The following is a 115,343-nucleotide window of genomic DNA, read 5'->3' as shown; positions in this document are numbered from 1 at the left end:
ACTTCAGCACCGGCCAGTGGATTACCATCAGAATCAACGATGGTACCATTCATGGATGCCGCTGTTTCCTGGGCCATGGTCGCACCAAAGGGAACCATCAGCATCACCAATGCTGCCAATACCCATTTATTTAGTTTCAAATTTCTCATTGCAAAACCCTATTTAAATTAACATAATGACTCAATTAAGCGCCAATCTAATAATAAACATAACAGAAGTTAGTTTTTAAATCACGCTATAATTTTGTCGCTTTTAGAAAAAACCTCGCGGTATTTTCTCACATGCGCCGCTATGGTAAAAGGTTTTTGTGAAGATTCCGTTAAAATAACAGAGAAAAAGAATATGCTCAGATTAATTACATTACTTATCACGCTATTATTAACAGCCCCCACGTTTGCCGCAAAATTACCTGCAGGACCGATGTTGGGGCACGTTGCACTTCGCGCAGCAAATATCTGGGCACAAGCGCCTGACGCTGGCACACTGGGTATTGAATACTGGGTTCATAATGATCGTGACAACAGTCAAAAAATTTCTGCACAAGTGGATAATAACTATGGTCAAAGCCATATATTCAAACTATCCAGTTTAGAACCCGGTACAAGCTATCGTTATCAATTATTGTTTAATGGTGAAGTGGTCAATGATGGTGCAATTTATCAACTCACCACCCAAACACTGTGGCAATGGCGCACTGATCCACCTGACTTTGAGATTATTACCGGATCATGCAATTTCGAAAACGAAGGCATCTATGACCGATCCGGCGAGCCTTATGGCGGTCAATATGAAATTTTTGACCAAATCGCCACAGAAGAGGCAGATATGATGTTGTGGCTTGGTGATAACTGGTATTACCGTGAAGTGGATTTTGATGCTGAACAAAGCATGCTTTATCGGGTGTTAAGGCACAAAAGCTTCCCTTATTTACAACCTATTTTTCAAAAATTCGCCAATTACGCAACCTGGGATGACCATGACTACGGCCCTGACAATTCAACCAAGAGTTTCGTATTTAAAGAACAGGCTCTGGCTATTTTTAAACATTTTTGGGCGAACCCAAGTTACGGCATGCCCGATAACCCGGGTGTTTATACTAAGGTCAGCTTTAATGATGTTGATTTCTTTTTATTAGACAACCGCTATTACCGAGATCACGAGAATAAAATAGATGGCGCAGACAAAGCCTATTACGGCACAAAACAACTCAACTGGCTGAAAAATCAATTACTAACCAGCAAAGCACCTTTTAAATTTATCGTCGGCGGTGGACAAATGCTGAATAATTACCATAAATATGACGGTTGGGACAAATACCGATATGAACGTGAACCATTTTTACAATGGTTAAATGATCAAAAAATTTCCGGCGTCATGATGCTCAGTGGAGACAAACACCACACCGAATTATTAAGAGCAAATCGTGATGGCGCTTACCCGTTATACGAGCTAACCTGCTCACCACTGACTGCCGGCACCCACATTGATGCCTTGGATAGTATCAGTAAAAATCCACGATTGGTTGACGACACGCTGGTCGGAGAACGTAACTATTGCAAAATTAGTTTCTCAGGCCCTCGTAAAGACCGACGTTTAGAGATCAAAGTATTGGGTGTCAATGGCCAGGAGTATTGGCGTAAGCAAATTAAGAGTAGTGTATTAAGTTACTCTCAGGTAAATACTGACGCTGAATGACGAAAGCAAAGGACATTGAAAAAATAGCGCAGATAGAACGCAAAAATCTGCGCTACCTTAATTTATTCAGACTATTCGCCGGCTTATTTTTTTACATGCTGGTGAATGATCATTGGGTGGATAATTTTTATCAAGTAGACTACTTTCATCCGAGCGTTTTCTGGGTGGTCAATACCTATTTAGGTTTATCAATATGGGTGATGCTATCCACCTTCTTAATGCCACAAAAGGTGGTTATTATTATCAGCAAAATCATGCTGTTTGTGGATTTACTGTTTTTAATCTACATGGCTTATGGCAGTAACGGTTTTGCGCAAGGCTTGGCCATTTTGGCGGTTTTACCCATTGGCTCGGCCGCCATGTTATACCGTAAACCGATGAACATACTAATGGCTCCGTTTACAGCCACCGCTTTACTGTGGTTTATGCCCGAAGTCATTGACTTTTCATCCCAGGCCACTGTCAGCCAATCCAGCTTATTGCTACATGCATTGGCATATTTTTTAATTGCCTTACTCGGCATTCGACAATCTGTATCCTATGCCAGCACGGTTCATTTGTATAAAAGCCAACGCAAAACCATCAGTGGTCTGGAAAATATGAACCAAGTCATTATTGAAAAGATGTCTCAAGGTGTAATTGTCTATCAACATGATTATGTTGTCTTACATGCCAATCAAGCTGCGAAAAATTTATTGAATGACGATGAATTGTTTTTTATTCCGGATGCCATCATTGAACACATTGAACAAAAACAAGACAGTCAGATCTATCACAGCGACCAAGGTCTGGACTTGTACATTCGTAAAACAAAGCTGAACACGGTTAAAAATTTTGGGGTGTTATTTATTGAAGATTCCAGTTTTTTAAAAAAGGCCGCTCAACAGTTAAATTTAGCCTCTTTGGGGAAACTTTCCAGTTCTATAGCCCACGAAATCCGCAATCCTCTGGCAGCCATCAGTACCGCCTCAGAGCTGTTGGCTCAATCTGAACACTTATATGATGAAGACCGGCAAATTGCCAACATCATCACCAATCAAACAGAACGCGCTAACCACATTATTGAAGATATTTTGGCCATGTCGCGGCGCAGTACGGCAAAACCTGAGGAGCAACCCTTGTTCCCCGCCCTGAAAAAACTCAAACAAGAGCTTATTGTTCAAGGCTTGGGTGAAGCCAAATCCATACATATCATCTGCCCTCAGGACAAAACCATACATTTTGACTCCAAACATCTACAACAAGTACTCTGGAATTTAGGCAGTAATGCCCTTCGACACGGGAAAAGTGGTGGTGTTACCATCAGCGTTCATAACAACCGCATCGACTTTAAAAATTCTGGGGAACCTTTAAAAACCAGCACCCAAAAAAATCTGTTTGAACCTTTCTTCACCACCCATAACCGCGGCACCGGACTCGGTCTTCACATCTGCCGTCAACTCTGCCACGATAATCATGCGCGACTCACATACCACCACATCAACGGCAACCACGTTTTTAGGATTGATTTTAATCTAGATCAAGACTAATTCAGGTTCATCATAGTGCTTTCAATCCCTGAATCAAGCGACTGATCGCATCCTGAGCATCGCCATACAACATTCGGTTGTTGTCGGCAAAGAACAGCGCGTTTTGGATGCCGGCGAAGCCGGTGCCTTTGCCGCGTTTAATAACGATGGAATTTTTGGCTTCATCAACGTGCAGGATGGGCATGCCGTAAATCGGGCTTTGCGGGTCGGTTTTCGCGACCGGATTCACCACGTCATTGGCACCAATCACCAAGGCCACATCGGTTTGATGGAATTGCGAATTAATGTCTTCCATGTCCTCGATTAAATCATAGGGCACGCCGGCTTCGGCCAGCAATACATTCATGTGCCCGGGCATACGACCGGCCACCGGATGAATGGCGAACTTCACATCGACGCCACGATCGAGCAGTATTTCAGTCATTTCCCAGAGCTTGTGCTGCGCTTGTGCCACGGCCATGCCGTAACCGGGCACAATAATCACCCGATCGGCGAAGGCCATTTGAATGGCGGCATCCTGGGCTTCGATTTCTTTCATATCACCGTCAATGGCATCACCACTGCCGGCGCCCATGGTTTTAAACAGCACTGCACTGAGTTTACGGTTCATGGCTTTGGCCATGAGTTTGGTCAACAGGGTACCGGCGGCACCCACCAACATACCGGCGATAATCATGGCTTCATTTTGCAACACAAAGCCCTCAAACGACACCGCCAAACCGGTCATGGCATTGTACAAAGAAATCACCACCGGCATATCGGCACCGCCAATGGGTAAGGTCATCAAAAAGCCCAATAATAAGGACAAAGCGAAAAACAGCCAAATCACTGTGGGATTCATATCGATGGTCAGATAGATACCCAAAGCAACCGTAACCACAGCCACGATGGCATTAAAAATTTGTTGCCCGGGGAAGGCATAGCGTTTATCGATCCAACCCTGTAATTTGCCAAAAGCAATCATGGAACCGGTTAATGACACACCGCCAATTAACACCCCGGCCAGTGCAAACCATAACGTCACACCGGACATGCAATCATGGGGATTCATCGCCAAACCGGCTTCACACGCCACCACATGATCCATGCCATTGAACAGCGCAATCATACCGATAAAGGCCGCCGAACCACCACCCATACCGTTGTACAAGGCCACCATCTGTGGGATATCGGTCATCGGTACTTTTTTACCAATCACCCAGGCAATCAGGGTCGAAGAGATCAGCGCTGCCAACATCAGCACCATATTGTGCATATCCGGTAATAAAAAGGTCACCACGGTGGCCAGCAACATACCGACACCGGCCCACACAATGCCACCGCGTGCAGTGGCCGGTTTACTCATGCGCCGTAAGCCGGTGATAAATAAAATGGCGGCCACAAAATAGGCCAATTTAATGACCACAGGCAGATAATCGTGAATGAAATCCATCATGATTGATCTCCTTCATTATTGTCATTGGTGGTATCGGTCTTTTTAACCCGCGGTTTAAACATTTCCAACATCCGTTCAGTCACCACATAGCCACCGGCGGCGTTGCCGGCCCCTAAAAAAACGGCGATAAAACCAAAGGTTTTTTCTAAGGTGGTGTCGGCATGACCCAACGCAATCATGGCACCGACCAAAACAATGCCGTGAATAAAGTTAGATCCGGACATTAAAGGCGTGTGTAACACCACCGGAACTTTTGAAATTATTTCAAAACCTAAAATTGCGGCCAATGTAAAAATATATAAAGCAATAAAGCCATCAATCATGATTGTTCTCCCAAACCTTGTTTAACAGTGGCATGCACCACCTGCCCGTCACGCGTGACCACCGCACCGGCCAAAATTTCATCTTCCCAATTAAGACTAAATTCGCCTTCCTGATGCATTATGTTCAACAAATTCCATATATTTCGCGCATACATCTCACTGGCATGTAACGGCACTGTCGCCGGTAAATTAACCGGGCCAATCACCTTAACCTGTCCCACCATCACCGTTTCACCGGCTTTGGTCGGCGCGCAATTACCGCCGCCTTCGGCACCCAAATCAACAATAACACTGCCCGGCTTCATATTGTCCACCATGACTTGACTGACGATTTCCGGGGCCGGTCGTCCCGGCACGGCGGCTGTGGTAATCAGGACATCGACTGTTCTCAGATGCTCAGCCAGATTATCCTGTTGCGTTTGCTTTTCTTCTGCGGTCAGTTCCCGGGCATAACCACCTTCACCCACGGCCTTAACACCCAAGTCTAAAAACTTAGCGCCCAGGGATTTAATCTGTTCCACGGTTTCAGGACGGACATCATAACCGGTGATGTTGGCGCCCAACCGCTTGGCCGTGGCAATGGCTTGTAATCCGGCGACCCCGGCACCAATCACCAACACCTGAGCCGGACGAATAGTGCCGGCGGCGGTGGTGAGCATGGGGAAAAAACGTGGCGCTTCACCGGCCGCTAACAAGACTGCTTTATAACCGGCTACGGCGGCTTGCGATGATAAGACATCCATCGCTTGTGCGCGGGTAATACGCGGAATCAATTCCATTGAAAATACAGTGAGCTTATTTTCTGCTGCTTGAACAAAACGTTGTTGTTCCGAATAGGGTGATACCATACCAACGACCACGGCACCTTGTTTGATATGGGGTAAATCGGTTTCATTTAAGCCATTCACCGACACCAGAATATCGGCAGCCGCCAGCACCTCGTGACGATTTTTAGCGATTTGGCAGGTTTCGGGATAATGGTCATCCGGGAATCCGGCGGCCAAACCGGCATCAGGTTCAAACAAAACCTGCCAGCCCAGGGCCAGCATTTTGGTCGCCGTTTCCGGTACCACCGCCACCCGCGATTCATTAACTGCATTTTCTTTTACAAATCCAACCGTAATGGTCATAATGGTGTTCACCTGTTCAGCCTGTAACGGTTCAACAGTATAGCAAAAAATCCTTAACTACTTTTTAACTTTTTATTGATGCCACAATTTATTTTAATATTCACTTTACTGGTTTGTATTGGCAGCTGTCTCATCACAATACCAGCCACTGCTAAGAAGTTCTACAAGCATGTGGATGAAGACGGGATTATCCATTATAGCGACAAAAAACCCAGCACAGATAAGGATTATGATAGCTGGCAAGTTCGCGTAGAGGACAGCCGCCCCAAAGCCACGGTGGTTAACCGTGGCACCGACCGCATGCCCCTGTTATATGCGGTCAACCCTTATCACGGCCCGATATCTCTGCACATTGAAATGACCAAAGCAGTGAACGCGCACAGTGATCCGCCGTGGCCGAAAACCTATGATGTGCCCGCCACCACCGATTACTATTTGGGCACCATTGAACCCGTACAAGACAATAAAAGCTGGTCCTATGCTTATCAATATTCTTATCGCTTGGGTCAAAATAATCCCGCTTATGATGCCGATTATGCCTACCGCTTACCCTATCGCGCCGTTGGTGATGCCTTTATTTCACAAGGCTTTGCCGGCACCTTCAGTCATTTCGACGATCAAAACAAATACGCCATTGATATCCCGTTGGCCGAAGGCATCGAGGTGGTGGCTGCCCGTGATGGTGTGGTCATGGATTATGCCGAAGACTTTATTAAAGGCGGAACCGAAGAGAAGAATTTATTTCGTAATAATTTTGTGCGCATTGCCCATGACGATGGCAGCATGGCGCTATACGCCCATTTAAAATTAGAATCGGTGGTGGTCGGTAACGGTCAACGGGTGAAAGCCGGTCAAAAACTGGCCGAGTCCGGAGACACCGGTTTTTCCACCGGCCCGCATCTACATTTTGCCATTCAAATTAACCAAAACCATCATCTCATTGCAGTACCGTTCAAACTACAATACCCCAACGGCGAGATCAAACAACCGATGCCGGGTTGGCTGGATTAACATACCACTCAAAGACGCTGGCTACCGGCCTGCGCCGATAAGGGCTAAGAACATAACTTATTTGCCGTCGCGGAACGGCATCCAGTGTCATTGAGAACAGACTTACACAATCAAAACTAACCAATATAGTTACTTAAAATCATCATCACTAATCGGCAGGTGCGAGGTTCTTTTTTTCTGCTGCATGGAAAAGCTGGTATTGACGGAGCGAATCGACGGCAAGGTTAAAATCTTGTCATAAATCAGATGATTATAAGAATTCATATCACGGGTCACGATTTTAAGTAAGTAATCATATTCGCCACTGGTGGCATGGCATTCTAAAATTTCAGGCCACTGCTGAATACCCTGATCAAAATGTTGCACCGTTTCCGGGTGATGGTTATCCAGTGTGATTTGTGCAAAGGCGGTGATATTTAAGCCAACTTTTTCCTGATCAACAATGGCCGTATAACCTTTAATTAAACCCGACTTTTGCAGGGCATTGACACGCCGCCAACAGGGTGCTTGTGATAAGGCCACCTGCTTTGCCAGGTCTTTATTTGAAATGCGGCCTTCAGACTGCAAAACCTTTAGAATTTCTCTGTCGTATTTATCCATAGCTTGAAATTATATTGCTACAAAAGCAAAGTTTCAGAATTTATTATCCTTATTTAATCGTATTAGCGCAAAATGAGCAAACATATTTGCCAACAATTAAGAGATAATAGTTTACCCTTTTTCACTTATTTACCCTATGCAAGCCCAACAATCCAATACCTTTTCTCATGTCGACTGGCATCACACCGCCAGAACCTTGCTCACATCTCGCGCTTTAGATGATCTGGAAGAATATGATCTGGTGAAACAAAAAAAGGTCTTGTATCAATTCTCTGCGCGCGGCCATGACATGGCGCAGATATTACTGGCACAAATTCTGACTGCAAAAAAAGACGCAGTTTCCGGTTACTACCGCTCACGCCCCTTATTACTGTCGATGGGCATCGAAGTGGAGCAATGCCTGCAGGCCAGTATGATGCGTCAGGGTGGTTTTTCCGATGGTCGGGACATTGGCGTGGTGTTTAACCAACCCAATCATGATGGCGCTTGCGTGTTACCCATGTCTGGCGGGGTCGGCGCGCAATACACACCCATCGCCGGCTGGGCGCAAGCGGTTGAATACCACCGTAATCACTTGAAAAACAATGAATGGAATGATGCCATCGGCCTGGTATTGGGTGGTGACGGTTCGGTGGCCACCAATGGTTTTTGGTCGGCTTTAACCATGGCCACCACCTTGTCCTTACCGATGTTTTTCTACATTGAAGATAACGGCTACGGGATTTCTGTGCCATCGAGCTTTCAAACACCCGGTGGTAACATCGTCAGCAATTTAGAAAGTTTTAAGGGCATTAAACTATTTTCCGGTGACGGCACCCAGCCGCAAGTGGCGGCAGACTTAATTCAACAGGCCAATGATTATGTTCGCCGGGAGCGAAAGCCGGTCCTGTTGCGTCTCACTGTGCCGCGACTCAACGGCCATTCCGCGCAAGACACCCAAGGCTACAAAAGCGAAGAACGAATTAAATTTGAACAACAGCATGATCCTTTACCTAAACTCAAAGCCTATTTACACAAACAAAATATCCTCACCGCAGAATCATGGGACAACCTGGAACAAGAAACTAAAGAGGCCGTTTATAAAGTTTATCAACAAGTGGATGAGCAACCTTACGGTGACACCAAAACCATCACCCGCCATGCATTCAGTGAACAGGACCACCAGGGCAATAAAGAACTGCAACAACAAGGTGGCATCCATCTTAATAAACCGACATTCCCACCGGCCAGTGAAGAAATCATTGCCGAACCAGGTCGTATCAATATGGTCACTGCAATTCGCCGAACCCTTGACTTTGAATTAAGCCATAACGACAAAATGCTGGTATTTGGCGAAGATGTCGGGGCCAAAGGCGGCGTTCATGCCGTAACCTTAGGTCTGCAAGATAAGCACAGCGAACAACGGGTGTTTGATACCTCTTTATCGGAAGAAGGTATAATCGGTCGTTCCGTGGGCATGGCTTTAGCCGGTTTATTACCCGTACCTGAAATTCAATTCAGAAAATATGCCGATCCCGCCGAAGAACAACTCAATGACACCGGCACCATGCGATGGCGCACCAATAACCGCTTTGCCGCGCCGATGGTTGTGCGCATGGCCGGTGGTTATTTTGGTTGTGGCGACCCCTGGCATTCGCAATGCGCAGAAGTCAAATGGGTGCATGCCATCGGTTGGCAAGTGGCAATGCCATCCAACGCCGAAGATGCCGTGGGATTATTGCGCTATGCCTTGCGCAATAATAACCCGACGATTTTCTTTGAACACCGTAAAATGCTCGATCACAGCTGGGCACGAAGACCTTATCCCGGTGATCAGTTTATTATTCCGTTCGGCAAAGCCAAGACCATCACATCAGGTGACCGAATAACCGTTGTCAGTTGGGGTGGTATGGTGCATATGTGCCAAAGCGCCATCGAGCAAACCGGCATCAATGCCGAGCTCATTGATTTGCGCACCTTGCGTCCCTGGGATAAACAGGCGGTGTTAGACTCGGTCAAAAAGACCGGCCGCTGCCTGATTGTTCATGAGGATAATATTTCTGCCGGTTTTGGCGCAGAAATTGCGGCCGTGCTTGCCAATGAGGCTTTTTTCTATTTAGATGCGCCGATAGAACGACTGGCCACGGCCGATATCGGCAACCCCCATGACCCACAACTGATGGCCGCTGCCTTACCGAATACCGACACCATTGCTGAAAAAATCACTGAATTGGACCAAATATGAGCAAAACAATTGACATCACATTAGACGAAGCGCAGACCGAAGGCACCACGGCAACAGTGGCTGAATGGCTCAAAGCGGTGGGTGACCGAGTTCAAAAAGATGAGCCCATTATTGAGCTGGAAACCGATAAGGTAATGATGGAAATCACCGCCCCTGCAACAGGTATTTTAACCACAATTCATGTCGAATTGGGTGAAACGGCTTCTGACAATAAAATTCTGGGAACTATTAACACTGAGGTTGGGTCAAACCCTGAGAACGAAGTCCTTACAGACTTAAAAAAATCTGCTCCAAAAGAAACTAAAACAGATTTTCCTCAAAAGAACACGCCGGCTGCGGGGCCCTTAGATCATCCCCCCTCTAAGTTCAAGAGCCCCGCAGTTCGGCGTCTTTTGTCTCAACACGACATTAACCCAAATCTAATCTCAGGTAGCGGTAAAAACAACCGCCTCACCAGTCGTGACATTAAAGCTTATCTCGAACAAACCGAATCAGATACCGCACAAAGTAACGCCAGCGAATTAATTAAACACACAGCCATGCGTCGCAAAATTGCGGAGCATATGCAACACAGTGTGCAAACTGCACCGCATGTGACCGCTGTTTTTGATGTTGATCTCAGCCGTATTATGGCGCACCGAAAAAAACACAAAAAAGCCTTTGAACAACGCGGTATTAAACTAACCTACACCGCATACTTTATGGTTGCCACAGCGGCGGCCATTCAGCACCAACCCAAAATCAACGCCCGTTTTCACGAACACGGTTTAGAAGTGTTTAAACACATTAACATCGGTATCGGCACCGCTTTGGGTGATGACGGCTTGATTGTGCCGGTGTTAAAGCATTGCGAAAGCAAAAATTTAGAACACATCGCTCAAGGTCTCACCGAGATGACCGACAAAGCCCGCACCGGCGCGCTCCAGCAATCGGACGTCCAGGGCGGCACCTTCACCATCTCTAACCACGGCGTCTCAGGCTCTTTGGTGGCCACACCCATTATCATCAACCAACCGCAAGTGGCGATTTTAGGTTTAGGAAAAATTGAAAAAAGACCGGTGGTAAAAACAATCGACGGTGAAGATGCCCTGGCGATTAAACCCATGGGCTACGTCAGCCTCACCATCGACCACCGCGCCCTCGATGCTTACCACACCAATGACTTTTTAAGTTTCTTTAAGGACTATATTGAAAATTGGGAAGCCTAATCAGGCTTCCCAAAATAGTTTGCTGTTGTGAATAATTAAAAAATTCGTTAATTAAAACACATACATCAACAAATCAACCACACCCAACACAATGGCAGCGATGCCCAAAGGCTCTTTGATTGGCGCCAATTTATCCACGACTTTATTAATATTATCGTTGATTGAGGCATTGTCTTTGCTCCAGCCACGTAAGACGTTTTGCGCATATAAAAAACCCAAAGCAATCATTACCAAAGCTGATAACAAGCCTAAGAACAAGTAAAGATTAAAATATTTTATCCAACGCAATACCCGGAATAACCAAATAATACCCAGGACAATGGATACAATGCCAATCCAGCCTTCGGACTGTCTCAAGAAACTAATTAAGTCTTTGGTTCCCGGTGCCATGGCCTGAATACGCTCCGCCGCCGCCAAAAAGCCCAGCACCAACAATGTAATAATTAAGAAAAATGTCATATCTGCCTCTTAAAATGAATGCATATTATTTTAGCAGAACTCCGCTACTTTTTTGTAAATAGCTATTAACAAGCAAGTATTTTGTGAACTTGGTTACTCTGCGCGCTTACAAGGAGGCTTTCTTCAATCAAACCATTTATTCGCTCTTCCAAAGCCACAACTAAGGCTCAATCTAATTTCATGATATAAAATGTTTTAAGAGCGACAATTAATTTCGAGACACGAAACATAATACCTTTATCAAAAGATATGGCAAAGCCTACAAAAAATCCTGAGAGTTTGTACAATAGGTCAGTCATTTTCGCCGGAAAAACGGCATTTAATTAGCGCAAATTCACCACACTGAAAAACTCAATTACCGTGTAACCACTTTAAAAGACGATGACAAAAACCAAAAGACGCAGTTTATTTTCAACCATCAGGCGCTGGTTTGTCAGGCTGGTATTGCTTTGGTTATTAATCACCATATCATTGGTGCTGGTATTGCGCTGGTTTAACCCGCCCACCACCGCTTTTATGCTACAACGCATGTACAATCAAGAATACGACGCCATCGAGCTGCAACATGAGTGGCGAAATATATCACGCATTGCACCCGCGCTAGCCATATCAGTCATCGCCTCCGAAGATCAAAAGTTTGCCGATCATTGGGGCTTTGATCTGGCGGCCATTGAACAAGTTCTTGAAGACCGCCAAGCCGGCAAACAAATGCGCGGTGCCAGCACCATCAGTCAACAATTGGCGAAAAACCTGTATTTATGGCCGGGTCGCAGCTGGATTCGTAAAGGCCTAGAAGCGTATTTCACCGCCGCCATCGAAATTATGATTCCCAAACAACGCATTCTTGAACTCTATTTAAATGTGGCTGAATTCGGCGATGGCATTTATGGCGCCGAAGCCGCCGCCCAATCCATTTTCGGCATCTCGGCTGATTCTTTGAGCCCCCATCAATCCGCTTTGTTGGCCGCCCGTTTACCGGCACCGAAAAAATATGAAATCCAACCCGCATCCGATTACATGAAACAACGCGCCCACTGGATAGAACAACAGGTTAAACAACTGGGTGGCGAAAATTATCTGGATGGCTTGTAGGCATCTAAGCCTTTTCTATAAGTTTTTTTAGTGTTATTAAGTCCCCATAATTGTTTCAGAACATTAAATTGACTATAAACTAATCTTCAAACCCATCTTTGAATATTAAATCAGGATTATTTGGTCTATAAATTCCAAGATCCGCCTCTGGTTTACCACCCCAAATAATCATTTCTCGTCCCGTCCAAACAGCTGTATGCTTATCTCTACTTTCGGGAGCATTTAATAAAGTCGTTTCAGTCCAAGTGTCAGTAATTGGATTATATTTACCACCTGTATTTAAATAGTTACCATCAAATCCACCCCAAACAAGCATCTCACGACCAGTCCATACTGACGAATGATCATATCGCCCACTCGGCGCATCAATATTAGTCATTGAAATCCAAGAATTATTTATTGGATCAAATTTACCACCGGATTGATAAAGACCATTACCTGTGCCACCCCAAACAAGCATTTGATTGCCAGTCCAAACCGCATTATGAGTTGCGCGTGCTTCTGGTACACCTGCAGTTGAAGTTTCAGTCCATTCTCCATTAAAGGGATCATACGTAGCACCTGTGTCAAAAAATGTATAATTACCATCAAAAAACTCCCCACCCCAGACAATCATTTTCTCACCGGTCCAAATAGCAGTATGACGCGCTCTAGGGGCAAGAGTAAAACCTGAATTTATTTGGGTCCATGTGTCTTCAGTAGGATTATATTTGAAACCTAAATTATAATATTGCCATTGTCCACTAAAACGCTGTCCTCCCCATACAATCATTTCTCGTCCCGTCCAAATTGCAGTGTGATGTATAAGCCCGAAATGTGCATATAAATCATTACCCCATGTATTTGATATAGGATCATATTTACCAACCGAATTTAAATAGTTATTGTTATTTTGACCGCCCCAAACTATCATTTCACGCCCGGTCCAAACAGCGGTATGATCTTTTCTTGCTTCCGGAATATTTATCATAGAAACAGGTTTCCAACTATGGGTTAATGGATCGTATCGACCACCAGAATTAAGATACTGCCCAAAAGCCTCACCACCCCAAATTATCATTTCACTACCAGTCCAAATAGCTGTATGGTTTGATCGGTTGATAGGTTCTAAATTGTTAACAACTGTTGACATTTCTGACCAATTATCACTAATTGGGTTGTAGCGGGCACCTCTATCATCATATTCCCCAGAACCTCTGCCTCCCCAAATAATCATTTCTTCTCCTGTCCAAACACTTGTTGCTCCATATAAGCGTAAAGAAGGTTCTCCATTCGTATTCATGGTTGTCCACTGGTCACTCACTGGGTTATAACGACCACCGCCTCCAAGATCAATTGACTGCCAAACAATCATTTCTGTACCTGTCCAGACAATATTTTCTTCAAACGCATCCAAAGGAGCATTTGTACTATTGATATCTAACCAATAATCAGATACTGGGTTATATTTTTTTCCTCCTCCAGAAGCAGGAACGATCATTTCGTTGCCTGTCCAGATTGCGCTATCAGAAAAACCGTTGCCACTACTCAATGGTGCATTAGTTAGTGAAGTTGCAACCCAACTATTACTCAAAGGGTTGTAGCGACCGCCTGTTTCAGTGCCTTGAACACCACCATTAATTGAATCATATATTTGACCACCCCACACTATCATCTCATTCCCAGTCCAAACTACAGAATGTTGTGCTCTACCTATGGGGGCATTGTTAGTACTTATATTTTGCCATGTGTCATTAAATATATCGTATCGAGCACCTGTATTAACAAGCCCATTGTTGTCAGAACCTCCCCAAACAATCATTTCATTATTAGCTATAATAGCTGTATGGCTCGCTCTTGCGGTCGGTGAAGAGATAGTATTAATGTCACTCCAACTATCAGTATTAGGATTGTACTTAGCTCCATTATTATAAACTTTATCAAATTTACGCCCCCCCCACACAATCATTTCGTTACCATTCCAAACAGCAGTATGCAATTTTCTTTCCGATGGGGCATTTACTTTACTCATTACGGCCCAAGTATCAGTTATTGGATCGTATCGATATCCTGAGCTAAGATAAATAGCAATACCTTCATAATAGTTTCCACCCCAAATAATCATTTCATTACCTGTCCAAATAGCAGTATGCCATCTTCGGCCTTGTAATACATAATCTGCATCTTCCCAGAACCCACTATCTGAATTATTTTTAGAAAAGTTTTGCGTTTGACCACTGATTTCATTGAGTTTTAGATTATGGTAAATATTGGGACTAATAACTTTATCAATGTTTTGATTTGCCAACCACTTTTCGGAGGGTTCTTTCTTCCATGTCAACGTTTCTAATACAATGGACTCTATATTTTGACTTACTACTCTTTGATATATGAAATAATCAGACTTTTCTACCAATTGATTGCTTTTATCCAACGTACCCAAAAGGTCATCCCATTGGTCTTGATTCAAATCTAATTCATTAAGTTTATTGGGGCTTTTAGATTTTGATTTATAGTCGTTTAATTTAAGACGGTAAACTGTATTATTAATTTCAGCGTATAAAACGTCAACTTTAAAATCCTTTTGATAATCAGCTATCTCTTTTTCAGCTTTTTTTCTTAAATCATTATGTAATTTGTAGTTTGAATGGTACTGATATTTAAATGCTTTATTGACTAAACTGGGTCGAATGAGGCACTCAGCAATGGTGGTCGTATTATTATCAAAAGTTCTAAAAATTTCTTTTAAACGTTCCGGCGCTTTGGTTTGTTGAACTATTCTATTAAGTTCTGTTTGAATTTGATGCGCTGTAAAAGTTATCCCAAAATGCTCTTGCAGAACAGTTTCCTTTTTCAGGTTTGATAGAACAATTTTTTTAATATTTTCTTGATCAGCAATTTCTGTGAAGGCAGGCTTAGGAGAATCATTTTCTACTGGCCAATGACTATTAGCCCATTTTTCTTCTTGAATTTTATACTCACAGGCAATTCGACTGTCATAATATTGGCTACTATCGAGCCAATTGATTTCAGACAACTTGTTTTTTGCACCTATAGAAAAAGATAAGCCTAAAATAACAAGAATTACCACTGACTTTTGAAATTGACTTAGTACAATCATTTTTAATCCTTTTAAACTACAAAACACTAACTTAGTCAAACTGAATGTAATTGGCAATAATTAACTCATCAATTGCATCTTGATGCGGCATAAATTAGGTTAATAGAATTTAATTATGTGAATACTTTTAACTGGTGACAATTTCTGACAGCTTTTTAATTTACTTTACGCTTAAATTCAGAGCGGCGGGTGCATAGACTTTGCTATGCTCACTGCGGTATCAATCTCTAATCCTATTTTGACTCTATCAACGCCATCCATGACGCCGGCTTTCACTTTTACCACACAGTAATCACGATGGCAAAAGTAGTCACTTCCGCGTCCTGCTCGCGTTACACATCTACACACATATAGGCGAATGAAGAGCCAAGAACTTTCATAAGTGTTAAAATGACACTCTTTTTTTAAATATATTATTTATGCGTCCATCCAAACGAAGCAACGATGAACTACGGCCGATCCGTATTGAGCGGAATTACACCATGCATGCGGAGGGGTCTGTGATGATTTCTTGTGGTAACACCAAAGTGTTGTGTAATGCCAGTGTTGAAGACCGGGTGCCGCCTTGGTTGCGGGGTAAGGGTCAGGGTTGGGTGACGGCTGAGTACGGTATGTTGCCTCGGGCCACCAATACCCGTAATGGTCGGGAAGCGGCGCGCGGGAAGCAAGGTGGTCGCACTTTAGAAATTCAGCGTTTAATCGGTCGTTCTTTGCGGGCCATTGTCGATTTGTCGGCGCTGGGTGAACGGGTCATTACCGTGGATTGCGATGTCATTCAAGCCGATGGCGGCACCCGCACTGCGGCCATTACCGGGGCTTATGTGGCGCTGTATGATGCGGTTGAAACGTTATTAAAAAACAACACCATTAAAAAGAATCCCTTATATGGTTCGGTGGCGGCGGTGTCGGTGGGGATATATAACCAACAACCGGTGTTGGATTTAGATTACCCTGAAGATTCTCAGGCAGAAACCGATATGAATGTGGTGATGAACGATGGTGGGCATTTTATCGAGGTACAAGGCACCGCGGAAGGTCACGCCTTTCGGCGTGATGAGCTAAATCAATTACTGGATTTGGCTGAAAGCGGCATTCGTCAACTGTTACATGCGCAACAACAAGCCATACTCAAATAATCATGAAACAATTACTGTTAGCCAGTGGCAACGCCGGTAAACTCAAGGAACTGACTTTGGCTTTGGCTGATTTCGACTATTCGTTACAGCCACAACCCAAAGACAGCGCCTATCATGTCGCCGAAACCGGCACCACTTTTGTTGAAAATGCCATCATTAAAGCTCGTCATGCCGCCGGGTTAAGCGGTTTACCGACTCTGGCTGATGACTCGGGTCTGATTGTGCCGTCACTGAATGGTGAACCCGGGGTTTATTCTGCACGCTACGCCGGTGATGATGCCAATGACAAAGACAACAATGCAAAACTGTTAAAAGCCTTGCACAATAGCCAGCAGCGTCAGGCTTATTTCTATTGTTGCCTGGTATTGATGCAACAAGCCGACGATCCGGCACCTGTGATTGCCGAAGGTCGCTGGTATGGCGAAATTTGTTTACAGCCAAGCGGTGACGGTGGTTTTGGTTATGATCCACTCTTTTATTTACCTGATCTTAAATGCACCGCAGCCCAGTTACCAGCCGACGAAAAATCCCGTCTTTCTCATCGCGGTCAGGCCGTGCAGAACTTAAAACAACTGCTGGCTCATAATAAGCAATCTTGATGCTGACTCCACCAAAACTCAGTTTATACATTCACTTCCCCTGGTGCGTGCAAAAATGCCCCTATTGTGATTTTAATTCCCATCAGTTAAAAACCAACTTAAACGAGACCGAATATGTGGATGCCTTATTGGCGGATTTAGAACAGGATTTGCCGTTGATTTGGGGTCGTACCATCAACACCATTTTCATGGGTGGCGGTACGCCGAGTTTATTTTCAGCCCAGGCCATGCAGAGACTGCTCAGTGGTATCCGTGCTTTGCTAGCAATCCGTCCGGATGCAGAAATCACCATGGAAGTGAATCCCGGCAGTCAGGAATTTGATCATTTAGCGGCTTATCGACAAGCCGGCATTAACCGTTTGTCCTTTGGTGTGCAATCTTTGGACAATAACAAACTCAAGGTGTTGGGACGTATTCATAATGCCGCGCAAGCAATCAACGCCATCAAAAAAGCCCAACAAGCGGACTTTACTAATTTTAATACCGATTTGATGTTTGCCTTACCTGAACAAACCCTCTCCGGCGCACGGGATGACTTAAATGCGCTGTTAGATTTACAACCACCACATGTGTCTTATTACCAGCTGACTTTAGAAGCCAATACGTTGTTTGCAGTCAAACCGCCGCCGGGTATTCCCGATGAAGGCGTGCAACAAGACATGTATTTTCAAGGCCGGGACATACTTTCCGCAGCCGGTTACGGGCAATATGAAGTGTCTGCCTATGCCGGTGACAATAACCCGTCCGAACATAACCTTAATTATTGGCGCTTTGGTGATTATTTAGGCATTGGTGCCGGCGCCCACAGTAAAATTACCCGGGGACACAACGGCGAAATTATCCGATTGATGAAACAAAAGCATCCGCAAACGTATTTAAACACGGTGCGTCAGGATAAACGTATTATCGAACAAAAAACACTGACTCCGGATGATTTATTGTTTGAATTTTTGTTGAATCATCTGCGCTTAAAAGAACCGATGCCCTTGACTCGTTTTCGCGAGCGAACCGGTTTACCGGTAACCCGCTTAATAACCTTGTTCAAAGAATCAGTGCCTGAAAACTGGTACCGACTCAATGAACAATCAATCACCTTAACCGAAACCGGTTTTTTGAACAGTGATTCAATCTTACAACAGCTTGTGTAATTGTTATTGGTCGTAAAATTCGACCACACCGGTGGAAATATTATAACAGGCACCGACAATTTCCAGTTTTCCCGAACCCAATGCGTCTTCCAAAATATCTGAAGAGGCCAATAACTGATCCACGGACTTGAGGACATTGGCTTTCACAGCCTGAGAAACGGTGACATTTTCCACACCGGCCAAATCAGTTAAGGGGGTTACCGCCGGTTTAATACGACGAACAATGGATTGGATATGATGTGAAACCGCGCCGGGTTGCCTGATGTCATTCAAAGTGGCGGTGACCGCACCACATTCAGTATGACCCATGACCACCACCAGCGGTGTGCCAAATTCAGCCACCGCGAACTCAATACTGCCAATTAAAGAAGGCGCGACAATATTACCGGCCACCCGAATCACGAATAAATCACCCAAACCCTGATCAAACACCAACTCCGCCGGTGCCCGTGAATCGGAACAACCTAAAATCACCGCAAAAGGTTTCTGTCCCAGAGTCAACTCCATGCGTTTTTGGCCACTAATCTCACCACTGGGACTTTGGTGCTCATCAATAAAACGTTGGTTGCCGGCTTTCAGTTTAGCCAGGGCTTCTTGGGCTCTTTTCATAGACTGGAATTGATGTGAAAGCCGTCATTATAAATGTGTTTGCGGTAAAACCGAAGTGTTAACCACAAGGTCATTTGAATCAATCAATCAATCATCTACCACGGCATAGGTGTTCAATGACCAATCAGAAAAAGGTGTTTGTTTTATCACCGCCCGGATCGTTTCTGATTGCGCTGTTCGCAGTTTAACTTCAACCGTTTTAAACAGCATCAAATTTTGATAGCTGCCTGACACCATTTGCAACTGATTAACAGGTGCATCATGATTTTTTGCCACTAAATTCATGGCCGTTTCGTAATAGTTATCTTTTTCCGGCATGACACTGAACAATGCCATTAATGACGACGTCACTGCTAACAGTAAAATTGTTGATTTTTTCATGGTTCTATTCAGGAGTTTCAACAAAAGTATACATAATATTGCAAGCAACAGCGTTTCTACAATTATTTTTCATTAAAATCCGGAATCTATAAAAATCGCAAATCAGCTGTCCGCCCATATCAAATCATCATTAAACACCTGATTTCTTTATTTTTTTTATTAAAAGTGCTAAAATGTGTCGCTTGTTAATCGCAGTAGCTTCAGATTAACACTTATTTACCCTTCCTTTTATTCAATCAAAAACAAACTATTTATGGAAATTAGACCTTTTAAGCGCGAACAAGATTTACAAAATTTACTCAAACTTAATGAGAAGTTTGTCGAGTTGCTCAGCCCCATGTCGGCCAGTCAATTTGATAACATCAACGAGGATAACAGCTATGTCTTAGTGGCTGAAGTCGATGGTCAATTTGCCGGTTTTTTTATGTTGGTTAAATCCAATGCCGATTATGAAAGCGAAAATTTTCGCTGGTTTCAAAAACGCTACGATAATTTTATCTACGTGGATCGGGTGGCTGTGGATAATGATTTTTGCGGTCGCGGTATCGGTAGTGAATTTTATCAGCGCGCTTTTCGCTATGCTGAGAAAAACAACATTGACTATATGTTTGCTGAAATTCACATGGATCCGCCCAATGAAAAGTCGTTGGCTTTTCATGATAGTTTGGGTTTTGTCGAAGAAGGCACGGCCACACTCAAAGGCGATCACCATTATTCATTACAAAAAAAGGTTTTTAACCAGGCCGCTGAAAAGTCTGCTTAGGCCGACAATGATTTAGCCATGGCTTCAATGCCTGACAATGTCATGGGGTACATGCGCCCATCCACCACTTTTTTTAAAATCTGGGTTGAATGGGTGTAATCCCAATAGTCTTGTCGAATGGGGTTCAGCCAGGCATGCTTCGGCCATTTGTCCAATAACCGCTGCAGCCAAATCAATCCCGCTTCCTGATTCATATGTTCCACCGAGCCACCGGCATGGGTCAGCTCGTACGGTGACATGGCGGCATCGCCAACAAAAATCACACGATAGTCCTCACCATATGTGTTTAATACATCATAGGTATTCAGCGGTTGGTCCCAGCGTCGGCTGTTATCGCGCCACAAATGTTCATAGACACAATTATGGAAATAATAGTATTCCAGGTGTTTAAATTCACTGCGCGCCGCCGAGAACAATTGCTCCACCTGTTCAATGTGGTAATCCATGGAACCACCCACATCAAAGAACATCAACAATTTTACGGCGTTATGTTTTTCAGGGCGCATTTTCAAATCCAATAAGCCGGCATTTTTAGCGGTTGAGCGAATGGTGTCATCTAAATCCAACTCTTCAGCGGCACCGGTGCGGGCAAACTGGCGTAAATGACGCAGCGCCATCTTGATCGAACGGGTACCGATCTCCACTTCGTCACTTAAATTCTTAAACTGGCGTTTTTCCCAGACTTTAGTCGCTCTTTGGTGCCGTCCCGGCCCGCCAATTCTGACGCCTTCGGGATTATAGCCGCCATGACCAAAAGGCGAGGTACCACCGGTGCCAATCCATTTATTACCGCCCTGATGTTTACCCTGCTGTTCTTCCAGTCGTTTTTTCAAAGTTTCCATGAGCTTATCAAAACCACCCAAGGCTTCAATCTGTGCTTTTTCTTCATCCGTCAGGTTATTCACCCATTCAGGATTGAGCCAGTCATGGGGAATCAAAAACTCCTCTAAACCTTGCACCATCTCCAGGTTATGAAAATAATGCCCAAAGGCCTGATCAAAACGATCAAAATGTTGCTCATCTTTAACCATACACAGTCGGCTTAGCAGGTAAAAATCATCAATCGAAGCAAACACCACCTGCTTATCCAGGGCTTCCAACAGCGTCAACAATTCTTTTACAGTCACCGGTAAGCCGGCCTTTTTTAATGTATAAAAAAAATCTATCAGCATAAATTTACGCTTCGCGACGCATCATAAAAGCCAGTTTCTGCAACATTTCCACATCTTGCTCGTTTTTTAACAAGGCACCATATAAAGGCGGAATGGCTTCTTTAATGCTTTTATTGCGCAAGGTTTCCAGTGGAATATCATCGGCCACCAATAATTTTATCCAATCAATCAGCTCAGAGGTTGATGGCCGTTTCTTTAAACCGGGAATATCACGCACTTCAAAAAAGGTTTCCAAGGCGGCATTCAGTAAGTCCTTTTTTAAATTCGGAAAGTGAACCTGAATAATGGCCTGCATGGTTTTCTTATCGGGGAAACGGATGTAATGGAAAAAACAGCGGCGCAAGAAGGCATCGGGCAATTCCTTTTCATTGTTACTGGTGATAATAATAATCGGGCGTTGCTTAGCAGTGATGGTTTCACCGGTTTCGTAGACACTGAACTGCATTTTATCGAGCTCCACCAATAAATCATTGGGAAATTCAATATCGGCCTTGTCAATCTCATCAATCAGTAACACCACTTGTTCATCACTGGTAAACGCTTCCCAGAGTTTTCCGGGTTTAATGTAATTTTTGATGTCATGGACTTTATCATCACCCAATTGCGAATCGCGTAAACGCGAGACTGCATCGTATTCATATAAGCCTTGTTGTGCTTTGGTGGTGGATTTTATGTGCCAGCTGAGTAATTGTTTGCCCATGGCCGCCGCCACTTCTTCAGCCAACATTGTTTTGCCGGTGCCCGGCTCGCCTTTGATGAGTAAAGGTCGCTGTAAAGTCACGGCCGCATTCACGGCCAATTGCAAATCATCCGTGGCCACATAATTGTCACTGCCGGTAAATTTTGTCATGTATTTAATTGTTGTTTTAAAAGCTGACCATTTTAACAAGAATCAACCAAGCTTGTTAAAAGGGTTAAAAAAGGGTTATTTTTCACTGAAACCTACTTTTACGGCTTAAAAATGTGCGTTTATTCTCAATTTATTAACAGCAACAGACGTTAAATAGAAGCATCCATTGAGGAAAAAGCCATGCCCATTGATTATACGCCCAAGCGAAAAAAACCGAATAAAGACATTGCCGGTTACCGTCAACAGAAGAAATTAAGCCGCCGTCCCAAGCAACCGGTTATAAAAACCCATGCTTTTATCAGCAGCACCAACAAAGCAGCAGCCAATCCGCCTAATTTAATTCACCGCGTGTTGAGTAAAATGGCCTATGGACCTAACAGCAGCGACGTTGCACACATTAAGCAATTACCTGGCGTCAGCGATGAGACCAAAGTGATGGCTTATATTGACGAACAACTTAACCCGCACACCATTAATGACACGGCCTGTGAACAACGCTTAACAGGCGCCAATGGCTTTACCACACTGAACAAAACCCGCCAACAGCTGTATCAACAACATTTCAGAAAAGCAAATGGTGACACCTATGAATGGTCACATTTGGTTCGACCTTCGCGGGAGGTCTCTTTGGCAACCATCCTTCGCGGTATACATTCTAAGCGTCAATTAAAGGAAATGATGGCGGATTTTTGGCACAACCATTTCAATATTTCCAATGATGCCTATGGTGTGCAGCCGATGTTTGTGCATTATGATCGCGATGTGATTCGGCCGAATGTGCTGGGCAATTTCAGAGAAATGCTATACCAAGTCACCCGCTCAACGTGCATGCTCATCTATCTCAATAATGGTTCTAACAGAGCTTCAGCACCCAATGAGAATTTTGCCCGCGAGGTGATGGAACTACATACCCTGGGGGCGGATAACTACTTCGGGCACATGGACTGGCAAGACGTACCGCTTGATAATGACGGCTATCGCACAGGTTATGTGGAAGCTGACGTCTTAGAAATGGCACGGGCATTAACCGGCTGGTCTTTTAGTGGTGCCAGTTGGTGGGATTTTCAGGACGGGAAAGTCGCCACCGGCTTATTTTTATACCGCAATGATTGGCATGACACCGGTACCAAACGGGTACTGGGTGAAGATTTTTATTACACCAGCGCCAACCCACAACAAGATCTTAATCAGATTTTAGATTTATTGGCTCAACATCCGGGTACCAATCGTTTTTTGGCAGAAAAATTGTGTCGTCGCTTCATTTCTGATGAACCGAATACTGCGATTATTGATGCTGTCGCCAATACCTTACAACAAAACTGGCAAGCACCCGATCAGATTAAATTGGCGATGGAAACTTTACTTAAATCCAATGACTTCTTGACCACTTGGGGTGAAAAAGTCAAACGGCCTTTTGAGCGTATCATCGGCGCCATGCGACAGCTACAGTATAAATTCAGATTTAATCCTGAAGTCGAGCATACAGGGTGGCATTATTGGACACTGTTTGATACCGGCCAGCAACCTTTCTTCTGGGCATCACCCAACGGCTATCCAGATGTGACATCTCACTGGCTGGGTACATTAAGCATGGTGGCCACATGGAAATTCATACAATGGATTAGCCATTTTGACAGAGATGGCGGCGAACCGAACGATCGGTTTCTTCTCAACAAAGTACTGGAAGACACCTTGATTGGCCTACCCAACGCCAATGATCACACTGCCGCGAAGTTGGTTGATTTTTGGTATGAAAAAATTATAGGCGCTTTGCCGGATAGCACCACCCACAATCACCTGGCTGATTTAATGGCCAGTGATGATCACCGCAATGCCATTGGCGGTGATCACAATTCAGCCATGGATTTAACTGTAAACAACTGGCCCGCTTATAATCAAGATAAACTGTACGCCATGGTGGCCACCATTTTTTTTACCCCTGAATTTCTTTACCGGTAACTGTTATGAAAAAAATCAATCGCAGACAATTTATCCAAGGCAGCGGTGTTATCACCTTATCGGGTTTGGGAGGCTTACAGTTGGGCATGGCCCGTAATTTACTGGGCACAAATGATGGCCCGGCAAGGGATTTACTGGTGTACGTATTTCTGAACGGCGCCATGGATGGTTTACACATGGTACCGCCAAGAAGCGGCAATGACTATAATTATTACCGTAACGACCTGCGACCTAATTTACATATTGCCAACACGGAATCACTGGCCTTAAACGGTCAAAACGCCTTTGGCATGCATCCGGCAGCGGCGGGAATGGCGGACTTATTCAACCGCAATAAAATGGCGATTGTCCATGCCACCGGCTTAAGCCAATCTAACCGCAGTCACTTTGAGGCCACTAAATACATGGAATTGGGCGCTCAGGATTTAGGTGCCACGGCAGGTACCGGCTGGCTGACCCGTTATTTTCAATCATCCTTGCATACGCCCGAGAATGCACTGATACCTTCGGTGATACCGGGCGATGCCAATTCGGCGGCTTTTTTAGGTGACCCGACTGCCTTAGCGGTTAATGATCCCGAAGATTTCACCATGTCAAAAGGCCATTGGGCCTGGGGTGCATCACAAGCCGAAACTTTAAACAGACTGTATGAAAACCCAAACAGCCCCGAAGCCACTGTGGGCCACCAGGCACTATACACTTCACAAGTCATTCAAAGTATTGATTGGGATAATTATCAAGCGGGCAATAATGCAGTGTATCCTGACAGTCAATTGGGTGATCAGCTCAAAACCGTGGCACAATTATACCGTTCAGATATCGGTTTGGAAGTGGCTTATGTGCCCACCGGCGGCTGGGATACCCATGACGGGCAAAGCTACCGATTTAATAATTTAGCCGCTGAATTATCCGCGGGCTTGTCGGCCTTCTATGAAGATTTGCACGCCCACCACCCGGGGCGTTTTACCATTGTTGTGCAATCCGAATTTGGTCGCCGCGCTTATCAAAACAGCGCCAACAGCACTGATCACGGTTATGGCAATCCGATGTTTGTTATTGGTGATACTGTTAACCCTGGTTTTCACGGTCAATTCCCGGGTCTTGCAGCCAATGAATTGTTTGAAGGCGGTGATGTCAATGTCACCACCGACTATCGCGATGTCATCAGTGAAATCCTGATGAAACGCATGCGCAACCGATTTTTAGGCTACATCTTCCCTGACTACAACAATTACAACCCCTTGAATATCGTCCAGGGTGACGACATGACCCCCATTTTCGACGCCAACTACGACCCTATTTTTGCATCGGGTTTTGATTAAGTTTAACTTGGATAGTTGTTAACAGTCGATTATTGCAAGTTCCAGGCGTCCAGCCATTCAATTGAAGTTGGCACCAGATCGAAGTCTTTGATTAAACGTTGTTGGAAATCTTGCATATGGGCGGCACCATAGAAAATCGCCACGGATTGAGGCTTTTTATCCACTAAGGTGCGCTTTAGCACATTTAATGCTTTTTGATTTCTGGCGGCCACCAGGGTGGAGCCCTCAGGGCCTTCAAAGGCGGTCATTATAGATTCAGCATCAGCCAATTCCTGAGCCACCATGCGTTTTAACGCATGCTGCTTGTCATCTGCCATCAGCAGGGTAAATAAACTGAGCTGACTGGCGGCACCGGCAGTCAAGTCTCGGGCCAGACCTGCACGCCACATTTGCAAAATCATGCCGGTGATGGTTTCGCCCCTATTGGCCATACTTTTTTTAAATTCATCCGGGCTAAAGTCGGCGTGAACAAAATGCTTTGGACTGTAATCGACACCATCCATTTGATAGGTCAATCCCAGTATATCGGTCATTTTAAGCTGAATGTTCGTCAACAGATTATTTTTACCGGCCGAGGCTTTGTCTCCGGATTCATTGTGTTGTCTGGGTGTTATTTTAGTCCCTTCAGGGGCCACCATTTCATAAAGAACCGTATCATATTCAGCAAAGCGACTATTTAAATCCGCAAAATATCTTGCATCAGCCACATGCACCGCACTCACCAAATCAAGATACCAATCTTGCTGACCTGTGCGTGGCTTAAAGCGCACCAAAGCCACTTGCAAGGCATTACCGTCTTCTGCCATACGAATATATTGCTCAGGCAGTTTCTCTGACACAGTCAGTTCAGCTGAAGTCGTGGGCGCTATAAGAAAAATTAAAATTGAGCACAGTACAATGCTCAGCAAACCAGTTTTATGTTTCATGATATTCCATTTGTTAGTTTGTTTGTTTGTTTTAGAGTGACTAAAGCATAAATGGTTCAGGCGTCCATGTCCGGAATCAACATATCTTCGTAATGTTTGATATCATCTTTCAAACTTAACTTTTCCTTTTTCACCCGTTTTATATCAAGCTCATTGGCTTCAGGTGCGGACTCTAAACCAATTAAACGAGATTCCAATGCATCATGTTTTTCTTTGAGTTGTTCTAAGCGTTGTTTAATTTGATGTTCTTTTAATGCCATGTCGACTCCACTATATGTTGCTATATCAGTTCAGTTCATCCAACTATGCTGCCAGTAATTTTACTGACACTATGTATTTCTTTAGTATAAAATCTATCGGCAAAGTTCACCACCATTATTGTCATTATTGTCATTTATGAATAAAACCAAGAACCCGATAGCACATATCAAAAAGAAATTACGCGGTCAAATGACTTCAGCATCTGCTGACTATGGACTGGTAGAAGCCGGTGATCGGCTGATGGTATGTTTATCCGGCGGTAAAGATTCCTACACCATGCTCGCATTACTACAAGACATTCAACGCAAAGCACCCTTTTCTTTTGATTTAATCGCAGTCAACTTAGACCAAAAACAACCCGGATTTCCTGAGCATATTTTGCCCAATTATTTAGCGGCACAAGGTGTCCAGTACCACATCATTGAAGAAGACACCTACAGCATTGTTCAAGACAAGATACCGAACGGTAAAACCACATGTGGTTTGTGTTCACGGCTGCGGCGTGGCATTCTCTACCGCGTAGCCGGCGAATTAGGCTGCAATAAAATCGCTTTGGGTCATCACCAGGATGATGTAGTGGAAACGCTGTTTTTAAATATGTTTTTTGGCGGTACACTTAAGGCCATGCCGCCCAAACTTATCAGTGATGATGGCCGCAATACGGTTATAAGGCCACTTTATTACTGTCGGGAAAAGGACATTGCAGATTATGCTGAAATGATGGATTTCCCGATTATCCCCTGTAACCTATGTGGCTCACAAGACAATCTGCAACGTCAGGCCATTAAACAAATGCTCAAACAATGGGATCATATTCAACCCGGTCGTGTTGACAACATTGCCCGCGCCATTAAGAACATTGCACCAACTCAGTTGGGTGATGGTGAGCTGGTTGATTTTAAATCACTAAGCAGTCGTGCAGCAGGATTACCGCAGTTTGTTTAACCGGCTTTTTTTAAATAAACTAACAGCAAGGAAATGGCTGCCGGAGTCATACCTTGCATACGTGAAGCCTGACCAATGGTGGCAGGCTTAACCTGATTAAGCTTTTCTATCAACTCAGAACTCAAACCATTCACCTGGCTATAATCAAAATCAAGTGGCAACGGCTTGCCCTCTTGGGATTTGGCTTTGTCAATTTCCTGTTGTTGACGTGCCAGATAGCCGGCATACTGGGTGTGAATTTCCACCTGATCTAAAACATCTTTGCTGCGATTCGGCAGGCTGATTTCTTCAAAACCCATAAACATCGAAACATTCACTTCCGGACGACGCAGTAAATCATAGGCACTGGTTTCTTTACTAATTTGGATACCGGATTGGGTCATGAATTTCTGACCTAATTCATTGTGCGGAGACAACCACACTGATTTTAGACTTGCTAAGGATGCTTCGACATGCTGTTTTTTATCCATAAATGTTCGATAGCGATGGTCATCAACCAGTCCTAATTCATAACCCTTTTCGGTTAAACGAAAATCGGCATTATCTTCGCGCAACATGAGCCGGTATTCGGCCCGAGAAGTAAACATACGATAGGGTTCACTGGCACCTTGGGTGATTAAGTCATCAATTAAGACCCCGATATAAGCCTCATTCCGTGCCGGTGTCCAACTTGGTTTACCGGCCACTTTACGGGCCGCATTTAAGCCGGCAATTAAACCTTGAGCCGCGGCTTCTTCATAACCGGTGGTGCCATTTATCTGACCGGCAAAGAATAAGTTCTCCACATACTTAGTCTCTAAGGACGGCAATAAGCCGCGGGGATCGAAAAAGTCATACTCTATGGCATAGCCGGGGCGCGTGATATGCGCTTTCTCAAATCCTTTAATGGAGCGCACCAATTGAATCTGAACATCAAATGGTAAAGATGTAGAAATCCCATTGGGGTACAATTCCTGGGTATTTAAACCTTCCGGCTCAACAAAAATCTGATGCGAATCCTTATCGGCAAAACGCATGATTTTATCTTCTATCGACGGACAGTAACGCGGGCCTTTGCCTTCAATGCGGCCTGAGTACATGGGTGATCGATCTAAACCACCGCGAATAAAATCATGGGTTTTTAGGTTGGTGTGGGTTATATAACAACTGACTTGCTCAGGGTGATCAGACACATCGCCTAAATAAGAGAATACCGGCATCGGTAAATCCCCGGGTTGTTCTTCCATCACTGAAAAATCAACGGTTTTACCATCGATGCGTGGCGGAGTACCGGTTTTTAAACGTGCCACAGCAAAGGGCAAAGCCCGGAGCTTTTGTGCCAACACAGTCGCTGGCGGATCTCCGGCCCGTCCACCTTGATATTGACTGGTGCCGATATGAATTTGCCCGCCCAAAAAAGTACCAACGGTCATCACCACAGTTTTTGCTCTAAAGGTGACACCCATTTGCGTGATGCAGCCTTTGACCACATCATTTTCAATAATCAGGTCTTCCACCGCTTGTTGAAATATATGCAGATTTTCTTGGTGTTCAATAACCTTCCGAATCGCAGCACGGTATAAATTTCGATCACATTGCGCCCGGGTGGCACGTACGGCCGCACCTTTTCGGGCGTTTAAGGTTCGCCATTGAATGCCTGCTTGATCGGTGGCTTGCGCCATAACACCGCCCAAAGCATCAATTTCCTTCACCAAATGACCTTTACCAATACCGCCAATGGCGGGATTACAGCTCATCTGGCCGATGGTTTCGATGTTATGTGTCAACAGCAAGGTGCTGGCACCGGTGCGCGCCGCGGCTAAGGCCGCATCGGTACCGGCATGGCCTCCGCCCACCACGATAACATCAAAAATTTGTGGATACTGCATAACAGATTAAATTTAAAGCAACCCCTTATTGTATAGGTAAAACTGGCTAATCACAAATTATAATGATGAATCTATTTTTTAATGTCTTGGAAATAATTATTGGCTTGGTAAAAATGCATTAATCGTGAGTAAAATAATACCGGTTTGAGTTGTTGGTATAATCTTGCTGAATGCTTTTTTAGCGCTTTATGTTTAACACCCTGATAAATCTTGGGCTGATATTGTTGCAAGTGAACTGATTGAATTTTTTCGCCATCCTCAAATATTCCCCAACTTTCAGGGCTGATCCATGGCGCATAAATACTAAAAGTGGCTAAGTTAAGTGATTTGCCCATATTAATGGCGCCGCCTTCATTCCCAATGATGGCTTGACAGCGATTAAGCAATGCCAAAAATTGCCGTAAATCTCGACCAATTACACTCCGATGAATATGTTGTCTTGTTTCAACCTGGCATAATTCATAGAGCTCTTGGGCTTGCTGTTGCTGATGAGGTAGATAGTTAAAGAGCAACTCAACAGCATTATGCTTAACCACATGATCGATCACTAACGCCATTGACGACAGCGGTAAGGTTTTTTCTTGGCTGCTACCCAATGCACTAATCATGACGAGCTTCTTGTGCCGTAAGCCAGCTGCTGCCAATAGCTGATCAGCTTCTGCCTGTTCCTCCTTGTGCAGGTAAATCTTCGGTATACTCACTTTTTCAGTCCAATCACGATCTCGATAAATCAGACGCAAACGATTTTCAATGGCTAAACCTGCCGCCGTTTTAGCGTGTTGATCGCGTCTAATGGTTTGTGTATAGCACCAAAATGAATACCATTTATAATAAGACACACGCGTCTTAGCACCTGAAAATAAGCTGATTAAGTTACTCTGGGTTTTGCCGTAGGCATCATAGATACGGTCATAGGATTGCTTCCTGATTTTTCTGACAAAATTATAAAAACCGCGAAAGGTATCATCATCACCAGGTTTAAACACCAATAGCCTATCGACAGCCGGGTGGTTGCTCACAATGGCTTGGGTATTGTCATTCACTAAATAATGAACTGTTGCTTCAGGCCATTGTGACTTTATGGCTTCACAAACCAAGGTGCTAACAAGCACATCACCGATCATTTTCATTTGGATAACCAACACCTTCATAGATACTGTCATTCAGCCCTAAAACCCGGGTTATTATACAAATGCTTATTCCGATGTCGCAATGCGGAAATGACTTGGTTTTTTAATCATTGATTGGACGACTTTTGTTTTGATTACTTACAGTGTCTAAGTTCGGGGCTTGTAGCCAATAGCCTCCACTAAAAACAACCAGTAATGAAAATATCACGGCATCTCGCCAATTCAACCGTAATGGATCTTTTTTACGGTTTTGTGATTGTTTATTGTGGTTATAATTTGTTTTAACCTGAAGGTTTCGTTGTGCCTGTTGTTCTAGCTCAGTTCTTATGGAATGCTGTTTTGTCATTTGGAATCTCCTGATAAAAACAGTCATTTTGCCCACTGAATATGTCAACAGGAGGGCCAAATAATGATTATTTCTGGCCGCATATGAAATTTAAATGAATCGATTGAACAAAATTATAATGACTGATATGCTAAATTAAATTTATTTAAGGAGAACAGATATATGGGCTTTTTTGATTTTATCAGTGATGCAGGCGCCAAAGTTTTCGGTAAAGACAAACCTGAAAAAGATGTCACCATGCCTATCATTAAGCACATTGAGAACAGTGGCGTTAGCACCGAATATGTTAACACCGATTTCAAAGCCGGGGTTGTTACATTATCAGGTTATGTGCCAAATAATGAACAAAAAGAAAAAGCTGTATTGACAGCAGGTAATATTGCCGGTGTTTCTCGGGTACAGGATAATTTATTGATAGGAACACCACCGGACGATGCCACTGAAGCTGTTAAGGAAATGCAGGAGCATGCAGTAAAAGAAATGAAAGTGGAAGGTGATAGCAATTGGGAATCACGTACTTATACGGTTAAATCAGGTGACACTTTGGGAAAAATTGCGAAACAATTTTATGGTGACGCGATGAAATACCCGAAAATTTTTGAAGCCAATCAACCTATGCTTGAAAACCCCGATAAAATTTATCCCGGCCAGGTATTACGTATTCCTAAGTAAATCGCTGAACAGCCAATAACGGTGCGTAATTGCACCGTTATTGCTTTATTAAACCTTGGATAACGAAATCAGCCGCCATGATACCGAAGCCACTGATGACTGTGGGCGTTGTTCCATAACCAGAATCACAATCTAAGCGGTAAGAACGCTGTTCCGAGGCTTCACAGAACGGAGACGTCATCTGTTCATCGGAAAAAATAGCCGCTATACCAAACTTCTTTAATCCATTAAAGTCATTATATCGGCGCAGTTCATAACGCACTTTCTTAAGCAATCGATCGCCATAGGTTTGATTCAAGTCAGCCACTTGTAAATTATTAGGTTGTTTTTTACCACCGGCACCACCTGTGGTAACCACCGGAATTGTCTTTTTGTGGCATAACGTCAACAACAACACTTTGTGCTTAATGGAATCGACGGCATCAATGAGAAAATCGAAATCAGTGTCTAACAGTGTATTGGCAGTGGTGTCCATAAAAAATTGCTCATGGGCATGGACCATACATTCGGGATTAATATCAAGAATCCGCGACTTCATTGCCGACACTTTTGATTGCCCTACGGTACTATTTAACGCATGTATCTGACGATTAATGTTGGTTACACAGACTTCATCAGCATCCATCAGCGTTATTTCACCAACGCCACAACGGGCCAACATTTCTGCCGCCCAACAACCCACACCACCTACACCAACCACCGCCACGTGTGCTTGCTGTAAGCGCTGAAAACCGGCTTCACCGTAAAGTCGTTCAATACCGCTAAAGCGCTCTTTCATACATTAAAAATCTGTCGACAGTTTTGATTTGTTTGCTTTACTAACTCAGTGACTGAGGTATTTTTAAGTTGCGCAATGCCTTCCGCCACTTCCACTAAATCAGCCGGCAAATTACGTTCTTTGCTTTTATGGTATAACGGCTGATCTGGCGCATCAGTTTCAATCACCACATGCTTTAAAGACACTGATTTGACCACTTCATGCAATCTGTGAGATTTGGGATTAACCACTGCAGTGCCAAAACCCAACAACACGCCGGCTTCAGTGATTTGTCTTGCCTGCTCCACTGAGCCATTAAAACTGTGCATGACAGCCCGATAATAATCATGCTTTTTCAAACCCTCAAAAACAGCTTGCACTGCACCATTAACATGCAAAATAAGCGGTAGATTTAGATTCTTAGCCATTTTAATCTGTTGCTCGAAATAATACTGCTGGTCATCGCGGTCTAAATCATCACGGTAATAATCCAAACCACATTCACCTAAAGCCACCGCCTGATTATTTTGTAAAAACTCAGCCAAGATATCTAAATCTTGCTGTTGGTGCTGATCAACAAAATACGGATGCAAACCATAAGCCGGAAAAACATCGTCATTTTCAGCGGCAATGGATTTTATTTTGGAAAAGCCTTTAGCCACAGTGGCCGGCAAAACAAAACCTGTTACCCCTGACTGTCGAGCATCCGATAACAGTTGTTGACGATCATCGTCAAAACGGGCGTCATCAATATGGATATGTGAATCAATCAAACCACCGGCTCTGAAAACAAGCGTGGCATGACATCACCCCAAATTATGTAATGATCTACCAACAAAAATGCAAACAACAACATTAAATACCATATAGAGTATTTAAAGGTATTCCATGCCAACAGCGGCGATTGGGTGCGTTTTAATTCAAATGTCATCCACAGAAAACGCCCGCCTAAAATCACTGCTCCGGCCAAATAAATAACTCCACTCATGCCGGTTAAAAAAGGAAATAATGTAACGATAAATAATAATATGGTGTAAAAAATTATGTGTAATTCTGTAAATTTCACCCCATGGGTTACCGGCAACATGGGGATATGGGCTTTTTTATAGTCTTCTTTGCGAAAAATGGCCAATGCCCAAAAGTGTGGCGGCGTCCAGACATAGATTATTGCCAACAATAACAGCGCATCCGGCGTCACTTGCCCGGTTACCGTGGTCCAGCCCAATACCGGTGGTGTGGCACCCGCCAAACCTCCAATCACGATATTTTGTGGCGTTACCCGTTTTAGGAACATGGTATAGACAAAGGCATAACCGATTAAAGAAATAAAGGTGAGCACCGCCGTTAAAACATTAACGAAATAGACCAGTATCAGGGTGCCAAGAATGGACAAAATACCGGCAAAAACCAAGACATTGACAGTTTTCAATCCACCGCTTGGTAAGGGACGATGTTGCGTTCGCAACATCACCTTATCGGCTTTTTGATCGGCCCAATGATTAATGGCCGCCGCGCCGCCGGCACTCAAAGCAATGCCCAATAACCCCCAGAGAATAACAATCCACTCCGATTGTGGAAAATTACGCATAGACAGTAGCATTCCCACAAACGCCGTGAACAAAATTAATAGCACCACGCCGGGTTTGGTCAATGCAAAGTATTGTTTGATTCGAGTCATAAACTAATTATAGGAAGCTTTACGGGTTTTATAAAGCAGATACACCAAACTGACGAGTAATAATGCCGCCACACCGTTATGCAAGACCGCCACAACCAAAGGCAACATAAAGGTTACATTGATTATTCCCAAGGAAATTTGTAGTGCCAATAACAAGCCAATAATAACAGCCATCGGTAATAATTCTCGATTTTTAGTGAGGCGATAAATCAACCATGATAAATACAAAGTCACCACCACAAAACCCAAGCGATGCGTCATTTGAATCGCCACTCGAGCAGGACCGTCTTTCACCCCAAACTCATAATTGACACCGAATTCCCGAAACAAATTAAACCCCTGAACAAAATCCATGGTTGGCCACCATTGTCCGTTACATTGCGGAAAGCCGGTACACGCCAAAGCCGCGTAATTGGCGCTGGTCCAGCCACCTAAGGCAATTTGTAAAACCACCAAAAACAAACCAACAGCAACCATCTTTGTGGTCACATGACCGGCATAACGATAACCTGAAATACCCGGTGTTTCACGGCAAGCCAACCACGTTAAAAGTGACAGTGTTAACAAACCACCCAACAAATGGCTCATAACGATACTCGGATGCAGTTTTAAAGTCACGGTCCACATACCCAATGCCGCTTGAAACGTAATCACTAAACCGATAATAAAAGGTAATTTAGGTGACATCAGGTGGCGTTTTCGAAAAGCCCAGATGAATAAGCCCAAAACCAGCAAACCTAAAACACCGGCCAAAATTCGATGCACCACTTCTTTCCAAGCTTTATGCACTTCCACTGCTCGCTCAGGGAAGTTTTGATTGGCAATTTCAATGTCACTTGCCTGTGTGGGCCACGTTAAGTGGCCATAACAACCGGGCCAATCAGGACAACCTAACCCCGCATCTGATAAACGCACGAAAGCACCCAGAACAACCACACAAAGTGCCAACCAAACAGCGAACCAAGCTAAATGTTTATATTTCATTATTAACCTTTTCTTTTAACCAGCAGTTTGAGATCTTTTATTATATCTTCAGGCTTATTGTCCCGAGTAAATGCCATCATTAAATAACCTTCCGGAGCCACCACATACAAGCCACTACCGGAACCCAAAGACTGTGTTGATAAGTCATTGAACATATCATTTAAGACTTTTTCACCCTTGGTGGTTACTTTTGTAATGTGTTGGTAGGGATCTTCTTCACGGTTGTTAAATTCTTCTGCTAATACCATTAACTCTAACTTATCAGCATTTTGTGCCAGGGTCAGGTTGTACCGGTGCAGCTTATTTTCCCAATTCAAACATGCTTCATCACAAACCTCTGCAGTGCGATAAATTAAGGTCCAGTGATCTGTTAATTCATTCACCCAATCAGCCTCTGTATAGTCTGCCACCTTAATGGGCGGAGATATAAACAAACCATGATTTTTTGTTGATGAAGGCTCAAAATCAACCAGGCCTGATCCCAGTAGATACGCCACCAGTACCGGTATGGCGAACAATAAAAAGATAATTAAAATAATCAGTTTGTTTTTACTTTTTTGGTGCATGGCTTTTTCGTAAAAAATAAATATAAATAAAACATAATGCCAATGACATAATAAACCACTGAAATGCATAGGCACGGTGCCTGGCTGCAGTCATCATTGGCGCTTGCCAATCTCTCACAAAACCATATTCGGCAGCCGCATCCAGTTTGATCACGCGATCCAATACATGACATTCGTCACGTTGACATAACTGTTGTGTCATAAACACTCGGGTTTGTGCCGGTGGTAAATATGTGACTTGTTGCTGTGCAACGTCTTTTAAAATTTGCTCACCTAATTGCACACCCGGACGTGGCCAAGCCGCTAACATACCTGAAAGTTCGGTATCCTGTTGCTCGATTGTTAAGTCGATAGTGGGTGAAGCTGTCCAACCGCGATTGACCAAAAGCCAGATATTGTCATTTGTTAAAAACGCAGTTAAAACATTAAAACCAACTTGCCCTTCGTGGAATTGATTGGCCAGTAAAAAATGGGTGTTGTGATATTGACCGCGTACCTGAATGGACTGGTAATCTTTAACTGATTGCCAATCAGATAATTGTTTGGGTGATTGCACTTTTCCATTCTGCATTTGTTGGCGAATTTGGTCTTTTTCCTGAGCTCGACCCAGCTGCCAAAAGCCGGCCCAAATCATCAGCAACAAAATGGCTAACCATAACAAGGTAAATACCCAAGGAAATTTGGAATCGTGTTCCACTGGTTTAACCGGTTGGGCTTAACTGCAACCCATGTGGAACAATCCATCCCATTTTCATGGCCAATAAAATAAACAGAAATAAAGCCACTGACATGATGATGCGAACGGTTAAAAATCGCACCGTGTTATTACTTCGGCCTTTATCACGTGACAGATAGAATAATGCAGAACCCATGCTGTAAATAATAAATAAGAAAACAATAACGATGAGGTATTTCATAACAGCATTTTAAGCGCCGAAACCTTTCGTTTCGGCGCAACTTGTGAATAAAGTCCTAAAGAACGTAAACAAAGATAAATAAGCCCAACCAGACCACATCAACAAAGTGCCAGTACCAAGCGACAGCTTCGAAACCAAAATGGTCATCTGCTTTAAAATGACCTTTTATCAATCGAACCGTAATAACGGCAAGCATAATAGTACCTAACGTTACATGAATCCCATGAAACCCGGTTAACATAAAGAACGTTGCACCATAAATGCCGGACTTCAAGGTTAAATTCAAATGTTGGTATGCCTCTATGTACTCTTCCACTTGATAAAACAAGAAGGTTGCACCCAACAACACTGTCGCAATCATCCAGATAATGGTTTTTTTACGATCACCGGCACGTAAAGCATGGTGTGCAATGGTAATGGTAATGGAACTGGTCAACAGCAACAATGTGTTTACCAAAGGCAAAGAAAAGGCGCTGATGGTTTCAAAACGACCATTTAAGTCACCAGGGCCGTTGGTTGGCCACACAGATTCATAACCGGACCAGAGTTGAACATTGGTGGCTAAATTAGTGCCCTCGCCGCCTAACCAAGGCACTGCAAAAGTTCTGGCATAAAATAAAGCACCAAAGAAAGAAGCAAAAAACATCACTTCTGAAAAAATAAACCAGATCATGCCGGCTCGAAATGAAGCATCCACCTGTTTGTTATAGAGATTATCTTCACTTTCTTTAATGACTTCTCCAAACCAACCGAAGAACATCACAATCAAAATTGCAAAGCCCAAATACATCAACCACGGCGTTGTCGGCTCCAGATCAAGGTTGTTGAATTTAATACTGGCACCGATTACGGTGATGAATAAACCCACGCACGCGACAATTGGCCACTTGGCTTTATGGGGAACATAGTATTGATTTTCACTTATTTCTGTCATGGCTCACTACCCGATAAATTTTAACTATTATTGTGAGACTTATGTAGAGGTCTCATTGTTTTGACTATCTGTGATCGATGCTGCAGTATCAAGCACTTGATATTTATTAAAAAAAGTATACGACAAAGTCACTAATTTGACATCTTTAGGCAAATCGCTACTGATGATAAAAGTCAGTGGCATTTGCATTTCTTCACCAGCCTGTAATAACTGCTCGGTAAAACAAAAACACTCTGTTTTATTAAAGTATTTTGAGGCTTTAGCCGGCGCAACACTGGGAACCGCTTGACCAATAATTTCAACAGCCGCGGTATTTTTTGCATAATATTCAGTGTGGTAAAGCTTTCCCAATTGAACTTCCATAGAAAACTCAGTGGGGCGAAAAGACCAGGGCAAATCACTTTTTACGTTACCGTCGAACTGCACGGTTACGGTACGGTTATCATCAACTGCTGGTTGATTTCTCTCAACTTCAGCGTTGGTGGTGACACCGGTTTTACCATTTAATCCGGTAATATCACAAACCACATCATATAAAGGCACCAACACAAAAGCAAAACCGGCCATTAATACAGCTATGGCTAATAAGGCTTTTAAGGTATTTGTAACACTATCAAACATTGGCTTGGCTTAACACTAAATATACAGACCATAAAAATAAAGCAACAGTCACCACCCCTAAGATGGCGACTGTTTTTTTAATACCTCTGCGTTGTTGAGGTGTTTTTTGCTTTTTTGACGACATTAGTGGGTATCACCATGTGCCATTTTACTTAAATCAACCGGCTTATATTCTTCAAAAGTATGGTGTGGCGCCGGAGATGGTACAGTCCACTCCAAACCTTTGGCATCATCCCAAACTTGATCAGTGGCTTTTACGCCACCGCGAACGGTTTTAATAACAATATAAACAAAGAACACTTGCGCCAAACCAAAGGCGAAACCGCCGATACTTGACCACATATTAAATTCCGCAAACTGTGTGGAGTAATCAGGGATCCGTCGTGGCATACCCGCTAAGCCTAAGAAATGTTGCGGGAAGAACAATACGTTCACAGAAATTGCTGACCACCAAAAGTGAATTTTACCTAAGCGCTCGTCATACATGTGGCCGGTCCATTTAGGTAACCAGTAGTAAGCTGCCGCAATAATAGCAAACACTGATCCAGGAACCAGAACATAATGGAAATGCGCCACAATAAAGTAGGTGTCATGGTATTGTAAATCCACCGGAGCCAGCGCCATCATCACACCCGAAAAACCACCAATTGAAAACAATGCCACAAAAGCAATGGAAAACAACATCGGCGTTTCAAAGGTCATGGCGCCACGCCACATAGTCGCTAACCAGTTGAAAATCTTGACCCCCGTGGGTACCGCAATCAACATCGTGGCATACATAAAATAGAGCTGACCACCCAAAGGCATACCCACTGAGAACATGTGATGCGCCCAAACAATAAAGGATAAAAAGGCAATCGCCGCCGTGGCATACACCATCGACACGTAACCGAACAAACGTTTACGCGCAAAGGTCGGAATAATTTCAGAGACAATACCAAATGACGGTAAAATCATAATATAGACCTCAGGGTGACCGAAGAACCAGAAAATATGTTGGAACATCACTGGATCACCACCACCTGCGGCATTAAAGAAACTGGTACCAAAATATCGGTCAGTTAGCAGCATGGTTACGGCACCTGCCAGTACCGGCATCACCAAAATCAATAAAAAAGCGGTAATCAACCAGGTCCAGACAAACATCGGCATATTCAAGTAACCCACATTAGGGGCTCGCATATTAACAATGGTGGCAATAATATTAATGGCGCCTAAAATTGATGAGATACCCATCAAATGCACGGCAAACACTAAAAATGCCACATTTTGACCGCCCTGAAGAACCAAAGGTGGATACATGGTCCAGCCACCGGCCGGGGCACCGCCACCCATAAAGAAGGTAGATGCTAAAACCACAAATGCAAATGGCAATAACCAGAATGAAAAATTATTTAACCGAGGCAAAGCCATATCCGGCGCACCAATCATCATCGGCACCATCCAGTTAGCTAAACCCACAAATGCCGGCATCACTGCACCAAAAATCATAAACAGTGCGTGCATGGTGGTCATCTGGTTAAAGAAGAATGGCTCCACAAACTGTAGACCAGGCTGGAACAATTCTGCGCGGATGACCATTGCCATGGCACCGCCAAGAATAAACATCGCTAAAGCGAACACCAGGTACATGGTGCCAATGTCTTTGTGATTGGTGGTCAATAACCAACGATTAACAAATCCTTTGGGTTTATGATCGTGGGTCAAACCATCGTGTGTAATTTCGTGACTCATAATTTAATCCTCGAGTTTATTGTTTGGCGGCTTCGACGTCGGCCGGTTGTACCCGGTCCCCGGCATCATTACCAAAAGAGTTACGGGTATAGGTAATGGTGGCCGCGATGTCTTCAGCGGGCAACATATTACCAAACGGCATCATGCCGGTTCCCGGCACACCGTTAACAACCGTATCAATCTGTTTCGCGATATCACCGGTTACCACAGCACTGTTTGCCAATGCCGGAAATGCCGGCGGCATACCGGAACCATCAATTTTATGACAGGCCAAACATTGGGTGTTATAAACTTCTTCACCGCGTGCCATTAAACGTTCCATCGACCACTCGCCATCAGCTTGTTGCGCTTCATCAGCCGCATTTTCACCATCAACTTCTTCAGTTTCAGCTTGTTCAGCGTCATCATCGGCAACCAATTCTTGTGCTGCTGATTGAACCATAGCCTCTGCCGTTTCAGACGCTGAACTTTGTTCAATCATATTGACAACGGCATCAGTGGCTTGTGGCGTGTCCACCGAAGCAGGCTGATTTGTCACGGTATCGCCCGTTTGCTCAGCCAGCCAATTGGCGTAATCAGATTTGCTTAAAACCTCAACCACGATCGGCATATAACCATGATCTTTACCACATAACTCAGCACATTGTCCGCGATAAGTACCGGGTTCTTTGACATTGGTCCATGCTTCATTAATGTAGCCGGGAATGGCGTCACGCTTCCAACCGAAATCAGGCACCCACCAAGAGTGAATGACATCATCGGAAGTTAACAAAAAGCGAATATTGGTATTAGCCGGAATAACCAATGGCTTATCAACCTCTAACAGATAGTTATCAACGGTACTGACATCAACGCCGGAGCCTTTTTGGCGGGCGATATTACTGTCAGCAGCTAAGGTACTTAAAAAGCCAAAACCATCCTCTAAATAATCATAGCGCCACTTCCATTGGTAACCGGTAATTTTAACCGTCATATCCATGGTAACTGGCTCACCTTTGTCATCCTTAGGGCTATCCATTTGAATCATGCCTTTGGTGGCAGGCAAAGCAATGGCAATCAAAATAAGGACAGGAATTGCGGTCCAAATAATTTCGATGGTGGTACTGTGCGAAAACTTAGCCGGTTCAACACCTTTGGATTTCCGATGCGCAATAATGGAATAAAACATCGCACCGAAGACACCGAGACAAATTACTACACAGATCCAAAGCACCAGCATGTGCATATCGTAAACTTGAGCACTGTAGTCGGAGACGCCTTTGGTTAAATTCAACTTATATTCAGCAGATGCTGCTGTCGACGCCAGTAGACTGCCGACCAATAAGCCTTTTTTAGTCTTTTTGTTCATCATACAATTGATACCCTAATTTTTTAATAAAAACCAATAACCCAGCTTGTTGAAACAAAGGTCCCTACAAATCAATTCCGTAAGTTAAGTCGATTAAGTCTTTAAATATGTAAAAATCTAAAAACTCAATCCGCTTTGGTAAGCGAAAAATGCTGTCTTGGTCGGTTAATGACGGAATTTTAACACTCCTCTACAAAAATATCCGCATCTCAATCTAATTATTTGCTCATTTAGTCACTCACCGAGGCAATTATAATAAAAAATTCCACATCAATCCTGATGTTTTTTTGTGCCACTCAGTAAATATACGCGCTTATCAACATTCATGCCAAAAACACTTAAATCGCTTCTTTCTAGTCACAAAATAACCACAATAACAAAAGTGAATGAAGTCACAGAGACATTCCACTATAATCTGCCCTGAACTATTCAACAGCAGATTGCCCATGACTTTCGATACCTCTCCTCTCAGTGAATCCTATTTAGCGGATGAAGAAATTGTTGTTGCAGAACTGTTATCGTTAACGGACTCAATACAAAGCAAACAACATAAAATTAAACAACTGGCCACAGATTTGGTCACAGAAGTGCGCGACCACATTGATGATATGGACGGCATTGACGCCTTTATGAAAGAGTATGATTTATCTTCAAAAGAAGGTATTTTACTGATGTGTCTGGCGGAAGCTTTACTGCGCATTCCCGATAAATCAACCGCCGACAAACTCATTAAAGATAAAATCTTGGATGCTGACTGGAAATCTCACTTAGGACGCAGTGATTCCTTATTTGTGAATGCATCTACCTGGGGGTTAATGCTGACCGGTCGCATCATAGATATTGATGTCTCTAAGAAAGGCATGTCCAAAGCCATGGATAAGTTTATTAACAAAACCGGCGAGCCGGTCATTCGTACCGGCTTATTACGCGGCATGGAAATGATGGGTAAGCAGTTTGTTATGGGTCGAACCATCAAAGAAGCACTAAAGCGCGGCAGAAGCAAAGGTTTTAAGGCCTATCGATTTTCTTACGATATGCTCGGCGAAGCTGCGCTGACACAAGAGGACGCTGATCGCTATTATAAGGCCTACGCCGATTCCATTGACGCCATTGCCGAGGCCAATAAAAAACGCCATATTAACGATGCCTCCAGTATTTCAATTAAATTATCTGCGCTGCATCCGCGCTATGAGGTGGCGAACACCGAGCGTGTCATGGCAGAACTGGCACCCAGAGTACTGAGTTTAGTGAAACAAGCCAAAGCACAAAATGTAGCCGTCACGGTCGATGCCGAAGAAGCTGACCGACTTGAATTGTCACTCAAAGTTTTTGCGGATGTTTATGCCCAGCTAAATGATTACAATGGCTTTGGCATTGTGGTTCAAGCCTATCAAAAAAGGTCTTTAGACGTGCTTAAACTCTTGTCCCAACTCTATGACAAGCACCAACGGCTAATTCCGCTGCGATTAGTTAAAGGCGCTTATTGGGACACCGAAATCAAACGAGCACAAGAACAAGGTTTAAGCCATTATCCGGTATTTACCCGTAAACCCAATACCGATTTGTCTTACTTAGCCTGTGCGCTTTATTTACTGGACAACCGCGATAAATTTTATCCGCAATTTGCCACCCATAATGCCAATACAGTGGCCGCCATTTATACCATGGCCGGCGACAAAGGCGGTTACGAATTTCAGCGCTTACATGGTATGGGTCAGCCATTACACAAACAAACCATTGCCAGCGACGGATTGAACCGTCCTTGTCGAATTTATGCACCCGTTGGTACGCATCAAGACTTACTGCCATATTTGGTTAGAAGATTACTGGAAAATGGTGCCAACACCTCATTTGTGAATCGTTTAACTGATTTAAAAGTCAGTATTGATGTCATCACCCAAGATCCGATAGAAAAAATAGCCAAACAAACCATCCACAAACACCCTCAATTACCTTTGCCCAAAGATATTTTTGGTGAACAACGCATCAATTCATCCGGCATCAATGTTTATGACATTAATACCTTAGAAGAGCTACAGAACGACATTGAAGCACAACAAGAAATGACATTCAGTGCATGTTCTATTATCAATGGCGAAGAGAACCCCAACAGTAATCAGTTGCCAGTATTTTCTCCTGCTGATTTGCACAAAGAAGTGGGACACTATTATCACACCGATGAATCAGGGTTAGAGGCTGCAGTCACTACTGCCCAAACGTTCTTTCCTGCTTGGCGTGACAGCAGCACCCTTGACAGGTGTCAAGCGGCACTCAAAACCGCTGACTTACTGGAGGCGAATCGGGATAAATTGCTTTATTTATTGCGCCATGAAGCCGGCAAAACTTTAATGGATGCCATTTCTGAATTGCGAGAAGCCGTGGACTTCTGTCGTTATTATGGCCAACAAGCTTTATCTCTGTGCGGACAAGGCATAAAAATGCCGGGACCCACAGGCGAGAGTAATTATTTACTACACCAGGGCAAAGGCGTGTTTGTTTGCATCAGCCCCTGGAATTTTCCGTTGGCTATTTTTACCGGCCAAGTGATTGCCGCTTTGGTCACAGGCAACTGCGTTATCACCAAACCGGCTGAACAAACTAATCTAATTGCTTATCAAGTTGTGCGGCTAATGCATGAAGCCGGTTTCCCCTTTGAGGCCTTACAGTTAACTTTGGGTTCCGGCAAATTAGTGGGTAATTATCTGTGTCAACATCCGGCCATTCACGGTGCCGTATTTACTGGCTCAACAGCCACCGCACAAATTATCAATCGCAATCTGGTTAACCGAGACAGCCGAGAAATCGCCACTTTTATTGCCGAAACCGGTGGCCAAAACTGCATGATTGCTGACTCATCGACCTTACCTGAACAACTGGTTAAAGATGTCATCAGCTCCGCTTTTTTAAGCGCCGGCCAACGCTGTTCAGCGCTGCGAGTACTTTACATACAAGCTGATGTGGCGGATAAAGTTATTACCATGCTGCAAGGGGCCATGAATCAATTAAAAGTTGGTCACCCTAAACACTTTACGACCGATGTCGGACCACTGATTGATGAGTCTGCGCTCAATACATTAGAAGCGCATCGTACGCGAATGGCACAACTCGGAAAACCATTAAATAGTCCTGATTTGCCGAATATAAATGGTTTTTATTTCAGTCCTCAAGCAGTCGAAATTGAAAACATTAACCAGCTGAAAGAAGAAATATTCGGTCCTTTTTTACACATTATTCGCTATCAATCCAAAGATCTCGACAAAGTGATTGATGACATTAACAGCACCGGCTACGGATTGACCACCGGTGTGCATTCACGCATAGACGATACCATTGAGTATGTGGCCGCTAAAGTACAAGCCGGCAACTGCTATATAAATCGCAATATGACCGGAGCGGTTGTTGGTGTTCACCCATTTGGCGGCATGGGTCTTTCCGGCACCGGTCCAAAAGCCGGCGGCCCCGGTTATCTACACCGCTTTGTTCACGAAAAAACCATCACCAACAACATAGCTGCCGTTGGCGGTAATGCCGATTTGTTGGCTTTAAGTGACGAATAAATAGCCCACATGTATCTGGACTTTTTTAATTTAAACAAACCTCCTTTCGCCATTACGCCGGATCCCGCGTTTGTTTATTTAAGTGAAAAACACAATGAGTCCTTAGCACATTTGGTTTATGGCGTAACTCGGGGTGGCGGTGCCGGCTTCGTTCAGCTAACCGGCGAAGTCGGCACCGGCAAAACCACCCTATCGCGGCTTTTTCTGCAACAACTTCCAAAAGATACCCATGCCGCACTCATACTTAATCCCAACCAGTCCGCACAAGAACTGTTGGTGGCTATTTTCCGTGAGTTTGGTCTCTCTACCCATGGCACAGGTAAACAATTAGATGCCATGATAAATCGGCTTAACGAGCAACTATTACAATGGTGGGAACAAGGTGAAAACGCCTTGATAATCATTGACGAGGCTCAAAATTTGCCACAACCGACTTTAGAGCAATTGCGCTTACTGACCAACTTAGAAACCGCTGAACAAAAGTTATTACAAATCATTTTAATTGGTCAACCGGAATTAAAAGACACCATGGCCCGTAAAGATTTACGGCAATTGGCGCAACGCATAACCACCCGATTTCACTTACAACCACTTAACCGGCCAGAAACCCACGCATACATTCGCCATCGCATGGCCGTCAGCAGCTTGCCTGACAACAACAAAAACACCACCGCCCGACAACCACTTGTTCATCACCGGGAAATTTTTACGCAACCGGCTTTAAATGCTGTTTATAGGCACAGCCAAGGCATTCCACGCTTGATTAACATATTATGCGATCGCGCATTACTGGTGGCCTATACCCAAGAAAGTCCGCGGGTGCGTTTTCGACATATACAACAAGCTCAGCGAGAATTACATAATCACACGAACAGCCATTGGTACCTTCGGTTTTTGGGACTCACTCTATTTATCGGTTTAGCAGTACTTTCAGGTTGGTATTTATACCCATCAGAGCAGACCGCACAAACCAAGCCCGAAACAAAACCCGATGCAACAACACAAGTGACAACCATTGATGCACCGCCGGTGAATGTGAGTTGGCAACGTTATTTTAAATTATGGCAACTAGAAACGGGACTGTTTTGGCCGCAATTGGATTGTCCGGATATAACCTTAACCGGCATGGCTTGTTATCACAAACAAGGTAATCTCAGCCAAATTGCAGCCCTTAACACGCCGGTCATATTACAACTCAATAACCAATCAGCCGTGCTATTGACAGGCTTGACAGATCATCACGTCACCATAAGCACACGTCAGGGGCCACAAACACTCAGCCAACGAGATTTGAATGCGCACTGGCTCGGTCACTATCGCGTTCTTTGGCCCATCGCGCCGGCACTCATTGATGGTACAATATCCGAACAACAACAATGGGCTTTGTCAGTGGCGCAGATACTGGGCAATCAACCGGATCTTAGTGAAGCAAACTTAACGCCTTGGATAAAAAACTTTCAACAACAAAACGGCTTACATGCCGACGGCATTATTGGCAGTGAAACCCAGATGGCATTGGCGTTAAAAGCCTATGACGGTCCCCAATTAAACCAACAGACCGCAGCGGTCTCAGATAAAAACGAGTAGTGACATGTCGTCGATTATTGATGCCTTAAAAAAATCAGATGCCAATCGTCCCAGAAAAAACCACGGACATAAGATTCGCATGGATTTGAAAAACCATGACAACAAAAAAAACAGCCGTCTTGGCTTTTATATCATCCTTGTGATATTGATCATGTTAGTGGCTGCAGTTTATCTGCAAAAACCCACCAGCTTCTGGCAGTATTTTGGCAACACACAACAAAACAACCAACAAACAAAGCAATCAACGACCACCATTGTCGATTCAGGCAACCAAAAACCGGCCGATGAACAGCCTAAAAAATTAAACAAGCCGGCACCTAAACAGGTGCTAACAGCCGCTAAAAATCAACAAACAAAAGCCACACAAATTGCCGCAAAATCACCCGCAACGACCGACACCCAGACCGAACAGAAAACAGCTCTTAGCAATGAACCAAACGCACCATCAACTGCAGCCAACAAACCGCCGCAGACAGAAACCATCGAACTAAAAATTGACAGTGCAGCTGCCAACAACGAAAAAGTCCAGGAACAAATCGACCAGCAACTTGATGCCACCCCGATGAAAAACAAACAAGCCATCAACCAACCTGAAGTCAAAAAAGACAACAGCAAAGCAGCCGATAGCATGCCGCAATTATTCGAATTACCCTTTGCCATTCGCAAAGATCTACCGAAACTAACACTCAGCGTGCATATTTATGACCCTGTGGTTGAAAACAGAATGGCCATCATTAATGGTATTCCGGTACATGTGGGTGACACCTTCGAAGAACTGTTAAGTATTCAAGACATCACCCAATCAGGTGTTGTGTTTCGCATCCAAAACCGAGATTTTATCGTGCTCAAGTGATTAACTTTTCCAATCTAAAACCCCGTTATGTTCCGTATATATCTGCGCTGATGTTTGCGGTTCTTGTGCTATTTTTAGTGATGATGGAAGCCACTGAGCTCAAGCAAACTTTGATTAATTATTATGCCATTCACACCAATGAATTCTGGCCGGACATTCAACGTCAACCATTGGAACTACTGCGATTGTTTACCGCTCTTTTTCTCCACGGTAACTGGTTACACTGGCTGATCAATGTATCGGCATTCGTGTTATTGGCTTTCGCCATTGAACGCGTCATCGGCGCCCAAAAATTTTTATTTATTTTCTTGGCTTCGGGCATTGTCGGTAACATCGCTGCGGCCTTGGTCATGCAAAATCAGGACCACATTCTTTTAGGTGCCAGTGGTGCTGTTTCAGGTTTAATTGGTTTGTGGCTGGTGCTATTCCCGCGCAAAAAAATCAACTTTGTGATACCCATTGGTTTATACTTAGAAAAGACCTCTATGCCGTTATCGGTTATCATTTTCTTTTGGCTGTGTTTTCAACTGCTTTTACACTTTCAGCCTAATATTCACTATAACATTGCATGGATGAGCCACCTCAGCGGCTTTACAGCTGGTTTTTTGTTGGCATGGTTTGTAAAATAGAAGCACCGCTTACTTGAGAGACTAATGAGCACAAAGCAACCTTTATTCAGAGTCAGTTTTCATCACCGAGATAAATTATTCGAACTGTATGCTAAATACATCAACAGTGAAGATCTGTTCGGTTTTATTTCGCTCAGTGATTTGGTGTTTGATGTGGCTGCCGGAGTGGTCATTGACCCGGTGGAGGAACAACTAAAAGCTGAGTTTAAAGATGTCGAGGTGTTACACATCCCGCAACATCACGTGGTGCGAATAGAGCAGGTTAAACAGAAAAAAACCTGTCGCATTAAACGCCTACACAACAATGAAATGATGAGTGCCGTTCCATTTGGTAAAGGTTCACCGAAATGACTCAAGCCAATATACTGATTGTCGATGATGAGCCTGATATTCGGGAATTAATTTCTGACATATTAGCAGATGAGGATTACCGCGTAACCACGGCAACCAATGGTCACGATGCCCTAAAAAAAATCAAAGCCAGCACCCCTGATCTGGTGTTACTGGATATTTGGATGCCGGAAATGGATGGCATCACCTTATTAAAAAAATGGCATGAAAGCGGTGCCATGCCTTTTGCCGTTGTCATGATGTCAGGCCACGGTACCATTGAAACAGCCATTGAAGCCACAAAAATGGGGGCCGCTGACTTTGTTGAAAAACCCATTTCACTGGCCAAACTATTACAGACCATCGAAACCACACTCAAGCAACACCAGCAAGTTAAAAACCTGCAATCACAACAACCTCAATGGCAAATGATGGATCCGGTGGGTAACTCAAAAGCCGCTGTGGCATTACGGGAAACCCTTAAAAAATTAGCCAAAACTCAACACAACGTTTTGCTTTACGGCGATGCCGGCACCGGCAAATCCACCACAGCTTTATTAATACACCATCACCGTCATCACAATAAATCTGTCACGCTGTTAGATAGCTTAAGCTTAGATGAGGACAACATGGATGCCGCCTTAGCACAACACAGACCGGACTCGGCCAGCAGTTGTGTCATTGCCAATATTGATTGTTTAACCGGTCCTTTACAACAAAAGCTATTAAGCCGATTAAAACAATGGCAAAAGACCCACCAACACAATCGAACGCAGGTTTTAACCACCAGCCAACAAGACTTAACCTTACTGATTGAACAAGGTGATTTTAGCCGTGATTTATACGATTGCTTGGCTGAGTTTGTCATCTATTTACCACCGCTACAGCAACGCTCAGAAGATGTGCCGGAACTATTAAATTTTTATGTTAATCATCTACCCGACATCGAGCAAACCCCTTACCGTAAATTATCGGTGGCCGCACAAAACTACTTGCGTCACTATGAATGGCCGGGTAACTTAAGAGAATTAAAAAACCTGGTCAGACAACTGCAATTAGCCGGTGGAGAAACCGAAATCCAACAATCAGAGGTGGAATCCTTTATTGAGCAGAATCAACAATTACTCAACAGCAGTTCCCACCAAACCCGATATGATTTAGAATTGCGCGAAGCCCGAGAAGAATTTGAACGCGATTATTTACTCTATCACTTACAGAAAGTCGACGGTAAAGTGGGCGATTTAGCCAAAATATCCGGCATGGAGCGCACCAATCTATACCGCAAATTACGCGCTTTAGACATTAATCCTAAGAACATCAGTTCATCATGAAAATTATCATACTCGGTGCCGGCCAGGTCGGTTCATCGATTGCTAAGCATTTAGAAAAAGAAAACAATGACATCTCCGTGGTTGATGTTGATATTAATTTGCTCAATGAATTGCAACAGGATATGGATATCAGAACAGTGCATGGTTTCGCTTCCCATCCTTCGGTATTAATCCGCGCCGGTGCCGCTGATGCAGATATGGTGGTGGCTTTAACCAGTTCCGATGAAGTCAATATGGTGGCTTGTCAGGTTTGTTACAGCTTATTTAATACACCCACAAAAATTGCCCGTATCCGCGAAGCCGAATATGCCAATCACCCGGAAATGTTCGAACATGAACATGTACCCATTGATTTTCACATTTCTCCGGAACAACTCGTCACAAAACACATATATGGCCTGATTGAATATGAAGGCGCTTTACAAGTCATGGAGTTTGCTCAAGGCCGAGCCAAATTGGTGACCATTGAAGTGGTCAAAAATGGCCCTTTACTTGATCAACAACTGCGCGAATTTCATACACTGCTGCCGGAAGGTGCGGATGCCCGGGTGGCGGCATTGTTTCGAGACGGTAAAGCCATTGAACCGGTGGGTGATACTGTTTTACGCCTGGGTGATTTGGTGTTCATTCTGGCCGCCAAAAAACACATCCGTAAAATCATGGAGGCCTGGCATAAAACCACCCGACCAAATTATAAAATTATGATTGCCGGAGGCGGCCATGTGGGTTTCAATTTAGCCAAAGCTTTAGAACAAGAACATTCTGTCAAAGTCATTGAATACGGCAAAGAACGTTCCGCCCATATTGCCGAAGAATTGAATAAAGCCCTGGTGATTCGCGGTGACTGTACTTCTGAAAGTCTTTTGCGAGAGGAGAACATTGCCGGTACCGATATTTTTTGTGCTTTGACCAATGATGACCATTCAAATTTATTATCAGCTTTATTGGCTAAAAAAATGGGTGCCAAAAAAGTCATTACCCTAATAAATAAAAGTAATTATTCTGAGCTGATTGAAAAAGATACCATTGATATCGTTATTTCTCCACAACACATCACCATTGGCGGCATTCTCGCCCATGTACGGGGTGATTTTACCGCACGAGTTCATTCATTGCTCGATGGTGCAGCCGAAGCATTGGAAATCAAAGTCGCCGGTGACAGCGCCACATCGAATGTCATCGGCCATAAAATCAAAAACCTCATGTTACCCGCCGGCTGCGCCATTGGCGGCATTATTCGTGACGGAGAGGTGCTGATGGCGCACCAGCAAGAAGTGATTAAAAATGCCGACCACCTGATTATTTTTGTGACCAACACCAAGAATATTAATGATCTAAAAATTCTTTTTGAAGTGGATGCCTCTTACTTATAAATTATGAACGCTGCCATCGTACAAAAGATAATCGGCATTCTATTACTGATGTGCAGTTTAATGATGTTGCCACCGGTTTTGGTGGGCTTGATATATCAAGATGGTGATATCTGGCCCTTTATTGAGGGTTTTGCCGCATTAGTTGTGATTGGTGGTGTGTTGTTTTTACCCAACCGCAAATATACGGCTAATTTAAGTATTCGCAGTGGCTTTCTGGTGGCAGCGGCTTCATGGATTATTGTCGGTTTGGCCGGTGCTTTACCCTTGTATTTATCGCACAATCCGGAGTTGTCGTTAACCGATTCGGTGTTTGAGTCCATTTCCGGCTTAACCACCACCGGCGCCACCATACTGACTGACATCAATAACTTGCCCCATGCCCTAAAGTTTTATCGGCAACAATTACAGTGGTTTGGCGGTATGGGTATTATTGTATTAGCGGTGGCGGTACTGCCGATGTTACGCATTGGTGGTATGCAAATCTTTAAGGCTGAAATTCCGGGGCCGATGAAAGATCAAAAGTTAACACCACGGATTACCGAAACAGCCAAAGCCTTGTGGTACATTTATTTAGGCATTACAGTCATGTGTATCATTAGTTACTACATGGCAGGCATGAATATGTTTGATGCCATTTGTCATGCTTTTAGCACCATATCCATTGGCGGATTTTCCCCTTATGATGCCTCATTTGGTCATTTTAACAATGCCTTATTGGAAATGTTGGCGGTCTTCTTTATGGCAATTGCGGGTATTAATTTTGCTTCGCATTTTGTGGCCTGGAAAAGTGCATCCATTAAAACCTATATGACCAATACCGAAGTCAAAGTGTTTTTGGCTTTTTTAGCCGGTGCTTCCTTATTAACAGCAGTACAACTCTACATGACCGGCACCACAACAACCTTATTTGAGTCGTTGCGGGAGGGTACTTTTCAAGCAGTCTCCATTGGTACCACCACTGGATTTACAACTGAAAGCTTTTACTTGTGGCCGGCGGCTTTACCGATTATGTTGATGATGTTCGCCAGTGTCGGCGGTTGTGCCGGTTCCACTGCCGGTGGCATTAAAGTAATTCGTATTATTCTTCTGTTTAAAATGAGTATGCGTGAGCTGTATCGTTTGATTCATCCTCATGGCAAATTCCTGATTAAGGTTAATGGCAAAACGGTTAATTACCGAGTACTTGACTCAATTTCAGCCTTTTTTGTCCAGTTTTTATTTTTGCTGATTGTTTTTACCTTATTACTTTCTATGTTTGGCGAGGACATCGTGACATCCTTTTCTGCTTCATTATCTGCACTCACCAATCTGGGTCCGGCATTGGGTGATGCCGGACCCCATTATGCTGAAGTACATGATGGTGCAAAATGGGTACTGTCTTTGGCCATGGTATTTGGCCGGCTGGAATTGTTTACCTTATTTATCTTAATGATTCCAAGCTATTGGGAATATTAAACACAGCCTAACCGGCCGATCGCAAAAACACCACGCCATAGACCTGATCGACGCCCGCTTTTTTCAAACTGGCCGCGGCTGCGGATAAAGTTTGACCGGTGGTCAATACATCATCCACTAACAAAACAGATTGTGGTAAATCATTGTGTTTTACAGTAAAAGCATCGCGAACATTTGCACGTCGTTGTTTTTCAGGTAAGGTCGCCTGCATGGCGGTGTATTTGTTACGCTCAAGGACATTTGTTAAGACTTGACGGCCACTAAAACCAGCCAATAATCGAGTCATTTCAAAGGCTTGGTTGTATCCCCGTGTTCGTAAGCGACGGCGATGTAATGGCATCGCCATTAACGGCCAATCAACCGCAATGTCTTTTATCACCGGCTGTAATAATTCCGCCATGGCACGGGCCCAATGCAAATGACCGGAAAATTTCAAAGCCATCACCCAGTCACTACCCGGTGGCTGATAAATTCCCGCACACTTAATATGATTAAAAGCCGGTGGTGCTTTACGACAATCTGGGCAGCGTAAAGTGCCATGATGATTGGCTTTGGGCATTGGTTTAGCACATTGTTGACAGCCATATTCCGGTGGCTTAATCAACGTCTGACATTCCTTACATAACAGGGTTTGAGTATGGCAATGACAGACAACACAGCGACTCATGACATGGCTGCCAGGTTAATCCTCAACCAACTCAGAGGCCGTGGCTAAATCAACACTCACTAACCGCGATACCCCGGCTTCTCGCATGGTAACACCCATCAATTGATTGGCAATCTCCATGGTCACTTTATTATGGGTCACGAATAAAAATTGCACCTTTTCTGACATGTCTTTCACCATTTCTGAGAATCGGGTGACATTGGCATCATCCAAAGGCGCATCCACCTCATCCAACAAACAAAAAGGTGCGGGATTTAAATTAAATATAGCGAACACCAAAGACACCGCCGTTAACGCTTTTTCTCCACCTGATAGCAACTGAATACTGGATACCCGCTTACCCGGAGGACGCGCCATTATGGCCACGCCGGTGGTCAATAAATCATGGCCGGTTAATTCCAAATAGGCATGGCCGCCGCCAAACAAACGTGGAAATAATTGTTTAATGTGGCTATTAACAGCTTCAAAAGTTTCTTTAAATAAAGTTCGGGTGTCCTTATCGATACGGGCAATGGCTTGTTCCAGGGTATCCAATGCTTGGCGTAAATCCTCATCCTGCTCATCTAAATATTGCTTCCGTTTTGATTCTTCTTGGTACTCATCAATGGCAGCCAGATTGACCGGTTCCAAGCGCACAATATGGCGATGAAGCTGCTCCATTTGTGTTTCTTTTTGTTGCACCAAATCAGCCACCGCATTGTCTGCCACCGCCATGTCTGCCACCACAGACTTTGGTTCATAACCCAGATCTTCTAATTGTTCAGCAAAACCGTCGGCCTTCAGCTGATTGGATTGACGTTCTAATTTAGCATTTTCCAAAGCAGAACGAGCGGTTTCAATGTGTTGCTGATGACTGGCCCGTGACTGCTCCATGGCTGTCAATTCAGTTTGTAAATCAAGTACCTTTTGGGCTTGGTCATTGCGCTGCTGTTCAACCAAAATGCGTTGTTTAATTAAATTATCCAAAGACGTTTGTTGGTTGTCAGCAGGGTTTGATTGCTTGTTTAATTGTGACAGCAGTTCATCTCTGCGTTTCTGTAAATGACGAATGTTATCGGCTGCCCGCTGCAAACTTTGATTAAGGGCTTGCACTTTATTATCCGCCGCAGAATGACTTAAGCGGCATTGATAAAATTGTTCAGAAATATCATTTAATTGCGTTTTTACTTGGTCATAGTCTGCGTTTAATTGCTCCTGCTGTTCAGCCAAGACAGTTTTTTCAGCCTGTAATTTTTTCATGGCATTAAGCGCGGTTTGTAACTGACCTCGAGAAGCATGTAAGGCTTTTTCATCCTCAGCCATTTGCTGTTTTAGCGCCTGTACTTCTTGGTTTTTTTGATCAGCTTGTTGTTGTTCACGTTCAATTAAATGTTGTTTCTGTTTGACTTGACTGTCAAGTTCCGACAACTTCCGGTGCGCCATGTTGACGTCTAATTGTAGTTGTTCAATTTGTTGATTAATGGTTTGTCGAGTTTCTTGCCGTTGTTGTAATGTTGCTTCTTGTTCAGCAATAACCTGTTGTTGAGTTTCAATATCCTCAATTAACTGTTCAATTTGTTTTTGTCTCAATAAAAAGTTTTCTTGGGTACTGCCACGGTGTACCGTTAGCCAATCACGGCCAAACCAATCACCTGTTTGAGTGATTATCGATTCACCATCTTTTAGTTTTTGGCGCTGGTTATTTAGCTGCGACAAATCACTGCAAATTTGTACATTATTTAACCAGTCAATCACCACATCCGGTCCTTTTACATGCTGTGCTAAACGGCCACCAAGGGCCTCGCTGCCCTGTGTGCTGGCATGCACGGCGGTCATCGTTCCAAATCGCCAATCAGCTAATAATTGGGTTAGATCATGATGGTCAGTCACCAGCGCTTGTAAACGTTCATTGAGCACCGTTTCTACGGCATTCTCCCAGCCGCTGTCAACTTTAATTGCTTGCGCCAAACGGGTTTGAATTTGGCTTTGCTTTTGCTGTAACCAATCATTTAAGTCGGCATTGTCTTCAGAAATGGCCGCCTTTTGTAAGGCTTCTAATGAACCTTTTTGGCCTTTGATTTGATGAAGTTGTGTTTTATTGTTGTCAATGCTTTGACGTAAATCTGAGAGTGCTTGTTCATTGTCTTGTTTCTGCGCCTTTAAATCATCCAATGTTGCTGAATAGTGACTTAACTTGTCCTGTTGTTTTAGTTGCAAATCAGACAACTCAGTTAATTGCTGCTGCCAGGTTGATATTTCTTCAGCAGAATCAGTTTGGCTCCTATTATTAAGTCGCTCCACCTGCCTAACCATAGCGGCTTCCAGAGAGGCTATTTTGGTTTTCTCAATATCGGCCTGTCTTTGTTGTTCGTTGATGTCATGTAATAAGGCATCCCATTTTGACCGCCATTGCTGAAGCGTCATTTCATGATCTTCGGTGGTTTCTTTCGCTGCATCCAACTGTGCTTGTAACATTTCCATGCGCGGTTGCTCAGCCTGTAATATTTTTTGTTGCGAGGCAATGGCCGCTTGATCATCCTTTTGCTGGCGCTGTTGTTGCTCAATGTCATATTCGGTGGCCGCTAAATCCTGCTGGTTTTTTTCAGACAGGTTTTTAGCGTGGCTGATGGCTTGTTCGATTTTGCCAATTTCGGCATTAATTTGATATAACTGCTCTTGGAAACGATTTTGTGCATCACTGCTTTGCTGATAGGCGTCTCGTTGTTGGGTGATGTTTTTTTCACTGTCCGTTAAGCCCCGTTTGGTTTTTTCATAAGCGGTTTGTAACTGGGTAATATTTTGTTGGCCTAATTCCGCTTGTTGCTGCCACTGCTGCCACCTCAGAGCCAATACTTCAGCTTTTAATTGTTTGGATTGCTTTTTTATGTCCGTATATTTTTCAGCATTTTTGGCTTGTCGTTTTAAATGCTGAATGTGTTTACCCACTTCAGTACGCAAATCATCAAGTCGTTCCAGATTTTCACGGGTACGCAGTATTCGACGCTCCGTTTCGCGGCGACGTTCGCGGTATTTAGAAACACCGGCGGCTTCCTCAATATAGCCACGTAAATCCTCAGGTTTGGACTCCACGATATTGGAAATCATGCCCTGTTCAATGATTGAATAACTACGTGGACCCAGGCCCGTGCCTAAAAATAAATCGACAATGTCTTTTTTCCGACATTTACTGCCATTGAGAAAATAATTAGATTGCGCGTCGCGATTTACTTGGCGTTTAACGGATATTTCATTGTAACCACCATACTCCCCTTGAATTTGACCATCACTGTTGTCAAACACAAGCTCAACGGTCGCCATGCCCACCGGTTTACGGGTGGCGGAACCGGAAAAAATCACATCGGTCATGGCACTGCCACGTAACATTTTGGCAGAGGTTTCACCCATCACCCAGCGAACCGCATCAATGATGTTGGATTTACCACAACCATTGGGGCCGACAACACCAGTTAAATTAGTGGGTAACACCACTTCAGTGCTATCAACAAATGATTTAAAACCGGCTAATTTTATCTTTGAAAGTCTCATGAAATGTTTTTTGCTTGCTTTCTTTTTTATTTTTCGGTATGGTCAGCGCCCTTTATTGTAATGGAAGTTTATCATGACCACCCAACCTTCAGATCGATTAGAAACGTTCCCAAATCCTAATCCAAACCGGGATTATACCATCATTATGGATATCCCTGAATTCACCTGTTTATGCCCTAAAACCGGTCAGCCTGATTTTGCCACATTAAAGATTGAGTACACACCTGATGATTTGTGTATTGAACTGAAGTCACTGAAGTTATACATGTGGACTTTCCGTGAGCGCGGCGCTTTTCACGAAGCCGTGACCAATGAAATTCTGGACCATTTGGTCAATGCCATTGACCCGCGCTGGATGAAATTAACCATGAAATTTAATGTCCGTGGCGGCATATACACCGACGTGGTGATTGAGCACAGCAAATAAAAAAAGGGCTATCAAAGCCCTTTTCTCTGTATTGAAGTCTGCTTATACTTGAGATTGTAAGTAGTTTTGTTCACCTATTTTCTCAATAAGCCCAAGCTGGGTTTCGAGCCAATCCACATGCTCTTCTTCGGAATCTAAAATTTCCTGGAACAAGTCGCGCGAAATATAATCACGGATTGATTCTGCGTACTCAACACCATCCCGTAAATCCGGTATGGCATCTAATTCCATGGCTAAATCACAGCGCAACATTTCTTCAACGGTTTCACCGATGCGTAACTTTCCTAAATCCTGTAAGTTGGGTAAGCCTTCCAAAAACAAGATACGATCCATGAGGATATCCGCATGCTTCATTTCATCGATGGATTCCTCACGTTCTTTAGCAGCCAATTTACTAAAACCCATGTCTTCCAACATCTTCGAATGCATGAAATATTGGTTAATGGCGGTTAACTCGTTGTAAAGAGCCTTATTAAGCATCTGAATAACTTTTTTATCACCTTTCACGTCGATAAACTCCTGAAATTAAAAACATGTTTAGTTTATCATTTTCATGCTGCGAATGCTGTGAATACAGCGAAATTTATAGGAATTGGGTGGTTAAGCGAATTGGGTTTTCTGTGGGGATAAAACTTGTAGAAAATCATGTTGCAGCGTTTGTTGGCGCAAAATATCTTCGGCCATATCCGCACAACTACCGCATCCAGTGGTGGCACCGGTTTCAGCGGCTAATTTAGAGATGGTATTGACACCTGAACGGGCCGCTTTTTGAATGTCTTTTTCGGTAATACCGTGGCAAATACAAACGTACATAATCATTGTGTTTCTGAATCAATGGCTATTTTAATCGCCAATGATAATGATTGTCAACGTCTAAATGCGAATCGTTTACACTATTAGATTAAACCATTATTCCAGCATTTCTTCACCGGCATTGGGGTCATTGTAAACATCTTCATCAAATTTACCGATTGACTTAGCCACAATACAAGTCACAGTGGCATCACCGGTGACATTAACGGCGGTTCGGGTCATATCCAATAAGCGATCGACACCTAAAATGATACCAATGCCTTCTATGGGCAACCCCACCTGTAACAACACCCCTTGCAACATCACCAAACCCGCACTGGGCACACCGGCGGTACCAATCGATGCCATGGTCGCCATAAGCACCACGGTGACCAATTGCCCCCCGGTCAAATCCAGGCCATAGGCATTGGCAATAAAGACCGTTGCCACACCCTGCATAATGGATGTGCCATCCATGTTAATGGTGGCACCAAAAGGCACGGAGAACGAAGCCACAGAATTTTCCACACCCAGCCGTTCCGTGACGGTTTTATAGGTCACCGGAATGGTGGCATTGGAACTGGAGGTGCCAAAAGCAAATGACAGGGTACTGCGCATTTTACTGAAAAAGATACGTGGGCTTAAACCTGACAATACTTTTAACAAGGTTGGGTAAACCACCAGAGCATGGACAAATAGAACAATCAAAACTGTAAAGAAATAACCACCCAAAGCCAACACCGCATCAAAGCCCAGTTCAGCGAATACTTTGGCCAAAATAGCCAACACCGCAATCGGTGCAAATTCCATAATCACCATCACCAATTTCATAATAACTTCGTTAAAGTCTTTAAAGAAACTGATGACTTTTTGTCCGGCATCACCGGCCTTACCGGCGCTGTAACCCAATAAAATGGCAAAGATAATAATCGCCAACATATTACCGTCTGCCATCGCTTGTACCGGATTATCCAAGATGCTTAAAATAACTTCTGTAAAGCTACGGCCTTCAGCTGCCACATAATTCACATCTGTGGGAATTTCAGCACCACTGCCAACGCCAAATGTGATGGCTAAGGTCAGCGCAATGGTGATGGCGGTGGCGGTGGTAAACAGGTAGAAAGCCAATGTACGACCTCCCAAAGAACCCAGCATCGCCGGTTCACGTAAGGCGGTTGTGCCACAAAACAGGGACACAAACACCAACGGCACAACCATCATTTTCAAGGACAGTATAAATAATTGACCGACAATATAAAATAATCCATTAATAACATAGTCATCAATAAAGCCAACTGATTTTAAATTGGTGACATTGAGTGCAATGCCGATAACGGCACCAATGATCATGTAGATAATTATTTTTCTGGTTAAATTCATATTTTTATGTGTTTAAAGAGGGTTATGCCAACGGTGGGCATCGGCTTGTCGCCAATCCGCTTCCCACATAGCAGGTCGGTTTTCATCATCCAATAAAATTCCGGCTTCCAGAGTCGGATATAGTTCTTCATAGTTTCTCACCAAAGAACCTTGTACCCGCTGAATAATATGATGCGGCTTTAGTTCATCGAAGGACCGCAATCCCGCTGCGGCCAGTAAATCAATCATATTTTCCAGCATTTTACAGTGATAGCGGGCCACGCGCTCAGCCTTATTCTCAACCACCAGGCCTTTATTTCGCGCCGGATCTTGGGTGGTGATACCGGTGGGACAAAACCCTGTATCGCACACACGTGCTTGGATACAGCCTAAGGCAAACATCATACCACGCGCTGAATTAACGGTATCAGCACCCAGTGCCAGCGCTTTAATCATATGAAAAGCAGAGATAATTTTACCGGCAACAATGATTTTCAGGTGAGGTCTTAATCCGGTACCGATTAAAGCATTATTAATGTAAACCAAAGCATCTCGCAGCGGTGTGCCCACTGAATTGGTGAGCTCGATGGGCGCCGCCCCGGTACCACCTTCACTGCCGTCTATGGTAATAAAATCCGGCAAAATACCGGTTTCAACCATGGCTTTACACAAAGCTAAAAATTCATACTTTTTACCTAAACATAATTTAAAGCCCACCGGTTTGCCGCCAGATAGGTCGCGCACTTTGGCAACAAATTGCAATAACTCAACGGGCGTGCTAAAGGCACTGTGACTGGCCGGAGACTCCACCGTTTTGTAGGGCTCAACATGACGAATGGCAGCAATTTCAGGCGTGACCTTACTCCCTGGTAACACGCCGCCATGACCGGGCTTGGCACCTTGTGATAATTTTATTTCAATCATTTTCACTTGATCCCGGGTGGCTTTTTCAGCAAACAGCTCAGGATCAAAATGACCATCTTTATCACGACAACCAAAATAACCGGAGCCGAATTGCATGGTTAAATCGCCACCATGTTTCATGTGATAGGGACTAATACCACCTTCACCAGTGTTATGCGCAAACCCGCCTCGCTTGGCACCTAAATTCAAGGCCTCAATGGCATTATGCCCCAAAGAACCGTAACTCATGGCCGAAATATTTAGCAAAGAGGACTGATAAGGCTGTTTACAATCTTTTCCACCGATGGTCACCCGTGGATGGTAATATTTTATCTTCGCCGGTGATACCGAGTGGTTAATCCACTCATAACCATTGGCATTGATATCGATAATGGTACCAAAAGGCCGGGTATCACGCTGCCCTTTAGCACGCTGATAGACCAAAGAACGATGCTCACGGTTAATTGGGGTTCCGCTCAAGTCATCTTCAATAAAATACTGCTGAATTTCTGTGCGAAAAGACTCCAATAAATAGCGAAAATGTCCCAGCACCGGATACAAACGGCGAATGGTTTGTTTGGTTTGGAACATATCGATCAGACCCAAAACACCCAAAGGCGCCCAAACAATAAAAAACCACCATGCCCCCGGCCAAAATTGTGCCCAGACAACAGTTAACGTTGGTATCACCAGCAGTAATACCAGAAATTTTTGTCTAACAGTCATGTTTAAAACCTTTTAATAACCCAATACACCGGCTCGACACCGCTGTTGATTAAATCGCTGTGCGCGCCGGTACGTTTGTTCCTAACTTGTGGGTCGATGTAATACGGCACCCCTTCAGCGGGAATAACTTTCACCATAATAAGTTCACCTTTGTGACGATATTCTTCGACGATCTGGTCTTTTTTGATAATGACACTAACCTGGTTATCCTTAGGCTTGTCAGCCTTAACATGATCCAAAAGAATATTTGAATCGGCTTTCTCGGCATTGTGGTGTAACGTATTTTCAGGTTGATTCTGCGGTGATTGTGCCACAGCATGTCCGCTTAAAACCAGAATCATTATCAGCACATGTAAACGCATGGGGTTCTCCAAATACGAGGTTAAGATGATTGCAGCTCATGATACAATGGACCTCATCAATTTTAAATCAATTTTATGGTCAAGTTCGCAGCCAAATATCTCAACAGCTTATTTTTAATCTTAATATCACTAATACTGGTCAGTTGTGGCGGTGACCAGGTCAACAAAAATGATCAGATCATTGCACATATAAAAGCCATGGAAACCGCTGTTGAAGATAAGCATGTGGATAATTTTATGACACATGTTGCTGATAACATTCAAACCGAACGTGGCTGGGGTAAAAAAGACATTGAACGCATGCTTCGCTTACGTTTGATGCGCCGTACTTCTGTACACATTCACCCGCAACTTAAAAATATCGAATGGCTGAATAATGGTAATCAATCGGCACAAGTTGAAGTGGTTGTGGCCATGGCTGCCACAGCCTTTAATGTCGCGGATTTGGCAAAAATTAATGCTGATTTAATGAAATTTCAGGTGACTTTTGAGCGACATAATGATGACTACCGAATCACACATGCGCGCTGGCAACCTGCAAGGCCTTTGGATTTCTTATAACTGTCTGGTCTCAACACTGATCAACGCCGCAATCATATCCTGATTTGACGGGCTATCCGCAATAACCACCTTATGAAAACCCAAATCTTTGGCTATATTACTAATACGCTCGGCACCACTGATCAGTGGCAATTCACAGATTTTTGTTTTTAGATTATCGGGGCATTGTTGCCAAAAATGTTGCAAAATCAGACCACTGGTGGCTGTTAGCACCACAGATTTTTTTTCATCTAATGATTGTTTCAGTGGTTCAAAATCAAGACTTAACGGCACCCGTTGATAGGTGTTGATTTGCTGATAGTGTATTTGCTTATCAATACAATAACGTCTCACTAAATCCAAGCCACCGGCAGCTGTAAGAATCACTAAATTCTCCGGCCGATGGTGATCCAATAATGCCATCATGCCGGCGGAATCCTGAGATGCTGGTGTTAAAATCGGCTGATCAAAGTGTGCTTGCCAGTAATCTGCCACACCTTCACCCACGCCCATCACGGTGGTGTTTTGGGACAAGGTAAAATCCGGTTTCAATAACAGCAAATGCTTAATGGCGTTACTGTTAAAAATAAGCAACAGCGGCGCCCGTTCTGCCTGCGCCAGTTGCTCCGGGGTTACTTCAGTGTTTGTTTGAACCGCAAAACAAGGCATCGACAATGTTTTATAACCGGCTTGTTGATAATCATGTTGAGCCGCTGGAATACGATGCTGAGGACGAGAAAGTACAACGGTGGTCATGCCTGCTCACTCAATGCCAAAACTTCTTTTGCGCCTTGTGACAACAGGTCTTCAGCCACCACCCGCCCCAGGGACTCAGGATCATAACCTTGTTGTTGCGCAGTCAACACCTGTTCACCATCGGGGCTGAATACCGCTGCTTTTAAATGTATGCTGTGATCGGCCAAAGCTTCCGCATAAGCGCCAATGGCCACAGAACAAGAACCTTCCAGGGTTAAATTTAAAGCCCGCTCAGCACGAATACACAGCCATGTGTCCGCATGATTTAACACCGACAACGCCGCAGCGAGTTCAGTGTTACTGGCTAAACACTCCACACCAATGGCACCCTGCGATACCGCCGGCAGCCACTGAGGTGCCATTAGTCGTGACGCAATGCGATCTTCAAATCCCAAACGAATTAATCCGGCTGACGCTAATACAATGGCGGCATACTGACCGTCATCGAGTTTCTGTAAGCGGGAATTGACATTGCCACGCAGCGGTTTAACTTGCAAATCCGGTCGCACAGACAATAACTGGGCCTGTCTGCGCAAACTGGAAGTTCCCACCACAGCGCCTTCCGGCAAGTCCTTTAAATCTCGATAGTGATTGGACACAAAAGCATCACTGGGATCCGCCCGCTCAAATACCGCACACAACTGAAACTCAGCAGGCATTTTCGCCGGCACATCTTTCATTGAATGTACTGCAATATCTGCATCACCGGCTAACATGGCCTGTTCCAGCTCTTTTAAAAACAATCCTTTACCGCCTAATTTACTCAAAGTCACTTCCAAACGGCGATCCCCTTCAGTGGTCATCGGCAACAACTTTGTCTGAAAATCAGTTTGAGATTCTATGGCAGCCGCCACATGCTTGGTTTGCCATAAAGCCAATGCCGAATCACGGGTGGCTAATGTAAGGGTCTTTTTATTCATAACTATATATGTTTTTTTACTTCTGTAAGTTGTCGTCGACTAATCGGCGGCCTAATATCAATGTGTTTTAATAACGCTACGGCAGAATGATTGTTATCCATGTCTACACCTCGTAAATAATGAATATTCACCAGCCAGCTGCGGTGTATTCTAATGAATTGTCGATAACAATTCGCTATTTCAATCAAACTTTGATCCAATAAATAATGGCGATCACTTAAATAGGCTGTGACATACTTATCTTCTGCCTGTAAACAAATTATATTGTCCACCGGTACCCGTAACAGTCGACCACCCTGTTTAACACTGAGATAAGCCTGTTCACTGACTTCAACCCGTTGCAACGCTTCTTGCAAACGGTCACTGGCAACCGGTTTTAATAAATAATCCACAGCCTTAACATCAAAAGCCGGTAACGCAAATTGCTCATGAGCGGTTAAAAAAATGATGGCTGTTTGTGGAAAATCTCGGCTGATAATTTGAGCCGCTTCCATACCATCCATTACCGGCATTTCAATATCCAGAAAAACCACGTCAGGGTGTTGCTCCGCGACCAAAGACAACGCCTGCTCGCCATTATTAGCGGTTATTATTTCGTGTGAACCCAAATGCGCTAACAAGCCCGCCAATCTTCGCCGTGCCAAAGGTTCATCATCTACAATTAGAATGTTCATAACGGTATCATCACCAGAACCTGAAAACAACCGTCATTGTGGTCGGTTGTTAAACTCGCTTGATTGCCATAATGCAGAGCTAATCGGGCTTTAATGTTGGCCAATGCGGTGCCACTGCCACTTTTGACCCGATCAGGTGTAAACGGATTGCGAACCGATATCCGCATTGAATCATTCTGTTTTGTAATGTCCAAATTGATACAACCACCTTCCGCTAAATGGGCAATACCATGAATAACCGCATTTTCAATTAACGGCTGAATGGTCAACAAAGGTATTGATTGCTTTAATAAACGTCCATCCACTTGCTGCTGATACTGTAAACGTTCTGCCAAACGCAACCTTTCTATGGCTAAATATTGATTCACCCATGCCAACTCTTTTTCTAAGCTGGTCATATTCTGACTTCTTTGCGTAAACGCTTTTCTAAATAAACCGGATAAATCCATCACCGCTTGCTCCGCCGCCGGCGGATCAATGGCAATTAAACCTGCAATTGAATTCAAAGAATTATATAGAAAATGGGGCTTAATGCGAGCTTGAAAAGCACTCATTTGCGCCTCCGCCAACGCTTTAATTTGTTGTTGCCATTGGTTTTGAACATAAAAATAACGCAGTAATAACACCATGGTCAAAACAGTGGCCACCACCACCTTAACAATGGTCAGCAAGCCATCAGTCACATAGTGGAACATTAAAACCCGATCAACCCACAACAAAAACGCCGTGAAAAAAGTGGTAACGACAATGGTCAGTATTAAAACCAGTACCACACCGGACATCGCTGGTAATTGATTGAGTCGCTCTCGGAATAATACCAATAACAGAACCAAGCTTATTGCTAATAATTGTGCCACAAAACTTAACACCGCCAGTTGATTGAGATAACTAAAACTCAAATTGAGAAAACTCAGTGAGTAAACCAGCACCACCATTTGGGTGATCACCACCACCGTAAAAACCGCTAAAGGCTGTGACAAATCCATAAGCCACTTATGGTTGCGGATTTTTGATGGTCTGTTTTCAGGCTTAACTGTTGGCATAATGCCTATGGACTCCGAAAATCATGAAAAAACTGATCAGATTGTTTGCAATTTCAGCTATTTTATAGAAAAATGACCACGATTAGTAATTTGTTCCTCGGTAAACACCATGACAACTCGATTTATCATATTTTTACTGGCACTGATGTGGTCGGCCTTCGCCGCTGCCGGTGAAGTTATAAACGAGCCTGAACAAAGCAATCAATGGCTACCTGTTAGCAGTTCCATCAGCGCTGACGATACCCAAGAGAAAAAATCCGTTAATAAACAGTCCTCGGCTAACGCCAAAAAAGAATCCGCCACCAAATCTAAGCGCTCACGCTTAGGTGGCATGTTTGATTTGCTGCTTCCCTCAGGCCTCAGAGATAATCAATAACCATGTCCGACCGCAACGTAGCGGCTTTTAATAATTTTCTGCACCAAAACATTCCACTGGTTCGCTTTATGCAACTGCAGTTAATCAGTTGCTCAGAAAACAAACTTACCGCTAAAGCACCCACTACCCCCAACCTCAATGACAAACAAACCATCTTCGGTGGCAGCAGCAGTGCGCTTATGACTGTCTGCGGTTGGTCACTAATTAAATTTAATTTAGAACAAAGAGGTTTTAACAACGATGTGGTGATTGCCAACGCCCAAACCCGTTGGCACAAAGCGCAAAATGACGACCTAATAATCAGCGCACAGGGTCAGGTTCATTGGCCCGATATAATCGCTGCCATAAACAACCGACAGCAGCCCAAAATAACGGCAGACGCGCAGGTCATAAACCAACGCAAGCAAATCTGCACCAACATGTCTGCCAGCTATGTGATTCTCAATCAAGTCAAGGGATGATTAATTTCATTCAAAACCATTGTTGCCATTGCCGTTGATTGTTATGTTTGATTTAATGGTTGCTTGAGCAGAGACATTAATCACCGGTGAAGTCAGCTCAATGGTATTATCACCCGATCCCGCAGAACATCCGCCGGTGGCGACATTATTATTGGCTGCCACCACCGCATCTGCAAATGTACAGGTGGTACCATCAACGTTAATGGTGGCTGCCTGGAGACCCGTTAATTCCAACAGCAAAGCCGTAACCAACGCTGTTTGTTTAATACAGTGATTTGTTGAGCGGTTGTTTGCCATGTTGTACCTCTTTTTTAAACAAATGAAATAATCTCAACCATCATTATGAAATAGCGAAGACCATTTATCAGGACAACTGCAGGACATCACATGTCGTTTAAGGACAACTGTGTTACGAAGTGAAAACAATGAAAAAATATATTTCCGATGCTTTTAAATTCAAAAATCTTTTTTAAGTTCAGTTAGGCGTTTTTTGAGCACATTGAGAGGCTCATGCCAGTCACCGGCATTTTCTTGTCTCAATAGCTTAGCGGTTGGATACCATTCGCTGATATCACCTGACTCATGCCAGCGCCAATCGGCGTTTTTACACAGTAAAATCCAGGTTTTTTTACCCAAGGCCGCTGCCAGATGGGCGATGGCGGTATCCACTGAAATCACCAGATCCAGCTGATCAACCAACGCCGCTGTGCGGGCATAGCCGGGCAATTCCGGCTCTAAATCAATGATATTGTGTTGTTTAAGTAAATCACGCTCATCATTACTTAACGGCATTTGTAAGGAATAAAACTGGGCATCTATGTCTTCTGTTAAGGCCAGCAAATCTGCCAATGGTATGGCTCGATTTGACTCGTTAACATGGGAGGCTGCTCCAGACCAAGCCAAACCAATTTTACGCTGACCTTTGAGTTCACTGACCACCGCCTGTTTCGGGATCTCAATATAACGTTCCGGTGCCGGCAAATTCTCCAAAGTAATACCTAAATACTGCGGTAAACTCATGAGTGGACAATAGACATCAAATAAATCTTTATCCAAAGCGCCGGGGATACGGCTTTGACCCACACCGGGAATCTCAGCCACCAAGGGAGCCAGGTTTTCCGGTCCAAAATAAATTATCTCTTTACAACGCTCGGCCAGTAACGGCAAAAAGCGCCAGAACATAATGTGATCACCATTACCTTGTTCTGAATGCACTAAAATGGTTTTATCGCTGATGTCTTCACCTTGCCATTGCGGCTTATCGGATTTAAAAGGCACGAACTGCGGGGTCTGCCACCGCCATTCATATTCCGGCCAACCTACCGTATAATTTCTTTGTTTCAGGAGTAATTTACCGCGGTTGTAATGGGCTAAGGCAAACTGTTGATCGGTGGCGATGGCCTGATCAAAATATTGCATCGCTTGATCATCTTCCCCCAATTCTTGATAAGCATAACCCAATGAATTCATGGCTTCGGCATTATCGGGATGCTGTCGCAGAAGCTTTTCTAATTGCTCAATGGCCTCATGCCACTTTTTGGCATCCAGTAAACAAACACCGTATTGCTGATTGGTGACTTGGTGATTGGGGTGCTGTTTTAGTACCTCTCGGTATAAGTTTAACGCGTTCTCTAAATCGCCGTTTACATGCGCCCGAGAAGCCGCTTCTAACGGGGCTTGAACCGGATCGACCGGTGCCAGGTTTTTGAGCACTTTGTCCGGTAACTCATAAGAATTCGCCAAAAACGGGCTTTGGCCATCTTCAATCGCGGCAAACTGATGTGGCAACACTTTAATCTCAAAGACCTCTTGCACATTACCTGTAAACACTAAAAATGCCACGATTTGACCCGATTGTGTATCCACCACCCAGACACCACTTTGTCGTTCCTCTACACGCTTGGTTAACGGTAAACCGGCAAAGGTCGAGCTTTCGCGAATTTGTGACAAACCAATAATGGCATAACGCTCAATAAAGTCGAGACCTCTGGTAAAGCCGGGTAATTCAGCCACCACTTCCGGCGCTTTGCCTTTTTCCATGCGCATTAACTGCCCGGAACCGGATGATAAAAACCACAAGGCATTTTTATACCATCGGGGTGAATGGGGCATACACAACCCATCGACCAGCACGTCATCGGTGATGATATCCATAATCTGGCCACCGGAAATTTTATTTTTCCGCCAACCACCGGGTTCATCGGATGCCCCCAGCATACTGACATAGCGCGGAATACCATCACGAAAACCCAAACCATTTAAGTGACAGCGATCGGTTAAATCATAGGCTGAAATAAACGGCGGTCGCCATTCAGGTTTAAAACTGTGGTCATTATCCAAGGTTGCCAAGCAAGACATTTTGGTATTAATAAACCACAACTTATCATACTTGTCGTAACCCATTTCGTGAATATCTATGGCGCCTGTGACATGATTTTTACGTGGTAAATAACAGGCATCGACTTGATCACCCTGTCCCACTTTGGGACCCACGGCAGCTAAATTACGGAAGGTGGTAATGGAGGCGGCACCACCCACAGCAAATTCATTGTCACGCTTAGCTATACCCATAGGCCGATCAAAAGCCATAAAGTGGGTGTTAATACCCTGGCCTTGGGGCCGAATCATTACTAATTGGCCGGCTTGATAAGTGGATACCAAAAGGTTACATCGGCCTAAAGTCAGTAATTCACGAAAGGAATCGGTGGATTGGCTGGAAAAAATTTCAGACATAAGAATCCCATATTAATTATGCTGTTCATTATGCCATTGACCTACACTTTATTTAAAGAATTAATACGGGCTGGGGTATTATGGCTAATCCTGCTTGGTGTGTATAAAATTTAGTGGCACAATGTGTAAGCTTCCATGGAGTTTTTGCGGATATGAGGACCCTAAAAATCGGGTGAGAATATGATAAACATCGAGATTAAAGCCATCGGATTGGATGGGATTGCTTGCCGCAACAGGACCCACACCATTAACATATTGAGCTTCCAAGAAATAACCGTAATCTGTCACTTCATCGACAGCGGTTAACGCTGCCACATATATCCAGCGATCAATCAAATGTAACCAAGTCATATCCGAATCCTGCGGGTCTTGTTCTATTATGAGCACCGCCGATGACCAGGGCCAGTCTCTTATTTGGGTATCAGTTAACGCTTTTTGCAACCGCTGGTTATGTTGTTGAATAGATTCCCGGCCACAACAGGCACCGGCACAGCGTTTCAGTTGAAAACGAAAACATGGGGTTTGACGTCCGCGTGTGCTGCTTTCAAAACCAAGAACACGGTGACATAGCTGATGCTTATCGGCCATTTGCCTTAAATATTCACTGGCATGACGCACCGTTCTGAATAAACCGAATTGATGATTGTCATTATCGGGTAATTGATCTCCAGCAACCGGTTTAATATGAATCTTGCCATATTTTTTCTCATCATCTTGTAGGCAAATTTGAAACATTCGCTTGACCCGCCGTAAACGAATATTATGAACCGGCAAATGTTTTTTTATTTCTTGGTTTTCTAATAAACAAGCACCTAAGTCACTGGGCGTTCGCTGATAATCAATGTGGGCAATTTGATTATGTAATTTAAAATCTTTTCGTTGACTGTGGTCTTGAGAAAAATGATTTAACACCCGATTTTTTAGGTTAACGCTTTTGCCGATATACAACAACCGATCTTTGTTATCATAAAAATAATAAACACCCGGTGCACTCGGTATATCAGCCACTTGCTCCGGTGGTAACTGAATAGGCAGTGTCGTGGCTTGAATAAGGTCACGGCATGCTTGCTTCACTGTATTTTTATCATGCAATAAACTGATTTGCACAAAAAACCGATAAATCATCAAAGCATCATCCAAGGCCCGATGACGGTTTTCGATGGTTAAATCAAAACGTTTAATAATGTAATCCAAACCATGGCGTTTGCATTCAGGAAATAAGCGACGACTCAATTTCACCGAGCACAACGGTTTACTGCGAAAATCACGACCAATTCGCCTAAACTCATTTTTCAAAAAGCCATAATCAAAACGGGCATAATGGGCCACCAACACCCGATCTTGTAACCACTGCCACAATTCATCCGCAACATCTGCAAAAGTCGGCGCATCAATTAAATCATGACGCGTAATCCCGGTCAGTTCTGTGATTTTCAGTGGTAAACTGCGTTCCGGATTAATAAAAGTCTGCCAACTATCCACCAACTGACCCTGCTCAACCACCCACAATCCGATTTCGATGATTCGATGATATCCCGCTTTACCACCGGTGGTTTCAACATCCAATATAACCATTCTCTCCGGAAAACCCGGTGACAGGGTCGTTTGGTTATCAGCAGTCAGCCAGGATGATTGAGACATATAAATAAAATACCTACAAAGGCCTAAATTCTACAATAAAAAACATCAAGAAAAGGTCAAAAAAATGCCCTGAAATTTTAACCTGCATTTAAGGGTCAATGCGGTACCATAAGTGGTGATTCACAAAAACATAATAACCATGAGTCATATAACCACAAAAAACCCATACAACCACACAACCCTTGAAAATTACACTTTACTGAGTCGTGAGGAGATGATGTCCGCATTACAGCGCGCCGATGACAGCTTTAACCGCTGGCGCCACAGCGACTTTGACGCACGTGCTGATTTAATGCACAAGCTCTCCGGATTGTTGAAAAAACAAAAACAATCACTGGCAGAATTGATTACCTTGGAAATGGGCAAACCCATTAAAGAGGCCATTAAAGAAATAGAGAAATGTGCCTGGGTCTGTGACTACTACGCTGAACATGCTGAAGACTTTTTAAAAGACCGTATCATTAGCACCGATGCCCATGTCAGCTTTATTCGCCATGAGCCGATTGGTGCTGTATTGGCTGTCATGCCATGGAATTATCCTTTTTGGCAAGTGTTTCGATTTGCCGCACCGGCATTGATGGCCGGCAATGTCGGCTTACTGAAGCACGCATCGAATGTTACCGGTTGTGGCCTTAAAATTGCTGAATTGATTCAGCAGGCCGGCTTTGATAAAGGCTGTTTTCAAACCTTAATTATCGATCATGAGCAAACTGCAGAATTGATTCAACAACCCAAATTAAAAGCTGTGACAGTTACGGGAAGCGAAGCCGCCGGACGAAAAATTGCCGCCCAGGCAGGTCAATCCCTTAAAAAGACTGTACTAGAATTAGGTGGCTCCAATGCCTTTGTGGTGCTGGCAGATGCTAATTTAGACAGTATTTTAGACACCGCAGTCACCGCCCGCTTTCAAAACACCGGCCAAAGCTGCATTGCCGCCAAACGATTTATTGTTGAAGCCTCGGTTTATGATGAATTTTTAAGGCGTTTTCAAGATAAGGTAAAAGAATTAACTTACGGTGATCCCATGGACAAAAACACCACCCTCGGCCCCATGGCGCGGGCTGATTTAGCCGAAGAATTGGCCGATCAGCTTCAGCGATCGGTACAACAAGGTGCTAAAATTCTTACCGGTGGCGAACAATCCAAAACCCGTTTTGAGCCCACCATTGTCACCGATGTCACGGTTAATATGCCATTGATGCAGGAAGAAACTTTTGGCCCAGTGGCACCCATATTTAAAGCCAACGATGATGAACATGCCCTCAACGTTGCTGCCGCCAATCATTTTGGTTTGGGTGTGACTATTTGTACCCGAAACCCCGAAGCCATTTTAAAACAACTTCATCGCTTCCCCGATGGCGCGGTGTTTATTAACGAACTGGTCAAATCAGATCCGCGACTGCCTTTTGGTGGCACCGGTCTGTCCGGTTACGGTCGCGAATTATCCCGGGCCGGCATCAAAGAATTCATTAACCAGAAAACCGTGTTTGTCAAAACCAGTCAAAAGCTAAGAAATGACAATTTTATGGTTTAAACGGAAAATTTTTAAAAAATTGCCGTGTGGCATCATTGCTTAAGCGACTGAGATCACCGTTGCGTTGATTTTTCCACACAACGCGGCCATTTCCGTTGTCAAACAACACCGCGGTGGTCAGCGATTTATTGCCGGAGGTTAATGGCAGGCCGATGCCCACATGGCTTCCCCGAACACTGCCGGTACTAATACCCACGGAAACCGAACCTGAACCAAGGGTTTTTAAAAATGACGTGCGCGGTGCCAGAACCCGAACATGTAAAATGCCCGCTGGGTTGGCGATGTTTGGAGCTGACATCGACTGTCTCAAATCGATGGTTTTTAGACGCAGTCTTTGTAAGTAGTGTTGGTTGTTTTTTGACGCCGATGTCAAAGCAACGCGTTGCGCATCCATAAAGGAAGCCATTAATTGATCTTGAACATCGAAAGGATAGTGACTGTCAATATAAAATGGCGGATAAATAATATCAACCTGTCGTTCACCGTCTTGATAATGGGCGAACGGCATATCCGGATGTAAGCCGACACCGCTGGTGACCAATGCCCATTCAACAGCAAAATTTTTGGCTTTCAACATGTGCTCAATGTCTTCTTTCAGGCGTCTGATTTGTGTTTGATTCTTATTGGCATCGTAATCCATAACATGATCAACACCATCGACAAAATAAACATAATCAAGCACCACGGCGATGCGGTTAAAACCGGGTTTTTCAATATCCGGATTGAGGTAACTGCTTTTAGGACCGCAGGCAGACAGCATAACCATCATCGTCAAACCAATAATTATTCTCACCATAAGATATCTTTCAAGCAGAAAATAGCTTTAGTCTACCACAGCTTTCGCTGACATTTTTTGACCCAGTGAGTAAACTAACATTTAGATTTATGGCTGTTTTTATGGCATACTATTATTTCATTCAATCGGCTCAAAACAATGAAAAAACTATTGATTATGCTGCTTATTTTGGCTGTGTTACAGGCTTGTGGCGGACGCATGGGCAAAAAACAAAATTTAGATCACACCTTATATCAATATGCGAAAGTCATGCGTTGGGCTGATTATGACCAAGCCGCAAATTTCATCAACCCCAAAGCTGAAGAAAACGTCAAGCCAACAGAATTAGAACTTAACCGTTTTAAACAATTCGGGGTCAGCTCCTATGTTCCTCGCCCAATTTTACCGGGTCCGGATGAAAACAGTGTGGTTCAGACAGTTGAATTAAAACTCTATAACATCCACACCAAACGAGAAAAAGTCGTGGTCGATCGCCAATTATGGCGTTATGACGATGAGCAAAAACGCTGGTTCTTGGAATCCGGCCTACCAAAAATTACCCAATGACATCGGATGTGATAACCATTGAACATTTTCAAGTGGACACCACCGTGGGTGTCCATGATTGGGAACAACAACAAAAACAGCCTGTCATTATTGATCTGAAGCTATATACCGATTGCCAACAAGCGGCTGACAGCGATGATTTAAAGTGCGCTTTGGATTATTTTGAGTTAACAGAACGTCTTAGAAAATACCTGACAACCAGCCGCTGTGCCTTGATTGAAACTTTAGCACACAATCTCATCACAGAAATATTTAAACATTATCCCAATGTCAGTGCGGTTGATATACATCTGAAAAAACCGGAAGCGGTCAATGGCGCTTTGGTGGGCGTCAAACTAACACGTCAACGTTAACGCGATTCGCTGCGTTGTCGCACCGCCTCAAACAAAACCACACCGGTGGCCACCGCCACATTTAAAGAGTCCCAGTCAGCCGACATCGGAATGTGCACCAAATAATCGCACTTTTCTTTCACTAAGCGGCGTAAACCGCTGCCTTCATTACCCATGACCAGCGCTGTGGAACCAGTCAGTGGTTGCTGATAAATGGGTGTACTGGTTTCAGTGCAGTCAGTACCGTAAACCCAGACCCCGGCGGCTTTAATAATGTCCAAAGCCCGTGCCATATTACTGACTTGATAGATTTCTAAATGGGCAATGGCGCCGGCAGCGGTTTTATGGGTGGTGGCAGTAATCGGTGCGGACTGGTTTTTACTGACAATCACTGCCGTGACACCGGCGGCCGCGGCACTGCGTAAACAAGCACCCAGATTACGGGGATCTTCCAAACCGTCCAAAACCAGAATCAGCGGTTCCTGCCAATCATTCACATCGGCTTTGAGTTGTCGTTCCGTCAACATTTTAACATCCGTCAGTTGTGCAACCACGCCTTGATGCTTTTCATCACACAATTGTTTGAGTTGATTGCTCGAAACCGGCTCAAAACTAATGTCTTTTTGTTGCATGAGCTGCTGCAGCTTTTGCAGGCGTTTATTGTTACTATCGCCCTGAAGCCAGACTTGATTTAGCGGCTCACCAGCTTTCACCGCCTGTTCCACCGCATGAATACCAAAAATAATCCGACTCATGCCTTAAGCTTTACCAACATATTCAAAATCAATTTTGCGATCATCCACATCCACATGTGCAACCTTAATATTCAGCTTATCGGTTAAGCGATAACGCTCACCACCACGCTCACCCACCAATTGATGCTTAACCGGATCATATTGATAGTAATCATTGGGCAATGAAGTGACATGAATTAAACCATCCACCTGATACTGTTCCAGCTGTACAAATAACCCAAACCGAGTCACTCCAGAGACTTTACCCACCATGGTTTCTCCAACAAATTGCTGCATAAATAAACATTTCAATCGGGCATCCACTTCGCGCGAAGCACTTTCAGCGCGACGCTCAGTCATAGAACAGCGCTCACAGCGTTCTGCGGCTTGTTCATGGGTGTAAATATAAGGTTTATTTTTATGATAGAGAATGTGATTAATGGCACGGTGCACCATCAAATCAGGATACCGCCGTATCGGCGAGGTAAAGTGCGCATAATGACTTAACGCCAAACCAAAGTGCCCGCAATTTTCAGCTTCGTAAGTGGCCATCGATTGACTTCTGAGCATCACTTGTTCAATCAAATCCAAATCTTCACGGTGCTGGATTTTATCCAACAACCGGGTGAAATCCTTCGGTGAGGGGTCTTCCTTGAAATCAGGCCGAATTCCCAAACCTTTTAAAAACGCCAGTAAATCTTTGACCTTGGCTTCAGGTGGCGGATTATGACAGCGGAAAGCTGCCGGTATTTTATGTTTTTCTAAAAATCGAGCGGCACAGACATTGGCCGCAATCATAAAGTTTTCAATTAATTTATGGGCATCATTGCGCTCATATTGCTGAATATCATCCACCATACCATCTTGACCGATGTGAATGCTGACATCAGTGGAATTAAACTCAATACCACCGCGTTTGTGTTTCTCCTGTTGCAAAATATGGTAAAGACGGTATTGATGGGTGAGTGATTCAGTGACCTTTTGGGACCACTGGTTGGGGTTTTTGCCGGTGTCCAAAAATTGCCATACATCATCATAAGTACAACGGGCATGAGATGTCATTAAACCCCGATAAAATTCATAACTTTGAATCTCACCGGCACCGTCAATGTGCATTTCACAAACCATTGACAGCCGTTCTTGGTCAGGATTTAACGAACAAATACCGTTCGATAATTCCAGCGGCAACATCGGAATCACTTTACCGGGAAAATACACTGAAGTACCGCGATTATAAGCTTCTTTGTCCAAAGGACTTTCCGGTGTCACATAATGCGAGACATCAGCTATCGCAACCAGTAATTTATAACCTTTGGCTGTCGGCTCCACATACACCGCATCATCAAAATCCCTGGAATCCTCACCATCAATAGTAATCAGTGGCAATTGCCGAATATCTTTATACGGGCCCGCGGCTTTGTGATCCACTTGTTGAGGAATTTTGTCGCGCATTTTTTCCACATCAGCCGGCCACTCGTGGGGTAAGTTTTCGCTGACAATGGTTAATTGCATCGATAATTCGTGGTTTAATTGCTGACCCAACACCGCAATGACTTCACCAAAAGCCGGCCGGTGTTGGTACGGATATTTCTTAATATTAACAATCACATAATCATTATGTTGCGCACCGTGTAATGATTCATTCGGAATCATGATATTATCGATGCTGTTATTATCGGCACTCAGATACGCTAAACCTTCTTCATGAATCAGCTTTCCGGCGACAGTGGCATGTGCGCGCTTAATCACTTCCACAATAAAGGCCTCACTTTTACCGGCTTTACTGTCACTGACTTTAACGTCTGCCACCACTTCATCACCATCCATCACCATACGCATTTGTCGCGGCGTGATAAAGGCATCGTTGTCAAGCTCATCAGAAATTAAAAAGCCAAAACCATCACTGTGGGCATTGACCCGTCCCTGGATAAGTTGTAATTTTTTACGCACCCCAAAACCGCCACGGCGATTAACAATCAATTGACCATCACGCACCATACTGTTGAGCCGCGCCTCAAGACCTGCCAATTGCTCGTAATTGCTTATGCCAATTTGATCAGCGATGGCACCTTTTTTTAGAAATTTTTTCTCACTATCCAAAAAAGCCATCAGCGCAGACCGGCTGGGAATCGGGTTTTCGTATTTTTCTGCCTGAGCAGCAAACTCAGGATCGTCTATATTAAATGGATTTTTCATGTCGCTATTATAACAACCATTAACAAATACAATGGCTTTCATTCGTTAAATAGCGCTTAAAAATGTTAAAATACAACTTTTCACAGTTCCCAAAATCATGATTAAAGCCGAAGTTGTTGAAGACATTGTTAATAAAGTGGACCAATTCATTCCTGAAGACTTAAAAACCATGCGGCAAGAATTCAAACAAAACATGAAAGCGGTACTGACAGCCAGTCTCCAAAAAGCCGATTTGGTCACCCGAGAAGAATTTGACGTGCAAAAAGCCGTACTGGCTAAAACCCGTGCTAAATTAGAAGCGCTGGAAAAACAACTCAGTGACTTAAATCAGTCCAAATAGCCAATATTTGCCTTATATACGGTCATTAACGCAAATAAAGATAGCGATTTAAACGTTTTTCCGTTACAGTACGCCCTCATTTTTTTAAAATGGCGAACTCTCGCCGTTTCTTATCCAGCATGAATTTTGACCAACTTGATTTGCCCACGGCAATTTTAGACGCTGTGCGCGAACAAGGCTACAGCACCCCATCACCCATCCAAGCACAAGCCATCCCCTTGGTACTACAAGGCCATGATGTCATGGCGGCCGCTCAAACCGGTACCGGTAAAACCGCAGGCTTTACCTTACCTTTACTGACGAGATTATCCCAGGGAAATCGTGTCGGCTTTAATCAGGCGCGGGCATTGATACTGACACCAACCCGTGAATTAGCCGCCCAAGTGGCGGAAAGTGTCCGTACTTACGGCAAAAACTTACCGCTGCGATCAGCGGTTGTATTTGGTGGTGTTAAAATTAATCCACAGATGCAAAAATTACGTCGAGGTGTTGATATACTTATTGCCACACCCGGCCGTTTATTGGATTTATACAGCCAGAATGCCGTTCGTTTTGATGAACTGGAAGTTTTAATATTGGATGAAGCCGACCGCATGTTAGACATGGGTTTTATCCATGACCTAAAGCGTATCGTCAAACTATTACCCAAGGACAGACAGACTTTAATGTTTTCAGCCACTTTTTCCGGCGAAATTCGACAATTGGCGAAAACTTTTACCAAACACCCCAAGGAAATTTCCGTGAGTCCTGAAGTGACTTCTGCTGAAAGTGTCAAACAAACCGTTTACCCGGTGGATAAAAAGCGCAAATCGGATTTATTATTGCATTTAATCGGTCAAAACAATTGGCAACAAGTGCTGGTTTTTTGTCGTACTAAACACGGCGCCAACCGATTATCGGATTACCTCACTAAATTTGGTGTGCGATCCACCGCCATTCACGGCAACAAAACCCAAGCCGCCAGAACCAAAGCCCTGGCCGACTTTAAACGTGGCAAAGCTTCGGTTTTAGTCGCCACCGACATCGCCGCTCGCGGTATTGATATTGATACCTTGCCGCATGTCATTAACTTTGACTTACCACAAGTTCCTGAAGATTATGTACATCGCATTGGCCGTACCGGCCGGGCCGGTGCTGAAGGTGAGGCCATTTCTCTGGTCAGTGCCGATGAAGCCAAGCAATTATTTGCCATTGAACGACAATTAAGAACCAAACTTGACCGACAATTTATTGAAGGCTTTGAACCCAATCACGAAGTTCCCGAAACGAGTCGTGGCGGCGTCCAAGCCAGAACCACTAAACCATCTACTTCACGCAGTAAAAGTTTTAAGAAAAAACGTCTTAGCGGTGATAAAAAAACCAGTCACCGTAAAGGTAAACCGGCTTTTCGTGATGAGCAAGATGGTGAGCGTAAAGGTCCGAAGAAACCACGTAAAAGCTTTGCTAAAGACAGCCGCAATAATGACGACGGTTCTGCCAAACCATCTCGTCCAAAACGAAAAAGCACTGCTTTTGGTGATACAGCTAAATCCGGGGCTAATAGAACCGGCGGTAAAAAATTAGGGCCCAAAAAACCCCGTAAATTTTCCGGTGGTGACAAGCAAAGCGGGCCATCTAAAGGCCAGCTTTCCAGCAGGCGTCAGCAGAAATCATCCAAATGAACAAAGCCGGCCCAAAAACCGGCTTATTTGTCGATGTTCAAAACATTTATTACACCACCAAGTCGGTGTATGGCCGGTCGTTTGATTACCGCCGATTGTGGCAAAAGCTCAGCGAATCATATCAACTTGAAGTCGCTTATGCCTATGCCACAGACCGTGGACTCGACTCTCAAATTAAATTTCAGGACGCGTTACGCCATTTAGGCTTCACCGTTAAGCTCAAAAACTTTATTCAGCGCCAGGACGGCTCTGCCAAAGGTGACTGGGATGTGGGCATCACCATTGATATACTGCATCATGCCCCAGCGCTGGATACCGTTATACTGCTTTCCGGTGACGGTGATTTCAGTTTATTATTAGACGAAGTCAAAAACCAACACCACTGTAACACCCTTGTTTACGGTGTCCGCGAGCTCACCGCCGATAAGCTGATTGAATCTGCCGACGATTACCACCCCATTAAAGAAGCTGATTTACAATAGAAATTCTTTGATTTCAGCCGCTTGTGCGTGGGCATCGGCGTAACCTAAATCAATTAAGGCACCGGTGTATTCAGGTTCAAATAACAGATAACTGGGCATGCGCCAATCTTTGCCCCAGCCTCCGATCATTTTCAACAGCGTTCGTACAGGCCTTGGAATTTCACCAGCATACTCTGCCGTTATATCGCGGACATCACGACTGGGTTTAATCACCAAGGTATTTATTGGTCGTAGGCTGTATTCCTCGCGTTTATCAGGCGCAATCAGCTTCAGTGTGCGGTTTATACGTTGTAATCGAGACAAATCCGCCATCAACATATCCATAAAAATGGTATCCAGCATAAAACCACCCAGATGACCCATACTTGGATATTCAGTCACTTCATGAGGCGTTTCAATCGGCGTTTCATCGCGGGTGCCAATCACTAAAATTCGCTCTGCACCCAAATGAATGGCCGGCGATAACGGTGCAGTCATACGCAAGCCGCCATCACCGTAATGTTCAAAACCAATACGTTGTGCCGGAAACAAAAAGGGTAACGCTGTGGAGGCCATGACATGTGCCACCGATATTTGTTCTCGAACCCCTACTCGTCGCGTGCGCTGCCAGGGATGAATTCCCTCATGGCCCTGGAAAAAACATTTAGCCATGGCGGTGTCATAAGATGAAGCCGTGATTGATAAACCAATCAAAAAATCCGCATCAATCGCCTCTTGGATTTGCGATAATTTAAGTTCACGACTGAGCAATTCCTGCAAGGGTGTATTGTCCAATAAAGACTTTGGCGGCTCTAAACCCAAGCGTCCGAAAAACAATGAACCGACCACCCGTGCCATGGTTTTTATGACACAACGTGCATCGGTGCGGTAAACATCATCACAATGGATATTACGCCAGAAATACTCCAAACGTTTGGCACCGTATTTCTGCCGTTGCGCGTGGGACGCCATCACCGTGGCGTTGATGGCACCGGCTGATGTGCCATTAATGATGGGGAACCGAAACCCCTTGGGCATCATTTCCATAATGGCTTTTAACACACCCACTTGATAGGCACCACGGGCACCACCACCGGGCAGCATTAAGGCTGTTGCGGGCACTGATTGGGGTTGTTGATCAATGGACGACAAGGCTTATATCTCATTAAATTAGAATCATTATTATAACCAACATACGGTTTTATTTAAACGCAGTGCGCTTTGTAAACACCGCTTAAATTGTGTATTCTTGAAGACATGAATGATTTAACCATAAGCCTGATTCAAACGAGCCTACATTGGCATAACCCCAAAGACAATCGGTCTCGTTTCGAACAACTGATTAAAGAGCCTGGTGTTGATACAGACGTCATCATCTTACCTGAAATGTTCACCACCGGCTTTACCATGAAGGCGTCTGACAACGCAGAACCGCAACCCGGTGATACATTGCGCTGGATGCAGCAACAAGCCCAAAAAAGCCAAGCGGTCATCACCGGCAGTATAATTATTAAGCAACAGGACAATTTTTTTAACCGTCTTTACTGGGTTAAACCCGATGGTAATTATCAATATTACGACAAGAAACATTTATTTAGCTACGCTGATGAAAATCAGCACTTTACCGCCGGTAGCAAGCGATTAATTGTTGACCATAAAGGTTGGCGTATTTGTCCCTTGATATGTTATGACCTGCGCTTTCCGGTGTGGTCACGCAACGATGTGGATTATGATTTGTTGATTTATGTGGCCAACTGGCCGGCACCGCGACAAAATGCCTGGCACAGTTTGCTCAAGGCCCGCGCCATTGAAAACATGAGCTATGTGGCCGGTGTTAATCGCATCGGTACAGACGGTAACGACCACAACTACCTCGGCGGCTCGGTTGTTTATGATGTGTTGGGAGATGAATTGTTTACAGCAAAAAGCCAAGAAATCAACCAAACCATTACTTTAAATTATGAAGCACTACAACAACAACGCAAACGCTTTGGATTTTTGAAAGATCGTGACCCATTTACCCTTAAATAAGTTATTTTTAACGCTTTCTTCAGGCTCCTTCTGTTATCCTATTTCTTTATCAAATCAGGAGTACACCATGAGTCAAGTCAAATTTAAAAACAACCCCGTTCATCTCAACGCCGAACAACCCCAGGTCGGCCAAAAAGCCCCGGACTTTCAACTCACCGGTGCCGATTTATCAGAAGTCAGTTTAGAAAACTTTAAAGGTCAGCGCGTGGTGCTCAATGTGGCACCCAGTGTCGATACCGATGTTTGTGCACAACAACTCAGAACCTTTAATCAAAAAGCCGCCGATTTAGACAACACGGCCGTGGTGTTTACTTCCATGGACTTACCTTTCGCCTATAAACGCTTCTGTGCCGCTGAAGGCATTAAAAACGCGGTCACGGCATCAGATTTTAAAAACCGCAGTATGGCTCAAAACTATGGCCTGGAAATGCGCGACGGCCCTTTAGCCGGTCTCACCGCCCGAGCCGTATTCGTACTTGATGAAAACCACAACATCATCCACCGCGAAGTGGTCGATGAAATCACCAACGAACCCAATTACGAGGCGGCCCTACAAGCACTGCAAAAGTAGCAAAAACATTTCATAAAACCCAAAAAGCGGAGCCCTTAGTAGGCTCCGTTTTTTTTGGTTAGCACTTCTACACCTGCAGTCCAAATAAGTCATTTAACGGTTACCAAAAGATTTGGTTAATTTAATCAATTCCTAACAGCCCAACCGTCATAATATTTAATCCAAACAGGGAACTGCTGATATGAAAAAAACGTACGTGTTGTTAACGCTGCTTTTATTGACGGCTTGTAGCAACGTGCCTTGGTCGACGATGTTTAAGCTACGAGGTTTTGATTTGCAAGATTTTGTGGCTTTGAATCCGGATCAGCTGAAGATGCAGGTGATCAGTCATGATGCGGTGGCGTTGGATTTTAAGCGGGTGATGATGGATTTTAAACTGACGACTGAAGACAACAAGTATGAGCAGTCGATTGATTTAGCTTTGGTTTCAGAAAATCACAAACAGAGCCGTATCATTTATGAGCTGGCTTTGACAGAAGCCGCTAAAGACGTTCTGCGTGAAACCCAAAGTTTTATGGCTCAGCATGAGAATGCCAGAGTGGGTTTTAGTATAAAAACTCCGATGCCGGTCGATAAAAACGTGGACACCATGACACTGACAATAAATATGTATCTATCAAACGAATATCTGACACTGTTGGATGAGCTGGTATTGGATGCATCTCAGTTTCAATGATTAATGTTATAATAATTACTCAATCATCAATACAGGAGAGTTATGACAAAATTTAAAAGCACAACTTCAAAATTAGTGATCGCGGTTACTTCACTTGCAGCACTGACTGCTTGTCAAAATAACAATCAAAACAATGATATATCTGCAAAAGACATTTCAGTCGTCATGCAAGCAAAAAGTGACAGTACGGCAAAAGGACAAGTCAATTTTAAAGAAGAAAATAACTTGGTCAGTATGCAAGCCCATTTCACCGGATTAAATAAAGGCCCCCATGCCATTCATATCCACGCACAGGCAAATTGCAATGCCAGTGATGCCAAATCGGCCGGCGGGCATTGGAACCCGACAAACGAACAGCATGGCCAATGGGGCGATAAAGCTGGTTATCATAAAGGTGACATTGGCAATTTCGAAGTCGATGCCGATGGCACAGGTCAAATCACATTTCAAACCAATGAATGGTGTATTGATTGTGGTGATAATAACAAAAACATTCTCGGCAAATCAGTTATTGTTCATCAAGGCAGTGATGATTTTGTCTCTCAACCCAGTGGCAATGCCGGGGTCAGAGTCGCCTGTGGAGAAATCATAAAATAAAGCCATAAAGCGTGGCTTTAGTCGATGCGGATTAAGGTATATTTTAAATATCAATATCTTTAAATACTGGTCTTTTTAACATGTAATCAGGTGGCTATTATTACGTAAATATGTTATATTAGTTATTGAATATTAAAGAGTTTTTTAACCCCATTTGAATAGGTGAAAATATGGATCTTACATTAAAAAAAATAAAAAACATCACCGCTGATCATTGCATCACCATCATTATGAACAGCCATCGAACCGGGCCTGATTATTTAAAGGATGAAGTGGCCCTTAAAAATCATATCAAGACAGTTGAACAAAGATTAAGCGCTGATACTGACAAAAAAACCCGGACAAAATTGATGGATCGGTTGCAACACCTGGCTGAGAAAATTGATCACAGCCATAACTTGGATAGTTTGATTCTTTTTGTCAATGAAGACATGGCTGAATTCACGCGTTTACGGATTCCGGTAGAAGACCGCGTGGTGATTGATGATAACTTTGCCACCCGTGATTTGATCAGGGCCTTGCACTTACAAACCAGCTACTATGTCTTGGTTTTAAGTCAGGAAAAAGCCCGCTTAATTGAAGCCATGAATGGTGAAGTGGTTCGCGAATTGGGTGATGACTTTCCCATGGAAACCACCTTATCTCACGCGCGCTATAGTGGCGATTATGACAGCGATTCGCACCAGACAAACCTGGTTGATGAGTTTTTCAATCGGGTGGATAAGCAGTTCCAAAAAGTCAGAAACAGTCACCCCTTGCCTCTGTTAATTTGTAGCGTTCATGAAAATTACCACCGCTATTTAAATGTCGCCGATGATAAACGTGGGATTTTCGATACCCACCTGAATAGCCAACGCATTGGTGAAAAAGCCGGTAATATTGTGTCAGAAGCCTGGAAAATAGTTAAGGACTACACCATTGAGCGTAATAATGAGCGCAAAGCAGAGCTCAAAAAGGCGGTGAGTGCCAATCGCTTTCTCAGTGACAGTAATGACATTTGGCGCGCCATTCATGCCGGTCGTGTCAGAACCCTGTTTATCGAACAAGACTTATTCCAACCGGCGGTGCTCAAAGATAACAGCATTACCTATGTATCTGAGGAGCAGCGCAGTGACACCGACATCATTGATGACATTTACGATGAGATGATTGAAGCCAATTTGTCCTATGGTGGCGATGTGGTTTTCTTGCCCAAAGGTGAGTTAACAAAATTCAACGGTTTGGCTGCCATCACCCGTTATTAGAACCAATAAACACCTCATCAAAGTCTGTTGCCATGTATCGCATGGCAACAGGCTTTTCTTGTCTCATTTTGATTTTTATAATTCGGCCACAAAAGCAACAAATGCAGTGGCTTTGTCATTAAGTTCTTCGTCAGAATTAACACGATGCTGCTCACTGTAAATCACCAGCGCGGTGCGGGCATCGACCAGTTGTAGTGTTAACTCATTATTCTCGACACGACTTTCAATAAACCAGCGAACACCAAACTCATGGCTGAAATAAGGATACGGATTGCCCTGATGCTTTTTAAAGGCGTGCTCTGATAAATAATTCAATCCCTTCGTTGCCAATAGCGCTTGTTTTAAAAGCGCATCAACGGCCACATGCGTTGTCGTCATCTCCGTCGGCAAAACCACCAGAGCCACCGGTTCTGATTTAAGTTGCCAACTTAAAAAGCCATAAAGCAAAGCCACCGCCAAAACAAAAAGCCCGCCGTAACGTAATAACACCTGGCCTATTTTTTTCTTTGCCGTACTTTCATCTAAAGTCTTTTCTGCTGAAATCTGTTTTACCGGTGGTTGCCAGCTGTAACCGACTTTCGGCCGGGTTTTAATTAATGTGGTTTCAGACGACAGTGGCTTTAACTGCGCACGTAAATCGGCAATGGCTCGGGTCAAGGCATCATCACTAATCACCTGATTCGGCCAGACTTGCTCAAATAAGTGCTGTCGTGTCACTGTTTCACCGGCTTGTTTGATCAGCACCACCAAGACCCGCATATTCACAGGACTCAGACGAATATTTTGCTTGCCCTGACGGACTTCGCCTGAATTCGAGCAAATCAATAAATCGGCAGATAGGTACTGAACTGGTTTATTCATAACGCTCAGTTTAGCATTTTATTTTATTCATTTAACATGCTCTCAGACATTGCTCAGACTTTACTCAGGCGGTTAATATAACCACAAACCATAATAAAAAGTCTTACAAACAAGGAACAACCATGAAAAAACTTTTCAAAGCCCTGCTTATCTTAATCGGCATGATGGCCGTGCTGTTTGTGGTCGCTGTTATTGTCAACCTGTCAGTATTTGATGAAGAACTTCTGCCCGAGGTACAGGCGATTAAAGACCTCCAAGCCAAACCCTATCAAGCCGATAATGCCTATCCGGCTTTAATCGCCATGAGTTATTATCCGGATGAACCCTATCAATCAGCCACTAAAAAAATTCGAGAGCGATTAAATCAAAATATCTCAACAAATGGTCAAGATTTTCTCACCACTCATGATCAAGAGTCCCTTAAATCGCTTGAAGTTGATGACTCTCAGTTAACTGACATTTCTCGCTGCAATACGCGTAAAGAAAAAAACTGTGTTATTAAATACCTGAGTAACTTAAATAAACAGCATACACTTAATAAAGCCACACAAACACTTGTTAATCGATATGAGCAACTCATAGACTATTCACATTTTTCTGAAGCCACCCAAATGGAATTTGACACCGTATTACCACCATTAAGCACACCATTGCGTACACAAAGGGTGTTTTTATTAACTCAATGGCTTAAAAACAAAACAAACTTTGTTCCTTTAATTATTAAGGATTTGAATTTTTGGCGCATGATGCTAAAAAATAATAGTCTTTTAATCACCAAAATGATTTCTAATGCCGCCATTCATAACGATATTCAGATTCTGGCTTATGCTATACATTCTGGCGGCCTAAACGATAGTGAATTAATAGAACTTAACAATCAAATAACAGGTTTATCTCAAAAAGAAAAAGGTCTTTACCCAACATTACAATCTGAAATGAAGGGCTCAATGGGTTTTCTTGATGCATATAAAAATGAAAATCAAGATTTGATAGGTAAACTGCTTTATCAACCTCAAGCCACACTGAATTTACATTACATAGCAAATATAAAACCTTTGAATAGCATAGACGATTTAGACAGTAAAAAAATTTACGATTCTCTATTATCAAATACTTGGCCAGAAAAACCCAATTTAAAGTCCGCTGTAAGCCTTTATAACCCCACTGGAAAACTATTTTTAAATACTTATTTTGGCCCCCCAATGTATCACGATTATTTTGCCCGTATGCATGATCTAAACGCCATGCTGGTTTTATTAAAGCTGCGCATCGAACTGGCCTTAAACAACGACCAAAATATTGCCACATTGATTAAAAACTCAAACCACAAAAACCCTTATACGGAAAAGTCTTTTGATTATGATGCCGAAGCCCAAACCATCGGCTTTGCGTGTTTAGACAAAACTTCGGTGTGTGAGATTTCATTATAAAAACCCACACCCCAATCGATAATTTCTTACAAAGTGAATCGATAATTGCGACAGATTTTTTGACTTTTATTGATTAGACTGGGGTTTTCCATAAAACAATTGTGGGTATGAAGAAATTAGCGGTGGTGTTATCAAGGGCTGAATTTGGGGTGGCGGCACCACAGGTTCGGGTTGAGGTGCATATTTCGCCGGGATTACCGAGTTTGTCGATTGTTGGGATGCCGGAAACGGCGGTCAAGGAATCCAAGGATCGGGTACGGGCGGCGATTATGAACAGTGGTTTTGATTTTCCGGCCCATCGTATTACCGTAAATTTATCACCGGCAGATATTCCCAAAGGCGGCGGGCGCTATGATTTACCCATTGCTATAGGCGTTTTGGTGGCGTCTGAACAATTAAATCCAGACCGTTTGCGTCGCACAGAGTTTGTCGGTGAATTGGCACTGGGCGGTGAATTACGTGGCATTCGCGGTATTTTACCGGTGGTCAGCGCAGTGTCCGAAGCGGGCCGGCGCTTGGTGGTTCCGGCCAGTAATGCCGGTGAAGCGGCTTTGGTGGAATCCTGTGAGTGCTTCAGTGCAGAATCTTTATTACAGGTGTGTGAATGGTTAGCCGCTGAGCAAGAGTTACCCCTGGCCCGGCCGACAGAAACGACAAATGTTAAACAAAATCAGCGCCGTCTCAGTCAGGATTTAAGCGAAGTCAAAGGTCAGGAACAAGCCAAACGGGCACTGATTATCGCCGCTGCCGGTGGTCATAATTTATTGTTTTACGGCCCACCCGGCACCGGTAAAACCATGTTGGCCAGCCGCTTACCCGGCATTTTACCGACCTTAACCGAAGCCCAAAGCCTGGAAACCGCCAAGGTGGCTTCCATCAGCAACAGCGGCTTTGATCCCGACTGTTGGGGGCAGCCACCTTTTCGGTCTCCTCATCACACCGCTTCGGCCGCAGCCTTGGTCGGTGGTGGTTCGCAACCGATGCCCGGTGAAATTTCCATGGCTCAAAATGGCGTATTATTTTTGGATGAACTGCCGGAGTTTTCTCGGCATGTTTTGGAAGTTTTACGGGAGCCATTGGAATCGGGGAAAATTATCATTTCGAGGGCCGCCAGAAGCGCCGAGTTTCCTGCACGTTTTCAATTATTGGCCAGTTTAAATCCTTGCCCTTGTGGCTATTTAGGGGATGAAGAAAGGCCTTGTCAATGTAGTATTGGTCAAATTCAACATTACCGCACTAAAATCTCCGGACCTTTATTGGATCGCATCGATTTACAGGTTGAGGTGCCGCGTGTGCCGCATAAGGTGTTGCGAGACACCAACAATTCAGGTTTAACCTCGCAACAAGCACGATCCTTGGTGATGAAAGCCCGAACACGACAGTTGACACGCAATGGAGGCCTGACCAATGCGCAATTGCAAGGTCGACAAATTCAGGAATTGATTCCTTTATCTGCACCATTATTGGATTTTCTGGAGCATGTGGTGGAACGCTTACGCTTATCGGCACGTGCTTATCATCGCATTATCAAAGTCAGTCGCACCATTGCTGACTTAAAACAATGTGATGAAGTGAATCAAAGTCACTTATCTGAAGCGGTCGCTTATCGCGGCTTTGATCGCGCAGATTTATAAGATGGGCTTTATTTTATAGATTGTCACTGGCTTTCATGCTGCAAACCGTTATAATACGCGCCTTTCAGTCTCAGGAATACACAATGACCTTAAAAGATCTACCAGTTGGCTCCGATGTGCCACATGACATCAACGTTGTGATTGAAATCCCACGAAACAGTGATGCCATTAAATATGAAGTTGATAAAGACTCCGGCATGTTAACTGTTGATCGGGTACTCAACACCGCCATGCATTACCCATGTAATTATGGTTTTGTACCACATACCTTATGCGGCGATGGCGATCCGGTTGATGTAATGGTGGTGATGCCATTACCTTTATTACCCGGCTCCGTTATTCGTTGTCGACCTGTGGGTGTCTTAAAAATGACTGACGAAAGTGGTGATGACGCCAAAATTATTGCGGTCCCTACTTCAAAAATTAGCGGGTTATACCGCCACGTGGCTGATGTGCGCGACATCAATGAAGTAACCTTAGACACCATTGCTCATTTCTTTGAACATTATAAAGACCTGGAAAGAGGCAAATGGGTGAAAATTGAGGGTTGGGGTGGCGTAGAAGAAGCTAAGCAAGAAATTCTTGATGCCGTTGAAAACTTCAATAACCTTAAAGATAAACCTAATTTCTAAATAATTCATGAAACCGCCCAATTTAGCATTGGGCGGTTTTTATGATCAGAGGTTCTGAGATTGTGCCGTAGGTTGTTGTTTAATGGCCTCAGCGAGGCGACGCGGTGCATTTTCAAAACCACCATTGCTCATACATATCACCTCATCACCCGGCTCAACCAAAGCGCTGACTTGCTTAATTAAGAGCTCCACCGAATCAATAATCGTGGCTTTTTGCTTGAGTTTTTCCAACACCAATTCATCCCATTGCATATCGGGATAAACCATCATAAAGGCATGATCAGCTGCTTGCACAGATTTGGGTAATTGACGGGCATGAACGCCTGCTCGCATGGAGTTACTGCGTGGCTCAACCACAGCAATCAAACGCCCTTCTACATGTGGGCGGCGTCCCAGCAACGTGGTTTCAATGGCGGTGGGGTGGTGCGCAAAATCATCAAAGACACGAACACCATTGGCTTCACCCACCAGTTCCATGCGTCTTTTGACATTTTCATAACGACACAAAGAATCAGCCGCTGATGATATGGAAACCCCGGCCTGCGTGGCAGCCAAAATAGCAGCCAGGGCGTTTAATTGGTTGTGTTTGCCGGACACATCCCAACGTACTTCTGCCAATTGATCGGTGCTGTTTTGAATACTAAAATGGCTTGGGTTATCACCCAAAGGCATCACCCAAAAGTCGGCATGTGGGCCGGTACCAAAACTCACCAGTTCGGTCCAGCACCCCATATCCAAAACCGTCTTAAGATGTGGATCGTCTGCATTAACGATGATTTCGCCGTTACCGGGCACGGTTCTAACCAGATGATGAAATTGTTTTTGGATAGCGGTTAAGTCAGGGTAAATATCCGCGTGATCGTATTCAAGATTATTTAAAATCAAGACATCACTGTGATAGTGCACAAACTTGGCCCGCTTATCAAAAAAAGCACTGTCATATTCATCGGCCTCAATAACAAAATGCGCACTGTCAGTGAGCTTTGCCGAAGTCTCAAAATGCGGGCTGACACCGCCGATTAAAAATCCGGGATCAATGCCTTGATCGGTTAATATCCACGCCAACATGGATGCTGTTGTGGTTTTACCGTGGGTACCGGACACCGAGTACACTTTTTTATGACGCAGAATCTCTTCACCCAACCATTGTGGTCCTGACAAATAACGAAGTTCGCTATTTAGTAGAAACTCAATGGGTTCCATGCCACGACTCATGACATTGCCAACCAGCACCAAGTCAGGGTTATTTTGCAATGCCGTCATTTCATAGCCTTCATGTACAGGTATTCCCAGTTTATCCAACTGCGTGCTCATGGGCGGATACATTTTTTCATCGCTACCGGAAACCTCATGTCCTAACTGTCGAGCGATGGCTGCCAAGCCGCCCATAAAGGTTCCACCTATACCCAAGATATGTATTTTCATAGAATTACGGCACAAAAGTGAGCATTTTAACAGAAAGCCAAGGCAAGTGGTTTACCCACAAAAAAACCGGCTGTTGTCTCAACAGCCGGTTTAGTTTTTAGTTCTTTAATTGACTTATTATTCTTCAATATCTTCCGGCTCAATATCCGGTAGAATGATTTCTACACGACGATTTCGCTGACGACCACTGGCATCATCATTGCTGGCCACCGGAAAATCAAAACCTAAACCTTTCGTTTGAATACGATCACCATTAAGACCTTGGTTGACCAGGTAAGATTTGACTGATTTTGCACGTTCTTCTGATAATTTTTGATTAACGGCTCTTGAACCCACATTATCGGTGTGACCTTCAACAATCACCTGTTGATTCGGATTATCTTTAAGTGCTTTCACCAAGGGTTCTAAGTTACGCGCGGAACCCGGCTTAAGATCTGATTTATTAAACTCAAACAACACATCACCTAAAGTAATGACTAAGCCACGTTCAGTTTGTTTGGCTTGTAATTCAGACAGTTGATTTTGCAAACTATTCATGGCAGCTTTAGCAGCAGCGGCTTCAGCTTGTGCCGCTTCTGCCCGTAATTTAGCTTGTTCTGCTTCACTCATGGCTGATTGTGCCGCTGCCTGGGCTTCTTTTTTCAAGCGATCGGCTTCGGCTTTGGCTTGAATCGCCGCATCACGCATTTGTTGGGCTTCTTGGGCTTCTGCCAAGGCTTGAGCGCGTTGCTGTTCCGCCATCATGGCACTACTTTTTGCGCGCTCTGCGCGTTGTTGTGCTAAATCAGCTTCTAAGGTGCGTGACTCTAACACCAATCGGCTTTGCTCTTCTGCGAGATCTCTGCGTTGATCGTTATAATAACGTCCTTCAGCACTGTACTTAGCCAGCTCAATCAGGCGGTCAGTGGCATAAATGGCATACTCATAGGCTTCATCATCCATTTTTTTAGGACGGTTTTGCACTGTTTTTAAAGCATCTTGAGCGCGGTTTAATTCTTCACCACCGCGAGAGGCCAGTTCGGGATTAGCCATGAGGTCATTTAATTGATTTTTCAAAGCCGCCACACGTGGATCAGGCTCAGGTGTTGAGGCACAAGAGGCCAGTAATGCCACCAATGACAGCATCAAAGAAAATTTCAAAATTTGATTTAATGATTGTTTCATTGTCCGCTCCGTTTACGTTGTAGTTCGTTTCGTAACAAATCCACGGATTTACGCAAATCTGTGTACGCTTTCTCTGCTTTCATGGCGTCCGCTTTAGCTGCCGCCACTTCAGCGTCACGTTGTGATTTTTTAGCTGCAATTTCAGTTTTAGTCCAATTACGCTTATCCAAATCAACTTTGGCTTGATTCAAATTATCGCGGGCAGACTTCATCAGATAGGCCGCATGTGCCATTCCATCTGAACGCTGTGCAGATTCAATAAGCACTTCAGCCTGACTGATGGCTTTATTGGCTGAATTTCTATCCGCCATAACGGGTGTTGCCAATAACAACAATAAAATACTGATTGTGTATATTTTTGTTTTCATAATTCCTCTCTTTGAGAATGATTAAAAAAACCCCATCCGATTTCAGTAGGGAGTGAATTGCATTATTAATGCATAAATCGAACGGGGGTTAAGTCGAAACATGAACATTAAACCCATGTTTCGCTACTTACTGCTAATTGTTAACTTTTGATTGCCACTCTTCAACGGCTTTCTCTGCTCTGTCTTTATTATAACCGTAACGTTCCTGTAAACGGCCAACTAATTTTTGTTGTTTTCCGGCAATCACATCTAAATCGTCATCGGTGAGTTTGCCCCATTGTGATTGAGCCTCACCTTTAAACTGATTCCATTTACCTTCAATAATATCCCAATTCATCATTATTTTCTCCATTGTTTAAAACATCTTTATTGTAACGATAAACAGATAAATAAAGCGTAAAGCGAATGTTAAAAGAATGCTAAAACAATAACTTGTGGGGACACTCAATGATTATTCAGACAGCTTTGGGGTTTTTGTCTTTATCCAGATTTTTGAGTTTTTTAAGCGTTTCTTGATAGCCTAAATCAAAAATTTCCTGAGACGAGTCTTTTTTCAGAAAGCTATACTTGCGTAGGGCTGTGGGCGCGATAATGACATCACAATCTGAGAATTTTCTGATGGATGCTTGGGCTCTTAAAATTGTGAAAGCACGTTGCGTGACCGCCATGGTTGATTTTAAGCTGTCGTAATCGGCCGATTCCAAAGGACTTACAAAAACACCGACAGACTGTTCACAATAAATGGATAATGGTTCGGTGGGGAAGTTATTGGTAATACCACCGTCGCTGTAGAGAACACCATCGATTTCAACCGGTGTCATAATGCCCGGGAAGGCCCCGGAGGCCAGTAAGGGTTTAATCAACGGCCCTTCATAAAAAATCCGTGCCTGACCGGTAATCATGTTGGTGGCAACGATGAACAACCTTTTTTTCAGGGCCGAAAAGTTATCCTCCGGAAAATATTTTTTAAACTCATCATGGAATTTATCGGTATCAATTAGACCCGGTTTAAGTAAAGTGAATTTATTAAATGAAAAGGAAAACAAATCCAAATTATCAAAAAAATCCAGCATTTCCTGCCAGGAGTAGCCTGCCGCGTATAAAGAGGCCACCAACGCACCGGCGCTGGTACCGGAGACAGTGGTTGGGTGAATGTCCATTTCTTCTAAGGCCTTGATGGCACCGATATGGGCCACTCCTAAGTAGCCGCCACCGGATAAAACCAAACCTACGGGTGCTTTTAAGGGCATTGTGATCTCCTTTGCGTTAACAATTTATATTTTGCTATAGCCATTATTTCCACATCCGTGCGAGCACATCTTTTTTCGGTGTGGCTTTCTGGTGTACATAGGTCATGATGGTGTGTCCTGCGATTAATGCCAACAATATCCAACCAAGTTCACCATGGAAATCACTGCCTAAATCGAGCATCCACTGAATTTTCTCACCTTCAAATCCTTCAAATATTGGCAAACCCAAGACATCAAAGGTACGCCCGGATCCGTATTGTCTTAACAAGGCCAGAATCGGAATAACAATCACCAAAAGGTACATGACCCAATGCCCTGTTTTAGATAATAGACTGACCGAAGGCGGTCGGTTGGATCGGTTAATTAATGCCCACACCAAACGGAGGAACATGAGTACCAGCAGTATCACACCTAAGGTCTTGTGGGTTGGCCAAAAAAAGGCTTCAATGGCCGTGTCTTCAAAAAAATAACGGGATGCCGCGCTTAAAAATTGCCACAGTATTAAAAGGGCCATCCCCCAATGCAATACCTTACTCACTATTCCGTAACCTTCAGTGCTGTCTTTTAATGCCATTCATTGTCTCCAGAGATATATTATTTATGATGAGAGCCTTTAAGATTTGAATAATATAGCATATCTTGATGTCATCTTTTGATTAAATTTTCTAAGCTATAAAGCTTGGTCCCAGTAAGGCTCATCACCAAAACGTTTCGCCAGAAAATCAATTAAATGCCGACAGCGTTGCGATAAAAAACGATTTTTTGGATAGATGGCATAGGCATTTAAGGTGGGTAATTGATAATCCTGAAGCACACACTGCAATTCGCCACTGGCTAACTTTTGGTGGGCGATAAAGGTTGGAATATAAACCAACCCATGGTCTTTTGCTGCCATGTTGACCAAAAAATCACCATTGGTGGCTTTTATTTTCGCGTTGATTGCGATTTTGTGCTTTTGCCCTTGTGCATCCGTTAAATGAAGCTGACTTTCTTTATTAAGGCCATATTGCAAAAATGCATGATCCTTTAAATCCTCCGGTTTCTCAGGTGTGCCCTTTTGGCTTAAATACGCAGGGCTGGCGCACAACACAAAACGAATCAGCGCCAATCGCCTGGCTTGGTAACTGGAATCCTGTAATTCGCGGATTCGAATGGCCAGCTCATAGCCTTCCTCAACCAGATCAACATGCCGATCTGAAAAATCCAGCTCAAAATTCAAATCAGGGTGTTCGCCGGCAAACTCATGAATCGCTTCACTTAAATGCAATAAACCAAAGGACAAAGGCGCGGTCATTTTGAGTGTTCCGCCAATGTGGGTCGGTGAGCCACTAATGTGCTCATTTAAGGCATCCACTTTATTGATAATACTGTTGGCACGTTGATAATACAGCTCGCCTGCTTCGGTGAGATTGGATTGGCGCGTGGTGCGGCTGATTAACTGACTGCCCAGGCGGGTTTCTAACTCTTTTAGACGCCGACTGACTGCTGATTTGGCGGTATTGAGTTGTTCCGCTGCTTTGGTGATACTGCCGGCATCCACAATGCGCACAAACATCGCCATATCTTCTAATTGTCCCATGTTATTAACTCCAGTGATTGTTCCGAATAAAAGAACTGTATTTTGTAATTATTGCCGTTTATCCTTCTCCGGTCAACAACTATAATGGCGTCATCAATTAACTATTTGGAGGAAACCATGAACAAATTACAAGATTTGAGTGCACCAATTGGCCGCATCTTTTTAGCTGCAATTTTTATTATGTCGGGATTGGGTAAAATAACCAATTATGCAGGAACCCAGGGATATATGGACGCCATGGGCGTGCCCGGGGTTATGTTGCCACTGGTTATTATCCTTGAAGTGCTTGGCGGGATCGCCATCGTGGTTGGCTTTAAAGCACGTTTTGTGGCTTTTTTAATGGCCGGTTTCAGCGTCGTTTCGGCGATTTTATTTCATGCTGATTTTGGCGATCAAACACAACTGAACATGTTTATGAAAAACATCGCCATCGCCGGTGGATTTTTGCTGATTGTGGCGCACGGTGCCGGTGCTTACTCACTGGATAACCGTCAGACTAAAATCAGTCAATAATAACAGGAGTTCCTATGAAAACCATTTATCATGCAGCCGATTCCCGTGGTCATGCCGATCACGGTTGGCTGAAGAGTAAACACACATTTAGCTTTGCCAATTATTACAACCCTGAGCGCATGGGCTTTGGTGCCCTGCGCGTCATCAACGATGATTTTGTCATCGGTGGTCAGGGCTTTGGCAAGCACCCACACCGTGATATGGAAATTATCAGTATCCCATTATCCGGAAAGCTCCGTCATGGTGATGATATGGGCAACCAGGGCATTATCGAAGCCGGTGAAATCCAGGTGATGTCAGCCGGCACCGGTATTACCCACAGTGAGATGAATGGCGATGCCAAAGAAGCGGTGAAATTTTTACAAATCTGGTTGATCCCCAATAAAATGAGCGTTAAACCGCGCTACCAACAATTACGTCTGGCTGATATGATGCAGCCCAATGAATTTAATCAGGTGCTGTCACCCAATCCGGATGATGCCGGTGTATGGATTCATCAAAACGCCTGGTTTAGTTTGGGTGATTTTGATCAAGGCGTCAGCAAAACCTATCAGCTAAATGATGCGAATAACGGCGTTTATGTGTTTGTTATCAAAGGCCAGGTCGATATTAATGGCCAAACCCTGAATACCCGTGATGGTTTAGGTATTCAAGACACCGAAGAAATCACCATGAACGTGGCTAAAGATGCCCGTGTGTTACTGATGGAAGTGCCCATGCATTTGTAAGCAAAGGTTGAGCCAGAACCAAGTAGCTACAATTAAGCAATTTTAAATTTAAGAGAGGTTAATGATGACAATTAAAACCCTAAAGCCACGAATGGCTGATGTCGGCGGTATTCCCATCGCCCGGTTATTACCCAATTTAGGTAAACAACCGATTGGCGCCTGGTGCTTTTTAGACCATGCCGGCCCGGCTAATTTTGATGATCAAGACCCGGGCATGCAGGTGGGCAGACACCCGCACACTAACTTGCAAACCTTCTCCTGGATGATATCCGGTGAAGTGTTGCACAAAGACAGTTTGGGTAACGAACAAGTGATCACCAAAAACCAGGTTAACTTAATGACCGCCGGCACCGGATTAGAACAAGGCATCAGTCACACTGAACAAAGTGTGTTTGCCGATACCGGCGGTTCTGCCGATGCTGAACGTAATATCAATTTGGTGCAGCTCTGGATTGCGCTGCCTAAGGACCAAAAGATCGAACGCAGCTTTCATCATTACCCTAAAGTGCCCAATTGGACAGAAAAAAATGTTGAACTGTACTTAACCACAGGCAGCTATACGACTGCAGCCGGTGAAAGCCATACCGCACCGACGCTACAGTATTCAAAGCTGGTGGGTATTGATGTCCATTTTTTACAAGACGACAAGCTCACATTAAACCTTGAGTCCGGCTTTGAATATGGCCTTTTGGTGGTGGAAGGTGCTTTTAAATATGACGGACAACAATTGAATCAAAACGAATTACTGCGTTTTGATGAAAGCGATATCAGCGATCCAGAAGGCATCACAATCAGCGCTGAAAAAGGCACCCGATTAATGTTTATTGGCGGCGAGCCACTGAAGCAAAAAGTGCTGCTGTGGTGGAATTTCGTTGACGATAATAAGGCCGATATCGAACAATCCATCAGTGACTGGAATGCGGGACATGCGCGCTTTGGCGATGTTGATTCTGACCTGAAAAGACTGAGCGCACCACCGCTACCACAAGGATTTAAAGAATAGCAGCACCCGTGGTGCATTTAGGACAGAACCCAACAAGTATTGTCATATCGACCGAGCGAAGGCCAGGCAATGTAAATTAAGCAGTTTGTGTGAAGCACAAGAAGCTTAATTGGAATGCCGTAGGCCGTGAGTGGAGATATCTCCTGATGATGGAGATTTGCGATAAAATTGGGGAGATTCCTCCATGCGCTACGCTTAGTCGGAATGACATGGCTTATTTGGATTATGTGAAAACAACCTTAAGAATTATTTATCATTCCAATGCACCACAGATATTTTAATTAACAGACATTACTATTTAGGAGAATGACATTGTCAAAATTACAACACTTACAACAACTGGCCGAAACCCGGCGATCAATTTATGCCTTAAGCAAGCAGTTACCTGTGGCTAAGGAAGAAATTGTTAACCTGGTTGAACATACGCTGTTACACACACCATCTGCTTTTAATTCACAATCAACGCGTATCATCGTTTTGTTTGGTGATGACCATGAAAAACTGTGGCAAATCACCGAAGACACCTTGCGCGGTATCGTCAATGATGATGAGAAATTCAAACCCACTCAACAAAAAATTGAGGGTTTTAAAGCCGGTGCCGGCAGCATTCTATTCTTTGAAGACCACAGCGTGGTGAAAGGCTTACAAGAAAACTTTGCCCTGTATGCCGATAAATTCCCCGACTGGTCACACCACACCAGCGGCATGCACCAATATGTCATCTGGACGAAGTTAGCCGCCTTGAATATTGGCGCCAACTTGCAGCACTATAACCCGGTCATCGATGACCAGGTGGCAAAAACCTGGAACGTCGATAAAGACTGGCATCTGATTGCGCAAATGGTCTTCGGCGGCATCGAGCAACCCGCCGGCGATAAATCATTCGAACCGATTGAAAAACGCTTAAAAGTGCATGGTTAAATACAGCATAAGCAGAGAACCCACCGGCTCTCTGCTTTTATCGCGTTTGAAATGATGTCATTCAATTGACTGATAACGCATCGATAAATTCAATTTAAGAAGTGGTATTAGCGTTGAATTTACCACACTAAATTTCTGAAAGTACCTTAAAATTTAATCTCAGCTTGTTGGCAGTTTGGGGATATGATGTAATAACAGAGGGTTTTGCATTAGTTATCAGTCAAGTTATATCAAAATGAAATCGACAACAACCGTGCCTTATATCAGTGAAAAAGAACACGTCATTCTGTTTGATGGGGTGTGTAAACTGTGTCATGGTTGGAGTCGATTTATTATCAAACATGACCGCAAGCATATTTTTAAGTTAGCCACGGTTCAGTCAGTCCAGGGTCAGGCGATTCTTCAGCACTTTGGTTTGCCGGCAGATCATTTTGATACCATGTTATATATTGAAAACCATCAGGCTTACGAAAAAAGTACCGCTTTTTTAAAAGTGATACAAAAACTGCCTTATCCAATTAAATTGCTACAGGTGTGTTATATCGTTCCGCGCTTTATTCGTGATTGGTTTTACGACCGAATTGCCTTGAATCGCTATCGCTTATTTGGCAAGTACAGCGAATGTTTGTTGCCAACGGCTGATCACAACAGTCGGTTTCTTTAACCCGAATATTTCATGCAAGAATGGAATTTAGGGATAAAATGGCAAAATAGATCGTATAAATATCGCATCAAGCATAGTCACTCATATGTTGTAGGCGATTTTATGCGAGATATGAAGCCATTTTTTTCATAAAGCCATTCAGGTACAATCTGATATTTATTGCTATTCTCATAACTGCATGACACATAAAAAAATATGCCTGTTTTGTACCGATTGTATGAAATATTCGGGTTAAGATGCAGAAAGAACCTTACACAAAACGATTAAAGACGGTTAATTTAGTGGCACGCAGCGCTTTGGCTTTTGTGTTTTTTTATCACGGCTTGGTCCCTAAGTTACTTTTCCCAAGCGAAGTGGAATTGATGTTGGTACAACTTCATGGCTTGCCGATTGATGCCATCGTGATATCCAGAGTCGGTGGTGTTTTAGAAATTATCCTGGCCGGCTTACTTATATTTGTGCGTCGCTCTTTAATACCTGTTTATATGGCTGCCATTTTATTACTGGTGTTATTAATCGATGTTGCAGTTATCAAGCCTGAGCTGTTGGTTGATGCTTTCAATCCGGTGAGTATCAATATGGTCTCTTTGGCACTATGTTGGATTGTGGCGATTTCTCAGCGAAAATAGATTACAACAACTGAAGCTACTAAGCATCATCATAAAAATTTATTTTGGCTCTCCACTTTAATCTTGTTCCACCATCCTCATTAGTAAAATTTAAAGCAACAATCTTAGGTATAAAGCATGGAGTATAAGCAACATCATACCGAAAGACGTTGGATGTCGGCCTGCGCCGACAAGGCTTTCGGTGTCTATAATGCTTTAAACCTGGACCGAGTCAAAATTTCCAATCCAGCATAATTGTCTCTTAAAATCAAACGTTTGAAGCTATATGAGTTTCAAACAGTCAAGTTTCGGAGCGGCATTAGAATTATTACTCAACAGTTACAGATTTGGCTAAATTGCGCGGTTGATCGACGTCGGTGCCGCGTAGTACGGCGACATGATAGCTGAGCAACTGTAAGGGTACATTAAAGACAATCGGTGAGGTGAAAGAGCCGCTGGCTTCCAGTTCAATCAGGTATTGAACCCGGTCTTTTAAACCGTGTTGGCTTTTGTGATCGACAAAGACATACAGTTCACCACCGCGGGCGCGGACTTCTTCAATGTTGGATTCCAGCTTTTCTAACAACTCATCATTAGGACACACTGCAATCACCGGCATTTTATCATCCACCAACGCCAGGGGACCGTGTTTAAGCTCACCGGCGGGATAACCTTCGGCATGAATATAGGATATCTCTTTCAGTTTTAACGCCCCTTCTAAAGCGATTGGATAATGCACGCCCCGGCCTAAAAACAGGGCATGATCGCGTTGTACAATTTGTTCAGCAAACACCTTAATCTGATCATTGAGCAATAACGATTGGTTAATAATGCCCGGCAGGGTGCGTAATTGCTTGGCTAAGTTCTTGCGTACTTTGATATCCACATCGCGAAGTTCTGCCAATTTTAAGGTTAACAAAGCCATCACGGCCAATTGTGTGGTCAGGGCTTTGGTTGAGGCCACCCCAATTTCCGGACCGGCATGGGTTAAAATACATTCATCACTTTCCCGGTCCAGAGTCGAATTGGCGACATTGCACACCGCAAAGGTGGCCAGATAACCGGCTTTTTTAGCAAACCGCAACGCCGCCAAAGAATCCGCGGTTTCACCGGATTGCGAAATGGTCAAAAACAAGGTGTTCGCCGGAATCACCGGTTTGCGATAACGGTATTCGCTGGCAATCTCGACTTGCGTTGGGATTTGGGTAATGGCTTCCAGCCAATAACGCGCCACCATACCGGCATGATACGAGGTACCGCAGGCAACAATATGAATCTGTTGGGTTTTTGCCAGTATCGCCTCGCCTTGTTGAGAAACAAAGCCATCCGCAATGGCATCATTAAACAAGCGATCGGCAATGGTGTTGGCCACCGCGATGGGTTGTTCATGTATTTCTTTTAGCATGTAATGGGCGTAGCCGTCTTTGGTTAAGGCCTCTGAAGACAAGGTCACGGTTTTTAATGCCCGTTCCACTGCCTGACCAGACTCATCATAGATGTCACAGCTTTCGGCGGTAATTTCCACCACGTCGCCTTCTTCCAGATAATAAAACTGATCGGTTTGACTGACCAAAGCCTGGACATCACTGGCCACATAATTGGCCTGCTCACCAACACCCACCACCAGCGGACTGCCTTTGCGGGCTGCAATCACACGGCCGGGATCCGACATACATACAATGGCCACCGCGTAGGCGCCTTCTAATTCGCGCAAGGCTTTATGACTGGCGGCAGAAAAACTCATGTCTTGCGCCTGATAATAATGAATCAGATGCACCAATGTTTCGGTGTCTGTTTCAGACTTAAACTGATAGCCGGCCGCGGTTAATTTTTCCCGTAACGGGCGATAATTTTCAATAATACCGTTATGCACCACGGCAATGGCATTGTCTGAGTCATGGGGATGGGCGTTGGCTGACGTGGGCTCGCCATGGGTGGCCCATCGGGTGTGACCAATACCAACCTCACCATTAATCGGATTGGCTTCCAGATCGGCTTCTAAATGCTTGAGTTTACCGGCTTGTTTGCGAATGGCGATGCCCGAATCGGTAATGACTGCGATGCCGGCAGAATCATAGCCCCGGTATTCCAGGGTTTTCAGGCCATTCATAATAACATCAACAATCGGCCTTTTGGCACTCACTGCAACAATTCCACACATATTATTTCTTACTCGGTTTTTGCCAGTCAGCCACAGATCTTTGACGGCTTCTGGAGAGGGTTAATTGACCATCCGGGGTATCTCTGGTGATGGTCGAACCGGCACCGATGGTGGCACCGGTGCCAATGGTGACCGGCGCCACCAGTTGACTGTCTGAACCAATAAAGGCCCCGTCTTTAATGACCGTGGTGAATTTATTAACACCATCATAATTACAGGTGATGGTACCGGCACCAATATTGACATTGTGACCAATAACGGCATCGCCCAAATAACTTAAATGACTGGCTTTTGAATTTTCACCGACCTTGGTTTTTTTCATTTCCACAAAGTTACCGACCTTAGCGCCTTGCGCCAGTTCTGTTCCGGGTCGCAAACGGGCAAACGGGCCAATGGTACAGTCACCGGTGGTTTTCACGCCGGCTAACATGGAATGGGGTTCCACCACGGTACCGGCGGCCAAATCACAATCCTCAAGCACCGAAAAGGCACCAATTTGAACACCCTCGGCCAAACGATTCTCGCCCACAAATAAAGTGTTTTTATCGACCACCACATCACGACCGCACTGTAATTGACCACGAATATCAACAGTCTCCGGTCGCGGCATCCGCACCCCTTGCTGCAGTAACTTCTGCACCAGGCGTCGCTGGAAAATCGCTTCCAGTTCGGCCAGTTGCTGCATGTCATTGGCACCTTTTACAATGTCGGCTTGTTCGGCTTGCACCGCCTGAAAAGGTCGACCCTCATCAGCCGCCATGGCAATCACATCGGTCAGGTAATACTCATTCTGACTGTTGCCATTATTGAGTTGTTGTAACCAGCGGTTTAAATCAGCCGCCGGGGCTTTGATAATACCTGAATTCACTTCTCGAATTTTCAGTTGCTCTTGACTGGCATCCTTTTGTTCCACAATCGCCGCAATCAAACCATCCTGATTGATAATCCGACCATAGCCGGCGGGATTATCCAATTGCGCAGTTAAAACACAGGCATCTTCCTGCATGTGATTTAAATCTTCGGCTTCCACCAGCGGCGCATCGCCATAGAGAACCAAAACAGATTCAGTGGCTTTAACAAACGGCATGGCCTGCTTAACGGCATGACCGGTGCCCAATTGTTCGCTTTGCTCAGCCCAATTAAGCGACTCACTCGCCAGTGCTTTTTTCAGGCTGTCCTTTTGATGACCACAAACCACAGTTATTTGTGCCGGGTTTAACGCTTGCGCGGTTTTCAGGATATGCACAATCATCGGTTGCCCGGCCAATTCGTGCAACACCTTAAGTTTGTCCGAATGCATCCGGGTACCGGCACCGGCCGCCAGAATTATGATATGAAGATTAGAATCGGTCATGAAAGCCTATAAAGCCCACAGGGTTAATACCTGAATTGATAATCGAGCTATTATAAGGCATTTACAACAGAAATAAAAAAGGCACATTGCTCAATAGATATTAGTAAATGATAGAACCAAGATGATTTCAGCTTACTTCTATTTAAAGCTTCTATGCCTACGTAATCTGTTCCAAGCCATTGATGATGACAAAAAAATTAGACTGCTGATGACCAAAAGCAGCAGAAAAAATAAACTAAAACGAATTTCATAACGTGGCATGAATAGATTTAGGTGCAATAAAACCACAATAACACCAGTGGTTATGATCCAAAAGTAATAACTGCCAGGCCCCTTTTTATATAAAATCTGGCTCAAAATGCTCCCAATACCAATTGCAAGACCATAAATAAAATGAACAAATAATGACACAAGCCAAACACCGGAGTCACCAACGTCTGCAGATAAAGCCTCCCATGAAGGTAATAACCTGTTAACCATCATACCTATAATAATGGTTGCAAAGAAACTACAAAGAGACGCATCTAAAATCTTGTTTATCATAATCTAATTATTTTAATGCTATTATCTGTATATGACACAAAATAATTTCTTAAAATCAGCATGATTAAAAGACTAACAATAAAAAAGCCGAACCACGTTAGTGATTCGGCTTTAAATTGCTTATGTTATTGGTTAGTCAAAAACCTGATCGATGTTAATCACTTCGACCTGATCCAGATCTAACGGATAATCCTGAATCACGCTGTCTTCTTCCAGCAAGTCGTTGGGTTTTTCCGAGTTGTATTCCATCGGTGATGACTGCTCGCTGACCAGACGTTTTTTGAGGTCTTTGGCATCGCTGGTGATAAAGACAAACTGGATGTTGTCGGTTTGCAGGTGGTTTTTGATGATGCTATTCACATCGGCCAGCGTTAGCTCAGCCAAACCGTTTTTAACCATCTCTACAAAATCATCGGTGCCGTAAAATTGGCTGTCCATATGATAGCCCAGCACACGATCCTGGCCTTTTAATAACAGGCCGGCGTATTTACTTAAGAATGACCGGGTGGCCTCGAATTGTTCTTGGGTCAGGCCGTTATCAATCAGATTTTGCAGCTCATACATGGCCACGCGGGTGGCGAAATGGGCGTCTTGGTTCGAACGCAAAGGTCGTATCCAGACCTGGAAAATTTGCTCGGAACGACCTAAGTTGGCATTCGGCTGGGTTAAATACATGCCACGCGGGAAATACTCGATATAGGCATAGTCACCATAGTTCATTCCACGGGCTTCGCGAATACGCTGGTACAGGAAACTGTTGGAATTTCGGTGTTCGCCTAAGAATGAACGCACCAGCCACAAGCCCACCCAGTCGTCATGAGCACGATTGACGTCAATCGGAAAGCCAAAGGAAACCGCTGTTGGCATGGTTTGTTTTTCCACAATAATGGCTTGTCGGCCGCTGAGTTTCGGTGCCGGCGGGATGGCGACTTGTTCGGCGCCGGATTGTGGCAATTCTTTGGTCACCGCAGTCAACATTCGCTCTTTTAAGGCTTCATCCAAATGTCCGGCAATACCGATGTTTAAGTTTTCCTGGGTGAATTGGGCCCGGTAAAAAGCTTTCACATCGTCAAGGGTGATGCCTTCAATATCACTGACATGGCCTAAATTCAGACTGCCGTAAGGATGACCTTCGTATAAAGCTTCATACAGGACTTCTTTACCCAGTTCTTCATCGTTGTTCTGTTTCAGGTCGGTCTGAATGGCATTAATCTGTTGGGTTTTTAAGCGATTAAAATCATCTTCTCTAAAACCCGGATTTAATAAATTATCCAGCACGATATTCAGCCATTGATCGGCTTTTTCACGGTGTACACGGCCTCTCAGGGACACCATTTCTTTATCCACTTGCGAGGAAAAATAAGCCGCCATCGGGCGCATGGCTTTCTGGATGTCTTTTAAGGTGCGACTTTCGGAGCCGGCATCGGTCAGCATCGAGGCGGTTAAATAAGCCAGACCTTTTTTACCCTCAGGGTCTTGTGCCGCACCGGTGTTGAATAAAAAGTTGACATCAACAATATCACTGTCACTGCTTAAATCAGTAACCTGAAAGGCCGGATCAACAGGCTGATTGGCCGCAGCCACCTGCTCGGCTAAACTGAAATCAGTGTTTATGCCGGCAACTTGTTCGCCTTCGGCCAGGGTCACCATAATGCGGCCGTCATCCACCAGGTAATGATTGGCGGCCCACTGCACATCCTCAGGTGTGATTTCATCTAAACGCGCATACTGCTGATTAATGGTTTCGGGGTTGCGATCATATTGCACCACCGATGCCAGCATATCGGCAATGGCTTCTGAATTATCCAGGCTGTTGGCAAAGCCATAGCGAGCTGCAGATTTAATGTCATCGAGCTCACTTTTATCAACCAGTTCGGTTCGAGCTGTGACAATGGTATCGACAATGGCTTGTTGCACTGCCGGGTAATTGGCGGGATCAGTTAATCGCGCTAAAATATAAATCAAACCCGGATCCTTACTGTCAGGGCTGTAAAAGAATAAGGCATCAACCAATTGCTTGTTGACCACCAACTCCTGGTAAATATCAGAGTTTTGACCAAAATAAACCTCTCCCAACATATCGATGGCGGCTTTGTCTTTTTGACTCGGGTCGGCATCGGTGCCACGGAAGGTTAGGCCAAACATGGGTAAGGTTTGTGACGGCCAGGCGATGTGATGGTATTGACTGCCTTGAGCCGGTGGTTCCACCGGAATATCGGCCTGGTAATTGCCACGTTGCCAATCACCAAAATACTGCTGAATCAAGTCATGAGTTTCATCCACATCTACATCACCGACCACAATCACGGCGGCTTTTTCAGGGCGGTACCAACGATCAAAGAATTCTAAAGCATAATCCATTTGATCGGGCATGGCTTCAATGTCTTCTAAAAAGCCCATGGTGGTGTGGCGGTAGGTGTGCTCTTGGTAGGCATTTTTGCGTACCGTTTCAAATAATTTGCTGAACGGATTGGCACTGTTTTTCAGGTATTCACCTTTGACCGCCAGGGCTTCGGTGCGGAATTGGGCCTCTGAAAATTTCAGATTCTTAAAGCGATCGGCTTCCAGTTCCAGCATTTTTTCCAAATCATCTTTAACAAAGGTGACGTGGTAATTAGTGTAATCATCGGTGGTGTAGGCGTTTTGATCGGCGCCCATTTCCTTGAGCATGGCACCGTACTCTTCCTGTGAATAGTTTTCGGTACCACGAAACATCATGTGCTCAAAAAAGTGTGCAAAACCGGATTTACCGGGTTCCACTTCATTGCGTGAACCGGTCTGTACCGGAATCTGTAATGACACCACTTCCGGGTAATCGGTTTTAACGACTATGGCTTTTAAGCCGTTATCCAGGGTGCGCATATCATAATCCTGGTTAAAAACCCGATTATCTGGCTCACTTGCGGTTTCTGAGTTGACCGATTTATTAACTGGCTGACTGGCACAACCGACCATGAGAGCGGTCAATAAGAACAGTCCTATTTTATGTAAATTGTGTTGCATGCAAATACCTCACTGATTGAGCAGCTGTGATTAGCCGCAGATTTTAGAATGCTTAGATTGTAAATAATTTGATCTTAATTGAACTGTGTCAAAAGTACTTTTTTAATCTGACTGAGTCAGCTGAGCGGTTATTTCACTACAGTTTTTATTTTTAGGCTGAAGGTCTTCCATTAACCTATTCACAGGAAAATAACTCCATATGGCTAACCCCAGCAGAATCAAGACAGATAGTAACAAACCCAAAGGTCGTAACAACGCCCGATTTCCGTAACGGTAGCGGGTAGGCACCATCACCTTTTCATCGGGCAAAGGTGTTTGCTTGAGTTGATAAACCCGCCAACTTTTACGCCCTTCGGTGAACAACAATACCAATGCCAAGAGTAAAGGTGCGCCAACTAACATCAACAGCATGGTCGCTGTTAAACCATCCATGTTCAAAATAGTTCGGCAGTGCGCTGTGCGTATAAATGTATTAAACCACGGGAAAAACCAAAATTGTGCCCAAAGAGCCAATGGAGCAACAATCAACAAAGCCTTTAATAAAATTCGCCAGCGCTCACGCCGACTATACAGCGGCGCAAATTCAGGTCTTGATTCGTTTATGTCCGACATGGCGCTAAAACACCCAGGCAATCATCAACCAGAAAATCAAATAAAACAGAAAGAACCCGGCCAACATATATTGCAGTTCACCCAAAAGCCCATCGCCGGCAGCCACGGCAAATATAATCAATAAGATGGCGGTGACAAAAAAGGCAATAATGGCGGCATCTTTAAGCCCTAAACCCGGCGCAAACACTGTTCCTAAGGCAGGCAGCATAAAAAAGCCCGCGATAAGCACCAACAAAACAATGGCCATCATTCCCAGCATAATTTTGCGGGATTCATTTTTCTGTTTTTGATCAATTTCACCCATTTTATTGCGTTTCCGTCGATCTGTGCTTAACTAATTCCCGCACCCGATTCGGTTCCGGCATACCGGTGGCCACCAATTCGGGATTATCACCGGCGGTAAATATTTCAATTTTACCAACCCCAAACATGCGATTAAAGAAGCTTTGCGACACCCGAATGGTGCGAATACTGTCGATGTTAATTTCAGAATGCTCCTTACTGAGCAGGCCTTTTTCCAGGACAATGTCTCGATCAGTCACGGTCAGCTTGAGGGATTTGGTCTTTAAAAACCAGATTAATAATATAATAATTCCCAAACCAAAAGCCGCAATTAATATCACCGAAGCGATAAAGCCCAGGGGGTTATTTTTGAACATCACCGGATTTTCTGAATAGAGTACGCTCATTGAATATTGTTAAGTACTAAAGCAATCAGTTTAACATTATCAGCCCCAATACTTAAGTGCCGTTGGTCACAATGAACACTATCGCCGCGGCACATAGGCTAAATTTTTATGCCAGAAATCGATAACGTAGTTTATCCGTGGTCGCATCAGCTCCCGATACGTCGGCAGCTCACTTAAATGCACCCAACGGCACTCGATAATACCTTCTTCGATTTGTGGTGATAAATCATCATCCCGTCCCTGATAATGCATGCTGTACCAATGGGTTTTCTTTAAATATTCCACGTTCTGGTGAGTGGTGGTGTGCCAGGTGCTGACCAGTTTACCTCTGATCATCAGCTTATCCAGTAATAAACCGGTTTCTTCACTGACTTCACGACGGGCACAAAATTCGGTGGACTGATCTGTTTCCAAACGACCTTTGGCCATATCCCATTTACCGCGTTTGAACATCAGTAAAATATGCTGATCATCATTACAGACCAGGCCGCCGGCGGATTCAATAATCGGTTTGTTGATGGTATCGGCTAAGTTATGTGGCATTGTTTTCATCCTCAATTTTCTGTTGTCTTTTACGGGCTTTAAGCACCGCGTATTGGCGGAAGGTCAGGTTAGAAAACTTAACCCCGTCCAATTTAACAGAATAGGTTTTTTTGTTCTCTTCACCACTCAGCGGCACAAAACTGCCATCGCCCAATAATTGCACTAGGTATAGCATGGCAGTTAATCGCGTGGCTCTTTTTTCATCGGCATTGATAACCACCCAGGGCGAACGGCGTGAGGAGGTGTGATTAAACATCTGTTCTTTAAAATGGGTAAAGGTTTCCCATCGTTCTCTGGCATGTAAATCATTTTCGGAAAATTTCCAGAACGTGAGCGGATCGCTTAAGCGATCCTCAAAACGATACAACTGGCTGTCACTGGTGATGGATAAATAGAATTTAACCAGAATCAAACCATTTTCCTGTTGTTTATGCTCCCAGTCGAGCACCTTATTCATAAAATATTTGTATTGCGCCTCATTACAATAACCCATGGTTGGCTCAATCAAAGCCCGGTTGTACCAGGAGCGGTCAAAAAAAGCGATCTCTCCGGGTTTCGGCAGTTCGCGTTCATAGCGACGAAACCAGTATTTTTTGTCCACATCATTGGGAATCCCGAGGGCAACAATTTTATAATGCCGCGGCATCAGATTTTCCACAAAGCGCTTAATGGTGGAGCCTTTTCCGGCGGCATCCCGCCCCTCAAAGACAACCGCCATGCGTTGTTCGTTTTTGACCACGTCTTGCTGAATTTTTAATAACTCAACCTGTAAGCGGCGTTTTTCAACATGGTAGCTTTCTTTGTCGATGCCCGCATAGGGCGTCTCAATTTTTTTGACGTCTTTCATGAAGTATTGTTAATGACTGTGCGGCGTATCTTGAGACAAACTTTGGACTAATTGCTTCACCATTTTCTCGGTGGTGATAAAGCCCCAGTTCCAATCATTGTGATAATCTACCAGCGGATTTTCAGCCACAATAGCAGTTTCATCTAAACCCTGATCAAGCAACACTTGAATCTTATCGCGACTATCCTCAAGCATATCAATAACTGCTTTTAAGTCTTTTTTATCGGCGAGATCACCGTGACCCGGAATAATCTGAGTGTTGTTATCGGCCATCGAATCTATTTTTTTCAACGCTGCAATCATACCGTCCAGCGAACCACCGGAACTTAAATCAATATAAGGAAATCGACCATTAAAAAACACATCACCGGCATGGATGACATTGGCATCGCTAAAGTATATCACCGCATCTCCATCGGTATGGGCATGCGGCACATGGAAAACCCGCATCGGTTGTTCATTAAAATAAAGGTGAATGGCTTCCTGAAAAGTTATCACCGGCAAGGTGTTTTTCGGTGCCGGCTGCATCACATCTTCTGTTTTAATGCCTTTTTTAATGAGACGCTTGCGGACATTATCATGGGCAATAATGTGGGCGCCGGCATCGCTGACCGCAGCATTATTACCGGTGTGGTCACCATGTAAATGGGTGTTTAAAACATAATTAATGGGACGCTCAGTGACCGCTTTTATTGAGTCTTGCATCTTGTCTAAAAATTGCGGCATCGAGTCATCAATTAAAATAACCGCTTCATCACCCACCAATAGACCTAAATTGCCACCGGTAAAACCGTTTTCACCGGATAACATATAAATGCCTTTCGCCACTTCGGTGGTTTTAAAATCAATGACCGGTTCACTTTCGGGTTCTTGTGCTAACGCCAAACCACCGGTCAACACAAATACAAATACAGCTAATTTAAATGTTTTCATGGGCTATTATCTTCTCTAAAATTGTTCTTGATTATAATATAGACGTGTGAAATAAACCTAAATTTACGGTGTGCCTGAGCCCGAAACCAACTTTAGCCCGACGATTCCGGTGATAATGAGCATCAGACTTATGAGACGTAATAACTCCCGGGATTCATCAAACAAAAGCATACCCACCACAGCCACACCCACTGCGCCAATTCCGGTCCATACCGCATAGGCAGTACCAATTGGAATGTCCTTCATGGCCAAAGCCAATAACCAGACACTGGCGACCATGGCCATCACTGTAATCACCGAAGGCATCGGTTTTGAAAAACCTTCGGTGTATTTCAGACCCACGGCCCAAACACACTCAAATAATCCAGCCACCAATAGATAGAACCAAGCCATATATAATCTCAACCAAACAATAAAATTCCAATAAATGATACTGTATTTTTTTAGATTTTATCCATCGTGTTTAGAATATTTTTTCATGAGGATGACATGATATAATCACTGAAAGCTTTCAAAGAACTTTTACCATGTCCGAAACAGTCATACTGGCCTGTCCACAATGTGGTGCCAAAAATCGATTGCCAACAAGCAAACTCAATAACAAACCCAAATGCGGTAACTGTCATAAGTCACTGGGCGTGGGAGAAGCCAGTGAACTCAACAACAAATCTCTGTCCAAGTTTATAAGTAATAATGAGCCATTGGTGGTTATCGACTTTTGGGCTGCGAGGTGTCAGCCGTGCCTGATGATGGCACCCAATTTTTATCACGCTGCTAAAAAATTACCCACGGTGCGTTTTGCTAAAATCCAAACCGATCGCCATGAACAAGCCGGTGCGGAGTTTGGCATTCGCAGTTTACCAATGCTGGTGGCCTTGAAAAATGGTCATGAAATGGATCGCTTAAGTGGCTTAAGAACCGCCTCTGATATTATGCATTGGGTGAAATCGTTGAGTTAAGTGTTCTATTTTATGTGCAGCACATATTTATTCATAAAACTATCCATATTTTTTTAATTGTGCTATTATCTTACTGAAATTCATGTATTTTATATGAATTTTATTTATTCACTAATCTATACAACACTTTGAAATCCATTGATGCAATCACACAAGTCTTAAAAAGTGGCTTCGTGACCCAAAAAGACATTCAGGCCATTACTAAGCTATCTCAGGCCACAGTTTCCCGATGCTTAAAAAAACTGGATGATTCGCTACTGGTTTTACCGTTTTCGTCACCCAATAAATACGCTTTGCCTGCTGAAGATAAAGGTTATTCAGTTCAATTTAAAGAAGTCGATGAACAGGGCAATGAGTCAAAACTCGGAACTGTGTATAGACTGGCCAATGACCAGTACTTTGTTGATTTAGCTGAAGGGGCTTCAAAGTTATATTTAGGCGAAAAAGGTAATGGCTTGTTTGATGGCTTGCCCTTTTTCTTAGATGATCTCAGGCCGCAAGGATTTTTAGGGAATCTATTTGTTAAACAACTTGCTGACATGTCAGATCGTTATCCTAAAAAACTGAGTTCATGGCAAGCAAAACATATTTTCCAATATCTCGAAGAATATGGCGATGATTTACCGGGCAATTTAAAGTTCGGTGTGGGTACATGCCATTTGCCAAGACAACCTGTTTACCCTGTGCCTTATGACAAATATGATTTTATGTGTGAGCAAATCAAAGCAGGTGTTTCCCAAGAATCATCTCTGGGTGGTGAGCAACAAAAATTCACTGTTTTTAGCTCAGAATTAAATGCAGATGTTTTGGTTAAATACACTTCAAATAAAAATGATGCAGTAACCAGACGGTGGAAAGATATACTGGTCACAGAATATCATGCCTTAAAAATATTGGCTGCATTTAAAATACCGGCAGCTGAAATTGATTTAATTGATCGAGATAATCGTTTCTATCTGGTGGTTAAAAGATTTGACAGGATAGGTTTTTTTGGCCGTTCTTCGATGTTTTCATTGCTTTCAATCGATATGGAATACGTCGGTTTAGGTGAAAATTGGCAAAATATCGCCAATGAAATGTTAAAATTAAATTTATTATCTAAATCTGATAATAACTCTATTTCTATACTTTGGGCTTTTAGTCAACTAATTGCTAACACCGATACGCATTTAGGCAACATCAGCTTAGGCATTAAAGGAGATTCATTTAATTTACTCCCCATTTATGACATGTGTACCATGGCGATCGCGCCAAAACCAAACAGCTTAGACCCGATTGATTTCACTTTACCAGATTTGGATACCTTAAATATCAATCAGGACAACAAATCACTTGTCTTAGAAATGGCTTTTTTGTTTTGGCAGCGTATAGAGAAAGATACGCGGATTTCTGGTGAGTTTAGAAATTATTTGAAAACCCACAAACCTTATAAAAAGCTGGAATTTCAATCATAATCAAAATGATTCACAGACTTTAAATAAAGTCGATTATTCAGCAAGCAAAGTTCTGATTTCTTCCAAAGTTGTTGGCTTTGGTGAGTGCGTGCGCTCAAATCCTGAGCCATTAATTATTTTCACTTTATCAGGGTTTCGATAAATCCTTCCGTCATCTGATAAAAAATACGCCGTATAGCCCTTTCGGGTGGATCGATAATATGGTCTGTCAGCTCTTTCTTTTAGAAAAATAAAAACACGGTCACCCACTTCATAATAATAATCGGCACTGCTTGTTGCACATATACCATCATAGCAACCACCTGATTCTTCTATGTCAATAATATCCACCTTAATTAAACCCTTAAAAACCTCATCCACATGTAATTCGTAGTCAGTGAATACGCCCATTTTTATTTTTGATTTAGACTCCATTTGGCCCATTAAATGATTACGTACAGACCAGTTGTTCAATGTTTCTTTTTTCACATACGATTTGTGAATTATTTCACCCGTTACAATCAGCTCAGCTTCAGCCAGCAGCTGATCGAACGGCACATAGAAAAAACTTGCCTGCGCAGGAACAGTGAGTAGGCTGAAACCTAATAAACCAAGTATTTGTGATATTTTAATTTTCACAATGTCAATATTTTATGACTCATTGTTAATACTAAAATAATCTTCAAAAGTTGCTTTGTCACTCAGGGTTTCCTTATATATTTTGTTTTCTTCAATCAAAGGAATTATTTTGTTTACATCTTTAACAAAGAAATCCATTAGATCAGTTGCCGAAGGATATAAAACCAATACATTAGTTTTATTGGTTATCTTCTTATAAAGATCTGCATTCCTTTTGCTACCAGCGTAATATTTAATTACAACTTTATTATCAATTATAAAGTCAAAATCAGATCGATTTGCATTAAATGAAAACTCTGGATGATGACATAATAGAAATGCTTTGGGGTGTTTTATAAAATTAGCCCATTTATGAATTAAGTTAAATCCTTTGTAATTCTGACTTCGATATTGCTGTGGTAGTGAAATCATCTTAAATAGCTCATAACTTCTCTCCACGAATAAATATAGTCTAAATACGTAATCTAAAAAAATTTCTTGTTCATCTGTATATGAGCTTATTCTATTAAAAAACATATTAATTAAATCAATGGAGTTAGCGAGGTTGCATGCAATGCAGTTATGATTAAATGAAATTTCGCTATGAAACAAATCATGCAACTTACATATTTCTGGCTCACTAGTTTCATCATTTATTAAATTTTTTCAAAATTTAATTTTGCTTTATGAAAATCATAATTCATAAGCACTACCTCAGTTTTTACCAATAATCTTGACAATATTGTATATTGTGTACTGAATATAAGTTAAAAAATCTCATTTAAAATTAAAAAACAAATAAACTAAGATATTATGGACAAAAATAAACAGTTAGTTCCTAAAACAAGTTCAATAATAGCTCTAAAAAAGAGTAAAAGCTTAATCAATCTTGCAAATTCAATTTTGTCTGGGAGTTCTGTTGAGTTGGCGAGTCATGAAGAATGGATTGAAAAACTTTATCGTTGGGCAGATGAACACAATATCAACGATACAACTATTCCAAGAAATAAGAATGCACTATTACAGTTAAAAAGTCTAAAACTAGATCATCACAATATAGATAATTTTCCTTATTTTCTTGGTAACTTAACTAACATCATAGATCTAAGTTTGCTTAATGTTAGACTTACAAAGGTGCCTGAATTTATCGGCAAACTTTTTAAGCTTAAAAAGCTTAATCTAAGCCACAATTACTTTACTGAAATTCCTGAATTTATAGGCAATTTAGATAAATTAACAAGTCTTGATTTAACGTGTAGCCATAATTTAAAAGAGCTACCTGCTTTTATTGAAAATATGACGGGCTTGACCAATCTTGAACTTTATAAAGTTAACTTGTCTCAGATTCCAGAATTCATTGGACATATGAAACAACTAAGAAGTCTAAATATAGGTCATTACTTTATGAATTCAGTACCTGATTTTATCGGAAATTTAACCGAATTAACTGAATTGAAATTGTGTTTTAATGCATTAAATAAAGTTCCTGATTTTATTGGTGAAATGTCGCATTTAAAGAAATTAGATTTGAGTCACAACAATATTGAAATCATACCTGAATATATTACAAGACTTACTAAATTAAAAACACTTAGTTTTGGCGGCAACCCTTTAAAGAAAATTCCAGATTACATTAGTTCAATGACTCAGCTTGTTAGCTTAGACATTAGCGATTGCGAATTAACTGAAATACCTGATATATTGAGTGAATTAAATTATTTAGTATCACTAAAAATGGGGTATAACGAAATACGACAAATTCCTGATTTTTTGAAAAGAATGACACAATTAAAAACATTGGACTTAAGCAGTTTTAATGAAAACTCTTTTCAAAATAAAGATTCATTGATTGTTCCTGATTTTATTGGTAATTTTAATAACTTACAAGAACTTCATTTATCAAATAATGAGTTGAAGAATCTTGAAATTGTTGGTCACTTAGGTCAATTAAAAGAATTGTTTTTAGACTCTTGCTATTTATCAACTCTGCCTGATTCAATAGGAAACTTAAAATCATTGACAACCCTTGATATATTTGAAGGCAATCTCAAAGAATTCCCCAAGTGTATTACTAAGCTATCAAAATTAAAACATCTCAACATTGGAGCGAATGAATTGTCATGTATCCCTGATTCTATTATTAATTTAACATTTTTAAACGAACTGATATTACATAATAACAAACTCATAACTATTCCTGAGTCTATTGGAAACCTCAAGAACCTGAAAAAGCTTAATCTGAGTAATAATGAATTAACAATCCTTCCTAACTCAATTGGTAATTTAAAAAATTTGTATGAACTAGATTTAGGTAATAATAAGCTAACCTCTGTTCCTGAGTCTATTGCAAACTTAAAATACCTTAAAAGGCTAATTTTAAATAATAACGCTTTATCAGAAGTCCCAGAGTGGTTTGCTGATTTTAATCAAGCGACCATTATTCACCTCGACAGTAGTTTAAAAACAAAACTACCTTCTTCACTAGCTAATTTAAACATTTATTGGGATTAACATTTATGAGTAATGATATTCTTAAACGTTTTGAAATAATTAAAAATGCTTGAATTCAAGTAATAAGTGCAATTTAATCATGCAGCAAGTAAATCGACTTGCTGCCCCATAAATAATTCATTCGGAGATTTCCCGCCTCTTGTTTTCCGTGGTCTGTTATTCAGGCAATCCATTACGTGTTCTATT

Annotated in this window: 116 protein-coding genes and 1 pseudogene (1 of these 117 running past the window's edge); 49 read left to right on the top strand and 68 right to left on the bottom strand. The window is 43.5% G+C overall.

What is annotated here, in order from left to right; all coding sequences use genetic code 11:
* Nucleotides 1-149, bottom strand: partial view of a TonB-dependent receptor gene (locus OS173_RS06455; protein WP_267183455.1) — the 5' end (the start) only. 2,905 nt of this gene lie to the left of the window's left edge; only the first 149 of its 3,054 coding nucleotides appear in the window; it begins with the start codon at nt 147-149; the stop codon falls past the left edge of the window.
* 193 nt (nt 150-342) lie between these two features.
* Here OS173_RS06455 and OS173_RS06450 point away from each other — a divergent pair, with 193 nt between their 5' ends.
* The gene (locus OS173_RS06450; RefSeq protein WP_267183454.1) at nt 343-1,695 is read left to right on the top strand and encodes an alkaline phosphatase D family protein; all 1,353 of its coding nucleotides are present in this window, start codon (nt 343-345) and stop codon (nt 1,693-1,695) included.
* Nucleotides 1,692-3,224 carry a sensor histidine kinase gene (locus OS173_RS06445; protein ID WP_267183453.1) on the top strand — a complete coding sequence of 511 codons (1,533 nt, stop codon included), beginning with the start codon at nt 1,692-1,694 and terminating at the stop codon, nt 3,222-3,224. The genes OS173_RS06450 and OS173_RS06445 overlap by 4 nt, the downstream gene beginning before the upstream one ends.
* A 10-nt stretch (nt 3,225-3,234) precedes the next feature.
* Here OS173_RS06445 and OS173_RS06440 read toward each other — a convergent pair whose 3' ends face one another.
* From OS173_RS06440 to OS173_RS06430, 3 genes are read right to left on the bottom strand one after another with little or no spacing between them, the layout of a single operon-like run.
* Nucleotides 3,235-4,656 (bottom strand): NAD(P)(+) transhydrogenase (Re/Si-specific) subunit beta, encoded by a 1,422-nt coding sequence (locus OS173_RS06440; RefSeq protein ID WP_456085704.1) that lies wholly within the window; start codon nt 4,654-4,656, stop codon nt 3,235-3,237.
* Nucleotides 4,656-4,982: an NAD(P) transhydrogenase subunit alpha gene (locus OS173_RS06435; protein ID WP_267183451.1), complete on the bottom strand. Its 327-nt coding sequence runs from the start codon at nt 4,980-4,982 to the stop codon at nt 4,656-4,658. Before OS173_RS06435 ends, OS173_RS06440 begins: the two co-directional genes overlap by 1 nt.
* Nucleotides 4,979-6,112 (bottom strand): NAD(P) transhydrogenase subunit alpha, encoded by a 1,134-nt coding sequence (locus tag OS173_RS06430; protein WP_267183450.1) that lies wholly within the window; start codon nt 6,110-6,112, stop codon nt 4,979-4,981. The genes OS173_RS06435 and OS173_RS06430 overlap by 4 nt, the downstream gene beginning before the upstream one ends.
* A 78-nt stretch (nt 6,113-6,190) precedes the next feature.
* Between OS173_RS06430 and OS173_RS06420 the strand changes: the two genes are divergently transcribed.
* Nucleotides 6,191-7,123 (top strand): M23 family metallopeptidase, encoded by a 933-nt coding sequence (locus tag OS173_RS06420; protein WP_323373181.1) that lies wholly within the window; start codon nt 6,191-6,193, stop codon nt 7,121-7,123.
* Nucleotides 7,124-7,252: 129 nt separating this feature from the next.
* On the opposite strand, the gene OS173_RS06415 is transcribed toward OS173_RS06420, so the two are convergent.
* Nucleotides 7,253-7,723, bottom strand: coding sequence for an Lrp/AsnC family transcriptional regulator (locus OS173_RS06415; RefSeq protein ID WP_267183449.1), 471 nt, complete (start codon nt 7,721-7,723; stop codon nt 7,253-7,255).
* Between the two features lie 136 nt (nt 7,724-7,859).
* Between OS173_RS06415 and OS173_RS06410 the strand changes: the two genes are divergently transcribed.
* Both OS173_RS06410 and OS173_RS06405 read left to right on the top strand, forming a co-directional pair.
* Nucleotides 7,860-9,947, top strand: coding sequence for an alpha-ketoacid dehydrogenase subunit alpha/beta (locus OS173_RS06410; RefSeq protein ID WP_267183448.1), 2,088 nt, complete (start codon nt 7,860-7,862; stop codon nt 9,945-9,947).
* Nucleotides 9,944-11,155, top strand: coding sequence for a dihydrolipoamide acetyltransferase family protein (locus OS173_RS06405; protein ID WP_267183447.1), 1,212 nt, complete (start codon nt 9,944-9,946; stop codon nt 11,153-11,155). Before OS173_RS06410 ends, OS173_RS06405 begins: the two co-directional genes overlap by 4 nt.
* A gap of 51 nt (nt 11,156-11,206) precedes the next feature.
* Here the strand turns inward: OS173_RS06405 and OS173_RS06400 are convergent, their stop codons facing one another.
* Nucleotides 11,207-11,614, bottom strand: coding sequence for a hypothetical protein (locus OS173_RS06400; protein WP_267183446.1), 408 nt, complete (start codon nt 11,612-11,614; stop codon nt 11,207-11,209).
* Between the two features lie 381 nt (nt 11,615-11,995).
* On the opposite strand from OS173_RS06400, the gene mtgA reads away from it, so the two are divergent.
* Entirely contained in the window at nt 11,996-12,706 is a 711-nt protein-coding gene (mtgA, locus tag OS173_RS06395; protein ID WP_267183445.1) for a monofunctional biosynthetic peptidoglycan transglycosylase, read from the top strand.
* Between the two features lie 79 nt (nt 12,707-12,785).
* Here mtgA and OS173_RS06390 read toward each other — a convergent pair whose 3' ends face one another.
* Complete coding sequence (locus tag OS173_RS06390; RefSeq protein WP_267183444.1) at nt 12,786-15,806, bottom strand: Kelch repeat-containing protein; 3,021 nt, start codon at nt 15,804-15,806, stop codon at nt 12,786-12,788.
* Between the two features lie 410 nt (nt 15,807-16,216).
* Here OS173_RS06390 and rph point away from each other — a divergent pair, with 410 nt between their 5' ends.
* The 3 genes from rph to hemW are packed head-to-tail and all read left to right on the top strand — an operon-like array spanning nt 16,217 to nt 18,689.
* Entirely contained in the window at nt 16,217-16,942 is a 726-nt protein-coding gene (rph, locus tag OS173_RS06385; RefSeq protein ID WP_456085703.1) for a ribonuclease PH, read from the top strand.
* A 2-nt stretch (nt 16,943-16,944) separates the two neighbouring features.
* Nucleotides 16,945-17,541, top strand: coding sequence for an RdgB/HAM1 family non-canonical purine NTP pyrophosphatase (rdgB, locus tag OS173_RS06380; protein WP_267183442.1), 597 nt, complete (start codon nt 16,945-16,947; stop codon nt 17,539-17,541).
* The gene (hemW, locus tag OS173_RS06375; RefSeq protein ID WP_267183441.1) at nt 17,541-18,689 is read left to right on the top strand and encodes a radical SAM family heme chaperone HemW; all 1,149 of its coding nucleotides are present in this window, start codon (nt 17,541-17,543) and stop codon (nt 18,687-18,689) included. The genes rdgB and hemW overlap by 1 nt, the downstream gene beginning before the upstream one ends.
* Nucleotides 18,690-18,692: 3 nt before the next feature.
* Here hemW and OS173_RS06370 read toward each other — a convergent pair whose 3' ends face one another.
* Both OS173_RS06370 and OS173_RS06365 read right to left on the bottom strand, forming a co-directional pair.
* On the bottom strand, nt 18,693-19,298 hold the full coding sequence (locus tag OS173_RS06370) for a carbonic anhydrase (RefSeq protein WP_267183440.1): 606 nt from the start codon (nt 19,296-19,298) through the stop codon (nt 18,693-18,695).
* An 87-nt stretch (nt 19,299-19,385) separates the two neighbouring features.
* Nucleotides 19,386-19,679 (bottom strand): hypothetical protein, encoded by a 294-nt coding sequence (locus OS173_RS06365; protein ID WP_267183439.1) that lies wholly within the window; start codon nt 19,677-19,679, stop codon nt 19,386-19,388.
* A 253-nt stretch (nt 19,680-19,932) separates the two neighbouring features.
* Here OS173_RS06365 and OS173_RS06360 point away from each other — a divergent pair, with 253 nt between their 5' ends.
* Nucleotides 19,933-20,442 carry a GNAT family N-acetyltransferase gene (locus OS173_RS06360; RefSeq protein WP_267183438.1) on the top strand — a complete coding sequence of 170 codons (510 nt, stop codon included), beginning with the start codon at nt 19,933-19,935 and terminating at the stop codon, nt 20,440-20,442.
* Here OS173_RS06360 and OS173_RS06355 read toward each other — a convergent pair.
* Both OS173_RS06355 and OS173_RS06350 read right to left on the bottom strand, forming a co-directional pair.
* Nucleotides 20,439-21,614 (bottom strand): vWA domain-containing protein, encoded by a 1,176-nt coding sequence (locus tag OS173_RS06355; protein WP_267183437.1) that lies wholly within the window; start codon nt 21,612-21,614, stop codon nt 20,439-20,441. The genes OS173_RS06360 and OS173_RS06355 overlap by 4 nt on opposite strands.
* A 4-nt stretch (nt 21,615-21,618) precedes the next feature.
* Nucleotides 21,619-22,464, bottom strand: coding sequence for an AAA family ATPase (locus tag OS173_RS06350; protein ID WP_267183436.1), 846 nt, complete (start codon nt 22,462-22,464; stop codon nt 21,619-21,621).
* A 180-nt stretch (nt 22,465-22,644) separates the two neighbouring features.
* Here OS173_RS06350 and OS173_RS06345 point away from each other — a divergent pair, with 180 nt between their 5' ends.
* Both OS173_RS06345 and OS173_RS06340 read left to right on the top strand, forming a co-directional pair.
* Nucleotides 22,645-24,423: a DUF1800 domain-containing protein gene (locus tag OS173_RS06345; protein WP_267183435.1), complete on the top strand. Its 1,779-nt coding sequence runs from the start codon at nt 22,645-22,647 to the stop codon at nt 24,421-24,423.
* A gap of 5 nt (nt 24,424-24,428) precedes the next feature.
* Nucleotides 24,429-25,745, top strand: a complete 1,317-nt coding sequence (locus tag OS173_RS06340; protein WP_267183434.1) for a DUF1501 domain-containing protein — start codon at nt 24,429-24,431, stop codon at nt 25,743-25,745.
* Between the two features lie 29 nt (nt 25,746-25,774).
* Here the strand turns inward: OS173_RS06340 and OS173_RS06335 are convergent, their stop codons facing one another.
* The gene (locus OS173_RS06335; RefSeq protein ID WP_267183433.1) at nt 25,775-26,671 is read right to left on the bottom strand and encodes a hypothetical protein; all 897 of its coding nucleotides are present in this window, start codon (nt 26,669-26,671) and stop codon (nt 25,775-25,777) included.
* Nucleotides 26,672-26,727: 56 nt separating this feature from the next.
* A complete protein-coding gene (locus OS173_RS06330) occupies nt 26,728-26,931 on the bottom strand; it encodes a YdcH family protein (protein WP_267183432.1) in 204 nt (67 codons plus the stop codon).
* A gap of 136 nt (nt 26,932-27,067) precedes the next feature.
* Here OS173_RS06330 and ttcA point away from each other — a divergent pair, with 136 nt between their 5' ends.
* The gene (gene ttcA, locus OS173_RS06325; protein WP_267183431.1) at nt 27,068-27,877 is read left to right on the top strand and encodes a tRNA 2-thiocytidine(32) synthetase TtcA; all 810 of its coding nucleotides are present in this window, start codon (nt 27,068-27,070) and stop codon (nt 27,875-27,877) included.
* Here the strand turns inward: ttcA and mnmG are convergent.
* The 3 genes from mnmG to OS173_RS06310 all read right to left on the bottom strand — a co-directional run bounded on the left by mnmG (nt 27,874) and on the right by OS173_RS06310 (nt 31,221).
* A complete protein-coding gene (gene mnmG, locus OS173_RS06320) occupies nt 27,874-29,745 on the bottom strand; it encodes a tRNA uridine-5-carboxymethylaminomethyl(34) synthesis enzyme MnmG (protein WP_267183430.1) in 1,872 nt (623 codons plus the stop codon). The genes ttcA and mnmG overlap by 4 nt on opposite strands.
* Nucleotides 29,746-29,816: 71 nt before the next feature.
* Nucleotides 29,817-30,908 carry a glycosyltransferase family 9 protein gene (locus OS173_RS06315; protein ID WP_267183429.1) on the bottom strand — a complete coding sequence of 364 codons (1,092 nt, stop codon included), beginning with the start codon at nt 30,906-30,908 and terminating at the stop codon, nt 29,817-29,819.
* 70 nt (nt 30,909-30,978) lie between these two features.
* Nucleotides 30,979-31,221, bottom strand: coding sequence for a hypothetical protein (locus OS173_RS06310; RefSeq protein WP_267183428.1), 243 nt, complete (start codon nt 31,219-31,221; stop codon nt 30,979-30,981).
* A gap of 162 nt (nt 31,222-31,383) precedes the next feature.
* Between OS173_RS06310 and lysM the strand changes: the two genes are divergently transcribed.
* Entirely contained in the window at nt 31,384-31,893 is a 510-nt protein-coding gene (gene lysM, locus OS173_RS06305) for a peptidoglycan-binding protein LysM (RefSeq protein ID WP_267183427.1), read from the top strand.
* A gap of 37 nt (nt 31,894-31,930) precedes the next feature.
* Here lysM and OS173_RS06300 read toward each other — a convergent pair whose 3' ends face one another.
* The 12 genes from OS173_RS06300 to coxB are packed head-to-tail and all read right to left on the bottom strand — an operon-like array spanning nt 31,931 to nt 41,435.
* Nucleotides 31,931-32,671 (bottom strand): tRNA threonylcarbamoyladenosine dehydratase, encoded by a 741-nt coding sequence (locus tag OS173_RS06300; protein ID WP_267183426.1) that lies wholly within the window; start codon nt 32,669-32,671, stop codon nt 31,931-31,933.
* Nucleotides 32,668-33,423, bottom strand: coding sequence for a TatD family hydrolase (locus OS173_RS06295; protein ID WP_267183425.1), 756 nt, complete (start codon nt 33,421-33,423; stop codon nt 32,668-32,670). The genes OS173_RS06300 and OS173_RS06295 overlap by 4 nt, the downstream gene beginning before the upstream one ends.
* On the bottom strand, nt 33,420-34,328 hold the full coding sequence (gene cyoE, locus OS173_RS06290) for a heme o synthase (RefSeq protein WP_267183424.1): 909 nt from the start codon (nt 34,326-34,328) through the stop codon (nt 33,420-33,422). The genes OS173_RS06295 and cyoE overlap by 4 nt, the downstream gene beginning before the upstream one ends.
* Before the next feature lie 3 nt (nt 34,329-34,331).
* Nucleotides 34,332-35,312, bottom strand: coding sequence for a COX15/CtaA family protein (locus tag OS173_RS06285; protein ID WP_267183423.1), 981 nt, complete (start codon nt 35,310-35,312; stop codon nt 34,332-34,334).
* A 2-nt stretch (nt 35,313-35,314) separates the two neighbouring features.
* A complete protein-coding gene (locus tag OS173_RS06280; RefSeq protein ID WP_267183422.1) occupies nt 35,315-35,878 on the bottom strand; it encodes a hypothetical protein in 564 nt (187 codons plus the stop codon).
* The gene (locus tag OS173_RS06275) at nt 35,862-36,575 is read right to left on the bottom strand and encodes an SURF1 family protein (protein WP_267183421.1); all 714 of its coding nucleotides are present in this window, start codon (nt 36,573-36,575) and stop codon (nt 35,862-35,864) included. The genes OS173_RS06280 and OS173_RS06275 overlap by 17 nt, the downstream gene beginning before the upstream one ends.
* A gap of 4 nt (nt 36,576-36,579) precedes the next feature.
* Complete coding sequence (locus tag OS173_RS06270) at nt 36,580-36,795, bottom strand: twin transmembrane helix small protein (protein ID WP_267183420.1); 216 nt, start codon at nt 36,793-36,795, stop codon at nt 36,580-36,582.
* A 55-nt stretch (nt 36,796-36,850) separates the two neighbouring features.
* Nucleotides 36,851-37,729: a cytochrome c oxidase subunit 3 gene (locus OS173_RS06265; protein ID WP_267183419.1), complete on the bottom strand. Its 879-nt coding sequence runs from the start codon at nt 37,727-37,729 to the stop codon at nt 36,851-36,853.
* A 39-nt stretch (nt 37,730-37,768) separates the two neighbouring features.
* The gene (locus tag OS173_RS06260) at nt 37,769-38,350 is read right to left on the bottom strand and encodes a cytochrome c oxidase assembly protein (RefSeq protein ID WP_267183418.1); all 582 of its coding nucleotides are present in this window, start codon (nt 38,348-38,350) and stop codon (nt 37,769-37,771) included.
* Nucleotides 38,343-38,474, bottom strand: a complete 132-nt coding sequence (locus OS173_RS06255; RefSeq protein WP_267183417.1) for a hypothetical protein — start codon at nt 38,472-38,474, stop codon at nt 38,343-38,345. Before OS173_RS06255 ends, OS173_RS06260 begins: the two co-directional genes overlap by 8 nt.
* Nucleotides 38,474-40,084, bottom strand: a complete 1,611-nt coding sequence (gene ctaD, locus OS173_RS06250; protein WP_267183416.1) for a cytochrome c oxidase subunit I — start codon at nt 40,082-40,084, stop codon at nt 38,474-38,476. The genes OS173_RS06255 and ctaD overlap by 1 nt, the downstream gene beginning before the upstream one ends.
* Nucleotides 40,085-40,100: 16 nt before the next feature.
* Nucleotides 40,101-41,435: a cytochrome c oxidase subunit II gene (gene coxB, locus OS173_RS06245; protein WP_267183415.1), complete on the bottom strand. Its 1,335-nt coding sequence runs from the start codon at nt 41,433-41,435 to the stop codon at nt 40,101-40,103.
* A 443-nt stretch (nt 41,436-41,878) separates the two neighbouring features.
* Here coxB and putA point away from each other — a divergent pair, with 443 nt between their 5' ends.
* The 8 genes from putA to OS173_RS06205 are packed head-to-tail and all read left to right on the top strand — an operon-like array spanning nt 41,879 to nt 52,547.
* Nucleotides 41,879-44,989 carry a bifunctional proline dehydrogenase/L-glutamate gamma-semialdehyde dehydrogenase PutA gene (gene putA, locus OS173_RS06240; RefSeq protein ID WP_267183414.1) on the top strand — a complete coding sequence of 1,037 codons (3,111 nt, stop codon included), beginning with the start codon at nt 41,879-41,881 and terminating at the stop codon, nt 44,987-44,989.
* Nucleotides 44,990-44,998: 9 nt separating this feature from the next.
* Complete coding sequence (locus OS173_RS06235; RefSeq protein WP_267183413.1) at nt 44,999-46,576, top strand: AAA family ATPase; 1,578 nt, start codon at nt 44,999-45,001, stop codon at nt 46,574-46,576.
* A gap of 4 nt (nt 46,577-46,580) precedes the next feature.
* A complete protein-coding gene (locus OS173_RS06230; protein WP_267183412.1) occupies nt 46,581-47,429 on the top strand; it encodes a general secretion pathway protein GspB in 849 nt (282 codons plus the stop codon).
* Between the two features lie 50 nt (nt 47,430-47,479).
* On the top strand, nt 47,480-48,058 hold the full coding sequence (locus OS173_RS06225; protein WP_267183411.1) for a rhomboid family intramembrane serine protease: 579 nt from the start codon (nt 47,480-47,482) through the stop codon (nt 48,056-48,058).
* A gap of 24 nt (nt 48,059-48,082) precedes the next feature.
* Entirely contained in the window at nt 48,083-48,409 is a 327-nt protein-coding gene (locus OS173_RS06220; RefSeq protein ID WP_267183410.1) for a DUF1820 family protein, read from the top strand.
* Nucleotides 48,406-49,719 carry a sigma-54-dependent transcriptional regulator gene (locus OS173_RS06215; protein ID WP_267183409.1) on the top strand — a complete coding sequence of 438 codons (1,314 nt, stop codon included), beginning with the start codon at nt 48,406-48,408 and terminating at the stop codon, nt 49,717-49,719. Before OS173_RS06220 ends, OS173_RS06215 begins: the two co-directional genes overlap by 4 nt.
* On the top strand, nt 49,716-51,092 hold the full coding sequence (gene trkA / locus OS173_RS06210; RefSeq protein WP_267183408.1) for a Trk system potassium transporter TrkA: 1,377 nt from the start codon (nt 49,716-49,718) through the stop codon (nt 51,090-51,092). Before OS173_RS06215 ends, trkA begins: the two co-directional genes overlap by 4 nt.
* A 3-nt stretch (nt 51,093-51,095) precedes the next feature.
* Entirely contained in the window at nt 51,096-52,547 is a 1,452-nt protein-coding gene (locus OS173_RS06205) for a TrkH family potassium uptake protein (RefSeq protein WP_267183407.1), read from the top strand.
* Between the two features lie 7 nt (nt 52,548-52,554).
* On the opposite strand, the gene OS173_RS06200 is transcribed toward OS173_RS06205, so the two are convergent.
* Together OS173_RS06200 and smc are read right to left on the bottom strand one after the other, a co-directional pair.
* Nucleotides 52,555-53,214: a ComF family protein gene (locus OS173_RS06200; protein ID WP_267183406.1), complete on the bottom strand. Its 660-nt coding sequence runs from the start codon at nt 53,212-53,214 to the stop codon at nt 52,555-52,557.
* A gap of 15 nt (nt 53,215-53,229) precedes the next feature.
* Entirely contained in the window at nt 53,230-56,739 is a 3,510-nt protein-coding gene (smc, locus tag OS173_RS06195; protein ID WP_267183405.1) for a chromosome segregation protein SMC, read from the bottom strand.
* Nucleotides 56,740-56,812: 73 nt separating this feature from the next.
* Between smc and queF the strand changes: the two genes are divergently transcribed.
* Nucleotides 56,813-57,166, top strand: coding sequence for a preQ(1) synthase (gene queF / locus OS173_RS06190; RefSeq protein ID WP_267183404.1), 354 nt, complete (start codon nt 56,813-56,815; stop codon nt 57,164-57,166).
* Between the two features lie 42 nt (nt 57,167-57,208).
* Here queF and bfr read toward each other — a convergent pair whose 3' ends face one another.
* The 5 genes from bfr to OS173_RS06165 all read right to left on the bottom strand — a co-directional run bounded on the left by bfr (nt 57,209) and on the right by OS173_RS06165 (nt 61,308).
* Nucleotides 57,209-57,673 carry a bacterioferritin gene (bfr, locus tag OS173_RS06185; RefSeq protein WP_267183403.1) on the bottom strand — a complete coding sequence of 155 codons (465 nt, stop codon included), beginning with the start codon at nt 57,671-57,673 and terminating at the stop codon, nt 57,209-57,211.
* A gap of 93 nt (nt 57,674-57,766) precedes the next feature.
* Nucleotides 57,767-57,979, bottom strand: coding sequence for a (2Fe-2S)-binding protein (locus tag OS173_RS06180; protein WP_267183402.1), 213 nt, complete (start codon nt 57,977-57,979; stop codon nt 57,767-57,769).
* Between the two features lie 96 nt (nt 57,980-58,075).
* Nucleotides 58,076-59,338, bottom strand: a complete 1,263-nt coding sequence (locus tag OS173_RS06175; protein ID WP_267183401.1) for a dicarboxylate/amino acid:cation symporter — start codon at nt 59,336-59,338, stop codon at nt 58,076-58,078.
* A gap of 12 nt (nt 59,339-59,350) precedes the next feature.
* Nucleotides 59,351-60,946 (bottom strand): FMN-binding glutamate synthase family protein, encoded by a 1,596-nt coding sequence (locus OS173_RS06170; protein WP_267183400.1) that lies wholly within the window; start codon nt 60,944-60,946, stop codon nt 59,351-59,353.
* Nucleotides 60,947-60,948: 2 nt separating this feature from the next.
* Nucleotides 60,949-61,308: a DUF2782 domain-containing protein gene (locus OS173_RS06165; RefSeq protein ID WP_267183399.1), complete on the bottom strand. Its 360-nt coding sequence runs from the start codon at nt 61,306-61,308 to the stop codon at nt 60,949-60,951.
* Between the two features lie 75 nt (nt 61,309-61,383).
* On the opposite strand from OS173_RS06165, the gene OS173_RS06160 reads away from it, so the two are divergent.
* Nucleotides 61,384-61,869: a hypothetical protein gene (locus OS173_RS06160; protein WP_267183398.1), complete on the top strand. Its 486-nt coding sequence runs from the start codon at nt 61,384-61,386 to the stop codon at nt 61,867-61,869.
* Here the strand turns inward: OS173_RS06160 and OS173_RS06155 are convergent.
* From OS173_RS06155 to OS173_RS06140, 4 genes are read right to left on the bottom strand one after another with little or no spacing between them, the layout of a single operon-like run.
* Nucleotides 61,864-62,604, bottom strand: coding sequence for a uroporphyrinogen-III synthase (locus OS173_RS06155; RefSeq protein ID WP_267183397.1), 741 nt, complete (start codon nt 62,602-62,604; stop codon nt 61,864-61,866). The two genes, OS173_RS06160 and OS173_RS06155, sit on opposite strands and share 6 nt — an antisense overlap.
* Complete coding sequence (hemC, locus tag OS173_RS06150; RefSeq protein WP_267183396.1) at nt 62,601-63,524, bottom strand: hydroxymethylbilane synthase; 924 nt, start codon at nt 63,522-63,524, stop codon at nt 62,601-62,603. Before hemC ends, OS173_RS06155 begins: the two co-directional genes overlap by 4 nt.
* Nucleotides 63,525-63,526: 2 nt before the next feature.
* Nucleotides 63,527-64,198, bottom strand: a complete 672-nt coding sequence (locus OS173_RS06145) for a LytR/AlgR family response regulator transcription factor (RefSeq protein ID WP_267183395.1) — start codon at nt 64,196-64,198, stop codon at nt 63,527-63,529.
* Nucleotides 64,195-65,241 (bottom strand): sensor histidine kinase, encoded by a 1,047-nt coding sequence (locus OS173_RS06140; protein ID WP_267183394.1) that lies wholly within the window; start codon nt 65,239-65,241, stop codon nt 64,195-64,197. The genes OS173_RS06145 and OS173_RS06140 overlap by 4 nt, the downstream gene beginning before the upstream one ends.
* A gap of 109 nt (nt 65,242-65,350) precedes the next feature.
* Between OS173_RS06140 and OS173_RS06135 the strand changes: the two genes are divergently transcribed.
* Together OS173_RS06135 and OS173_RS06130 are read left to right on the top strand one after the other, a co-directional pair.
* Entirely contained in the window at nt 65,351-65,617 is a 267-nt protein-coding gene (locus OS173_RS06135; RefSeq protein WP_267183393.1) for a hypothetical protein, read from the top strand.
* 2 nt (nt 65,618-65,619) lie between these two features.
* A complete protein-coding gene (locus OS173_RS06130) occupies nt 65,620-66,078 on the top strand; it encodes a YiiD C-terminal domain-containing protein (protein ID WP_267183392.1) in 459 nt (152 codons plus the stop codon).
* 6 nt (nt 66,079-66,084) lie between these two features.
* On the opposite strand, the gene OS173_RS06125 is transcribed toward OS173_RS06130, so the two are convergent.
* The 3 genes from OS173_RS06125 to OS173_RS06115 form a co-directional block, all read right to left on the bottom strand.
* Nucleotides 66,085-66,375, bottom strand: coding sequence for a hypothetical protein (locus OS173_RS06125; protein ID WP_267183391.1), 291 nt, complete (start codon nt 66,373-66,375; stop codon nt 66,085-66,087).
* A gap of 159 nt (nt 66,376-66,534) precedes the next feature.
* Entirely contained in the window at nt 66,535-68,811 is a 2,277-nt protein-coding gene (locus OS173_RS06120; protein WP_267183390.1) for a TIGR03032 family protein, read from the bottom strand.
* 84 nt (nt 68,812-68,895) lie between these two features.
* Nucleotides 68,896-70,452: a 3'-5' exonuclease family protein gene (locus tag OS173_RS06115; RefSeq protein WP_267183389.1), complete on the bottom strand. Its 1,557-nt coding sequence runs from the start codon at nt 70,450-70,452 to the stop codon at nt 68,896-68,898.
* A 139-nt stretch (nt 70,453-70,591) separates the two neighbouring features.
* Between OS173_RS06115 and OS173_RS06110 the strand changes: the two genes are divergently transcribed.
* Nucleotides 70,592-71,986 (top strand): NAD-dependent succinate-semialdehyde dehydrogenase, encoded by a 1,395-nt coding sequence (locus tag OS173_RS06110; RefSeq protein ID WP_267183388.1) that lies wholly within the window; start codon nt 70,592-70,594, stop codon nt 71,984-71,986.
* Here the strand turns inward: OS173_RS06110 and OS173_RS06105 are convergent.
* The gene (locus tag OS173_RS06105; RefSeq protein ID WP_267183387.1) at nt 71,976-72,782 is read right to left on the bottom strand and encodes a hypothetical protein; all 807 of its coding nucleotides are present in this window, start codon (nt 72,780-72,782) and stop codon (nt 71,976-71,978) included. The two genes, OS173_RS06110 and OS173_RS06105, sit on opposite strands and share 11 nt — an antisense overlap.
* A gap of 138 nt (nt 72,783-72,920) precedes the next feature.
* Between OS173_RS06105 and OS173_RS06100 the strand changes: the two genes are divergently transcribed.
* Complete coding sequence (locus OS173_RS06100; RefSeq protein ID WP_267183386.1) at nt 72,921-73,328, top strand: hypothetical protein; 408 nt, start codon at nt 72,921-72,923, stop codon at nt 73,326-73,328.
* Complete coding sequence (folB, locus tag OS173_RS06095) at nt 73,325-73,681, top strand: dihydroneopterin aldolase (protein WP_267183385.1); 357 nt, start codon at nt 73,325-73,327, stop codon at nt 73,679-73,681. The genes OS173_RS06100 and folB overlap by 4 nt, the downstream gene beginning before the upstream one ends.
* Here the strand turns inward: folB and rlmB are convergent.
* Nucleotides 73,678-74,415 (bottom strand): 23S rRNA (guanosine(2251)-2'-O)-methyltransferase RlmB, encoded by a 738-nt coding sequence (rlmB, locus tag OS173_RS06090; RefSeq protein WP_267183384.1) that lies wholly within the window; start codon nt 74,413-74,415, stop codon nt 73,678-73,680. The two genes, folB and rlmB, sit on opposite strands and share 4 nt — an antisense overlap.
* A gap of 3 nt (nt 74,416-74,418) precedes the next feature.
* Complete coding sequence (gene rnr / locus OS173_RS06085; protein WP_267183383.1) at nt 74,419-76,590, bottom strand: ribonuclease R; 2,172 nt, start codon at nt 76,588-76,590, stop codon at nt 74,419-74,421.
* Between the two features lie 97 nt (nt 76,591-76,687).
* On the opposite strand from rnr, the gene OS173_RS06080 reads away from it, so the two are divergent.
* From OS173_RS06080 to OS173_RS06070, 3 genes are all read left to right on the top strand, one after another.
* Entirely contained in the window at nt 76,688-76,930 is a 243-nt protein-coding gene (locus tag OS173_RS06080) for an accessory factor UbiK family protein (RefSeq protein ID WP_267183382.1), read from the top strand.
* Between the two features lie 119 nt (nt 76,931-77,049).
* Nucleotides 77,050-78,591 carry a DEAD/DEAH box helicase gene (locus OS173_RS06075; protein WP_267183381.1) on the top strand — a complete coding sequence of 514 codons (1,542 nt, stop codon included), beginning with the start codon at nt 77,050-77,052 and terminating at the stop codon, nt 78,589-78,591.
* On the top strand, nt 78,588-79,073 hold the full coding sequence (locus OS173_RS06070) for a LabA-like NYN domain-containing protein (RefSeq protein WP_267183380.1): 486 nt from the start codon (nt 78,588-78,590) through the stop codon (nt 79,071-79,073). The genes OS173_RS06075 and OS173_RS06070 overlap by 4 nt, the downstream gene beginning before the upstream one ends.
* On the opposite strand, the gene OS173_RS06065 is transcribed toward OS173_RS06070, so the two are convergent.
* A complete protein-coding gene (locus OS173_RS06065) occupies nt 79,065-80,204 on the bottom strand; it encodes a patatin-like phospholipase family protein (protein ID WP_267183379.1) in 1,140 nt (379 codons plus the stop codon). The genes OS173_RS06070 and OS173_RS06065 overlap by 9 nt on opposite strands.
* 105 nt (nt 80,205-80,309) lie before the next feature.
* Between OS173_RS06065 and OS173_RS06060 the strand changes: the two genes are divergently transcribed.
* The 5 genes from OS173_RS06060 to OS173_RS06040 all read left to right on the top strand — a co-directional run bounded on the left by OS173_RS06060 (nt 80,310) and on the right by OS173_RS06040 (nt 84,171).
* A complete protein-coding gene (locus tag OS173_RS06060) occupies nt 80,310-81,083 on the top strand; it encodes an amidohydrolase (RefSeq protein ID WP_267183378.1) in 774 nt (257 codons plus the stop codon).
* A 67-nt stretch (nt 81,084-81,150) separates the two neighbouring features.
* Nucleotides 81,151-81,654 (top strand): thiol peroxidase, encoded by a 504-nt coding sequence (gene tpx, locus OS173_RS06055; RefSeq protein ID WP_267183377.1) that lies wholly within the window; start codon nt 81,151-81,153, stop codon nt 81,652-81,654.
* Between the two features lie 181 nt (nt 81,655-81,835).
* The gene (locus OS173_RS06050) at nt 81,836-82,330 is read left to right on the top strand and encodes a hypothetical protein (protein ID WP_267183376.1); all 495 of its coding nucleotides are present in this window, start codon (nt 81,836-81,838) and stop codon (nt 82,328-82,330) included.
* A gap of 42 nt (nt 82,331-82,372) precedes the next feature.
* Complete coding sequence (locus tag OS173_RS06045; protein WP_267183375.1) at nt 82,373-82,927, top strand: superoxide dismutase family protein; 555 nt, start codon at nt 82,373-82,375, stop codon at nt 82,925-82,927.
* Nucleotides 82,928-83,097: 170 nt separating this feature from the next.
* On the top strand, nt 83,098-84,171 hold the full coding sequence (locus tag OS173_RS06040) for an AOC03_06830 family ribosome hibernation factor (protein WP_267183374.1): 1,074 nt from the start codon (nt 83,098-83,100) through the stop codon (nt 84,169-84,171).
* A 75-nt stretch (nt 84,172-84,246) separates the two neighbouring features.
* On the opposite strand, the gene OS173_RS06035 is transcribed toward OS173_RS06040, so the two are convergent.
* Nucleotides 84,247-85,032 (bottom strand): winged helix-turn-helix domain-containing protein, encoded by a 786-nt coding sequence (locus tag OS173_RS06035; RefSeq protein ID WP_267183373.1) that lies wholly within the window; start codon nt 85,030-85,032, stop codon nt 84,247-84,249.
* A 122-nt stretch (nt 85,033-85,154) separates the two neighbouring features.
* Between OS173_RS06035 and OS173_RS06030 the strand changes: the two genes are divergently transcribed.
* From OS173_RS06030 to ppa, 3 genes are all read left to right on the top strand, one after another.
* On the top strand, nt 85,155-86,462 hold the full coding sequence (locus tag OS173_RS06030; RefSeq protein ID WP_267183372.1) for a hypothetical protein: 1,308 nt from the start codon (nt 85,155-85,157) through the stop codon (nt 86,460-86,462).
* 107 nt (nt 86,463-86,569) lie between these two features.
* Nucleotides 86,570-88,096 carry a YifB family Mg chelatase-like AAA ATPase gene (locus tag OS173_RS06025; RefSeq protein WP_267183371.1) on the top strand — a complete coding sequence of 509 codons (1,527 nt, stop codon included), beginning with the start codon at nt 86,570-86,572 and terminating at the stop codon, nt 88,094-88,096.
* An 83-nt stretch (nt 88,097-88,179) separates the two neighbouring features.
* A complete protein-coding gene (gene ppa, locus OS173_RS06020) occupies nt 88,180-88,728 on the top strand; it encodes an inorganic diphosphatase (protein WP_267183370.1) in 549 nt (182 codons plus the stop codon).
* Between the two features lie 45 nt (nt 88,729-88,773).
* Here the strand turns inward: ppa and mpl are convergent, their stop codons facing one another.
* From mpl to OS173_RS05985, 7 genes are all read right to left on the bottom strand, one after another.
* Nucleotides 88,774-90,153 (bottom strand): UDP-N-acetylmuramate:L-alanyl-gamma-D-glutamyl-meso-diaminopimelate ligase, encoded by a 1,380-nt coding sequence (gene mpl, locus OS173_RS06015; protein ID WP_267183369.1) that lies wholly within the window; start codon nt 90,151-90,153, stop codon nt 88,774-88,776.
* Between the two features lie 117 nt (nt 90,154-90,270).
* Nucleotides 90,271-91,317, bottom strand: coding sequence for an OmpA family protein (locus tag OS173_RS06010; protein ID WP_267183368.1), 1,047 nt, complete (start codon nt 91,315-91,317; stop codon nt 90,271-90,273).
* Entirely contained in the window at nt 91,314-91,685 is a 372-nt protein-coding gene (locus OS173_RS06005; protein WP_267183367.1) for a DUF4398 domain-containing protein, read from the bottom strand. Before OS173_RS06005 ends, OS173_RS06010 begins: the two co-directional genes overlap by 4 nt.
* Nucleotides 91,686-91,818: 133 nt before the next feature.
* The gene (locus OS173_RS06000) at nt 91,819-92,022 is read right to left on the bottom strand and encodes a CsbD family protein (RefSeq protein WP_267183464.1); all 204 of its coding nucleotides are present in this window, start codon (nt 92,020-92,022) and stop codon (nt 91,819-91,821) included.
* 118 nt (nt 92,023-92,140) lie between these two features.
* Nucleotides 92,141-92,935 carry a patatin-like phospholipase family protein gene (locus OS173_RS05995; protein WP_267183366.1) on the bottom strand — a complete coding sequence of 265 codons (795 nt, stop codon included), beginning with the start codon at nt 92,933-92,935 and terminating at the stop codon, nt 92,141-92,143.
* Nucleotides 92,936-92,978: 43 nt separating this feature from the next.
* Entirely contained in the window at nt 92,979-93,509 is a 531-nt protein-coding gene (locus tag OS173_RS05990) for a cytochrome b (protein ID WP_267183365.1), read from the bottom strand.
* 96 nt (nt 93,510-93,605) lie between these two features.
* Nucleotides 93,606-94,514, bottom strand: coding sequence for a LysR family transcriptional regulator (locus OS173_RS05985; protein ID WP_267183364.1), 909 nt, complete (start codon nt 94,512-94,514; stop codon nt 93,606-93,608).
* A gap of 117 nt (nt 94,515-94,631) precedes the next feature.
* Between OS173_RS05985 and OS173_RS05980 the strand changes: the two genes are divergently transcribed.
* The 6 genes from OS173_RS05980 (at nt 94,632) to OS173_RS05955 (ending at nt 98,972) form a co-directional block, all read left to right on the top strand.
* Nucleotides 94,632-95,027, top strand: coding sequence for a DoxX family protein (locus tag OS173_RS05980; protein WP_267183363.1), 396 nt, complete (start codon nt 94,632-94,634; stop codon nt 95,025-95,027).
* 14 nt (nt 95,028-95,041) lie between these two features.
* Nucleotides 95,042-95,755 (top strand): pirin family protein, encoded by a 714-nt coding sequence (locus tag OS173_RS05975; RefSeq protein ID WP_267183362.1) that lies wholly within the window; start codon nt 95,042-95,044, stop codon nt 95,753-95,755.
* 61 nt (nt 95,756-95,816) lie between these two features.
* Nucleotides 95,817-96,758: a pirin family protein gene (locus OS173_RS05970; RefSeq protein ID WP_267183361.1), complete on the top strand. Its 942-nt coding sequence runs from the start codon at nt 95,817-95,819 to the stop codon at nt 96,756-96,758.
* A 312-nt stretch (nt 96,759-97,070) separates the two neighbouring features.
* Complete coding sequence (locus tag OS173_RS05965) at nt 97,071-97,679, top strand: nitroreductase family protein (protein ID WP_267183360.1); 609 nt, start codon at nt 97,071-97,073, stop codon at nt 97,677-97,679.
* A gap of 235 nt (nt 97,680-97,914) precedes the next feature.
* Nucleotides 97,915-98,343, top strand: coding sequence for a thiol-disulfide oxidoreductase DCC family protein (locus OS173_RS05960; RefSeq protein WP_267183359.1), 429 nt, complete (start codon nt 97,915-97,917; stop codon nt 98,341-98,343).
* A 236-nt stretch (nt 98,344-98,579) separates the two neighbouring features.
* Entirely contained in the window at nt 98,580-98,972 is a 393-nt protein-coding gene (locus OS173_RS05955) for a DoxX-like family protein (protein ID WP_267183358.1), read from the top strand.
* Nucleotides 98,973-99,279: 307 nt separating this feature from the next.
* Here the strand turns inward: OS173_RS05955 and glmS are convergent, their stop codons facing one another.
* From glmS to sugE, 11 genes are all read right to left on the bottom strand, one after another.
* Entirely contained in the window at nt 99,280-101,112 is a 1,833-nt protein-coding gene (gene glmS / locus OS173_RS05950) for a glutamine--fructose-6-phosphate transaminase (isomerizing) (RefSeq protein ID WP_267183357.1), read from the bottom strand.
* Nucleotide 101,113: 1 nt separating this feature from the next.
* Nucleotides 101,114-102,466 carry a bifunctional UDP-N-acetylglucosamine diphosphorylase/glucosamine-1-phosphate N-acetyltransferase GlmU gene (gene glmU, locus OS173_RS05945; protein WP_267183356.1) on the bottom strand — a complete coding sequence of 451 codons (1,353 nt, stop codon included), beginning with the start codon at nt 102,464-102,466 and terminating at the stop codon, nt 101,114-101,116.
* Between the two features lie 138 nt (nt 102,467-102,604).
* Entirely contained in the window at nt 102,605-103,009 is a 405-nt protein-coding gene (locus OS173_RS05940; protein WP_267183355.1) for a hypothetical protein, read from the bottom strand.
* 132 nt (nt 103,010-103,141) lie between these two features.
* Entirely contained in the window at nt 103,142-106,012 is a 2,871-nt protein-coding gene (locus OS173_RS05935) for a M16 family metallopeptidase (protein WP_267183354.1), read from the bottom strand.
* Between the two features lie 102 nt (nt 106,013-106,114).
* On the bottom strand, nt 106,115-106,624 hold the full coding sequence (locus tag OS173_RS05930) for a hypothetical protein (RefSeq protein ID WP_267183353.1): 510 nt from the start codon (nt 106,622-106,624) through the stop codon (nt 106,115-106,117).
* A gap of 4 nt (nt 106,625-106,628) precedes the next feature.
* On the bottom strand, nt 106,629-106,928 hold the full coding sequence (locus OS173_RS05925; protein WP_267183352.1) for a hypothetical protein: 300 nt from the start codon (nt 106,926-106,928) through the stop codon (nt 106,629-106,631).
* Nucleotide 106,929: 1 nt separating this feature from the next.
* Nucleotides 106,930-107,313 carry a PH domain-containing protein gene (locus OS173_RS05920; RefSeq protein WP_267183351.1) on the bottom strand — a complete coding sequence of 128 codons (384 nt, stop codon included), beginning with the start codon at nt 107,311-107,313 and terminating at the stop codon, nt 106,930-106,932.
* 78 nt (nt 107,314-107,391) lie between these two features.
* Nucleotides 107,392-107,856, bottom strand: coding sequence for an NUDIX hydrolase (locus tag OS173_RS05915; RefSeq protein WP_267183350.1), 465 nt, complete (start codon nt 107,854-107,856; stop codon nt 107,392-107,394).
* A complete protein-coding gene (locus OS173_RS05910; RefSeq protein ID WP_267183349.1) occupies nt 107,846-108,703 on the bottom strand; it encodes a polyphosphate kinase 2 family protein in 858 nt (285 codons plus the stop codon). Before OS173_RS05910 ends, OS173_RS05915 begins: the two co-directional genes overlap by 11 nt.
* Nucleotides 108,704-108,712: 9 nt before the next feature.
* Nucleotides 108,713-109,636: an MBL fold metallo-hydrolase gene (locus OS173_RS05905; RefSeq protein WP_267183348.1), complete on the bottom strand. Its 924-nt coding sequence runs from the start codon at nt 109,634-109,636 to the stop codon at nt 108,713-108,715.
* Nucleotides 109,637-109,699: 63 nt separating this feature from the next.
* A complete protein-coding gene (sugE, locus tag OS173_RS05900; RefSeq protein WP_267183347.1) occupies nt 109,700-110,029 on the bottom strand; it encodes a quaternary ammonium compound efflux SMR transporter SugE in 330 nt (109 codons plus the stop codon).
* A 134-nt stretch (nt 110,030-110,163) separates the two neighbouring features.
* On the opposite strand from sugE, the gene OS173_RS05895 reads away from it, so the two are divergent.
* Nucleotides 110,164-110,595, top strand: a complete 432-nt coding sequence (locus OS173_RS05895) for a thioredoxin domain-containing protein (protein WP_267183346.1) — start codon at nt 110,164-110,166, stop codon at nt 110,593-110,595.
* 173 nt (nt 110,596-110,768) lie between these two features.
* A complete protein-coding gene (locus tag OS173_RS05890) occupies nt 110,769-112,049 on the top strand; it encodes a HipA domain-containing protein (protein WP_267183345.1) in 1,281 nt (426 codons plus the stop codon).
* A gap of 33 nt (nt 112,050-112,082) precedes the next feature.
* Here the strand turns inward: OS173_RS05890 and OS173_RS05885 are convergent, their stop codons facing one another.
* Both OS173_RS05885 and OS173_RS05880 read right to left on the bottom strand, forming a co-directional pair.
* The gene (locus OS173_RS05885) at nt 112,083-112,667 is read right to left on the bottom strand and encodes a hypothetical protein (protein WP_267183344.1); all 585 of its coding nucleotides are present in this window, start codon (nt 112,665-112,667) and stop codon (nt 112,083-112,085) included.
* Nucleotides 112,668-112,679: 12 nt separating this feature from the next.
* The gene (locus OS173_RS05880) at nt 112,680-113,078 is read right to left on the bottom strand and encodes a hypothetical protein (protein ID WP_267183343.1); all 399 of its coding nucleotides are present in this window, start codon (nt 113,076-113,078) and stop codon (nt 112,680-112,682) included.
* A 381-nt stretch (nt 113,079-113,459) separates the two neighbouring features.
* Between OS173_RS05880 and OS173_RS05875 the strand changes: the two genes are divergently transcribed.
* Nucleotides 113,460-115,157: a leucine-rich repeat domain-containing protein gene (locus OS173_RS05875; protein ID WP_267183342.1), complete on the top strand. Its 1,698-nt coding sequence runs from the start codon at nt 113,460-113,462 to the stop codon at nt 115,155-115,157.
* Between the two features lie 77 nt (nt 115,158-115,234).
* On the opposite strand, the pseudogene OS173_RS05870 reads toward OS173_RS05875, so the two are convergent.
* Nucleotides 115,235-115,343: pseudogene (locus OS173_RS05870) on the bottom strand (IS30 family transposase); the annotation flags it as partial.

The sequence above is a fragment of the Marinicella gelatinilytica genome (genome assembly GCF_026410405.1).
Classification (GTDB): Bacteria; Pseudomonadota; Gammaproteobacteria; order Xanthomonadales; family Marinicellaceae; genus Marinicella; species Marinicella gelatinilytica.
Note: the sequence above shows the minus strand (reverse complement) of the source record. Positions and strands in the feature narration are given on the sequence as shown.

Coding starts and splice junctions, on each gene's coding strand:
- glmU (WP_267183356.1), bottom strand. CDS start 102,466: ATGACCGATTCTAATCTTCATATCATAATTCTGGCGGCCGGTGCCGGT.
- OS173_RS05975 (WP_267183362.1), top strand. CDS start 95,042: ATGAAAACCATTTATCATGCAGCCGATTCCCGTGGTCATGCCGATCAC.
- OS173_RS06215 (WP_267183409.1), top strand. CDS start 48,406: ATGACTCAAGCCAATATACTGATTGTCGATGATGAGCCTGATATTCGG.
- OS173_RS06370 (WP_267183440.1), bottom strand. CDS start 19,298: ATGAAAAGAGCCCAAGAAGCCCTGGCTAAACTGAAAGCCGGCAACCAA.
- smc (WP_267183405.1), bottom strand. CDS start 56,739: ATGAGACTTTCAAAGATAAAATTAGCCGGTTTTAAATCATTTGTTGAT.
- OS173_RS06230 (WP_267183412.1), top strand. CDS start 46,581: ATGTCGTCGATTATTGATGCCTTAAAAAAATCAGATGCCAATCGTCCC.
- glmS (WP_267183357.1), bottom strand. CDS start 101,112: ATGTGTGGAATTGTTGCAGTGAGTGCCAAAAGGCCGATTGTTGATGTT.
- OS173_RS06120 (WP_267183390.1), bottom strand. CDS start 68,811: ATGTCTGAAATTTTTTCCAGCCAATCCACCGATTCCTTTCGTGAATTA.
- lysM (WP_267183427.1), top strand. CDS start 31,384: ATGGGCTTTTTTGATTTTATCAGTGATGCAGGCGCCAAAGTTTTCGGT.
- tpx (WP_267183377.1), top strand. CDS start 81,151: ATGAGTCAAGTCAAATTTAAAAACAACCCCGTTCATCTCAACGCCGAA.
- OS173_RS05940 (WP_267183355.1), bottom strand. CDS start 103,009: ATGATAAACAAGATTTTAGATGCGTCTCTTTGTAGTTTCTTTGCAACC.
- OS173_RS06070 (WP_267183380.1), top strand. CDS start 78,588: ATGAACAAAGCCGGCCCAAAAACCGGCTTATTTGTCGATGTTCAAAAC.
- queF (WP_267183404.1), top strand. CDS start 56,813: ATGACCACCCAACCTTCAGATCGATTAGAAACGTTCCCAAATCCTAAT.
- rlmB (WP_267183384.1), bottom strand. CDS start 74,415: ATGAGTCGGATTATTTTTGGTATTCATGCGGTGGAACAGGCGGTGAAA.
- OS173_RS05920 (WP_267183351.1), bottom strand. CDS start 107,313: ATGAGCGTACTCTATTCAGAAAATCCGGTGATGTTCAAAAATAACCCC.
- ttcA (WP_267183431.1), top strand. CDS start 27,068: ATGAATAAAACCAAGAACCCGATAGCACATATCAAAAAGAAATTACGC.
- OS173_RS06410 (WP_267183448.1), top strand. CDS start 7,860: ATGCAAGCCCAACAATCCAATACCTTTTCTCATGTCGACTGGCATCAC.
- OS173_RS05985 (WP_267183364.1), bottom strand. CDS start 94,514: ATGGGACAATTAGAAGATATGGCGATGTTTGTGCGCATTGTGGATGCC.
- OS173_RS06280 (WP_267183422.1), bottom strand. CDS start 35,878: ATGCACCAAAAAAGTAAAAACAAACTGATTATTTTAATTATCTTTTTA.
- coxB (WP_267183415.1), bottom strand. CDS start 41,435: ATGATGAACAAAAAGACTAAAAAAGGCTTATTGGTCGGCAGTCTACTG.
- OS173_RS05930 (WP_267183353.1), bottom strand. CDS start 106,624: ATGTCGGACATAAACGAATCAAGACCTGAATTTGCGCCGCTGTATAGT.
- OS173_RS06155 (WP_267183397.1), bottom strand. CDS start 62,604: ATGACCACCGTTGTACTTTCTCGTCCTCAGCATCGTATTCCAGCGGCT.
- OS173_RS05915 (WP_267183350.1), bottom strand. CDS start 107,856: ATGCCACATAACTTAGCCGATACCATCAACAAACCGATTATTGAATCC.
- OS173_RS05910 (WP_267183349.1), bottom strand. CDS start 108,703: ATGAAAGACGTCAAAAAAATTGAGACGCCCTATGCGGGCATCGACAAA.
- OS173_RS06205 (WP_267183407.1), top strand. CDS start 51,096: ATGAACGCTGCCATCGTACAAAAGATAATCGGCATTCTATTACTGATG.
- rnr (WP_267183383.1), bottom strand. CDS start 76,590: ATGAAAAATCCATTTAATATAGACGATCCTGAGTTTGCTGCTCAGGCA.
- OS173_RS05960 (WP_267183359.1), top strand. CDS start 97,915: ATGAAATCGACAACAACCGTGCCTTATATCAGTGAAAAAGAACACGTC.
- OS173_RS05970 (WP_267183361.1), top strand. CDS start 95,817: ATGATGACAATTAAAACCCTAAAGCCACGAATGGCTGATGTCGGCGGT.
- OS173_RS06440 (WP_456085704.1), bottom strand. CDS start 4,656: ATGGATTTCATTCACGATTATCTGCCTGTGGTCATTAAATTGGCCTAT.
- OS173_RS06125 (WP_267183391.1), bottom strand. CDS start 66,375: ATGGCAAACAACCGCTCAACAAATCACTGTATTAAACAAACAGCGTTG.
- OS173_RS06000 (WP_267183464.1), bottom strand. CDS start 92,022: ATGAATTGGGATATTATTGAAGGTAAATGGAATCAGTTTAAAGGTGAG.
- OS173_RS06270 (WP_267183420.1), bottom strand. CDS start 36,795: ATGAAATACCTCATCGTTATTGTTTTCTTATTTATTATTTACAGCATG.
- OS173_RS06350 (WP_267183436.1), bottom strand. CDS start 22,464: ATGACAAAATTTACCGGCAGTGACAATTATGTGGCCACGGATGATTTG.
- folB (WP_267183385.1), top strand. CDS start 73,325: ATGACATCGGATGTGATAACCATTGAACATTTTCAAGTGGACACCACC.
- trkA (WP_267183408.1), top strand. CDS start 49,716: ATGAAAATTATCATACTCGGTGCCGGCCAGGTCGGTTCATCGATTGCT.
- OS173_RS06140 (WP_267183394.1), bottom strand. CDS start 65,241: ATGCCAACAGTTAAGCCTGAAAACAGACCATCAAAAATCCGCAACCAT.
- OS173_RS06285 (WP_267183423.1), bottom strand. CDS start 35,312: ATGAAATATAAACATTTAGCTTGGTTCGCTGTTTGGTTGGCACTTTGT.
- OS173_RS06335 (WP_267183433.1), bottom strand. CDS start 26,671: ATGAAACATAAAACTGGTTTGCTGAGCATTGTACTGTGCTCAATTTTA.
- OS173_RS06435 (WP_267183451.1), bottom strand. CDS start 4,982: ATGATTGATGGCTTTATTGCTTTATATATTTTTACATTGGCCGCAATT.
- OS173_RS06260 (WP_267183418.1), bottom strand. CDS start 38,350: ATGTTTGATAGTGTTACAAATACCTTAAAAGCCTTATTAGCCATAGCT.
- OS173_RS06255 (WP_267183417.1), bottom strand. CDS start 38,474: ATGTCGTCAAAAAAGCAAAAAACACCTCAACAACGCAGAGGTATTAAA.
- OS173_RS06135 (WP_267183393.1), top strand. CDS start 65,351: ATGACAACTCGATTTATCATATTTTTACTGGCACTGATGTGGTCGGCC.
- OS173_RS06355 (WP_267183437.1), bottom strand. CDS start 21,614: ATGCTGATAGATTTTTTTTATACATTAAAAAAGGCCGGCTTACCGGTG.
- ctaD (WP_267183416.1), bottom strand. CDS start 40,084: ATGAGTCACGAAATTACACACGATGGTTTGACCCACGATCATAAACCC.
- putA (WP_267183414.1), top strand. CDS start 41,879: ATGACTTTCGATACCTCTCCTCTCAGTGAATCCTATTTAGCGGATGAA.
- OS173_RS05980 (WP_267183363.1), top strand. CDS start 94,632: ATGAACAAATTACAAGATTTGAGTGCACCAATTGGCCGCATCTTTTTA.
- OS173_RS05955 (WP_267183358.1), top strand. CDS start 98,580: ATGCAGAAAGAACCTTACACAAAACGATTAAAGACGGTTAATTTAGTG.
- OS173_RS06390 (WP_267183444.1), bottom strand. CDS start 15,806: ATGATTGTACTAAGTCAATTTCAAAAGTCAGTGGTAATTCTTGTTATT.
- OS173_RS06025 (WP_267183371.1), top strand. CDS start 86,570: ATGAAGAAATTAGCGGTGGTGTTATCAAGGGCTGAATTTGGGGTGGCG.
- OS173_RS06170 (WP_267183400.1), bottom strand. CDS start 60,946: ATGACTGTTAGACAAAAATTTCTGGTATTACTGCTGGTGATACCAACG.
- OS173_RS06300 (WP_267183426.1), bottom strand. CDS start 32,671: ATGAAAGAGCGCTTTAGCGGTATTGAACGACTTTACGGTGAAGCCGGT.
- OS173_RS06235 (WP_267183413.1), top strand. CDS start 44,999: ATGTATCTGGACTTTTTTAATTTAAACAAACCTCCTTTCGCCATTACG.
- hemC (WP_267183396.1), bottom strand. CDS start 63,524: ATGAATAAAAAGACCCTTACATTAGCCACCCGTGATTCGGCATTGGCT.
- OS173_RS06040 (WP_267183374.1), top strand. CDS start 83,098: ATGGATCTTACATTAAAAAAAATAAAAAACATCACCGCTGATCATTGC.
- OS173_RS06200 (WP_267183406.1), bottom strand. CDS start 53,214: ATGAGTCGCTGTGTTGTCTGTCATTGCCATACTCAAACCCTGTTATGT.
- OS173_RS06130 (WP_267183392.1), top strand. CDS start 65,620: ATGTCCGACCGCAACGTAGCGGCTTTTAATAATTTTCTGCACCAAAAC.
- OS173_RS05925 (WP_267183352.1), bottom strand. CDS start 106,928: ATGGGTGAAATTGATCAAAAACAGAAAAATGAATCCCGCAAAATTATG.
- OS173_RS06430 (WP_267183450.1), bottom strand. CDS start 6,112: ATGACCATTACGGTTGGATTTGTAAAAGAAAATGCAGTTAATGAATCG.
- OS173_RS05905 (WP_267183348.1), bottom strand. CDS start 109,636: ATGAAAACATTTAAATTAGCTGTATTTGTATTTGTGTTGACCGGTGGT.
- OS173_RS06005 (WP_267183367.1), bottom strand. CDS start 91,685: ATGAAAACAAAAATATACACAATCAGTATTTTATTGTTGTTATTGGCA.
- OS173_RS06340 (WP_267183434.1), top strand. CDS start 24,429: ATGAAAAAAATCAATCGCAGACAATTTATCCAAGGCAGCGGTGTTATC.
- OS173_RS06360 (WP_267183438.1), top strand. CDS start 19,933: ATGGAAATTAGACCTTTTAAGCGCGAACAAGATTTACAAAATTTACTC.
- OS173_RS06075 (WP_267183381.1), top strand. CDS start 77,050: ATGAATTTTGACCAACTTGATTTGCCCACGGCAATTTTAGACGCTGTG.
- hemW (WP_267183441.1), top strand. CDS start 17,541: ATGCTGACTCCACCAAAACTCAGTTTATACATTCACTTCCCCTGGTGC.
- ppa (WP_267183370.1), top strand. CDS start 88,180: ATGACCTTAAAAGATCTACCAGTTGGCTCCGATGTGCCACATGACATC.
- OS173_RS06445 (WP_267183453.1), top strand. CDS start 1,692: ATGACGAAAGCAAAGGACATTGAAAAAATAGCGCAGATAGAACGCAAA.
- OS173_RS06400 (WP_267183446.1), bottom strand. CDS start 11,614: ATGACATTTTTCTTAATTATTACATTGTTGGTGCTGGGCTTTTTGGCG.
- mnmG (WP_267183430.1), bottom strand. CDS start 29,745: ATGCAGTATCCACAAATTTTTGATGTTATCGTGGTGGGCGGAGGCCAT.
- OS173_RS05935 (WP_267183354.1), bottom strand. CDS start 106,012: ATGCAACACAATTTACATAAAATAGGACTGTTCTTATTGACCGCTCTC.
- OS173_RS06180 (WP_267183402.1), bottom strand. CDS start 57,979: ATGTACGTTTGTATTTGCCACGGTATTACCGAAAAAGACATTCAAAAA.
- cyoE (WP_267183424.1), bottom strand. CDS start 34,328: ATGACTCGAATCAAACAATACTTTGCATTGACCAAACCCGGCGTGGTG.
- OS173_RS06315 (WP_267183429.1), bottom strand. CDS start 30,908: ATGACAGTATCTATGAAGGTGTTGGTTATCCAAATGAAAATGATCGGT.
- OS173_RS06110 (WP_267183388.1), top strand. CDS start 70,592: ATGAGTCATATAACCACAAAAAACCCATACAACCACACAACCCTTGAA.
- OS173_RS05995 (WP_267183366.1), bottom strand. CDS start 92,935: ATGCCCTTAAAAGCACCCGTAGGTTTGGTTTTATCCGGTGGCGGCTAC.
- OS173_RS06225 (WP_267183411.1), top strand. CDS start 47,480: ATGTTTGCGGTTCTTGTGCTATTTTTAGTGATGATGGAAGCCACTGAG.
- OS173_RS05875 (WP_267183342.1), top strand. CDS start 113,460: ATGGACAAAAATAAACAGTTAGTTCCTAAAACAAGTTCAATAATAGCT.
- OS173_RS06035 (WP_267183373.1), bottom strand. CDS start 85,032: ATGAATAAACCAGTTCAGTACCTATCTGCCGATTTATTGATTTGCTCG.
- OS173_RS05880 (WP_267183343.1), bottom strand. CDS start 113,078: ATGATTTCACTACCACAGCAATATCGAAGTCAGAATTACAAAGGATTT.
- OS173_RS06415 (WP_267183449.1), bottom strand. CDS start 7,723: ATGGATAAATACGACAGAGAAATTCTAAAGGTTTTGCAGTCTGAAGGC.
- mtgA (WP_267183445.1), top strand. CDS start 11,996: ATGACAAAAACCAAAAGACGCAGTTTATTTTCAACCATCAGGCGCTGG.
- OS173_RS06045 (WP_267183375.1), top strand. CDS start 82,373: ATGACAAAATTTAAAAGCACAACTTCAAAATTAGTGATCGCGGTTACT.
- OS173_RS06175 (WP_267183401.1), bottom strand. CDS start 59,338: ATGAATTTAACCAGAAAAATAATTATCTACATGATCATTGGTGCCGTT.
- OS173_RS06165 (WP_267183399.1), bottom strand. CDS start 61,308: ATGCGTTTACATGTGCTGATAATGATTCTGGTTTTAAGCGGACATGCT.
- OS173_RS06030 (WP_267183372.1), top strand. CDS start 85,155: ATGAAAAAACTTTTCAAAGCCCTGCTTATCTTAATCGGCATGATGGCC.
- OS173_RS06345 (WP_267183435.1), top strand. CDS start 22,645: ATGCCCATTGATTATACGCCCAAGCGAAAAAAACCGAATAAAGACATT.
- OS173_RS06145 (WP_267183395.1), bottom strand. CDS start 64,198: ATGAACATTCTAATTGTAGATGATGAACCTTTGGCACGGCGAAGATTG.
- OS173_RS06010 (WP_267183368.1), bottom strand. CDS start 91,317: ATGAAACAATCATTAAATCAAATTTTGAAATTTTCTTTGATGCTGTCA.
- rdgB (WP_267183442.1), top strand. CDS start 16,945: ATGAAACAATTACTGTTAGCCAGTGGCAACGCCGGTAAACTCAAGGAA.
- OS173_RS06220 (WP_267183410.1), top strand. CDS start 48,083: ATGAGCACAAAGCAACCTTTATTCAGAGTCAGTTTTCATCACCGAGAT.
- OS173_RS06105 (WP_267183387.1), bottom strand. CDS start 72,782: ATGGTGAGAATAATTATTGGTTTGACGATGATGGTTATGCTGTCTGCC.
- OS173_RS06115 (WP_267183389.1), bottom strand. CDS start 70,452: ATGTCTCAATCATCCTGGCTGACTGCTGATAACCAAACGACCCTGTCA.
- sugE (WP_267183347.1), bottom strand. CDS start 110,029: ATGGCTTGGTTCTATCTATTGGTGGCTGGATTATTTGAGTGTGTTTGG.
- OS173_RS06330 (WP_267183432.1), bottom strand. CDS start 26,931: ATGGCATTAAAAGAACATCAAATTAAACAACGCTTAGAACAACTCAAA.
- OS173_RS06310 (WP_267183428.1), bottom strand. CDS start 31,221: ATGACAAAACAGCATTCCATAAGAACTGAGCTAGAACAACAGGCACAA.
- OS173_RS05895 (WP_267183346.1), top strand. CDS start 110,164: ATGTCCGAAACAGTCATACTGGCCTGTCCACAATGTGGTGCCAAAAAT.
- OS173_RS06160 (WP_267183398.1), top strand. CDS start 61,384: ATGGTCAAGTTCGCAGCCAAATATCTCAACAGCTTATTTTTAATCTTA.
- OS173_RS05990 (WP_267183365.1), bottom strand. CDS start 93,509: ATGGCATTAAAAGACAGCACTGAAGGTTACGGAATAGTGAGTAAGGTA.
- OS173_RS06050 (WP_267183376.1), top strand. CDS start 81,836: ATGAAAAAAACGTACGTGTTGTTAACGCTGCTTTTATTGACGGCTTGT.
- OS173_RS06420 (WP_323373181.1), top strand. CDS start 6,191: ATGCCACAATTTATTTTAATATTCACTTTACTGGTTTGTATTGGCAGC.
- OS173_RS06365 (WP_267183439.1), bottom strand. CDS start 19,679: ATGAAAAAATCAACAATTTTACTGTTAGCAGTGACGTCGTCATTAATG.
- OS173_RS06080 (WP_267183382.1), top strand. CDS start 76,688: ATGATTAAAGCCGAAGTTGTTGAAGACATTGTTAATAAAGTGGACCAA.
- OS173_RS06405 (WP_267183447.1), top strand. CDS start 9,944: ATGAGCAAAACAATTGACATCACATTAGACGAAGCGCAGACCGAAGGC.
- OS173_RS06265 (WP_267183419.1), bottom strand. CDS start 37,729: ATGACAGAAATAAGTGAAAATCAATACTATGTTCCCCATAAAGCCAAG.
- mpl (WP_267183369.1), bottom strand. CDS start 90,153: ATGAAAATACATATCTTGGGTATAGGTGGAACCTTTATGGGCGGCTTG.
- OS173_RS06100 (WP_267183386.1), top strand. CDS start 72,921: ATGAAAAAACTATTGATTATGCTGCTTATTTTGGCTGTGTTACAGGCT.
- OS173_RS06450 (WP_267183454.1), top strand. CDS start 343: ATGCTCAGATTAATTACATTACTTATCACGCTATTATTAACAGCCCCC.
- OS173_RS06060 (WP_267183378.1), top strand. CDS start 80,310: ATGAATGATTTAACCATAAGCCTGATTCAAACGAGCCTACATTGGCAT.